This window comes from Xanthomonas sp. F14, assembly GCF_014199865.1.
Genome location: NZ_JACHOM010000003.1, coordinates 513,874 through 627,511, shown reverse-complemented (window position 1 = coordinate 627,511; position 113,638 = coordinate 513,874). Strand labels below are relative to the sequence as shown.

The window sequence follows — 113,638 nt, the reverse complement described above, 5'->3', positions numbered from 1 at the left end:
GGTGGCCAAGGGCTCGCTGATGAACAAGGTGATCCTGGTGCCGGCGGCACTGGCGATCAGCGCCCTGGAGGCCTGGCTGCGCGGGCGCGGCTACAACGTGCCGCTGGTGATGCCGCTGATGATGATCGGCGGTGCCTACCTGTGCTTCGAGGGCGTGGAGAAGCTGGCGCACAAGTTCCTGCACAACCAGGACGAGGAAGCGCAGCGGCATGCCGAGCGCACCCGCGCGCTGGCCGACCAGAACGTGGACGTGGTGGCGCTGGAAAAGGACAAGGTCAAGGGCGCGATCCGCACCGACTTCATCCTGTCGGCGGAGATCATCGTGCTGTCGCTGGGCGTGGTGGCCGGGGTGTCGTTCGGCCAGCAGGTCGCGGTGCTGGTGGCGATCGCCCTGGCGATGACCATCGGTGTGTACGGTCTGGTCGCGGCCATCGTCAAGCTGGACGACCTGGGCCTGTACCTGAGCAAGAAGGGCGCGGCGTTGGCGGCCCTGGGCCGCGGCATCCTGGTGGCCGCGCCGTGGCTGATGAAGTTCCTGTCGGTGGCCGGCACGCTGGCGATGTTCCTGGTCGGCGGCGGCATCCTGGTGCACAACATCCCGGCGCTGCATCACCTGGTGCAGGACCTGGCCAAGTCGGCCGGCGGCATGGGCTGGCTGGTCGATGCACTGGGCAACATGCTGGTCGGCGTGGTTGCCGGTGCGATCGTGCTGGGCGCGGTGATGCTGTTCCAGAAGCTGCGCGGTAAGCCGGCGGCGCACTGACGCCGTCCCGCGGCTGGCCAGGGGAGCCCCTGGTCGCCGCACGGAAGCGGTTGGTCGTAGTGGGGCCCGGCGGCAACCGAAAGACCGGCGGCGCCTCTGCGTCGTGCGTCGGTGATCCAGTCCGGCCGGTCGATGCGGCAGGCCGCGTTCGCGGCTAGCCGGCGCTGATCACCCGATTCTTGCCGGCCGCCTTGGCGTCGTACATGGCGCGGTCGGCACGGCGGATCACATCGTCCTGGGCCTCGTCGAGATGGCGCAGTGCCACGCCGCCGCTGAAGCTGACGAACACGCGCACGTCCTCGTGCAGCAACGAGCGCTGGGCCAGTGCGCGCTGCAGGCGGATCACCGCCGCGCTGGCTTCGAAGATGGTGGAGTCCGGCAACAGCAGCACGAACTCCTCGCCGCCGAAGCGGGCGATGGCGTCGGTGGTGCGCAGCACCGACTTGGCCACGTCCACGGTGTGGCGCAGCGCGGCGTCGCCACCGGCGTGGCCGTGGGTCTCGTTGAGGCGGCGGAAGTCGTCCAGATCCAGCATCGCCACGCACAAGGGTTGCCCGCCGCGCTGGGTGCGTGCGGCCTCACGCTGGAACAGTTCCTCGAAGCCACGGCGGTTCAGCGCGCCGGTCAGCTGGTCTTCGCGCACCAGCCCGGCCACGTCCTTGAGTTCCTGTTCGAGCGAGGCGATGCGCTGCTCGGCGTCCTCGACCTGGCGGCGTGCGGCCAGCAGCTCGTCGCGTGCGGCCAGCGCCTGCGCCTGCACCCCGGCAGTGTCCTGCAGCACGTCCTGCAACAGCCGGTTGAGGTCGGGAATGCTGCGAGCGTCGCCGATCGCCTGCGAATAGCCGGCAACGCGATCGTGGTACTCGCCGGTGCTGGTGGCCATGCCGTCGAGCCGGTCGACGAAGGACACCATCATCTCGCGCATCGCGGTCTTGGAGTCGGCAATGCCTTGCTTGAGCAGGCCTTGCTTGTAGATGACCTCGCGCAAGGTGCCGCGTGCCTGTTCGATCGAGCTGACATCCAGCGGCCCGGAGATCAACTGCCGCACCACCGAGATCTGGCCCTGCAGCCAGCTGCGATCGTCGAGCAGTTCGCCGACGTTCTCCAACAGCAGGTCGAACAGGCCGAGCAGCAGGTTCTGCTGCTCGCTGGCATCTTCGGCACGCAGGCCGATCTGATGACTGAGTTCGCGCAGGCGCTGTTCCAGCGTGATCAGCTCATGGCCGGGGCGCCAGTGGCGCAGTGCCGATGCCAGGGTCTGCGCTTCCTCGGCCAGTTCCGGGCTGCGTTGCAGCAGCGTGGCCAGGGCATTGCCCAGCGCGTGCCGCAGCAGGTCGCGCAGTTGTTCGGCTTCGGTGCGTCCTTCGGCCAGCGAGTCGCCGGTATCGATGGTGCGGATGTACTTGTCGATCAGTTGCCGCAGGGTGCGGCCGTAGCCGGGCCAGTCGCCGGCCGCATAGGCTGCGCTCAGGCGCACGCCCATGTCGCCGAGTTCGCCATGCAGGCTGGTGATGCCTTCGGCGAAGGCCAGCAGCAAGGCCTCCGGATGCGCGGCATGCGAGAACAGGCGCATCAACAGGGCGGTGGCGGCCGCCGGGTCGTGCGCGCCGGACTTGTTCTTGGCCGGCACCAGCTGATGCGCGGCCAGGCCATGCCCGCCGCCGATCACGCTGGGCAGGGCGGCGGCCGGGCGCGCGCTGTCCGCGCCGCCCCAGGGCAACAGGCGGCGCAGCCCGCCACGTGGGCGGCTTGGGAGTTCAGGCTGGTCTGCCATGCGCCGGGGTCTCGGAAAGTCGTGGTGCCATTGCGGGTTATCGGCGCGCGGGCGTCGCGCTTAAGCGGTCTGGGCAGGTCTGCGCAGTTCCGGCAGGCAGCCCCAATGCCAGGCAGTGGACGACAGCGGTCCTGCGTGCGCGGCTGAACAAGTCATGCGGGTGATGGCGGGCGCCGCCGTCGTTGCCCGCTTTCGGTGCGTTTCAACCACCGCGCACCACGGCAGGGATGTCATCGCACTGCAATGCGCCGCTTATGCCTTTAGAGCTACGCAACCATGCGCAAGGGAATGTAGATGTCGCAGAAAAGTCAGCACGTATTCACGCATATTTTATTTGCCCGGGGTGTAGATTCGTCCCAAGGACAACGTGGAGTACGCGCGTTGGCCCCGCTCCTCATTCGTAGCAGGTCGTCTGGCTGAATCGGCAGATGATGGTTGTCGCTTCGCTGTTTTTCCGTCTCCACCCACCTTACGACGGACGTTTAGATGGTTGCCATGATGCCGCTTCACGCTACTACCGCACGCTTAGAGCGCAGCACGATGCTCCCGACTCTGAAGAAGAGCGGGCGACCGCGTGATGCGCGTGGCCGCTTCATTCGCCATCACGAGCGCCTGCCGGTGTCGCCGGCCGATACCCGCGGCGCCTTGTTCGTGGTGTCGGAGATGGCGGACTTCATCAAGGCGGGCGGTCTGGGCGATGTGGCTGCGGCGCTGCCACGCGCGCTGCGCCATCGCTACGACATCCGTGTGCTGATCCCCGGCTACCGGGCGGTGCTGGCGCGGGCGGGCAAGGTGGAGATCGTCGGCCGGGTGCTGGCGCATGCCGCACTGCCGGCCTGCGACATCGGCCGCATCGTGCAATCGGACGGGCTGCCGATCTACATCCTGCTGTCCAAGGAATTGTTCGAACGCGACGGCTCGCCCTACGTGAGCACCAGCGGCTCGGAATTCGAAGACAACGCGATCCGCTTTGCCACCTTGTCGCATGCCGCTGCGCAGATCGCCGCCGGCCATGCCGGACTGGGCTGGAAGCCGCGCCTGCTGCACCTCAACGACTGGCCGTGCGCACTGGCTGCCGCCTATGTGCGCTGGTCCGGCGGCACCACGCCGTGCCTGTTGACCATCCATAACCTGGCCTACCAGGGCCTGGTGCCGTATTCGATGGCCGCCGCGCTGGGCATCCCGGCCGAGCGTGTGGCCGAGCTGGAGTTCTACGGGCAGATGTCGTTCCTGCGCGGCGGCATCGTGCATGCCGACCACGTCAACACGGTCAGCGTCAGCTATGCCCAGCAGATCACCGGCCCGGCGCAGGGCTGTGGCCTGGACCGCCTGCTGGCCGGCCGCGCCGCCAAGGGCGCGTTGACCGGCATCGTCAACGGCATCGACGCCAGCTGGGACCCGCGTACCGACGAATATCTGGACACGCACTTCAGCGTCAATCAGTGGCAGGGCCGTCAGGCCAACGCGGCGCAGGTGCGCAAGGCCTTCGGGCTGCGCGAGAGCACCGGCCCGCTGTTCGCGGTGGTGTCGCGGCTGGTGCACCAGAAGGGCCTGGACCTGATCTGCGAGGTCGCCCCGCAGATCGTGGCGGCCGGCGGCCAGATCGCGGTGATCGGCGGTGGCGAGCCGGAGATCGAGCAACAGGTCGCCGAGCTGACCCGGCGCTATCCGGGCCAGGTCGGTGCCTTCATCGGCTTTGAAGAGGGCCTGGCGCGGCGCATGTTCGCCGGTGCCGACTTCCTGCTGATGCCATCGCGCTTCGAGCCGTGCGGCTTGAGCCAGATGTATGCACAACGCTTTGGCTGCCTGCCGATCGCGCACGCCACCGGTGGTCTGATCGACACGGTGGATGACGGCGTCACCGGCTTTTTGTTCCAGCACGCCAGCGTGGAAGCGTTGCGCCGCTGCCTGGAGCGCGCATTCCGCACCTTCCGCCTGCCAAGCCTGCTGTCGGCGATGCGCCGCGCGGCGATGCTGCGTCCCAGTGGTTGGGATGTGGCGGGCAAGAAATACCTCTCGCTGTACGAACGCACCGCCGCAACCGCCCCCGCGCTTGCGACGGTGTCATGAGCGAACGGCTGGGCGTGCAGGGGCAGGAGACGGAAGCGACGGCGGTGACCATGGATGGGATGTCGGATCTGGTGCAGAGCGTGCAGGCGCTGGCCGATGGCCTGCCTGCCGATGCATTCGCGGTATTGGGCCCGCATTCCCAGGCAGACGGCCGCCGGCTGGTGCGCGTGCTGGCGCCCGGTGCCGAGGCGATGGGCCTGATCGATCCACGCGGCAAGTTGCTGGCGCGCATGCAGGCTGGCCCGGTCGATGGCGTTTTCGAGGGCACGCTGGCGGTCGAAGGCCCGTATCGGCTGCGCATCGTGTGGCCGGATGTGGTGCAGGAGATCGAAGACCCCTACGCCTTTGCCGCCACGCTGGACGAATCCACCCTGCTGCAGATCGCTGCCGGCGATGGCCAGGCGTTGCGCCGTGCCCTGGGTGCCCAGCACCTGCACTGCGACGACGTGCCCGGGGTGCGCTTTGCGGTGTGGGCGCCGCATGCGCAACGCGTGGCGGTGGTGGGCGATTTCAATGGCTGGGACGTGCGCCGGCACCCGATGCGCCCGCGCATCGGCGGGTTCTGGGAGCTGTTCCTGCCGCGTGTGGAAGCCGGCACGCGTTACAAGTACGCCATCACCGCTGCCGATGGCCGTGTGCTGCTCAAGGCCGACCCGGTGGCGCGCCAGAGCGAATTGCCGCCGGCCACCGCCTCGGTGGTGCCGGGCGCGGCAGCGTTTGCCTGGACCGACGCCGCCTGGATGGCCGCGCGCGATGCCAGTGCCGCGCCGGCGCCACTGTCGATCTATGAGGTGCATGCCGCGTCCTGGCGGCGCGATGGGCACAACCAGCCGCTGGACTGGCCAGGGCTGGCCGCACAGCTAATCCCCTATGTGCAGCAGCTCGGTTTCACCCATATCGAGTTGCTGCCGATCACCGAACATCCGTTCGGCGGCTCCTGGGGCTATCAACCTTTGGGGCTGTACGCACCGACCGCGCGCCACGGCAGCCCGGATGGCTTTGCCCAGTTCGTCGATGCCTGTCATCGCGCCGGCATCGGCGTGATCCTGGACTGGGTCAGCGCACACTTTCCCGATGATGCACACGGCCTGGCGCAGTTCGACGGCGCCGCGTTGTACGAGCATGCCGACCCGCGCGAAGGCATGCATCGCGACTGGAACACGCTGATCTACAACTACGGCCGCCCCGAAGTGATCGCCTACCTGCTGGGCAGCGCGCTGGAGTGGATCGACCACTACCACCTCGACGGCCTGCGCGTGGATGCAGTGGCCTCGATGCTGTATCGCGACTATGGCCGTGCCGAAGGCGAGTGGGTGCCCAACGCGCATGGCGGCCGCGAGAATCTGGAAGCGGTCGCCTTCCTGCGCCAGCTCAACAGCGAGATTGCCACGCGCTTTCCCGGTGTGCTGAGCATCGCCGAAGAGTCCACCGCCTGGCCGGGCGTGACCGCGCCGACCAGCGAGGGCGGACTGGGCTTCACCCACAAATGGAACATGGGCTGGATGCACGACACGCTGGGCTACATGCAGCGCGATCCGGCCGAGCGCGCGCAGCATCATAGCCAGCTCACCTTCGGCCTGGTGTACGCATTCTCCGAACGTTTCGTGCTGCCGCTCTCGCACGACGAAGTGGTGCACGGCAGTGGCGGCCTGCTCGGGCAGATGCCCGGCGACGACTGGCGGCGCTTTGCCAACCTGCGCGCCTACCTGGCGTTGATGTGGGCGCATCCTGGCGACAAGCTGCTGTTCATGGGCGCCGAGTTCGGCCAGTGGAACGACTGGAATCACGATCAATCGCTGGACTGGCATCTGCTCGACGGCGCCGCGCATCGCGGTGTGCAGCAACTGGTCGGCGATCTCAATGCCACCTTGCGTCGCGTGCCGGCGCTGTACCGCGGTACGCATCGCGCCGACGGCTTCGACTGGAGCGTGGCCGACGATGCGCGCAACAGCGTACTGGCGTTCATCCGCCACGATCCCGATGGCGGCGCACCCTTGCTGGCGGTGAGCAACCTCACCCCGCAACCGCACCACGACTATCGCGTTGGCGTGCCGCGTGCCGGCGGCTGGCGCGAAATCCTCAACACCGACAGTGCCCATTACGGTGGCAGCAACCTCGGCAACAGCGGTCGCCTGGCGACCGAGCCGATGGGCATGCACGGGCACGCACAACGCCTGCGCCTGACCCTACCGCCGCTGGCCACGATCTATTTGCAAGCGGAGAAATAAGAATGAACGAGCGCAACGACACCACGCCGGCATGGGGTGCATGGCCAGCGGGTGAGGGACAGGTGCGCTTCGCGCTCTGGGCACCGGATGCCAAAAGCGTGGAAGTGGTCTTCGACGACGGCGCGCGCATCGCGTTGCAGGCCGCGCAGGATGGCTTCTTCAGCGCGGTGATCGAATGCGCGGCGGATGCGCGCTATCGCTACAGCGTCGATGGCGGCGAACCGGTGCCGGATCCGGCCTCGCGCTGGCAGCCCGAGGGCGTGCACGGCCCCAGCGCCGTGCAGCGCAGCGATGGCTACGCCTGGCAGAACACCCAGTGGCAGGGACGGCCGTGGGGCGAGGCGGTGATCTACGAACTGCACGTCGGCACCTGCGGCGGCTATGCCGGTGTGCAGGCGCAACTGCCGCAGCTGGCGGCGATGGGCATCACCGCGATCGAGCTGATGCCGCTGAGCGCATTTCCGGGCGCGCACAACTGGGGCTACGACGGCGTGCTGCCGTACGCGCCGGTGGAAGCCTATGGCACGCCGGACCAATTGAAGGCGCTGATCGACGCCGCGCACGGACACGGCCTGGTGGTGTTGCTGGACGTGGTCTATAACCACTTCGGCCCGGACGGCAATTATCTGCACAGCTATGCCGCGCCGTTCTTCAACGAGGACAAGCCCACCCCGTGGGGCGCGGCGATCGATTTCCGCAAGCCGCAGGTGCAGCGTTACTTTCTCGACAATGCGCTGATGTGGCTGCACGAATACGGCTTCGACGGCCTGCGCCTGGATGCGGTGCATGCGATCACCCCGAACGCCTTCCTGGATACCTTGCGGCAGACCGTGCAGGCCAGCCTGCCGGCCGGCCGCCATGTGCATCTTGTGCTGGAAAACGAGGCCAATCAGTCGTCGCAGCTGCAACGCGGCTACACCGCGCAGTGGGACGACGATTTCCACAACGCCCTGCATGTGCTGCTGACCGGCGAAGAGGAAGGCTATTACGCCGCATTCGCCGACAAGCCCACCGAACACCTGGCGCGCGTGCTGGGCGAAGGTTTCGCCTACCAGGGCGAGCCGGACCCGCGCGGGCATGTGCGTGGCGAGCCCAGTGGGGCGCTGCCGCCGCACAAGTTCGTGGTCTTTGCGCAGAACCACGACCAGATCGGCAACCGTGCGCGCGGCGAGCGGCTGAGCGTGCTGGTGTCGCCGCAACGCCTGCGTGCTGCGCTGGCGCTGACCACGCTGACGCCGATGATTCCGTTGTTCTTCATGGGCGAGCCGTGGGGCGCCACGCAGCCGTTCCTGTTCTTCACCGACTTCGGCCCGCCGCTGGACGATGCAGTGCGCGAAGGGCGCCGTCGCGAGTTTGCGCACTTCGCCGCATTCGCCGACGAAGCGCAGCGCGCCACCATTCCCGATCCAAACAGCCACGACACCTTCGCCGCCTCGCGTTCGCCGATCGAAGACGCCGCGCAGGGCGAAGGCGTGCAGTGGACAGCCTGGTTCAAGGCGCTGCTGGGCGTGCGTCGCCAGTGGCTGGTACCGGGGCTTGCACAGGCGCGCGCGGTGGGCGCCAGCGTGCTGGCCGATGGCGCAGTGACCGCCAGCTGGGAACTGCCCGACGGGCTGTGGCATATCGCCTTCAACGTCGGTGCCTCGGCGGTGCCGATGCCGCCGCTGCGCGGCCGCGTGGCGCATGTCGAAAACGTCGCCGCCGACGCGCAGCAGTTGCCGGTCGATGGCTTCATCGCCTGGCACGAGGCGCGCGCATGAGTACCCGTGATCCGAGCAGGAGCGATCTGCATGCGCTGGCCGGCGCGGCCGGGGTGATGGTGGACTGGGTGGATGCCAGCGACCAGCCACGGCAGGTGTCCGACCAATCGCTGCATGCGGTGCTCACCGCGCTGGAACTGCCTGCCGGCACTGCTGCGCAGCGCGAAGACAGCCTGCGTCGCTGCAAGGCGCACGCCACCGAGCCGGCGCCGCTGCTGACCGTGCAGGTGGCCGGGTTGCTGCCGGTGTCGGTCGCCGCCAATGCCACCGGCCGTTGGCTGGACGACAGCGGCACCAGCGAGCCGGCGCATGCCGATGCGCAGGGGCAGGTGCGTGCGCCGCAGCGTTTTGGCTACTGGACGCTGCAGATCGGCAGCCTGACCCAGCAGGTTGCGGTCGCCCCGCAACGCTGCTTCAGCGTGGCCGATGCCTGTGGCCTGCCGGCACCGCGTGCCTGGGGCATGGCGCTGCAGGTGTATTCGGCACGCAGCATCGACGACGCCGGCATCGGCGACGCATCCGGCACGGTGGAATGGGTGCGGCATGCCGCACTGGCCGGCGCCGATGCCCTGGCCCTGAGCCCGGTGCATGCCGCGCGCCCGGTCACCGGCGGCTACAGCCCGTATTCGCCCAGCGACCGGCGTTTTCTCGATCCCCTGCATGCCGCACCGGTGCGCGTATTGGGCGAGCTCGCACTGGCGGCGATCAACGAGGTGCCCGGCCTGCGCGAGCGCTTCGATACGCTGCACCACAGCGCCCTGATCGACTGGCCGGCCTCGGCGCAGGCCAAGTGGCAGCTGCTGCGTCATCTCTACACCCGCGTGCCCGCCGATCACCCCGATCTGGCTGCCTTCCGCAGCGAGGGGGGCGAGGCGCTGGAGGGCTTTGCACGGTTTGCCGCGCAGGATTTCGGCGACGGCGATCCGCAGCTGCACGTGTTCACGCAATGGCTGGCGGCGCGCAGCTGGTCCGATGCGCAACGCGAGGCGCACGAGCGCGGCATGAAGATCGGTTTGATCGCCGATCTGGCCGTGGGCTTCGATCCCAATGGCGCCGAAGCCGCGGCAGCCGCCGACACCGTGCTGCGCGGCCTGGTGCTGGGCGCGCCGCCGGACGCCTTCAATGCCGACGGCCAGCACTGGGGCATCGGTGCGTATTCGCCCACCGCATTGCGGCGTAGCGGCTATGCGCCGTATATCGCGCTGCTGCGCGCAGTGCTGCGCGACCGCGGCGGCATCCGCATCGACCATATCCTGGGGTTGTTGCGGCTGTGGGTGGTGCCGGAAGGTGCCAGCTCCAACGAAGGCGCGTATCTGGCCTATCCACTGCACGATCTGCTCAACCTGCTCGCGCTGGAATCGTGGCGGCACCGGGCGATCGTGATCGGCGAAGACCTCGGCGTGGTGCCGCCGGGCATCCGCGAGGAACTGTCCCGGCGCGGGGTGATGGGCATCGATGTGCTGATGTTCACCCGCGACGACGATGGCGCCTTCGTCTCGCCGGCGCTGTGGCGGCCGGATGCGGTGGCCACCACCACCACGCACGATCTGCCCACCCTGACCGGCTGGCGCGAAGGCCGCGATATCGACTGGCGACGCAAGCTGGAACTGATCCAGCCCGCGCAGGCCAGCGATGACGCCACCGCGCGCAGCAAGGATCTGGCACGCCTGGATGCGGCGGTCGAACACGCCGGCCTGACCGCGGCGGACGACCCGCTGCTGGGCGCGCTGCGCTTCACCGCCACCAGCGTCTCGCCCCTGGCCTTGCTGCCGGTGGAAGACGCGCTGGCGCTGGAAGAACAACCCAATCTGCCGGGCACCGTCGAGGTCCATCCCAATTGGCGTCGACGCCTGCCCGATCCCTTGCCGCATGCGCGCCTGAGTACGGCGCTGCAGGGCTTTGCCGAGGCGCGTCGCGTCGCGGCTGTTTCGGAACCGCATCCATGATCGAGCTTCGCGCCACCGCCCGCCTGCAGCTGCATGTCGGCTTCACCCTGCACGATGCGCTCGCGCAGGTGCCGTATTACGCCGGCCTCGGCATCAGCCATCTATACCTGTCGCCGATCGGCACTGCGGTGCCGGGCTCGACGCACGGCTACGACAATATCGACCCGACCGTGGTCAATCCCGAACTCGGCGGCGAAGAGGCGCTGATCGCCCTGTCGCAGGCCGCGCGCGAGCACGGCATGGGCCTGATCGCCGACATTGTGCCCAACCACATGGCCACGCATGCGGACAACGCATGGTGGTGGGATGTGCTGCGCAATGGCCGCAGCGCCAAGCATGCCGACTGGTTCGACATTGACTGGCGCGCGCCCGGGCGCGACGGCAAGTTGTGGCTGGCGGTGCTGGACCGCCCGTATGCCACCGCACTGGCCGAAGGCCTGATCACGCTGGTGGTGGAGGACGACGGCAGCGCGGCACTGGCGCATTACGACCAGCGTTACCCGATCCGTCCGCAGACGCTGGAGGTGCCGGAAAAGGCCGCCCGCGCGCAATGGCTGCGCGACTACAACGACGGCGCCAAGCGTGGCGATGGCCGTCTGCACAAGCTGATCGAGCGCCAGCCGTACCGCCTGAACTGGTGGCGCGTGGGCAACGACATGCTCAACTACCGTCGCTTCTTCGATATCACCTCGTTGGTGGCGTTGCGCGTGGAGCTGCCGGCGGTGTTCGACGCGGTGCATGCGCTGCCGCTGCGGCTGGTGGCCGAAGGCCATCTGGATGGCTTGCGCATCGACCATGTGGACGGGCTCACCGACCCCACCGGCTATGTGCGCAAGCTGCGCAGCCGGCTGGATGCGGCCGGCCGCACGCGTGGCCTCAAGCCCGGCACGCTGGGGTTGTATCTGGAAAAGATCCTGGCGCCCGGCGAAGCCTTGCCGGCCGACTGGCCCTGCGATGGCACCACCGGCTACGACTTCATGGACCAGGTCGGCGGCGTGCTGCATGACCCGGCCGGCTTCAAGCCATTGGCGCGTGCCTGGCAAAAGGTGAGCGGGCGCAGTGGCGATTTCGCACAGGAAGAGCGCAGCGCACGCGACGAGATCCTGCGCGGCCCGCTGCAGACCGAATTCAATCGCGCCGTCGGTGCGTTGTCGGCACTGGCGCGACTGGACCCGCCCACGCGCGAGTTCAGCCCGCAGATGCTGGCGCGCGGCCTGTGCGTGTTGCTGCGCTGGTTTCCGGTGTACCGCACCTACGCCGGTGCCAAGGGCGTGACCGGCAGCGAAGCCGAGCGCCTGCGCGCCACCGCCGCGCGTGCGCGCGAGGGCATGCCGGAGTCGATCGTTGCGGCGGTCGACGCGATCGAGCGCTGGCTGCTCGACGATGCCGGTGCCGACCGCGCGCAGGTCGCCTTGCGGCGCATCCTGCGGCGTCGCGTGGAGCAGTTGTCCGCACCGCTCAATGCCAAGTCGGTGGAAGACACCGCGTTCTACCGGCATGGCGTGCTGCTGTCGCGCAACGAGGTCGGCAGCCATCCGACCCACTTCGCCAACGACGCGGCCGAGTTCCACGCGCAGAATCTCGAACGCGCCAAGCACTTCCCGCGCGCGTTGCTGGCCACCGCCACGCACGACCACAAGCGCGGCGAAGACCTGCGCATGCGGCTGGCGGTGCTCTCCGAGCAACCGCGCTGGTGGATCGAGCAGAGCAGCCAGTTCGATGCCTTGACCGAGACGCTGGACTCGCCGGCCTTGGCCGGTGGCGACCAGCAGATGCTCTGGCAGACCCTGGTGGCCGCCTGGCCGATCGGCCTGGGCGCCGACCAGACCGAACCGCTGGCCGAGTACGCCGAGCGCATTGCGCAGTGGCTGCTCAAGGCGGTGCGCGAAGCCAAGCTGCACACCAGCTGGACCGATGGCTCGCCGGCCTACGAGCAGGCCGTGCAGGCCACCGTGGAGCAGGTGCTGTGCAGCCGCGCCGGGTTGCCGCTGCGGCGGGCGCTGCTGCGCGCCAGCAACCACATCGCCGCCGCCGGTGCGCGCAACGCGCTGGTGCAGACCACGTTGCGCCTGACCGTGCCGGGCGTGCCCGACCTGTACCAGGGCACCGAAGGCTGGGATCTGTCGCTGGTGGACCCGGACAACCGCCGCCCGGTCGACTACGCGCAGCGCCAGCAGTGGCTGGCGCAGGCGCGCGACTGGAACACGCTGCTGCGCAGCTGGCGCGATGGCGCGGTCAAGGCACGTCTCACCGCACTGCTGTTGCAGCTGCGTGCCGACCATCCGTCGCTGTTTGCGAAGGGCGATTATCAGCCCTTGACCGTGGCGGTCAGCGGCGATGCGCAGGTGCTGGCGTTCCGCCGCCAGTACCGCGGCCAGTCGCTGGTGGTGGCAGTGACGCGGCTGGGTGCCGGCAACCAGGGCGATGGCGACCTGCCGCTGCTGGTGCCGCCGGCCAACTGGGGTCAGGCGTCGTTGGCATTGCCGCCCGCCACGTATCGTAATGTGCTCGATGGCAGCACGCTGCAGCCGCAAGGCGGCCGCGTGGCGATATCCACGCTGTTTGCACGTGCGCCAGTGGCAGTGTTGTCGACCCCCTAAGAGAACGTAAGCAATGAACGACACGGAACGGCAAGCGCGGCTTCGCCAGTTGGCACAGGAGATCTGGGAGGCCGAAGGCCGCCCGGACGGCCACGCAGATCGGCATTGGGCCATGGCCGAGCGGCTGGTGGACGCCGAAGAGCGCGCCGCCGAACAGGCCGGCCCGCCGGTGACTGCACGCCAGTAACGGTGCCTCTGTCACCTTGCATGGTTCACCCTGCAGGCTGTGCCGTGCCAGGGTGAGCGTGCCCAGGCACGCAGGCACCCGCATTCGCTCAGCGTTTTGAGTTCACCGTTCTCAGGAGTTACCGATGGCCACCCGCAAGTTCACTCAGCGCTCGCGCATTCGCGAAGGCCGTCCCAACCCGCTCGGCGCCACCTGGGATGGCCTGGGGGTCAACTTCGCGCTGTACTCGCGCAACGCCACCCGGGTGGAACTGTGCCTGTTCGACGAGCGTGGCCGTGAGCAGGAGCGCCTGGCGCTGCCCGAATACACCGACGAGGTCTGGCACGGCTATCTGCCCGACGCACGCCCCGGCCAGCTATACGGCTACCGCGTGCATGGACCTTATGCGCCCGAGGCCGGGCATCGCTTCAACCACAACAAGCTGCTGCTGGACCCGTATGCCAAGCAGATCGTCGGCGAGCTCAAATGGGCGCCGCATCTGTTCGGCTACACCATCGGCCACCGCGACAAGGATCTGAGCTTCGACCGTCGCGATAGTGCCGCGTTCATGCCCAAATCGGCGGTGATCGACCCGGCTTTCACCTGGGGCCAGGACCGCCCGCCGCAGACGCCGTGGAACCGTACGGTGATCTACGAAGCGCACGTGCGCGGGCTGAGCATGCTGCATCCGGCAGTGCCGCCGGAAAATCGCGGCACCTTCTCGGCCCTGAAGACCGATGAGCTGATCGACCACATCAGCTCGCTCGGCGTCACCGCGGTGGAGCTGCTCCCGGTTCACGCCTTCGTCGACGACCAGTACCTGCTGGAAAAAGGCCTGCGCAATTACTGGGGCTACAACACGCTGGGGTTCTTCGCGCCGCAGGCGCGCTACATGTCCACGCGCACCGTGGCCGAGTTCAAGCAGATGGTGGCGCGCCTGCATCATGCGGGGCTGGAAGTGCTGCTGGACGTGGTCTACAACCACACTGCCGAAGGCAACGAGCTGGGGCCGACGCTGTCGTTCAAGGGCATCGACAATGCCAGCTACTACCGCCTGGCCGACGATCGCCGCTTCTACATCAACGACACCGGCACCGGCAACACCTTCGACCTGACCAACGTCGGCGCGTTGCGCATGGTGATGGACTCGCTGCGCTATTGGGTGCAGGAAATGCATGTCGACGGCTTCCGCTTCGACCTGGCCAGCATCCTCGGCCGCGAGCGCTATGGCTTCGATCCGTCGGGCAGCTTTCTCGATGCGGTGCGCCAGGACCCGGTACTGAGCCAGACCAAGCTGATCGCCGAGCCGTGGGATATCGGCCCGGGCGGTTACCAGGTCGGCAACTTCCCGCCGGGCTGGGTGGAATGGAACGACAAGTTCCGCGACAACGTGCGCGCGTTCTGGCGTGGCGACGGTGGTCAGCTGGCCGAACTGGCCACGCGCCTGACCGGCTCGGCCGACCTGTTCAACCATAGCGGCCGCCGCCCCACTGCGTCGGTCAACTTCGTCACCGCGCATGACGGCTTCACCCTGCGCGATCTGGTCAGCTACGAAGGCAAGCACAACTTCGCCAACGGGGAAGAGGGCAGGGACGGCAGCGACCACAATATCTCGGCCAATTACGGCGTCGAAGGCGACACCAACGACCCGGGCATCAAGCAGCTGCGCCGCCAACAGATGCGCAACCTGCTGGCCACGTTGTTGCTGTCGCAGGGCACGCCGATGCTGCTGGCCGGTGACGAGTTCGGCCACAGCCAGAACGGCAACAACAACGCGTATTGCCAGGACAACGAACTGACCTGGATCGACTGGACTGCCGCAACCAAGGCCGCCGCCGCCGATCAGGCTGCGTTCGTGCGGCGGTTGATCCGCATCCGCCAGCGTTACCCGCTGCTGCATCGCGCCCGCTTCTTCGATGGCAAGTTCGACGAAGCGCTGGGCCTGAAGGATCTCACCTGGCTGGCACCGGACGGCCACGAGATGGACGAAGCCGGCTGGCACGACCCGGAAGCGCGCGCGCTGATGCTGCGCCTGGATGGCCGCTCGCCGACCACCGGCTTGCGCGAGATCGCCTCCAACGTGACCTTGCTAATGCTGATCAATGCGGCCTCCACCAGCGTGTCGTTCACGCTGCCGGCGATGCACGACGAACATTGGCGCGTGCTGGTCGACACCGCACGCCATGGCGGCCGCGTGGTGGCCGGCGGCAGCGAATGGAAGGCGCCGGCGCACTCGTTGACCTTGCTGGCAGTGGAGCGCGATCGCATCGCCAGCAGCGCACGCATCGTCTCCGAGGGCGCACGCTGATGGCAGGGGCGGTCTGATGGACGTGCTGCTGGCAGGGGCCACCGGTCTGGTCGGCGGACATGTTTTGCAACAGCTGCTGGCCGACGCGCGCTGTACCGGCGTGGTGGCGATCACGCGCCGGCCGCTGTCGCAGATCCATCCCAAGCTGCGCAACCAGGTGATCGATTTCGAGCGCCTGGACCACTGGACCGCGCCGCGCATGGAAGCGGCCATCTGCGCCCTGGGCAGCACGATGAAACAGGCCGGCTCGCGCGAGGCGTTCTACCGCATCGATCACGACTACCCGATGGCGCTGGCACGCGCCGCCTGCGCGCAGGGCACCTCGGTGTTCGTGCTGAATTCGGCGGCCGGTGCCGACGCGCACTCGCGCATCTTCTACAACCGCGTCAAGGGCGAACTGGAACGCGACCTGCGCGCGGTCGGCTTCCCCTCGCTCACCTTCGTGCGCCCGGGCCTGATCGGCGGCGAACGCGAGCAGCGGCGCACCGGCGAACACATCGGCAGCCTCGTGCTGGGCGCGCTCGGCCCACTGCTACCACGCCGCTTCCGCATCAACCCGGCCGAACGCATCGCCGCCGCCATGGTGAGCGCCGCGCTGGCACCAGCGCGTGGCGAGCACAGCGTCGAGGCGGCGGAGTTGGCTGGCTAAAGCCGCCTCGCCGCCTCGCCGCGAGGCAGTCGAACAAAGATGAGACGCCGCCGTATCGTAGGAGCGTGCCTGCGCGCGACGGGGCGTTACCGATAAAGCCTCGTCGCGCGCGGGCACGCTCCTACAGGTTCGCGTGCAGCCGATTGCCGTCTTCGTAAGCATAAATACCGTGCGCACTCCCAACTACTGTCCATCATCCAGCAGCACCCGCCCGACATCGGGAAGGTGTCGCGGATAAAGGAACCGGTCGCCGGCTGTTCGTAGGAGCGTGCCTGCGCGCGACGGGGCGTTACCGATAGAGCCTCGTCGCGCGCAGGCACGCTCCTACAGGTCCACGCGCAGCGGACCGGCATCTCCGCCAGCACAAATCCCCGCTCACACCCCCAACGACTGCCCACCATCCATTAGCACCCGCCCGTCGTCGCGAGGGTGTCGCAGATGGAGGAACTGCTTGTCTGCTGTTCGTAGGAGCGTGCCTGCGCGCGACGAGGCATTACCGATAAAGCTTCATCGCGCGCAGGCACGCTCCTACAGAGTCACGCGCAGCGGATCGGCATCTTCGCCAGCACAAATCCCCGCTCACACCCCCAACGACTGCCCGCCATCCACCGCCAGTACTTGCCCGGTGATCCAGCGTGCTTGCGGCGATGCGAGAAACAACGCCGCATCGGCGATGTGCTGCACTTGACCGAATCCGCCGAACGGGATGCTGTCGCGGATGCGGGCATACAGCTCCGGTTCTTGATCGCGGCGGCGGGCCCATAGCCCGTCCGGAAACTCGATAGAGCCTGGAGCGATTGCGTTGACGCGGATACGCTCGCGTGCGAGCTCGGCGGCCAGCGTGGTGGTGTAGTAATTGAGCGCCGCCTTGGCGGTGGAATAGGCGATCGCACGTGGTGTGGGACGTTGCGCATTGATCGAGCTGATATTCAGGATCACTGCCGCATCGCTGTTGCGCAGATGCGGCAGTGCGGCGCGATTGCAGCGCACTGCGGCCATCAGATCCACGTCCAGGCCGGCTTGCCAGCTCGCATCGTCGTTGCCGTGTCCATAACCGGAGGCATTGTTGATCACCACGTCCAGCCCATCCAGCGCCTGTGCTGCGGCCTGCACATAGGCCTCGATTTGCGCAGCATCCGACAGGTCGCAGGCGAAGGTGTGTACCGGGGCTCCATGAGGCGCCAACGCGTGGGCGGCCTGTGCCAGGCCATCGGCATTGCGTGCGCATAGCGAGACCTGCGCGCCGTTGCGCACGAACGCTTCGGCAATCGCCAGGCCGATGCCACGGCTGCCGCCTGCGATCAGCACGCGTTGATTGCGCGGCGAGATTTGCGTGGGTGCTGCGGAAATGGACATGGCGGACACTCGATCGGAAACCGACATTATCGAGCAGCCCGGTCATGACGCGGTGCTCGGTACCGTTACAGTGTTGAACGCAGCGTCGCAATGTCTGCTGTCCATTCCACTACTTCCACCGCTTCTGCCAACGACGCGCCGGCCACCGCGTAGCGGGGCTTGCGATCTACTGCACTCATCCCCAGGCGCGCGCGGGCGGTGCTCGGAATTGCCATGTGCCACTCGTACACCCAGGTGTTGAGCGCGCCGTCCACACGCCCCGAGCGATTGTTCGCTACGTGTTGTCAGCCACCCCAAATCGCGGTGCGCAGCGCTGCGCTGCGAGCCAGGTTGGGAGCCATGCACCGGCACCTGGCTGCGGTCGCGTGCGCTGTCATCTTTGTGCAATGCCATGCGCAGGCCGCTTGCCACACAAGCCTCATCACCAAGCATGATCAGCTCATGCGTTTTCGGTTGCTCGCCGCTAACCATTTGTTTACACGTTTGCGCCGCGCTGCGGGCACAACGTGCGGGTCATTCAGTGGGAGTTGCACATGGAAACCCATATCACCGTCATCGGGGCCGGCTTCTGCGGCACCGCGCTGGTCCGTGCACTGGCGCAGACGGCCGATGCGCAGGTGCGTATCACCCTGGTCGGCGTGACCGAGACCTTCGGCAGCGGCATCGCCTATGGTGCCGCCCGGCCGGAGCACCTGCTCAACGTACGCGCCAAGTACCTGGGCATCGACGCGCAGGCGCCAGGCGCCTTCGCCGACACCCTGCATCTGGGCGACAGCGGGCGACTGGAATTCCTGCCGCGCCTTGCCTATGGCGATTATCTGCGCAGCGAGCTGGATACCGCGGTCAGTGGCGCGCAAGCGTCGATCGTGCGGCTGTCGCAGGAAGCGGTGGCGGTGGAGCGTGCGCGCAAGGGCTTTCGCGTGTTCCTGGCCAATGGCGATGCCTTTCATAGCGATCGGGTGGTGCTGGCGGTGGGCGCACTGCAGCCGCAGGCGCTGGCCGGGATCGGCCCGCGCCTGAGCGTGCATCCGCGCTATATCGGCTGGCCGTGGCAGGGCGATGCCCTGGCGCGCTTGTCGCCGGACGACGATGTGCTGATCGTCGGCACCGGGCTGACCATGGTGGACGTGGCATTGACCCTGCACACGCGCGGGCATCGCGGCCGCCTGCTGGCGATCTCGCGACGCGGCCTGGCGCCGCAGGCGCATCTGCGCCAGCCGGGCGCGGCGCTGGAGTTGCCGCCGCATTTGCAGCGTGCACTCAAGGATGCCGACCTGCGTGGCCTGCTGCGCGGCGTACGGCAACTGAGTGCAGTGGTCGACGACTGGCGACGCGTGGTGGATGCCTTGCGCCCGCATCTGCAACCGCTGTGGCAGCGGCTGGAATTGCCGCAGCGTGCGCGTTTCCTGCGCCATCTGCGCCCGTATTGGGAGGTGGCGCGGCACCGCGTTGCGCCGGGCGCAGCGGAACAACTGGCGCAATTGCAGCAATCGGGGCAACTGCAGATCGTCGCAGCGCGCCTGCTGCGTGCGCGTTGGGTGCCCGATGGCGTGGAAGCGGTGATTCGCCCGCGTGGATCGGCCGACGCGCAGACCGATCATTACGATGCGGTGATCCGTGCAACCGGGTTGGATACCGATATCGACCGCACCAGCGACCCGCTGATCGCCGGCATGCGCGAAGCCGGCCTGTTGCGTGCCGATCCGCTGGGCCTGGGCGTGGATACCGATGCACAACTGCGCGTGCGCGATGGCGCCGGGCAGATCGTGCCGGGACTGTATTGCGTGGGCCCGCTGCTGCGCGGGCGCTATTGGGAAATCACCGCCGTGCCGGAGCTGCGCGTGGCTACGCGCGCCCTGGCAGAACGTCTGTTGCTGGGTGCAATGCCGGCGTTACAGCCGGAGCCGGAACAGGTGCCGCGCGAGGTCAATGCGCGTTTGTAGTGGGGTGGATTTGCATTGCAGCTTCTTGATGGTTGTATCAAGTTGAAGCTGTGACGAGTGCAAGTTTGAGCCTTCTTTCATCGAGAGAGTGCCTCATCACCCGGCGTCTTGAACCCTTCTCCCATCGGGAGAAGGTGGCGCGCCAGCGCCGGATGAGGGTAGGTGCGCAGCCCCGTGGGGTTGGGTGATGTCTCTTTGAAAAAGTTGCTTCCGGTCGACGCGTGCCAGTTGCAGCATTTTTTTGTGCGTGCATCAGACGCTTGCGTAATGCTCGTATCGTCTGCCGTCTGCCGTCTGCCGTCTGCCGTCTGCCGTCTGCCGTCTGCCGTCTGCCGACATTCCTTCGGCTTTTTTCTGGCGATAGAAGCGCCCGATCACGCAACAAACAGCCTCTGCGCGCGCAGGCATAGCCCTCACGGCGCAATCTCGCGCGGACTTCGCCAAACAGCGCAATCATGCCGCGTGATGCGTAGCGCAGTGCGGCGTTGCAGACAGGACTGGGTCATGTTGACGGCCCTGGGCTGATTACAGTCCAGGTCGCTTCTTTCCCTCATCCTGGAGTTCGCCATGCCCCGTCTTGCTCCCGCTGCCCTGCTCGCCACGCTGTGCGCCTGCGCGCTGCCCGCCTGGGCGAGCGAATCGCTCAATACCCGTGCGGAAGTGCTCGCAGCCCTGGAATCCGGTTACGACGTCAGCCTGACCACCGATCTTGGCCGCTGCACACCCGAACAAGGCACGCCGGTCACCCAGACCCGTGGCGGCCGCCATATCGATGCGTACCGCATCACCGAGGACGGCACTGCCGCGTTCTCTGGTTCGCACTTCACCGTGGCCAACGACGGCAAGCCGATCCAGCAGTTCATGCGCTACCAGCTGCGCCCGGATGGCAGCGTGCGTTTCACCACCTACATGTACGACCTGCCGGGTCTGCAGCAACGCGGGCCGGTGCTGGCATATCAATGCACGATCAATCAAGGCATCCGCTTCCACGCCGATTGACCACATGACGACTGCGCGGGCTGCAGCAGCCATCGCGTGCACGGCGACGCGCAGTCGTTATCCGCACCCGGGTCGCGGTGAGGACAGCGAGTTTTCTTCCGCCAAGGACGCAGGGCCCGCTTGGCGCACAGACGACGCCCACCGATATGAGGCAAGCGCCGCAGTTTGCGGTTGCCCGGTAGCGACCTTGTCCGTACTTGCGTCAGCGCGGTGACGACTGCTGCAGCGCAACCGCGTCGGCGGCGCTGGATTGCCAGCCGCCACCCAGTGCCCTGAAAGTGGCCACCGCACTACGCGCGGCATCCGTGCGCGCCTGCACTTGCGCATCGGATGCGCGCAGCAGTTGCTCGTCGGCATTCAATACTTCGATCAGGCTGACCACGCCCTTTTCGTAGGCCAGTGCGGACGCGGTGCGCGCCTTGCCCAGTGCGTCCACGCCTTGCGCGAGCACGCTGGCTTGTTGTTCGCGTTTGACCAGTGCGGTGAATGCATTTTCGACGTCCTCGGTGGCGCGCAGGACCGCCAGGCGATACGCCGCCAGCTGCTCGGCTTCCTGGCCCTTGGCCTGGGCGATCTGCGCATTGATGCGGCCGAAGTCGAACAGCCGCCAGCGCAGGCCCAGCACGCCGGCAGACTGACTGGCACCGCCGGTGAACAGATTGGCGCCGGAGATCGCGGTGGCGCTGCCGAGCAGTCCGCTGAGCGAGAATTTGGGGTAGTACTCGGCCATCGCCACGCCGATGCGTGCGTTCGACGCTGCCAGCCTGCGTTCGGCCGCGATCAGATCGGGGCGGCGCCGCAGCAGGTCGCCGGGCGTGCCCGTCTCGGAGATCCGCGGCGCAAGCGGAATCGGTTTGGTGGCGGCCAGTTCCGCGCGGTGCGTGCCCGGCGGCACGCCCAGCATCACGTCCAGGGCGTTCATCGCCGCGACCAGGCCGCTTTCGATGCCGGGCACCGAGGCCTGCGCCTGTGCCAGCGCGCCTTGCGCCTGGTGCAGTTGCAACTCCGGCGCGAGCCCCTTGCCATGCAGCAGCGTCACCATCGACAGCAGGCCCTGCTGGGTGGCGACCTGGCGCTGCGCCACCTCCAGCCGTGCCTGCAGGCCGCGGATGCTGATGTAGATATCGGCAGTCTGCGCCGCCACCGCCAGGCGGGTGGCGGCGGCGCCGGCTTCGCTGGCCTGGTAGTCGGCCAGTGCGGCCTGACGTCCGCGACGCAGGCCGCCGAACAGATCCAGCTCCCAGCTCGCGCCCAGGTTGGCTTCGTAGGTGCTGGCGTAGCGGTCGAAGTTGGGCGTGCTGTTGAGCACCTGGCCGAGCGGCGTTTCCAGCGACTGGTAGGCGCGGGTCGCGTTGCCGCTGATGTTGCCCGAGGGCAGCAGCGCGGCAGTGGCGGCGGTCAGGCCGGCGCGGGCCTGGGTGACGCGCGCGGTGGCCTGGGCCAGGTCCAGGTTCTGCGCCAGCGCCTGGGTGACGTAGCGGCTCAGGTCCGCGTCGTCGAAGCCGGTCCACCAGGTCGAAAGCTCGGCCGGTCGCGCTGCCGGGCGCACTTCGGCCGCCGCCTGGCCCGCGTAACGGTCTGGCAGGGGCGCTGCGGGGCGGGTGTAGGTCGGACCGACTGCGCAGCCCGTGGCAAGGCTGGCAACGACAAGCACGGCAACAGGGCGGAACGGGGGCATGGCAGACCGGGCGGGCAGGGATGAGGTGTGACTATAATACGAAATGGTCACTTTTGTATGTGAGACGCCGGGGCGCTAAGCTGGCGGCATGAGCAAGACACCCAGCTATCCGGTTTCGGGCCGCGGCCCGGCCGACCATGACGTGCGCGATCAGATCGTGATTGCGGCCACCGAGCATTTCAGCCGCTACGGCTACGAGAAGACCGCCGTCTCGGACCTGGCCAAGGCGATCGGGTTCTCCAAGGCCTATATCTACAAGTTCTTCGAATCCAAGCAGGCCATCGGCGAGATGATCTGCAGCAACTGCCTGCGCGAAATCGAGACCGAGGTGCGTGCCGCGGTCGACGAGGCGGAGCAGCCGCCGGAAAAATTACGCAGGCTTTTCAAGGTAATGATCGAGGCGAGCCTCCGGCTGTTCTTCCAGGATCGCAAGCTGTACGAGATCGCCACCTCGGCGGCCACCGAGCGCTGGCAATCGGTCCGCGCCTATGAAGTGCGCATCCAGACGCTGCTGCAGGATGTGCTGCAGCAAGGCCGGCAAAGTGGCGATTTCGAGCGCAAGACGCCACTGGACGAGGCCACGCAGGCGATTTACATGGTGCTGCGCCCTTACATGAACCCGCTGCTGCTGCAGCACAGCCTGGAGCAGGCCGACGAGGTGCCGGTGCTGTTGTCGAGCCTGGTGCTCCGCAGCCTGTCGCCCTAAATTCGTTTGTGACTATTGACTGATTTAGTCACAAGTCTCAGGATGCAAGCCTTCATCAGCTCGCTCCTGGATTTGCCATGCTTCGGCGCCTCGTTACCTCTGCCGCTTTCTGTGTGCTGCCGCTGGCATTGATCGCCTGCGGCAAGGCGCCCCCCTCCGATCCGCGCACCGCGGACCCGTTGGTGCGGGTGGCCATCGTCGAAGACGCCGGTGCAGCAGCGCGCAGCTTCTCCGGCACGGTCGCGGCCCGGGTGCAGAGCGACCTGGGGTTCCGGGTCGCCGGCAAGGTGCAGGAGCGTCTGGTCGATGCCGGCCAGCGCGTGAAACGTGGCCAGCCGCTGCTGCGGATCGACCCGGTCGACCTCAAGCTCGCTGCGCGGGCGCAGCAGGACGCGGTGGCGGCCGCGCAGGCGCGCGCCCAGCAGGCGGGTGAGGATGAGGCGCGCTACCGCGATCTGCGCGGCACCGGCGCCATCTCGGCTTCGGCCTACGACCAGATCAAGGCCGCCGCCGACACCGCCAGGGCGCAGCTGAGCGCGGCCCAGGCGCAGGCCGAAGTGGCCCGCAACGCCAACCGCTACACCGACCTGCTGGCCGACGCCGATGGCGTGGTGATGGAGACGCTGGTCGAACCGGGCCAGGTCGTCGCGGCCGGGCAGCCGGTGGTGCGGCTGGCGCATGCCGGCCGCCGCGAGGCGGTGATCCAGTTGCCGGAAACCTTGCGCCCGCAGGTCGGCTCGGTAGCGCAGGCCACCTTGTTCGGCAATGCCGCTGTCACCGTGCCGGCGACCTTGCGCCAGCTGTCCGAAAGCGCCGACCGGCTGACCCGCACCTTCGAGGCACGTTACGTGCTCGATGGCGCACTGGGCGATGCGCCGCTGGGCACCACCGTCAGCCTGCGCATCGCCGATGGCACGGCCGCCGGCGCGCAGGCCGGGCTGCAGGTGCCGCTGGCCGCATTGTTCGATGCCGGCAAGGGGCCGGGCGTGTGGGTGATTGCCGGCAATCCGGCCAAGGTGCGCTGGCGGCCGGTGGCGGTGCTGGGCCTGGACGACGACCACGCCACGGTTGCCGGCAAGCTGGCGCGCGGTGAGCGCATCGTGGCGCTGGGCGCGCACCTGTTGCGCGACGGCGAGCAGGTGCGGGTGGTCAACACGATTGCGCCTGCCGCCGGCGCCACGACCGGCGCCAAGGCCGCGGCTGCGGCAGGAGCGCAGCCGTGAGCGAAGGCCGGTTCAATCTTTCCGCGCTGGCGGTGCGCGAGCGCTCGATCACGCTGTTTCTGATCGTCCTGATTTCGCTGGCTGGCCTGGTCGCCTTCCTCAAGCTTGGCCGTGCCGAAGACCCGGCCTTCACCGTCAAGGTCATGACCATCGTGACCGCCTGGCCAGGCGCCACGCCGCAGGAAATGCAGGACCAGGTCGCCGAGAAACTCGAAAAGCGCCTGCAGGAGCTGCGCTGGTACGACCGCAGCGAAACCTATACGCGCCCCGGGCTTGCGTTCACGACCTTGACCTTGCTGGACAGCACACCACCCAGCCAGGTGCAGGAGCAGTTCTACCAGGCGCGCAAGAAGGTGGGCGACGAAGTCGGCAACCTGCCGGCCGGCGTGATCGGGCCGATGGTCAACGACGAATATGCCGACGTCACCTTTGCGCTGTTCGCGCTCAAGGCCAAGGGCGAGCCGCAACGTTTGCTTGCGCGCGATGCAGAAAGCCTGCGCCAGCGCCTGTTGCACGTGCCGGGCGTCAAGAAGGTCAACATCATCGGCGAACAGCCCGAGCGCATCTTTGTCGAGTTCTCGCACGAGCGCCTGGCCACGCTGGGCGTCGGTCCGCAGGAGGTGTTTGCGGCGCTCAATGCGCAGAACGCCTTGAATGCGGCAGGTTCGGTGGAGACGCGCGGGCCGCAGGTGTTCATTCGCCTGGACGGTGCGCTCGACAGCCTGCAGAAGATCCGCGATACCCCGCTGGTGGTGCAGGGCCGCACCCTGAAACTGTCGGATATCGCCACGGTCAAACGCGGCTACGAAGATCCGTCCACCTTCATGATCCGCAGTGGCGGCGAGCCGGCGTTGCTGCTGGGCATCATCATGCGCGATGGCTGGAACGGGCTGGATCTGGGCAAGTCGCTGGACAGCGAAGTGGGCGCAATCAACGCCGAGCTGCCGCTGGGCATGACCCTGAGCAAGGTCACCGATCAGGCGGTCAACATCGACGCGTCGGTGGGCGAGTTCATGACCAAGTTCTTCGTCGCACTGCTGGTGGTGATGCTGGTGTGCTTCGTCAGCATGGGCTGGCGCGTGGGTATCGTGGTGGCGGCCGCGGTGCCGCTGACGCTGGCGGCGGTGTTCGTGGTGATGCTGGCCACCGGCAAGAACTTCGACCGCATCACGCTGGGGTCGTTGATCCTGGCGCTGGGATTGTTGGTGGACGACGCCATCATCGCGATCGAGATGATGGTGGTGAAGATGGAGGAAGGCTATAGCCGCGTCGCCGCATCGGCCTATGCGTGGAGCCATACCGCCGCGCCGATGCTGTCCGGCACGCTGGTGACCGCGGTCGGCTTCATGCCGAACGGCTTTGCCGCCTCCACTGCCGGCGAATACACCAGCAACATGTTCTGGATCGTGGGGATCGCGCTGATTGTGTCGTGGGTGGTGGCAGTGGTGTTCACGCCTTATCTGGGCGTCAAGATGCTGCCGGATCTGAAGAAGATCGAAGGCGGCCACGCCGCGATGTACGACACGCCGCGCTACAACCGCTTCCGCAATGCGCTGGCACGCGTCATCGCGCGCAAGTGGTTGGTGGCCGGCTCGGTGGTGGGCCTGTTCGTGCTTGCGATCCTGGGCATGGGCATCGTCAAGAAGCAGTTCTTCCCGATCTCCGATCGCCCTGAAGTGCTGGTCGAAGTGCAACTGCCGTATGGCAGCTCGATCACCCAGACCAGTGCGGCCACGGCCAAGCTGGAAGCCTGGCTGGCCGGGCAGAGCGAAGCCAAGATCGTCACCGCCTACATCGGCCAGGGCGCGCCGCGCTTCTTCCTGGCGATGGGCCCGGAGTTGCCGGATCCGTCGTTCGCCAAGATCGTGGTGCGCACTGACAACCAGCACGAGCGCGACGCACTGAAGCTGCGCATGCGCAAGGCCGTTGCCGAAGGCTTGGCCCCCGAAGCACGCGTACGCGTGACCCAACTCACCTTCGGCCCGTACTCGCAGTTTCCGGTGGCCTACCGGGTCAGCGGGGCGGACCCGCAGGTGGTGCGTGGCATTGCCGCGCAGGTCAGGCAGGTCATGCAGGACAGCCCGATGCTGCGCACCGTCAACACCGACTGGGGCACGCGCACGCCCACGTTGCATTTCACCCTGGACCAGGACCGCCTGCAGGCGGTGGGGCTGACCTCGGCCGCGGTGGCGCAGCAACTGCAGTTCCTGCTCAGCGGCGTGCCGGTCACGTTGGTGCGCGAGGATATCCGCAGCGTGCAGGTGATGGCGCGTTCGGCCGGCGACACGCGCTTCGATCCGGCACGCATCGCCGACTTCACCCTGGCCGGTGCCAACGGCCAGCGCGTGCCGCTGTCGCAGGTGGGCAAGGTGGATGTAAGGATGGAAGAGCCGATCATGCGCCGCCGTGATCGGGTGCCGACGATCACCGTGGGCGGAGATGTCGACGACCAACTGCAGCCGCCGGATGTCTCGGCGGCGATCACCAGGCAGCTGCAGCCGATCATCGACACATTGCCCAGCGGTTACCAGATCAAGGAGGCCGGTTCGATCGAGGAATCCGGCAAGGCAACCACCGCGATGCTGCCGCTGTTCCCGATCATGCTGGCGGCCACCTTGCTGATCATCATCCTGCAGGTGCGTTCGATCTCGGCGATGGTGATGGTGTTTCTGACCAGCCCGCTCGGCCTGATCGGCGTGGTGCCGACCCTGATCCTGTTCCAGCAACCGTTCGGCATCAATGCGCTGGTGGGCCTGATCGCGTTGTCGGGCATTTTGATGCGCAACACGCTGATCCTGATCGGGCAGATCCATCACAACGAGGCCGAAGGGCTGGACCCGTTCCATGCGCTGGTGGAAGCCACCGTGCAGCGTGCGCGGCCGGTGATCCTGACCGCGCTGGCGGCGATCCTGGCGTTCATCCCGCTCACGCATTCGGTGTTCTGGGGCACGCTGGCCTATACGCTGATCGGCGGCACCCTGGCCGGCACGATCCTGACGCTGGTGTTCCTGCCGGCGATGTATTCGATCTGGTTCAAGATCCGGCCCGATTCCGGTAGCACCCGGGCAGCGACGCAGCACGCCTGATGCCGCTCGGCCGTGGCGGCCAAGCCGCCATTATCGAAGGCGGCGGCGCGCGGTCGTTCACCCGCGTGGGCCGCCGCCGCGGCCTGCGAGGAACCGGTAGCCGGCCGGCAGGCCGGCGTGCGGGAACCGTGGCGCCGCGCAGGGCACAGACGACAGTGCGTCTTTGCCTTGCGGTTTGCCTGGTGAGGCGGAGACTCAGACCTGGTCGGTCGGAAGCACGAAGACTTCGGCGATGTTGACGTTGGACGGTGCCTGCGCCGCGAACAGGATGGTGTCGGCACTATCCATCGGGTCCAGCATGCGAACCGTGCCGGCATAACCGGCCATCATGGCCTGATATTCCGCGCTGGTGGTCTGTGCCGGAAGCTCGTTTGCGACGATGCCCGGTTGAAGGCTGGTGAAGCGGATGTTGTGCTTCTTGCCGACTTCCATCCGCAGGCCTTCGATGAAGTGGTCACTGCAAACTTGCTTGCCGAGGACACCGCAAATCCCTGGCCAAACACCTTGCGCCCGGCGATCGAGTAAGTATTGAAGACGTGGCCGGACTGTTGCTTGATCATCTGCGGCAGCACCGCTGCGGCCACGTTGGGCACGCCTTTCACATCGACATCGTCAGCCAGGTGGCAGGCCGAGGTGTGCGACACGCCATCGTCGTGCATGAGGCGGCGGCCTGCTCGCCTGTGCCAGCCTGCATCGACGGGTCGCCCGTCGTGCCGCATCGCGGCGTGTATCCATGCTGGCGCAGGGCGCGCGTGGCGTTCTCCACGCCGAGGCAGGCAAACGCTTGCGCCCATGCCGCCGGCCACCGAATCCCCGGCCATTCACCCAGAATGGCCGTGTGGCCTCACAATAGGCGGCCAGCTCCCAACCGATGTCGCCATGCGCAAGACCTACCAGCTCAACCTCGAAGGCAAGAACCGCGACCGTCTGCTGGAATCCAGCAAGCACGATATCCGCAAGTACATCCGCCGCGAGCGTCGCAAGGACTTGCCGGAAGGAGCGGATTATTGGGATTTCGACATGCGCTTCGGGGTGGACGAGGCCAGTGCTGCGCCGCTGCCGCCGGCCGAGCTGATCCGCTCGATCAATGCGCTCACCAGCGAAGGTGGCGGGCAGTTCTTCGTGGAAATCCTGCGCAAGCCCGGCAAGCGGACTCCGCGTGCCGATGGCGACAGCGCCGCGGGTGGCGAGCTGGATTTCGAGCAGGACTGAGTCTTCGCGTGGCGTCCGCCTTGGCGTGACGCCAGCGCGTCAGGTGTCACCCACCGCCTTCAGTCGGGCTTGCCTGCCTGCGTCGCCGCTGCCGCGCGTTGCTTGTCCTTCTTGCTCGGTCGCCTGCCCTTGATGCCGCCGTTGTCGTCCGCAGCGCGCGTGCCGGTCTTCGGCATCTGTGTTGCAGGCGCCGCGGTCGCCGGACTCGGCTCGAACCCGGCGACCATGCTGGTCGGTACGCGCAGGCCCTGGCGTTTTTCGATCAAACGCCATTGCGGCTGACTCTCTGCCGTGACGAAGCTGATCGCAAGGCCGCTGGCGCCGGCGCGTGCGGTGCGGCCGATGCGGTGGGTGTAATCCACCGTCGAGCGCGGCAGGTCGTAATTGATCACGGCCGGCAGCGCATCGATATCGATACCGCGTCCGGCCAGGTCGGTGGCCACCAGCACCTGCAGCTCGCGCTGTTTGAAGGCGTGCAACGTACGCTCGCGGCGACCCTGGCTCAGTTCGCCGTGCAGCGGCTGCGCACTGATGCCGGTCTTGCCGAGTTTTTCGGCGACTTTTTCGGCGGTATGCCGGCTGGCGACGAACACCAGCACATGCGACCAACCATGCTCCTGCAGCAGGTGGCGCAGCAGTTGCGTGCGCTGGCAGGCATCGACGGCGATCGCGCGTTGTTCGATCGCAGGCGCAGCCTCCGGGGTGGCGGCAACGGTGATGCGTAGCGGGTCGCGCAGGCGACGCTTGGCCAGCGAGGCGATGCCGGGCGGAAACGTGGCCGAAAACAGCACGCTCTGGCGCTGCGCCGGCAGCAAGGCCAGGATGCGATCGAGCTCGGCACCGAAGCCCAGCTCGAGCAGACGGTCGGCTTCATCCAGCACGAGTGTGGCGACCTCGCTCAGGCGCAGTGCGTTGTGGTCGACCAGATCCAGCAGCCGTCCGGGCGTGGCGACCACGATATCGGCACCCCCGCGCAGGGCGAGCAGCTGCGGATTGATCGAACTGCCGCCGGTAGCCGCCACGATCTTGAGCCGCCGCGGCAGATGCGCGGCCAGTTGGCGCAAGGTGTCTTCGACCTGCGCAGCGAGTTCGCGCGTGGGCACCAGCACCAGTGCCCCGAGCACGCGCGGCGCGGTGTCGGGCGCCAGGCAACGTTGCTGCAGCAGCGGCAGCGCATAGGCCAGCGTCTTGCCCGAGCCGGTCTGCGCCATCGCGATCAGGTCGCGCCCCTGCAGCATCGGCACAATGGCCTGCTGCTGGATCGGCGTAGGGGTGTGGTGACCGGCGCGAGTCAGCGCAGTGTCGAAGAATGGCTGCAGCTGTGGCGACAGCGAGAGATGGGCAAATGACATGGGCCGATTATCCAGGCATTTGCGTTGCAATGGTCGGTGGGACGTCATGCGGGGTTGCCGCTGGGCAATGCATCGATGGACGGGCAGAACGCTGCAACCAGAGCGCAGCGCCGCCGCGCGACAGCGCATCTCGCCATATCGTCCAAGTCCATCGTGGCACAACGCATACCGCAACCAAGACTTCGACCCATGGATTCTTAGGGGCGATCAGATGCTTAAGTCAAAGCCTGGTGCATCGAGTGCGCGGTGCCCTCACCGCTTGCGGGACACGCCGTGAATCCGTCCGTGGAGGCTCCTCGGCGGCATCCATGCCGCCGAGGGTCCCGCAACCGGCGAGGGCACCACACCAGAAAGTTACTAGGTTGCTTCAATGAAAGCCTGCTTGTTGCTCGGCTCGTCTTGGGCAACCGATTGGCCTTGCTAGAGAAACAACCTACCTCATGCGCTGCTTGTACCGCGCACACCGACCATCTCGACTGGTCCTTGCCCGCCCACCGTCGCGGAACCTCACGCGACATGGATGCCGCGTAAGAGCCTACAAGGATGTACTTGCGGCGTGTCCTGCGATGGTGGGCGGGCAAGGGCCCCGCAGCCAAACCTGGCATTGGCAACTGATCGGATGCGCAGTAATCCACACGCCGCATCATGCCCTGCTTGCAACCATGCACACCGACTCTCTCGACTGGTCCTTGCCCGCTCACCGTCGCGGGAACTTACGCGGCATGGATGCCGCGTAAGAGCCTACACGGACGTACTTGCGGCGTGTCCCGCGATGGTGGGCGGGCAAGGGCCCTGCAGCCAGGCCGCAGGTCAGCCGCTCTACGAGTGATCTATCCGCAATGTTCAAGCCGGCAAGACACGGAATCCGGGGCAATAAAGGCTCCACCGCGGCCTCCATGCCGCCAGGGATTCCGCGAACGGCGAGTTCATCGCAACCGTGGGTCCGGTCGCGTGTGGACGGATGCGACAAGGCGCGCCGCGCCCAACGAGCGGTGGGCGCGGCCGTTCTGCTATCCGTGCGTCAGTTGGCCAGCGCCAGATCGTCCAGCAGTGCGCGCAGGAAACGCGCGGCTTCGCCGCCGGTGGCGGCGCGGTGGTCGAAGGTCAGCGACAGCGGCATCACCTTGTGGGTTTCCACCCCGCCCATCACCGGAGTGAGCTGGTAGCGTGCGCGGCCGGCGGCGACGATGGCCACGCATGGCGGCACCACCACCGGGGTGGCGTAGCGGCCGGCGAACATGCCGAAGTTGGACAGCGAGATGGTGTAGCCGCTGAGCTCGGAGGCGGCGATGCTGCGGTTTTCCACCTGCTGGCGCAGCCGGTTGACGCCCTCGCGAATGCCGTGCGCGTCGAGCATGTCGGCATTGCGCAATGCGGGCACGAACAGGCCTTCTTCGGTATCCACTGCAATGCCGATATCCACCTGCGTGTGCAGGGTGCGGCTGAGTGCCTCGCCGTCGAACCAGGCATTGAGCGCTGGAACCGCTTGGCACGCCCGCACGATGCCGCGTACCAGCCGCACGGTGACATCGTTGCCGGGCTGCCAGGCGTGGATGTCGGCATCGTCGTTGAGCGTGGTCGGCACCACCTTGCTGTGCGCATCGGCCATCACGCGCGCCATGTTGCGGCGCACGCCCTTGAGCTGTTCCGGCTGGCCTTTGGCGACCACGCCGGGCGACTGGGTACGCATCGGTTTGCCGCTGGCAGACAGCGCTGCACGTGGTTGTGCGTTGCCGGCTGCGCTGGTTGCCGAGTGCGTGCCGGCGGCGGCGTGCGGCGCGGCTGCTGGCGCGTTGCTGCCGTTGCTCGGCGTGACCGAGGCACTCGCGCGCGCTGCAGACAGCGGCGCGCTGCCGGCCGCGGCGGCCTGCTTCACATCGGCCATCGTCACCGTGCCATCGGGGCCGCTCGCACGGATCTGCGCTAGGTCCACGCGCAGCTTGCGCGCCAGCGCGCGCACGGCCGGCATTGCGCGCACGCCGCCCACGGCGATTGCCTGTTCGCTCTGCACCGCGTTGGAGCTCTGCATCGCACCGACCACGGTACCGGCGTCGTCACGCTCGCTCCCGCCACTGGAATCGGCGTCGGCAATCTCGCCGCCGTTGTCGGAGGCGACCACGCGCGCGGTCGGGCCGGCCGCGCTGTCGCCGGTGCTGGGCGTGTGCGTGGGTGCGGGGCCATGCGAGTGCCCGGTGTCCTGACCATCGGCGCGCTGCGGCTGCGAGGCGTCCAGCGCGAACTGCGCCAGCATCGCACCGGTGACGATAATGTCGCCGGCGGCACCGGCGAGCTTGGTCACGGTGCCGGAAAACGGCGAGGGCACCTCGACCACCGCCTTGGCGGTCTCCATCGAGACCAGCGGATCGTCCAGGCGGACGCTGTCGCCCTCCTTGACGAACCATTCGACGATGGTGGCGTCGGGCAGGCCTTCGCCCAGGTCGGGCAGGTGGAAATTCTTGGCTTCGCTCATGGCAGGTTCTCTTGCGCCGCAGGCAGCGGCGGCGTGGTGTCGTCGAGGAGTTCGAGGTCGGCGGCCGGCAGCCAGCCCTGCATGCCATCGGCACGCTCGGACCACCACCAACCACCATGTTCGTAATGCAGCAGCACGTCCTCGCCCTGGTGGGCATCGAGTTCGCGTGCGTCGTAGTCGCGCAGGGCTTCGGCCTGGCCGTCGCCCAGCGGGCGCAGCCAGGCCACCGGGGCCCAGCCGGCATGGCCGTCGCCGGTGTTGACCCAGGCGAAGGCCGGCCATTCCTCATCGCGCACGCCGATGGTCACCTGCTGGCCAGCACGGAAGCGGATCGGGTTGGCGTACGCGGCGCGGTAATCGCAGAGCAGACGGGCGCGCATGTCAGCCGGCGGCCACCGCGCGACGGGCAGCGGTGACGATGCGCTCCACGCTCGGCAGGTACTTCATTTCCAGCCGGAACAGCGGGATATGCGTGTCGTAGCCGGTGACGCGTTCGACCGGTGCGAGCAGGTCGTACATCGATTTTTCCGCCAGCTGTGCGGCGATCTCCGCACCGAAGCCGGCGGTGCGCGGGGCTTCCTGCACGATCACGCAGCGGCCGGTCTTGGCTACCGATTCGGCAATGGTGTCGAAGTCCAGCGGGCGCAGCGTGGCCACGTCGATGACCTCGGCGCTGATGCCTTCGCCGGCGAGCTTGTCGGCCGCTTCCAGCGCTTCCTTGACCTGCGCACCCCAGGTGACCAGGGTGACGTCGGTGCCGTCGCGCAGCACGAAGCACACGTCCAGCGGCAGCGCCTCTCCATCGTTGGCGACCACTTCCTTGTACTGGCGGTAGATGCGCTTGGGCTCCATGTAGATCACCGGATCCGGGTCGCGGATCGCGGCCAGCAACAGGCCATAGGCGCGCTGCGGCGAGGATGGCAACACCACACGCAGGCCGGGCACGTTGGTGAAGATGGCCTCGTTGGCTTCGCTGTGATGTTCCGGCGCGCGGATGCCGCCGCCCCACGGCACGCGCAGCACCATCGGGCAATGCAGGCGGCCGCGGGTGCGGTTGCGCAGGCGTGCGGCGTGGCAGATCAGGTGATCGACCATGGGGTACACGAAGCCGTCGAATTGCGCTTCGGCCACCGGCTTCATGCCCTGCGCGGCCAAGCCGACGCTCAGGCCGGCGATGGTGGTTTCATCCAGCGGCGTGTCCAGCACCCGCTCGCTGCCGAAGCGCTGCTGCAGGCCGGCGGTGGCGCGGAACACGCCGCCGTTGACGCCGACATCCTCGCCCAGCACCAGCACCGCGGGGTCGTGTTCCAGCTCCCAGGCCAGCGCCTGGGTGATGGCTTCGATCAGGGTAATGGGCGAACTCATGGCGATCTCTCCGCGCGTGGCTGCGGCGTTGTAAGGGGCACTGGCCTGCTGCTGTGTCGCAGCCAGGTGTGACTGGTTGAGCTCATCCATGGCGGGCCTCCTGCGCCATCACCTCGGCGCGCTGGGCCAGCAACTCGGCCGGCGGGTCGCCATAGAGGTAATCGAACATCGCTTCGACCGGCTGTACCGGCGTGTTGAGGTAGGCGTTGACCTCTTCGTCCACGCGCGCGCCGCATTCGGCCTTCCAGGCGGTTTCCTGCGCCTCGTCCCACAGGCCCTGCGCGGTGAGATAACGGCGCAGCCGCAGCAGCGGCTCGCGCGCCCAGCCCTGCTTGACCTCTTCTTCGCCGCGGTAGCGCCGCGCATCGTCGGCGGTGGTGTGATCGGACAGGCGGTAGGTCAGGAATTCGATCACCGTGCCGCCGTCGCCGGCCAGTGCACGCGCACGCGCCTGGCGCATCGCCTCGAGCACCGCGATCAGGTCGTTGCCGTCCACCTGCAGGCAATGCAGGCCGCCGGCCAGGCCCTTCTGCGCCAGCGTCTGCGCGCCGGTCTGCGCCGAGCGCGGCACCGAGATCGCCCAGCCGTTGTTGATCACGCACAGGATCAGCGGCAGCTTGTAGGCACCGGCCGAATTGAGCGCGGCGTAGAAGTCGGTCTTGGAGCTGCCGCCATCGCCGCAGCAGGCCACAGCGACCTGCGGCTTGCCCTGCAGCTTGAACGACAGCGCCGAACCGGCCGCGTGCAGGCACTGGGTGGAGATCGGCACGCAGATCGGGAAGTCGATCGCCGCATCGGCATCGCGCGGATAGTCGCTGCCGCGTTCGTCGCCGCCCCAGTACAGCAGCACGTCGCGCGGGCGCACGCCGCGTTCGAACATGGTGCCGTACTCGCGATAGCTGGGCGCGAACACATCGCCGCTGCGCATCGATGCGCCGATGCCCACATGGGTGGCTTCGTGGCCGAGGCAGGCCGCATAGGTGCCCAACTTGCCGGTGCGCTGCAGCGCGACCGACTTGCTGTCGAAGGTGCGCACGAACAGCATGCGCTTGAACAGCGCGATCAACTGTTGCGGGTTGGCGGCGTCGGCCGGCAGGTCGTCGCGGACGATCTGGCCGTCCGCATCCATGTATTGCAGGTATTCGATCTCGAACTGCGCGGCTACGCTCATTGCGGCGACACCTTCACCAAGAAGTTTCAAATGATATGAGTTGCGATGTTAAGGACCACGCAGCAAAAAGCTGTCCTGCACCGCAGCACACAATGATGCTGGCTTGCACAAAAAAAAGGGCGCGGACCAGGCCGCGCCCTTTGTCGCAGTACAGAACTGCGACGTGTTGCACTGCAATCAGCGGCGGCTGGCGCCTCCACCGATCGGGGTGACGATCAGCGCCGTGTTGTCGGCCGGGTTGGCATCGGGCGAGGTCGAGCTGGCGCTGGCCTGCACCCGCACCGCGCGTTCGGCCGGGATCGGCTTCGCCGCGACGGTGAGCTGGAACACGGCCTGCGCGCCCGGCTGCACTGCGGCGGCGGTGCTGCAGACAAACACTGCGTTGCGCAACGACTGCAGTTGCTTGGCACAACGCCAGCCGCTGGGCGGCACCAGCAGCGACAAGGCCGACACCGTGTTGCCTTCGATCCGCACGCTGGCACCGGTGGCCGCTGCGTTGCCGCGGTTGTCCAGCAACACCCGGTAGGTGGCGTTGAAGGCGGTGGTGGGCAGCGTGGCGGGGCCTTCCAGGCGCACTGCCAGATCGCTGCGCAGCACTGGCTGCACGCTGACTGCGGCGGTGTCGGTGTTGTTGTCCGGCTGCGGGTCGGGCGTTTGCGAGGCGACCGAAGCGGCCAGGGTCAGCGTGCGCCCTGCCAGTTCCGCGCCAGCGTCGACCTGCACGGCAAAGCGCTGTGCGTTACCGGATGCCAGCGAGGCGATGGTGCAGGTGACCACCGTCTGGGTCGCGGTTTCCGGCGCTTGGCAACTCCAGCCCGGTGCCGCGGTGACCCGCGGGCTGACCGCGGCATCGAAGGCCAGTGCCACCGCGGCAAACGCCGCGCTGTCGGGCCCGCGGTTCTCCACCTCCACACTGAAGTCGATGCGCTCGCCTTCGGTGACCTGTGCGCGTGCCGCAGTGACCATCGCCCCCAGGTCGGCACGCAACGCGGGCGCCATGCGCAGCAGCACCACGGTGGGGTCGTGGTCGGACAGGCGCGTGGGCGTATTGGCATCGTTGCGCGCGGTGCCGGGGAAGTCGGCATTGATGCGTGCGTGGCCCACCGACAGCGAGGCGATGCCCGGTGCGCGCATCAGCGCCTCGTTGGCCAGGATGTGATCCAGCGACTGCACGTTGCCGTCGAAGGCGTACGAGTAGCTCTGGTCGGGCGTGTTGAACCAGGTCAGATCGGTGTAGTCCGGGCTGACCAGGTCCGCGCCATCGCCGCTCACCACGGTCTGCGCATCCGGTGCCGGCCTGCCGGTGACGGTGCCCATCGCATCCACATAGCCGTCGTTGAACTCGAAGGCGTTGAAGTCGCCCATCACCAGCACCTGCTCGGCCGGGTCGAGCTGCTGGCGCGTCTGCAGCAGGCGCGCCAGGTACTCGGCCTGGGCCTGGCGTTTGGCGCGGATGCGGGTGCCTGCGGCATCGTCGGTCTCGGCGCCGTTGAGCGAGCGTTGATGCACCACGATGGCGGTCAGCGGCAGCACGCGGCCATCGGCCTGATGCACTCTGGCGGTAAGCACCAGCGGCGGGCGATCGTTGAGCAGGCTCACGCCACCGCCCGGTTCGGTCCAGGTGGTGGTCTTGCCTTCCTGGGCGATGGACACCACTTCCACGCGCGGCATGCCGGCCGACACCGTACCGGTCTTGACCAGGAAACCGACGTCGATGCCGCCGACGTCATTGCCTTCCTGCAGGTAGGCCACGTACTGCGGGTTGGGCTGGCCGGAGGCGATGGCATCGGCGTTGATGCGCGCAGCCAGGGTCTGCAGCACGCTGATGTTTTCCACCTCCACCGTGCCCAGGATGTCGGGCGTGTGCAGGTAGTTGCGGATCGCCAGCGAGGCCTTGTTGAGGCGGGCCTGGAACGCGGCCGGAGTGAGCACCGGTTCGCCGATCGCCGGGTCGTTCTGGTCGTCGAAGAAGCGCTCCATGTTGTAGGTCGCCACGGCCACGTCGTCGGCCTGCGGTACCGGTGCCGGGCGTGGTTGGTCGGCACCGTTGCAGTTCACCTGCGGAGTGCGTTCCGGATACAGCGTGTAGCGGCGGAAGCTGTAATCCAGCGGGCCGGTGACATCCAGCACGACGCAGCCGGAGGCCAGATCCAGCCGTTCGGCGCCCACGCCGGCACTGCCGACGGCGATCACTTCCGGGTTGGTGTTCCAGCGCGGCACGCCGGCAGGCGAGCCGGCCGGCAGCGGGTCGGGCAACTGCACGCCGGGCTCGCGAAAGGCGCGCGGCAGGCCGGTGACCACCGCATGGAACACGCCATTGCTGGTGGCGCTGGCGTTGGTCTCGTTGACGCTGCCGCCGGTGGGGGCATTGACGGTGAGGCTGGCGGCGGTGACACGCATGCCTTCCAGCGCTTCGAGCTGATCAAAGGCGCCGTTCGGGTTGGGGAAGTTCGCGCTCAACGCCACCGGCATCGGCAACGGGTTGCCGGTGGAATCCAGCAGCACGGTCAGGCTGCCGCCGATCTCGGTCAGCGGCGGCTGGGTCGGGTCGGCGGTGGGCACGTACTCGAGCACCGTGCCCTGCACGCGCACCCGGTTGCCGATGGCGGCGGCATCCGGCGGTGCGCTGCCGGTGTAGACGTAGACGCCTTCGGAGGTGGCCGGATCGCCATCGGTTTCGGCATCCGGTGCCTGCAGGAAGAAGCCGGCGCTGCGACGGGCAGTGACGATGCCCGAGGTGGCGACCACCTGGCCTTCCAGCGGCGAGCGTGCGCCCTTGCCCTGGATGGCGTGGATCGGCAGCAGGCTGAAGTCGTCGTTGAGGATGGTGCCGGTGGCGCTCAGCGTGGCCGGCAACGCGCCGGTGAGGCCGCTGATCTGCAGCGCGAAGGTCTCGTCGGGTTCGGGCGTGGTGTCGCCCAGCACCTCCACGGTGATGCTGGCGCTGCGCTCGCCGGCGGCGATGCGGACGCTGGAGGCGGGCAGGGCGACATAGTCGCTGCCGGCCGTGGCCGTGCCATCGGCGGTGGCGGCGGTGAAGCTCACCCCGCCTGCGCCGGCCGGCTGGCTCAGGCTCAGCGTGAACACGAAACTGCGGCTGCCGCTGTTGCCTTCGGCCTGGCTGACGTCGACCAGCGTGGCGATCGGCTGGCCGCCGCCGCTGCACAGCCGTGCGGGGCTGGCGGCGTTGCGCGGCGCCGGCGCGCCGGTGGCGAAATCGGCCGCGTTGTTGTCGGTGTCGGTGCAGCCATCGCCGCCGCGCAGCACTGCCAGCGTATTGCTGGGCGCCGGCGTGGGCGCATTGCCTTCGGCGCAGCTGGCGGTGCTGCCATAGCCGACCAGATCGGCATTGCCGGTGGGGCAGGCGCCGCTCAACGCGGAGGCGCTGTTGCTCAGCGCCACCTTGCCGGCGCCGCCGCCCATGGCGATGGTGCCGGTGGCATCGGGCGTGGGCAGCGCGACGCTGCCGCCGCTGCCATCGGCCTGCTTGACCAGGTAATAGCCGCCGGCCGGAACGCTGCCTGCCAACGGCGTGACCTGCCAGCTGCTGCCGGCGGCCGAGGCGTATTGCACCGACCAGCCGTCCAGGCTGACCGTGGTGCTGCCGATGTTGTGCAGCTCGACGAAGTCGCTGCGGAAAGTGGCACCGCTGTTGCCGCCACCGCCGTAGACCTGGCTGATGACGACCTGGGCATTGGCATGGCCGGCAACCGCCAGCGCACAGAGAAGTAAGGCTGCACGACGCTGCAACACATGCATGAGATGAGAGTCCCCTGATCCATGAGACGTGAAGCGCTCCCCTGGTCCGGCCACGTCCCTGGCCGGCAGCGCCGTTCGATTCTGCATGAATTTGCAGACCTTGGTTGACGATACGGTGACACCGGCGCAGCGGCTGCGACGACGCGGTCGAAAGCGGCAGGATTTTTCAGGTGTGAAGTACCGGTCGCGTACGCCACGGCATCGTCAGGCTGCCAAGTAGGCAGGTCATCCAGGCAAACCGGACGCTGCTACGGCAGCGCGCTGCCGCGACATGCATCAAGGCCGCGCGCTGCAACTCCTGCCTCCCGATTCCCGATTCCCGAATCCCGAATCCCGAATCCCGATTCCCCCCAATCCCCAACCCCCAATCCCCAATCCCCGCCACTGAGCTACCCTGACCGGCCCGATCCACCTGCACTGCCATGCCCGTCGACAAGAACCTGCGTGACCTGGAACCCGGCATCCACACCGATCTGGAGGGGCGGCTGACCTACGGCGGCTATCTGCGGCTGGACCAGTTGCTGTCGGCGCAGCAGCCCCTGTCCGAACCGGCGCACCATGACGAGATGCTGTTCATCATCCAGCACCAGACCTCCGAGCTGTGGCTGAAGCTGCTGGCGCACGAGCTGCGCGCAGCGATGGTGCACCTGCAGAACGACCAGGTCTGGCAGTGCCGCAAGGTGCTGGCGCGCAGCAAGCAGGTGCTGCGCCAGCTCACCGAACAGTGGTCGGTGCTAGAGACGCTGACGCCGAGCGAGTACATGGGATTCCGCGACGTGCTGGGCCCCTCGTCCGGCTTCCAGTCGCTGCAATACCGCTATATCGAGTTCCTGCTCGGCAACAAGAACCCGCAGATGCTGCAGGTGTTCGCGTACGACCCGCAGGGGCAGGCGCGGCTGCGCGAGGTGCTGGAAGCGCCCAGCCTGTACGAGGAGTTCCTGCGCTACCTGGCGCGCTTCGGCCATGCGATTCCGCCGCAATACCAGGCCCGCGACTGGACCTGCGCGCATGTGGCCGACGACAGCCTGCGCCCGGTGTTCGAGCGCATCTACGAAAACACCGACCGCTACTGGCGCGAGTACTCGCTGTGCGAGGACCTGGTCGATGTGGAAACCCAGTTCCAGCTCTGGCGCTTCCGCCATATGCGCACGGTGATGCGGGTGATCGGCTTCAAGCGCGGCACCGGCGGGTCCAGCGGCGTGGGATTTCTGCAGCAGGCGCTGGCGCTGACGTTCTTCCCGGAGCTGTTTGACGTGCGCACCTCGGTGGGGGTGGAAGGTCGTGAGCCGGTGGGTGGTGGCCGCGGCGACCCTGAAAAGGGCTGAGCGGGTCGCTACGGGCGTCATCCCCGCAGAGCGGCCGCCATCAGGTCGGCGAGTCCTGCGAATTTGACGCGTACATGACGTCTAAGTGATCCTCGCGCGTCTCCCGGGGTACGCTCCGGGCACCCAGCCATTACTGAATACGCAAGGGACATTCCATGAGCGTTGACGCTACCGCGCCGACTTCCGCCGCCACTCCGCCGCCGCCGGCACCGCCCGAGTTCCCCACGCTGCTCGGTCATCCCCGGCCGCTGTGGATGCTGTTCATGACCGAATTCTGGGAACGCTTCGCGTTCTACGGCATTCGTTGGGCGCTGGTGCTGTACATCGTGGCGCAGTTCTTCAATGGCGATGCCACCGGCCAGGCGCCGGCCGGACGCACCTATGGCGCCTATCTGGCGCTGGTGTATGCGGCAGCGATCTTCGGCGGCTACGTGGCTGACCGCGTGCTCGGCTACCAACGCTCGATCCTGGTCGGTGCGGCCGTCATGGCCACCGGCCTGTTCCTGATCGCCATTCCCGACCACACCATGTTCGAGATCGGCCTGGCCACCGTGGTGGTGGGCAACGGTCTGTTCAAACCGAACATCTCCACCATGGTCGGCAAGCTGTACTCGGTGGCCGATCCGCGCCGCGACAGCGGCTTCACCATCTTCTACATGGGCATCAACCTCGGCGCGATGATCTCGCCGGTGCTGACCCAGCTGCTGGCCGAAAAGGTGTTCGGCACCGACGCCATGCCGTCCTACAAGATGGTGTTCATGGCCTCCGGCGTGGGCATGCTGATCAGCCTGGTGTGGTTCTGGATCGGCCGCGCGCAGCTCAAGGGCATCGGTGCACCGGCGCCGAACGCGCAGGGCATCGGCCGCGTGCTGATGGTGCTGGTCGGCTGCGTGCTGGCCATCCCGGTGGTGTACTTCCTGCTCGCCGTCGGTGCGGACGTGCTGCAGATCGTGCTGACCGTGTTGTTCGTCGGCCTGTCGGTGATGCTGCTGGTCGAAGGCATCCGCGAAGGCAAGGTGCAGCGCGACAAGGTGATCGCAATGCTGATCATCTTCGCCTTCAACGTGCTGTTCTGGATGTTCTTCGAACAGGCCGGCAGCTCGTTCACCTTCCTGGCCGACAACATCGTCGACCGCGGTTTCGGCGACTGGACCTTCCCGACCGCCTGGTTCCAGTCGGTGAACTCGATTGCCATCATCACGCTGGCGCCGGTCATCGCCTGGATCTGGGTCAAGGCCGGCCGCTTCAACCCATCGATTCCGCGCAAGTTCGGCTTGGGCCTGCTGTTCAACGGCCTGGCGTTCCTGCTGCTGATGTTTGCACTGTCGAGCCTGGTCAACGATGCTGGCAAGGTGCCGTTCTGGACCTTGTTCATGGTGTACGTGATCCAGTCGGTGGGCGAGCTGTGCCTGTCGCCGATCGGCCTGTCGATGGTGACCAAGCTGGCGCCGGTGCGCCTGGTCGGTTTCGGGATGGGCGGCTGGTTCCTGTCCACCGGCATCGGCAACAACCTGTCGGGCATTTTTGCCGGGCATGTCAGCGGAAGCGAAGGGATGAGCGTGTCTTCGGCCCTGAGCGGGTATACCTTCGGATTTTGGGCGCTCTTGGGCGCTGGCGCGGTGTTGTTCCTGATCGCGCCGTTGATCAACAAACTGATGCATGGTGTGAAGTGAGGAGAACAGCGATGCCGATCAAACCCACTGTCTGTGGCCTGCTGCTGGCAGGTCTGTTGAGCGCCTGCGGGCAGCCCACCGAGCAACAGGAGGCGCCACGGCCGCTGGATACCTCGATGCAGAAGCCGCCCAGCGCCGATCCCAGCCAGCCGGTGTCCTCGGGCAATACGCCCACCGCGGCGGACATCGCCGCGGCGGCGGCACTCAATGCGCAGTACGACCCTTCGCGCGATCCAGCCGCCGATCTGGAGACCGCCAAGGTCGAGGCCAAGCGCGGCGGCAAGCGCATCGTGCTCAATGTCGGCAATGCGGCCTGCGAGCCGTGTAAGGCGCTGGACGAACTGATGGGCGGCGATGCGGAGCTGCGCAGCTTCCGCGATGCGCACTTCGTGGTGGTCAAGGTCAATCGCGATGCGGCCAACGAGAATGCCGCGTTCCTGTCGCAGTTCGCCCAGCTCAACGACTATCCGTCGCTGCTGGTGCTGGACAACGACGGCAAACTGCTGACCACCCAGACCGGCCCGGACCTGCGCAAGGGCGAGCGCTTCGACCGCAGGAAGCTGTTCGACTTCCTCAAGCAGTGGGCGCCGCCGCAGGCCTGATCCGTCGTTGCCTTGGCATGCAAAAACCCCCGCACTGCGGGGGTTTTTTTATCAGTCCTTGCCGGCCATGCGCGGCAGCCCGTCCTTGGCCAGCCGGTCGATCAGCTTTTCCAGGACCTGCTGCTCCTCGGCACTGAACACCGACATCAGCCGCTGTTCCATCTCGTTGACCAGCGGGGCGACGGTCTCGTAGACCTGGCGGCCGGCCGGCGACAGTGCCAGCATCGAGCGGCGGCGGTCGTCGCCATGGGTTTCGCGGCGGATGAAGCCGCGCTCCAGCAGGCGCGCCACGGCGCGGCTGACTGCAACTTTATCCATCGCGGTGCGGTCGGAGACCTCGCTGGCCGAGGAACCCGGGTACAGCGCCAGGATGGTGATCACCCGCCACTCGGGGATGGCCATGCCGTAACGATCGCCGTAGACCTTGGCGATGTTGCTGCTGATACGGTTGGACAGCACGCTCAGGCGATACGGCAGGAACTGCTCGAGATTGAGCAGCACAGGATGTGGCGGCGGGGTGGGGGCGTCGAGATCGCTCATGTTGCGCTGTGTCTTGATTTTGGTTTCATTTGCAACTACAAACCTTGGGTGGCCTGCGCATTCTCGCGGGTCTTCTGCCACCCCGCATAGCCCTGCGGACGGCCTAGCGTGGAGAAACGACGATGAGCGCACAACCGAGCAGTACCGCAACCCGCCCGAACCTGGGCATGCAGGTCACCACCTTCGACAATCCGATGGGGATCGACGGGTTCGAATTCGTCGAATTCGCCGCGCCCGCCGACCAGGCGGCGCAGCTACACGACTATTTCCGCAAGATGGGCTTCAGCGCGGTGCTGCGCCACCGCAGCCGTGCCATTACCGTCTATCGCCAGGGCGGGGTCAACTTCCTGCTCAACGAAGAGCCCGATTCGTTTGCCGCCGATTTCGCCGCCGCGCACGGCCCGAGCGCCTGCGGCTTTGCGATCCGCTTCCGCACCCCGGCCGAGACGGTGCTGCAGACCGTGCTGGGCAACGGCGGCGAAGCGGTGCAGGACAAGGCCGACACCCGCGCCGTGCCGGCCCCGGTGGTCAAGGGCATCGGCGACTGCATGCTGTATCTGGTCGACCGCTACGGCGATGCGGGCAGCATCTACGACGCCGACTATGAGCCGATCGAAGACGCCGACCAGCACCCGGCCGGCTTCGGGCTGACCTTCATCGACCACCTGACCCACAACCTGTACTTCGGCAACATGCAGCGTTGGTCGGACTATTACGAGCGCCTGTTCAACTTCCGCGAGATCCGCTACTTCGACATCAAGGGCGCCAAGACCGGCCTGGTGTCCAAGGCGATGACCGCCCCGGACGGCATCGTGCGCATTCCGCTCAACGAGTCCTCCGACCCCAAGAGCCAGATCAACGAGTATCTGGACGCCTACCACGGCGAAGGCATCCAGCACATCGCCTGCTTCACCGACGACATCTACAGCTCGGTGGAAAAGATGCGCGAGGCCGGCGTGACATTCCTGGATACGCCGGACACCTATTTCGACGTGGTGGACCTGCGCATCCCCGACCACGGCGAGGATGTCGAACGCCTGCGCCGCAACAAGATCCTGATCGATGCCGACGTGGACACCAAGCAGCGCAAGCTGCTGCAGATCTTCACCCAGAACTGCATCGGCCCGATCTTCTTCGAGATCATCCAGCGCAAGGGCAACGAGGGCTTCGGCGAAGGCAATTTCCAGGCGCTGTTCGAGAGCATCGAGCGCGACCAGATGAAGCGTGGGGTGCTTTGAGGGCGGGGATTGGGGATTCGCTGTTCGGGATTCGGGATTCGGGATTCGGGATTCGGGATTTGTGGTTGGTGCCGTTAACTGGGTCTGTGCGGGCTTGAGTGGTGCAAAGTGTTGCGATGTCCAGCCTGGCTGCCCGTCACGTCGGATGTGGTTCCGGTACGGATCCAACGAAGCGGGCGGCAAGTGGTCGCAATCAAGCGCGTTCAGGCAAGGTGTTTTTCCGACGACACAAATCAACGAAGACGCACGTCGTTAAAGCCCCTCTCCTCGCGGGGAGAGGGGCTTAATCCGCCAGGCTTAGCTCTTCTACGGTAGGAAAGCGGCCTGATTCAACTCAATCCCAACCTTCTGCATCCGGGAAGGGAGGGCCAAGATCCGGACGCATGCCATGCATAACAACCAGCACTACATGACCGGTTTCGGCAACGCGTTTGCGACCGAGGCGGTGGCCGGTACCTTGCCGGTGGGGCAGAACTCGCCGCAGCGTGTGGCGCACGGGTTGTATGCCGAACAGTTATCCGGCACCGCGTTCACCGCGCCACGTAGCGAGAACCGGCGCAGCTGGCTGTACCGCATCCGCCCGGCGGCCGTGCATGGCAGTTTCTCCCTGGTCGAACAGTCGCAGCTCCACAACGATTTCGGGCGCGGCCCGGTGCCGCCGGATCAACTGCGCTGGAGCCCGTTGCCGCTGCCGTCCACGCCAACCGATTTCGTCGACAGTCTGTACACCATGGCCGGCAACGGCGGGCCGGAGGCGATGTCGGGTGTCGCCGTGCATCTGTATGCGGCCAACGCATCGATGCACGATCGCTTCTTCTACGATGCCGATGGCGAGCTGTTGCTGGTGCCGCAACTGGGCCGCCTGCGTATCCATAGCGAGCTCGGTGTACTGGAGCTGGAGCCGGAGCAGATCGGGGTGATACCGCGCGGTGTGCGTTTCCGGGTCGAGCTGCCCGATGGCGAGGCGCGCGGCTATGTCTGCGAAAACTTCGGCGCATTGCTGCGGCTGCCCGACCTGGGGCCGATCGGCTCCAACGGGCTGGCCAATGCGCGCGACTTCGAAACGCCGCATGCGGCCTACGAACAGCGCGAAGGTGCGTTCGAGCTGGTGGCCAAATTCCAGGGCCATCTGTGGCGTGCGGACATCGGCCACTCGCCGCTGGACGTGGTGGCCTGGCATGGCAACTACGCGCCGTATCGCTACGATTTGCGCCGCTTCAACACCATCGGCTCGATCAGCTTTGATCATCCGGATCCGAGCATCTTCACCGTGCTGACCTCGCCCAGCGACACGCATGGCACGGCGAACATGGATTTTGCGATCTTCCCGCCGCGCTGGCTGGTGGCGCAGCACACCTTCCGCCCGCCGTGGTTCCATCGCAACGTGGCCAGCGAGTTCATGGGGTTGGTGCACGGCGTCTACGACGCCAAGGCCGACGGCTTCGCGCCGGGTGGTGCCTCGCTGCACAACTGCATGAGCGGGCATGGCCCGGATGCGGCGACCTTCGACAAGGCCTCGCATGCGGACCTGACGCGCCCGGATGTGATCGCCGACACCATGGCCTTCATGTTCGAAACGCGTGCGGTGCTGCGCCCCACCCAGCAGGCCTTGCAGGCCGCGCACCGGCAGGGCGACTACCAGCAGTGCTGGTCCGGATTGCGCGCGGCGTTTCAGGCGCCCGGCTCAGAGGGTGCGCAGTAACTCAGGCAGTTGGGCGAATGTGCTGATCAGGCACTACGGCAGCCAGGGGTCGCAGGTGCCGGATCGAGGGTTCCAAGTTCTCCGATCAAGCCGCCTGCAGCGCATCCGGCAACAGCTCGCCGATCCGGGCACGTACGCGCTCGGCATAGCTTGCCGAGGTGATCTGCGGCAAGGCGCGTAGCGCGTCGGCAATAGCGGCGCCGATGGCGTCCTCGGCGCGTGCGGCCTGCAGCTGCCGATGCAGCGCCGCGGCGGCCGGGTCGCGTTGCAGCTGCAGGATGTCGAGCAGGTACAGCCGTGCATTGGTGGCCGCGCGACGGCGCTGGCGCTGCAGGTCTTCTTCGCTCGGTGGTGGCGCTGGCGGCGTCACGTGGGTACCGGGCACGCCCGCCGGCGAGGAATCAGACGCCTGGGCAGTGCGTGTCGCACTCCCTGCCTGCGTGCCGAACTCCAGATAGCCCATCGCGCAGAGCGCATGCACCAGCGCGGCGCCGTCGCCGCCCAGCAGCACGGCCAGCGTTGCCAGATCGCGCTGGCCGTCGGCCAGGATCAGCGCGCGTCGCTGCAGCAAGGTGAGTGGACTGCGGTGCGATTGCAGCGCGGTAAGGGCGAGCTCGGTCTTGCGTGGGGTCATGGCGGCGGTCCTGCGAGGCACCCAGCTTGCCCGCCGCCAATGAAGCGCCGATGACATCGGTACGAGGCAATGCCAGCGCGTTCTGCACATCGTCGCGATGTGGGCTGTGTACGCTGTAGCGGACCCGTAAGGAATGCATGCATGACCACCAGATTGCTCGGTTTGATGGGCGCATTGCTGTTGCTGACCGGCTGCAACCGTGCCGAGGACGCCACCACGGCCGCGCCCGACGCGGCACCCGCACCGGTGGCAGCCGCCAACGACCAGCCAGCCGGGGAGGTTCCGCCGGCCACTGCGCCGGCCGGCACGTTTCCGCCGCAACTGCGCCAGCAGCCGGCTGCGCTCGCGCGCCTGGATGGGTACGGCGATCTGCGCCTGGGCATGGATGCAGCGCAGGCGCGCGCTGCCTGGGGCGGCGACCTGCGCGGCGAGCCGGCGACCGACGGCGGCTGCTATCTGCTACGGCCGCAGTGGGCCGAGGATGCACGCCGCTTCGGTTTCATGTTCGAAGGCGATCGCCTTGTGCGTTATCAGACCAACGAACCCAAGGAGCTCGCCCCGGGCGGCGGCAAGGTCGGCATGACGCTGGCGCAGCTGCGCGCGCTGTATCCGGCAGGTCTGACCGAACAGCCGCACAAATACGTCCCCGGCGCGTTCACCCTGCGCATGGCAGATGCGGCCACCCGGTCCGCATTGGTGTTCGAGACCGATGCCGACGGCAAGGTCAGCAGCTGGCGGGTCGGGCAGCCGCCGCAAGTGGATTATGTGGAGGGCTGCGGCTGATCCGTCACGGCCGCCGCTGCGCCACATCGGCGGCGCAAGCGGCTTCCGGCAGCACAGCGTGCGCGCGCATAGTTGACTGGTAGCAGGCGCGTAGAACAACGTGTCGAGACCATCCGGGCAGGGGGTCTCGAAGCAGCTGCGCAGCTCAGCGCGGATCCTTGTCCGGCTCGGCGTGCTGTTTGGCGGTTTCCGCGTTTTCGCCCACATCGCCTTGCGTCTGCGGTGTGGGCAGGCCTTCCTGCTTCATCTCGCCATGGTTGGGTACTTCCGGGCGGTTTTCCATCATCAGCGACAGCGCGGCCTTGGCCATCAGATGGGCGCTGATCGGTGCGGTGATGAACAGGAACACGGTGATCAGCAACTCGCGCGGTTGCGGGTCCACACCCAGGAACAGGTGATAGCCGACCGATGCCAGCAGCACGCAGCCCACCCCCAGGGTGCTGGCCTTGGTCGGCGCATGCAGGCGCTTGAAAAAATCCGACAGCTTCACCAGGCCGAGCGCGCCGATCAGGATGAAGAAGGTGCCGACCAGCAGCAGCGCGCTGAGCAGATATTCGGTCAGCGCAATCATTCGACGATGTCCCGACGCAACACGAACTTGCTGAGCACCACGGTGCTGCCGAAGCCCAGCATCGCGATCACCAGCGCGGCCTCGAAGTAGATCGGCGAGTCCAGGTACATGCCCAGCAGCATCAGCTCGGCGATGGCGGTGATGGACAGTGTGTCCAGCGCCAGGATGCGATCGGGCACGCTCGGGCCGCGCAGCAGGCGCCACAGCGCCATCAGCATGGCCAGGCCCACCGTGTGCATGCAGATGACGATGGTCGATTCGATGAACATGTGGCCGGTCACGGAAAGATCTCCATCAGGGGCTTTTCGTAGCGGGTCTTGATCTCGGCGATCAAGGCGTCCGGGTCGTCCAGGTGCAGCACGTGTACCAGCAGATACTTGCGGTCGTCCGAGAGTGCCGCCGACACCGTGCCGGGAGTGAGCGTGATCATGCTGGTCAGCGCGGCGATGCCGTGGATGTTGGCGATATCCAGCGGCACCCAGATGAAACCGGGGTGGATGCGCGACTCCGGGCCGAGCACCTGGCCAGCCACCTTGATGTTGGAGCGCACGATGTCGCCGGCGGCCACCAGCAACATGCGCGGCACCGAACGCAGCGAGCCGATGCGGGCGAACTCGCGGTCCAGGCGCGCCGCAAAGATCGGCACCACCCAGCCGAGCAACAAGCCCAGCACCCATTGCTGCGGCCCGAAGCTGTCGCTGAGCAACAGCCAGAAAATGAAGACCGTCACGCTCAGCGACGGCGAGGGCAGCAGCCGGCTACGCAGCGGCAGGCGCGTGCTCATGGCTGCCTCCGTTGCGGCGTGGTGGCGCGGACCTGCTCGACGTAGGCGCCGGGGTCGCGCAGCTGCACGCCGGCCGCGTCGGTGTAGCGCATCAACGGGCCGGCACCGGCCGTCATCGCCACCAGCCCGCTCAGCAACAGCAGCGTGGCGGCGGTCTCCACCGGGCGCATGCGTGCACGCCGTTGCGGCTGCAGCTCGGGAACGTCCTGCACTGCTTCGGGCACGCGCCAGAACAGGCGCACGCCGGCACGCGTCAGGCCGATCACCACCAGCAGGCTGCTGCCCAGGATGGCGAACCACACTGGCCCGACCAGGCCCTCGGGCACGTGCTGCAGCAACGCGGCCTTGGCCAGGAAGCCGGACAACGGCGGCAGCCCGGCGACCGCGACCGCGGCGACCATGAACATCGCGCCGGGGATCCCGCGCCGCGGCAGCGGCGCGACCACTTCCTTGCGGTCGCTGGCGCTGCCGCGGCGACGCCGGATCAGGTCCGACACCATGAACAACGCCGCAGCCACGAAGCTGCTATGCGGCAGGTAGTACAGGCCTGCACCCAGCGCGCCGGCATCGTCCAGCGAGAAGGCGATGAACAATGTCGCCGCCGAGAACACCACCAGATACGACACCATCACCCGTAGCCGCGATGCGGCCATCACCCCGAACGCGGCCATCAGCAGCGTGGCGATGCCCAGCCACAGCAATGCGTGGCGGCCGAAGCCCTGCAGCGCGCCGGCACCGGCGCCGAGCCACAGCGCCGACACCCGCAGCGTCGCGTACAGCCCGACCTTGGTCATGATGGCAAACAACGCCGCCACCGCCGCCGGCGCGCGCGAATAGGTCTCCGGCAGCCACAGGTACAGCGGCAGCAACGCGGCCTTGCTGCAGAACACCAGCAGCAACAGGCCCAGGCTGGCCTTGGCCAGCGGCAGGTCCTGCGCCGGCAACGCGGCGATGCGTTGCGACAGCTCGGCCATGTTCAAGGTGCCGAACACGCCGAACAGCAGGCCCAGCGCGATCAGGAACAGGGTCGACGCGCACACGTTGAACACCACGTAATGCAGGCCCACACGCATCTGCAGCCCGCGCCCGCCGCTGAGCAGCAGACCGTAGGAGGCGATCAGCATCACTTCGAAGAACACGAACAGGTTGAAGATGTCGCCGGTCAGGAACGCACCGTTCAAGCCCATCAGCTGGAACTGGAACAGTGCATGGAAATGCGGCGCGCGCCGGTCCCAGCCGGCGCAGGCATGCAGCAGGCAGGCCGCGCCCAGGATCAGGGTGGTCAACAGCATCCACGCCGACAGGCGGTCGCCCATCAGCACGATGCCGATGCGCGCCGGCCAGTCGCCGAGCAGGTACACCAGCACCTGGCCTTCGGCGGCGCGCGCGAACAAGGCGATGACCGATGCGGCCAGCAAGGCCATGCTCGCCCATGCCACCGTGCGCTGCACGCGCGGCCCATAGCGTCGGTGTTCGACGAACAGCGACGCCGACGCGCCCAGCATCGGGATCAGGATCGGCAGGATCAGCAGATGGCTCATCGCCGGGCCTCGCGCGTGTCCACGCCGGTGGTGGCGTCTTCATGCGCATCCACATGATCGCTGCCGTTGTCGCTGCGGCTGCGGATCGCCAGCACCAGGCTCACCGCGGTCATCGCGAAAGCGATCACGATCGCGGTCAGCACCAGCGCCTGCGGCAACGGGTCGGTGTAGTGCATCAGGTCGGCGGGTACGCCCTCGCGCAACACCGGCGCCTGGCCGCTGCGCAGCCGTCCACCGGCGAAGATCAGCAGGTTGGTCGCGTACGACAGGAAGGTCATCCCCAGGATCACGTCGAAGCTGCGTGCGCGCAGCAACAGGTAGATCGCCAATGCGGTGAGGACGCCGATCGCGCTTGCCACTGCCAGTTCCATCAATGCTGCTCCGCGGTGCGTGTCGAACGTTGGGTGGGGTCGATCTCGCCGCGCTGCGAGCTGCGCGTGCGCGAGGGTTTGATCGTGCCCATCATCGACAGCATCAACATCGCCGCACCGAACACCACCAGATACACGCCGACATCGAAGCCCAGCGCGCTGGCCAGTTCCAGGTCGCCCAGCAGCGGCAACGGAATCTCCAGATGCCCGCTGCTCAGGAACGGCATGCCGAACACCAGCGCACCGGCGCCGCTGACCAGCGCGCACAGCAGGCCGATGCCGATCAGGCGGATGTAGTCGAAGCCGAAGCGCGATTCCACCGACGCGGCACCCTGGATCACGTACTGCATCAGCAACGGCACCGCCAGCACCAGCCCGGCGATGAAGCCGCCACCGGGCGCGTTATGGCCGCGCAGGAACAGGAACAAGGACACCGTCAGCGTCAGCGGGAACATGATCTGCGCCAGATCGGCCGGCACCGGCAACTTGATCGGCGGGCCGGGCATGCTGCGCTCCGGCGCCATCCGCGAGCGCCGCAGCAGCGCGTGCACTACCAGCCCGGCGATCGCGAACACGGTGATCTCGCCGAAGGTATCGAAGCCGCGGAAATCCACCAGGATCACGTTGACCACGTTGCGCCCGTAGGCTTCCGGCAGCGCACGCTGCAGCAGCTCGCCGGCAACCGTGTGGCTGGGCTGGGTCATCAAGGTATAGGCCAATGCGGCAAGCCCGGCACCACCGACGACGGCGATGCCGGCATCGCGGAGCTTGCGCAGGCGCGCGGGCTCGGGCAGCGAGCGCTCGGGCAGGTAATTCATCGCCAGCAGCATCAGCACCAGCGTGACCATCTCCACCAGCAACTGGGTCAACGCAAGATCCGGTGCCGACAGGAACACGAAGGTCATGCTGACCGCCAGGCCGGTGCCACCCAGCACCAGCACCGCGAGCAGGCGCTGCTTGTACAGGAACAGGCTGCCCAGGGCGCAGGCGATCATCAGCAGCCAGATCGTCCAGCCCAGCAGCGGCAGCGGGGTGGGCGCCGGCCAGGCCGGCAATGCACCGCCCTGCAGGAACGGCACCAGCGCCACCACGACAGCGCTCAGCACCAGCAGCATCAGCATGCGTTGCAGGTTGCCGTTGGTGACCGCATCGGTCATGCGCACGGTGCCGGCGAACAGCGCGCGCAGGTTCCAGTTGAACAGCGCCTTGCCGGGCGAGCGGTTCTGGATCGCGTACATGTCCAGCGTGCGGCGCAGCGCCATGTACAACAGGGTGCCGCCCACCATGCCGGCGATGCTCATCGCCAGCGGCCAGTTCCATCCATGCCACAGCGCCAGGCTGTAGTCGGGCAGGCGCGCGCCCAGGATCGCGCTGGCACCGGCGCGCAGCACCGGCGCGATGGTCCAGGCCGGCACGATGCCCACGGCCACGCAGATCAGCACCAGCACATCCACCGGAATCCGCATCCAGCGCGGCGGCTCGTGCGGAGTGGTGTCCAGATCGCGTGGGCCCTGGCCGAAGAAGGTGTCGTGCACGAAGCGCAGGCTATAGGCCACGCCGAGCAGGCCGGCCAGCAGCGCGGCGATGCTGGCCAATACCCGCATCGTCTGCGGCGCATCGGTTTCCAGCGCCACGGCAAAGAACATTTCCTTGGACAAAAAGCCGTTGAGCAGCGGAACACCGGCCATCGCCAGCGAGGCGGTGATCGCCAGCACGCTGGTGACCGGCATCAGGCGGCGCAGGTTGCCCAGCTTGCGCATGTCGCGCGTGCCGGTCTCGTGGTCGATGATGCCGGCGGCCATGAACAACGAGGCCTTGAACACCGCGTGGTTGAGGATGTGGAACACGCCGGCCACCACCGCCATCGGCGTGGACAGGCCGAACAGCATGGTGATCAGGCCCAGATGCGAGATGGTCGAGTACGCCAGCACGCCCTTGAGATCGTGCTGGAAGATCGCGTGCCATGCGCCGAGCAACAGCGTGATCGCACCGATGCTGGTGACCGTGTAGAAGAACAGGTCGGTGCCGGCCAGGGCAGGATGCAGGCGCGCCAGCAGGAACACGCCGGCCTTCACCATCGTGGCCGAATGCAGGTACGCCGACACCGGCGTCGGCGCCGCCATCGCGTGCGGCAGCCAGAAGTGGAACGGGAACTGCGCGCTCTTGGTGAAGATGCCCAGCAGCACCAGCCCCAGTGCATACGGATACAACGGACTGGCGCGAATCAGATCGCCGGCCGCCAGCACCGCATCCAGCTGGAAACTGCCGACGATGCGGCCGATCATCAGGATGCCGCCGAGCAGGGCCAGACCGCCACCGGCCGTCAGCACGAAGGCCATGCGCGCGCCTTCGCGCGCATCCTTGCGGTGCGACCAGAAGCCGATCAACAGGAACGAGCTGATGCTGGTGAGTTCCCAGAACACCATCAGCAACAGCAGGTTGCCCGACAGCACCATGCCGAGCATCGCGCCCATGAACAGCATGAGATAGGCGAAGAAGCGCGATGCGCTGTCGCGTGCACTCAGGTAGTAATGCGCATACATCACCACCAGCGCACCGATGCCCAGCACCAGTAACGCGAACATCCACGCCAGGCCATCGAGCCGCAACGAGAACATCAGGCCGATCTGCGGTAACCATGCGTACTGGCTGCCGATCACCTCACCGCGCAACACGGCCGGTGTGAGCGTCGCCAGGATGACCAGCCCGCCCAACGGCGCGGCCGCAGCCAACCACGCAGTGATCGAACGGGAGGTGCGCCAGAGCAGCGCAGTGGCGGCCGCCATCACAAATGGCAGCGCAAGCAGGATTTCCAGCGAGAAAGGCATGCAGGGAACACAAGATTCGCGAGCAGGCCAGAGAGCTTAACAAATCGTTGACTGACGCTAGCGTCAACGCCGTGGCTGCGCGCCTGCGCAAATCGCGGCCGGATCGGCGTCGCGCCGCTGCCTGTCACTCGCTATGCTGGGATCACCCAGACTGCATCCGAGCCCTGTGACTGCTGCCGATCCCGCTCCGTCCACTGCCGTTTCTGCGCCGCGCGCCCTGGTGTTCGGCGGCAGCGGTCAGATCGGCGAACGCCTGCTGACGCGGCTGCTCGGCCGCGGCTGGCAGGTAACGGCCTGGTCGCGCCAGCCACGTGCCGCGCGCGCCGGGCTGATCTGGCGGCAGGGCGATCTGGCCATGCCGGCTGCCGCGGGCGAGGCATTCGAGGTGATCTTCAGCTGCGGTCCGCTGGACCATTTCGCGCGTTGGTATGTCGAAAATCCGGTGCGTGCTCCGCGCATCGTGGCGTTCGGTTCCACCAGCCTGGAGGTCAAGGAACACTCGATCGACGCGGCCGAGCGCGATGTCGCACAGCGCCTGGCAAATGCGGAACAGGCGCTGTTTTCCGCAGCCCAGGCGCGTGGCGCTGCGGCGACGGTACTGCGCCCGACTCTGGTCTACGGTGCCGGGCGCGACCGCACGCTCACCCAGATCGCCGGGCTGGCGCAGCGCACCGGCGCCTTCGTACTGCCGGCCAACGCGACCGGGCTGCGCCAGCCGGTGCATGTGGACGATCTGGCCAGCGCCGCGCTGGCGGTGGTCACCCAGCCGGCGACACAGCAGCGCAGCTATGCCGTCGGCGGCGGCGAAGTGCTGGCCTATACTCAGATGGTGGAGCGCGTGCTGGCAGCACTGCCACGACCGGCGCGGCTGTATCAGGTGCCGCCCGGACTGTTCGGCCTTGCCCTCACCGCTGCGCAGCGGCTGGGGCGCCTGCGTGGCATCAATGCGGCCGCATTGCAGCGCATGCGCGATGACCTGGTGTTTGACCTGGAACCGGCGCGTCGCGACTTCGGTTATGCGCCGCGCGCCTTTCGTCCCCTGCCCGAAGAACTCGGCATCGGCGAGTGAGGCTCGTCTGGGCGTATGTGCTTCGAAGACCTGCATGGCGCGCGGTCCGCTAGCTCTGCTGCGCAAGGCGATGCGGCACGACCGTTAGCCGCTGCAGCGCTTCGGCGTAATCCGCTGCTTTCAGGTCATGACCACGCCGGCGACCGGCCACGTTATGGCTGTCGTCGCGCTCAGTACCGCCAACCCAGCTGACGATAGAGCTTGGCCAACACCCAGATCGGCCCGATCAGCAGATAGGTCAGGTCGGTCAGGAAGCTTGGCTTGCGGCCCTCGATCCGGTGGCCGACGAACTGCGCGACCCAGGCCAGCACGAACACCGTCAGCGCCGTGGTGAACAGCCCGGTGAGCCCGAGTCTGCCTTCGAGCAACCGGCACAGGCAGCCGAAGAAAAAGAAGATCCCCAGCATGCCCAGCCCGAGCGGACGCGATAGGCGGTTGTAGTACGACCAAGCCGCGAACATCGACAACGCCGCCCACACGCCGCTGCTGAACCAGGTGCCGCCAACCGGGATGCACCACAGCAGGGCCACCACCGACCACAGGATCGCCGGCACCGCCAGCACGTGGATCTGCTGATTGGTGGTGTTGTGGTGGTCGTCGGCGTAGCTGGCGAAATAGCGGTCGATCGGTCGCGCGGTCTTGGTGCGTTCGGTCATGTTCCCTCCCAGGAATGACCCAAGCATACGCGCGCGGATGGCACTGTGGCAGCCGTGCTCCCTGCCACGCGCAGTGCGCGTGACAGGGGCCGGCATGCATCAGTTGACCGACACGGCGCTCCACGCTGCGGCAACCGCGCGGTACTGCGTGGAGCTGCTGCCATACAGATCGGTGGCCGCGCTCAACGTGGCCCTGCGTGCGGCCGCGTAGTTGGTCGAGGAGGTCATGTAGACCGTCAACGCGCGGTACCAGATGCGGCTGGCCGCCGCCCGGCCGATCGCCGTCAATGCCGTATTGCCGTTGCAGACCAGCCCGGCCGGCGTCACGTTCCAGCTGGTGCCCGACCCGAAGCCGCTCGGTACCACCGCGCCTTCGGCCAGCAGATAGTAGAAATGGTTGGCCACGCCCGAGCTGTAATGCACGTTGAGCGAGCCCAGGCTGCTGCTGTAGCAATCGGGCGAATCGCCATCCAGGCTGGGCTTGAACATGTAGCGCAAGGCCAGCGTCCCGCTGCTGTTGCCCGGGATGATCTTCTCGCCGATCAGGTAGTTGCCCGGCTGCGCGCTGTTGTTGGCGGAGTACTCCACCATCGCGCCCATGATGTCGGACGTGGCTTCGTTCAGGCCGCCCGACTCGCCCGAATACACCAGGCGCGCGGTGCGGCTGGTCACGCCATGGGTCATCTCGTGGCCGGCCACATCCACCGACACCAGCGGCGTGAACGTGCTGCCGTCGCCATCGCCGAAGGTCATGCAGAAGCAGCTGTCCTGCCAGAACGCGTTGTTGTAGCGGCTACCGTAATGCACGCGGCTGCGCGCACCGATACCATCGTTGGCGATGCCGCTGCGCGCATGGGTGGTGCGGAAATAGTCCCAGGTCAACGCCACGCCGTAATGCGCATCCACTGCCGCGGTCACCGTATCGCTGTTGGCGCCGCTGCCCCAGGCGTTGTCGGCATCGGTGACCAGCGTGCCGTTGCCAGAGGTGCTGTTGCGCATGTTGTAGGTGGCGCCGCTGCCGCGGCTCAGATCGGTCAACTCGTAACCGCTGCTGCAACGCGTCGTTGCCAACGCCACGCTGCCTGCATACAGCGAACGCCCGGTGCCGGCCGCACTGGTGCCACCCGCGCATGCGGTGTGCACCGTGTCCCAGGATTCGAGAATGCGTTGATTGATTGCGTCGACGATGTAATGCATTTCGGTCGGCGTCTGATCGGGCTTGATGCCGCTGTAGATCACTTCATAGACCAGCCGTGGTGCGCCCTGGCGCGCATACAAGGCCAGACTTGCGCGCGGCGCGGCATCGGGTGCCAGATCGAACTGCGCACCGGCCGCACGTACTGCCGTGTCGGCATCGATGCCGGGCACGATGCTCGGGCGCACGCTGGTGTCCATGCTCTGGCTCAGCTGACGCATCACTCCGCGCCGCGAATGCACCACCACATCGCCGCCGATCACCGGCAGGCCCTGATACGTACGATCGAAGCGCACATGCTCGCTGCCGTCGGCATCGACAATGCTGTCGCGCGCGACAAACGCATCGGCCGTTGCACGATTGGCCAGCGCCGCAGCGTGATTGCCCAACAAGGATTGCGCGCGCGACACCGCGGCATCCGCGGAAAGATCCGCAGCAGTGGCGACAGCAGACAACGATAGCGCGCAGCAGATCGCCGCGCCCAGGACATGAACTTGCATGACGACTCTCTCCCCGAAAACGTGCAATGCAAAGATCGGCGGCGATACGCATCACGGCCGATCGCGACTGGCAACAGGTGCCGGCAGATAAACTTGCACAGTCCATGACAGCACAGTAGTAAAAGTTACAGCTGTGTTGCGTTCTGTGCGCCGCGCCACTTTGCGGTGTGGAGGGCATCGCAGAGCAGCAGGAGTGTCACTGCGTGTGCGACATCGCCAGCGCGGCAGGCATGCCGTCTTGTCGCAATCTGGAGGGTGCACCAACCTCCAGCGACGCTCGATCCGCTGGCAACGACAGGCAATCCGCGCGGCGTGTGCAGTCAGGCGCGGCCGCAGCGCCGCTCTCGGGGCTACTGTCGAAAGCAGACAGACACAAAAAAACCGGCCAGACATCTGGCCGGTTTTTCGTGCTGCGGCGTTGAACCGTCAGCGGCCGCCGATCGCAACCCGCTGCTGCTCATCCTGCGCACGCTGCTGCGAAGCCTGGCCAGCCAGCAATTGCGCACTGGTCTGCTCCAGCGGGGGAGCTGGCTGGTTCAGATCCACCGCCGCACGGAAGCCCGGCGTGGTGCCCATGACAAATGCCTTGCCATCCTGCACGGTGACGTTCTGCAGTTTGTCTGCCGAATCGATACCGTTCTGCTTGGCCTGCAGGGTGACGTGGGCCGCGGTCTCGTTGGAGATCATGCGGGGCAGCTTGCTGCGGATTGCGTTGTGCAAGGCATGGTCCGGATGCGAGGCATCGTCGAGCGACGGCCCCTTGGGCGCAGCAACCGGCGTCTGCGCTGCCTGTGCCTGGGCCGGTTGTGCGGACAACGCGGCCTGCGTGTTGCGCCCCACCACGCCATCGGGCTGCAGCCCGTGCTGCTTCTGGAACGCAATCACCGCCTCACGCGTGTTGTCGCCAAAGCGGCCATCCTCGGCAAGCCGGTTGCCCTGCGCATCGCGCACGCCGAGACGGTTGAGGTCCTGCTGCAGCTTGCCGACATCACTGCCTTGCTCGCCATGCCGCAGCGTGCCATTGCCAGGCGCTGTCGCCGGCTGGGGGTGGCGCGCGCCGGACTCCTGCTGATGGCCCTGATTCCAGAATGTCTCCGGACTGGTCAGCTTGCCGTTGGCATCGCGCAGTTGGTAATGCACGTGCTGCGCGTACTGGCTGTTACCGTTCGGGCCGCGTCCACCCATCGTGCCGATGGCATCGCCTGCAGACAGCGTCTGACCTTCCTTCACCTTGAGCGCGTCCAGGTGCAGGATCTCGTGCGAGTTGCCCTGTGCATCGCGAATCTTGACGGTGCCGTAGTTGCCGCCCGCGAAGGTGACGGTTCCGGCGACCGGCGAATGCACCGTCGGGTGCTGCATGTTGCGGCCTGTCTGGCCACCCTGGTAGTTGAAGTCGGTACCGCCGTGATCACGGGCACTGCGATGCTCGCCGTAATGGCCGGTGATGTGCGGTGCCGTCCCGTTCTGCGGTGGGAGCATCCGTTCCATCGTCTGCTGAAACGAGCTGGATCCACCATGCTGTGGCTGCACAGGTGCTGGTGCAGTGTGCTGCACTGGCTGTCCGAGCTGGCCATGGGCCAGGTTGTTCATCAGCTCTGGAGTGATATCGCGCTGCCAGCGGGCAAACCGGTTCTCGCGGTCGGCCAATCCATTTGGCGGATCGCCGCCGTTGATCGCAACACCTGCCGCATGCGCGTCCTGCCTGGCGGCCTGCGGCACGTTGTTTTGCCAGTACCAAGTGGCGATGCGGGATGCGTTTTCAGGTTGTGCCGCCAGATCGGGGTGTGCCACCAGATCCAGGTTCAACGCTTCGCCCGCCGCACGATATTGGTCCTTGCCGGTGAGCTGCATATAACCGCGGCCACGGTACAGGTAGCCGTCGCCGGGCTCGTTATTGCCCATGCGTCCGCCATACATCAATTCGGCCAGTTTTTCCGGTTGCCCGCGCAGGGCATCCAGACGTGCCTGCTCCAGGGCTTCGGGGCCCTCACGCAGTGCGGAGCGCACCTTCGAACTCACCTGTGAGGATCCGTGCGTATAGCGGAACCCTTCTTCCAGGCGGTTGAGGCCCATCGATTCATGACCCACCTGGGCCATGAAGTTTGCCAGCTCCTTCGGCTGGGTAATGCCTGCAGCATAGGCTGACTGGAGCAGTCCTGTTTCACGATCGGTTGCCATGGTGTAACTCCTCATTTCTCAGCAACATGAAATAACGGACTCCTTCCTTGTCCGTGCAAACCATTACGTCCCTTTAATTCGCCTTCTCGGCTGCGGCGTCGTCCAATGCCGCAGCTTTCTTCAATGTGGATGGATCAAACTCCTGAAACGCCACCGTGCCGAAGTCTTTGGCGGTCAATTCCAGGGTGTTGTGCTGCTCGGTCTCGGTATCGGACAGGTCACGCACCACCTTGTCCAGCAACCAGGTCTGCTTGTCTGCCGAATACTTGAACGTGAAGTCGTCTGCCCAGCGCTCGCGCGATCCGCCGGAAATGGAAATGGTGAATTGCCCGGTCTGGATGCGCGAAAACGCGTAGGGGTCGCCTGCCAGACCGCCGCAACGGGCGCATGGCACGATCTTGCTATTTTCTGAGGCCTTCTGCATCGCACCGTCGGCGGTCTGCGTCAGCAGCAGAACCGTACGCGGTTGTCCCTCGCCAAGTTTTTCGGCGCCGGTGCTGGATGGGGAAATCACCACCAACGCATCGGAGCGGCCCGCGCCAGTCAGATCGCCACGGATGGTCTCCAGAGCCTTCGATCCCGCCGGAATGAAGGAGTCTATCGTGCCCATAGGTACAGTCCCTTGTGTCGGTGTTGCGGGGGTTGGTGCGGCAGGTGCGGACGGCTGCGTCGCCGCGGTACCGGCAGCGGCGTTCGACTGCTCGGCCGCACCACCAGCTTGAGGTCCGTTACAGGCCGCGAGTGCAACTGCCAATGCAGGGCCAATCAGTCGGAAAGGACGCAAGGTTATCTCCTGAAACGTTGGCGGATGCGCCATTACCAGTGTCGCCACTAGCGCGCTGATTAAAGGGACTGGTCGTCCACCTTGACCAGCATCCAGCAGGGGCGCTGGGCGAAGTGGTAGACCTGCTGATCGCCGGTGTCCGGTGTGCGGACCAGTACCTGGCGGCCATCGGCCTCTTCGGAAATCGTGACCTCGCGGCCGCCGTTGCGGGCTGCCTCCAGGTTCGGGATGACGGGCCATTCGATTTTGGCCAGCGGAACCGTGCGGGTGACCGGGGCGGGCTCGGGCTGCGCGTCCGGGTCGAGCTGGATCATCGTCAGCGGATCGGCGGTGGCCTTTTCCTGTACCGCAATGTCTGCGCTGAAGCTTTTCAGAAACGTAGAGAAGTCGGCGCTGGGGCAGGTTGTCGCCTGCGCAGGCGTTGCCGGAGCAGTGGCGGGTGCCGAGGCTGCAGGTGCTGCATTGGCAGCAGGCGTCGCTGCGCCGGCTGGCTCTGCTTGCGGCTTGCAGGCGACCAGCGCCAGGCTCAGTGCGAAAGCGTGCAGGGACGTTCGGAAAAGGGCCAAGGGATCCTCCTGATCATTGCGGGGCAACTGGAACGCGGGCGGGATGGTATACGCGCGCTGCTTGCCAATGTGTGAAGGCTCGCGGAGTCGTGGCTTGCGCAAACTGGCCGGCATGCGGCAGGCCAATACCCTCGCAGAACAAGCAGCCTGACGGTGTCCCCGGTTCGGGTGAGTCCATCGCCGTTGATTGCTGTCAGCAAAGCCAGGTTATCTCGATCGAGCCTGCGCAAAAGTCATGATGATTTGATCATGGTTTGGCCGGGGATTTATCCGGTGTGGCGCGGCTGACTATATCCCGTTTGAAAACACATCGAGCGCATCCGCACCCACCCATCCCTGCGCGCAGTCGCCGACATACTGGCCTGGTGCGGCGGCATGACAGCTCTCGCCAATGGTGGTCTTCGGGCGTTGGGTCGGCCTGTCGCCATATGTTCCGCATGCCGGGTTGTTCTTGCATCCGGCGACGCTGTCTGCAGGAATCGCAATGACGTAGTAATACAGCGGATTCTGTCCGGCGCGGCCGATCGCTTGAATGCAGACGAGCTGGCCCTGCGCCAGCCTGGCTCTGGCGACCACACGACTGTCAGTGGTCGGCACCGCATCAAGTGCATCCACTCCGTTTGCCTGCGTCACGCCGGCAAACAAGCCCGCATCGCCACATGCAGGCGAGAGCTCGACGTCGTAGAAATCACCGGCGTCGACATTTCCGGCCGTGCAGCCTTCTGCCATATTCGCATCGGCACACTGCACGCCGCTTGCCTGTAACAACGTCGCTAGTCGGTCATTGACGGAAGCGCCGGCAGAAGCCGGTGCATGTGCTGATGCAGACGCCGATGCCGTCGATGTGACTGGCGGCGCTACAGGGGCTGCCGATTCGCCGGCGCTGCACGCGCTTACCGCAAGCAGCCCGGGCAGCAGTGCGTTGCGTAACGCCGGCAATCTGCGGAACGAACAATATGAGAGTGCCATTGCGACTTCCTTGGGCAACAGACCGCGTCAGGTGCGTCCTTCAGCGCTCAATAAAGAGCGCTGCCCGCCATTGTTGCTTTACTACAGCCTCAAAGCCCCAGGGGCGGGGCCTTGGAGATCAATCGACCGAAATACCCGCCAACCGCTGCAATGCCTCGGCGTATTTTGCGCGCGTGCGTTCGATCACTTCTGCCGGCAGGCTGGGGCCGGGTGCGGTCTTGCCCCAGTCCAGGGTTTCCAGATAATCGCGCACGAACTGCTTGTCGTAGCTGGGCGGGCTGGTGCCGAGTTCGTACTGGTCAGCCGGCCAGTAACGCGACGAGTCCGGGGTCAGCATCTCGTCCATGATGTACAGGCGGCCATCGGCATCGGTGCCGAATTCGAACTTGGTGTCGGCCAGCAGAATGCCGCGCTCGGCAGCAAAATCGGCGGCGAAACGGTAGATGCGCAAGGTGGCATCGCGGACGCGTTCGGCAAGCTCGGCGCCGACGGTCATGACCATCGCATCGAAGTCGATGTTTTCGTCATGGTCGCCGACCGCGGCCTTGGTCGACGGGGTAAAGATCGGCTCGGGCAGTTTCTCGGCCTGGCGCAGGCCGTCGGGAAGTTCGATGCCGCTGATCTTGCCGGTACGCTGGTAATCCTTCCAGCCGCTGCCGATCAGGTAGCCGCGTGCGATCGCTTCCACCGGCACCGGCTTGAGCTTGCGCGTGACCACGGCGCGCTTTGCATACAGCGCCGGGTCCACGCCTTCGGGCAAGACCTGCTCCACAGTGATGTCGACCAGATGGTTGGGCATCAGGTGTTCGGTCTTGTGGAACCAGAAGTTGGAGACCTGGCACAGCATCTCGCCCTTGCCGGGGATCGGGTCGGGCAGCACCACGTCGAACGCGGACAGGCGGTCGGTCGCCACCATCAACAGATAATCGCCCGGGGGCGCATCGGCGGGCAGGCGCTCGCGGGGAATGTCGAAGACATCGCGGACCTTGCCACGGTGACGCAACGGCAGGCCGGGCAGATCGGATTGCAACAGCGTGGTCGACACAGGCACTCCTAAGGACGTCGCAATGACGCTGTCCCCGGGACCCGGCGGGCCCGCGGGTGGGCAGCGGGCCGCGTAGTGTACGGCGCTTCGGCGCGCGCCGCTGGATTTATTGGGGCCGCCCCGGTGGGCGGCGTGCATGCCGCGTCAGCCAGGCCGGGCGGGCGTTCGGGTAAGATCGCCAGCCCGCCTTCCCGCCCCCGATCGCCCATGTCCTGGTACGGAAAACTGCTCGGCGCACTGGCCGGCGCCCTGCTGTTCCGCGGCGCGCCGGTACTCGGGCTGATGATCGGCCTGGCGATCGGGCATGCGGTGGACGCCGGCTGGTTCAAGCGCCGCGCCGACAACCCGTACGAAGCGCTGGGACTGGAGCCGGACGCCACCACCGCCGAGATCGACCTGGCCTACCGCCGGCTGATGTCGCGCTACCACCCCGACAAGGTGGCCAACGCCGAGCCGGAAGCACGCCGCCAGGCGGAGAAGAAGGCCAGCCAGATCAATGCGGCCTACGATCGGATCCAGCGGCTGCGCAAACGCTGATCCAGCCTACGCTGCAATATCGCTGCCAGGCACCCGCACAGGGTCGGCATGGGCGCCACAAATGAAAACGCCCGACCCATGACAGGTCAGGCGCGGTCACTCGGACGCTAAGCACTCAAAAGCGATAGGTCGCCGTCAGGCGCACCGCATTCGACGAAAAGTCGGTATCGCTGCGACGCAGGTCGGTGCCGGCCGGATTGACGCGCAGAAACGGGTTGGTCGCCGGCGCGGTACCCGGCCCGACCCGCACGCGGGTGTCTTCGTCCTGCAGGCGGGTGAACAGGTATTCCACACCGACCGAGACGTTGTCGCTCAGGCGGCGCTGCAGGCCCAGGCCGGCCTGGTAGCCGTCGGCGCTGTCGCCGCCGCTGCTGGTGAAGCTGTTGGCGGTGTTGCTGCTGGAGAAGCTGTGGTCGAACTCGCCGCGTGCCACGCCGGCGGTGAAATAGGCCAGAAAGTCGCCCTGCGCGCCAAAGGCATAACCGATACGGCCGCGCAGTGCGGCGGTGCGGTTGAGCTGGCGGGTGAAGGTGTAGAACGCCGGGGTGGTGCTGAAGGCGCTGACGCTGTCGCGCAGGTCGTTACGGGTGTACTCGGCAACGACGCCGTAGACCCAGTTGCCGGCCTGCCAGTCGTAGCCCAGCCGCGCACCGTATTCGGCGCCACCCTTGTCCTTGCTGCAGCCGCTGGCCGGAGTGCGCCCGGCCGCCGCGCCGCCGCAGAACCCGGGCGAGAAGGCATCGGCGCCGGTCGGGGTGCTGACCTGGTCGCCGTCGCGGCCGTCCAGGTTGGTGTCGAAGCCGAAGCGGCCGCCGGAAACGCCACTGACGTCGGCGCCGCCGACATTGGCGCCGATCGAGAAACCTGACCAGTCGGCCGGGCCGGTCTGGGCCCAGGCGGACGGGGCGAGGGCCATCAAAACAAGCGCAGCGGAGGCGAGCGGGGTGGTCTTCATGCGGTGTCCTTGGCGAAAGGGCGCGGTGCGCCGGTTCAGCTGCATACGCAGGCTGGACCGCTGCGGATGCACTGGCTTTGCGCGCCTGCGACAATGTGTTTTCCGTTCCTTGACGAGCTGCCCATGCAACCGACGGCGATTGCCCCGTCCATCCTGTCCGCCGATTTCGCCCGTCTGGGCGAGGAAGTGAACAACGTCCTGAAGGCCGGCGCCGACTGGGTGCACTTCGACGTGATGGACAACCATTACGTGCCCAACCTCACCATCGGCCCGATGGTGTGCCAGGCGCTGCGCAAGCACGGCATCACCGCGCCGATCGACGTGCACCTGATGGTCGAGCCGGTGGACCGCATCGTGCCGGACTTCGCCGAGGCCGGCGCCACTACCATCAGCTTCCATCCCGAAGCCAGCCGCCATGTGCATCGCACGATCCAGCTGATCAAGTCGCACGGCTGCCAGGCCGGCCTGGTGCTCAACCCGGCCACCCCGGTGGACATTCTGGACTGGGTGCTGCCCGAGCTGGACCTGGTGCTGGTGATGTCGGTCAATCCCGGCTTCGGCGGGCAGGCCTTCATTCCCTCGGCGCTGGACAAGCTGCGCGCCATCCGCAGCAGGATCGACGCGCTGGGCAAGCCGATCCGGCTGGAGATCGATGGCGGGGTCAAGGCCGACAACATCGGCGCGATCGCTGCCGCCGGTGCCGACACCTTCGTCGCCGGCTCGGCGATCTTCAACGCGCCCGACTATGCGCAGGTGATCGCGCAGATGCGCGCGGCGGTGGATGCGGTGCGATGAGCGCGCCTGCGCTGCAGATCCGCGCCGCCACGCCCGACGATGTGGCGCTGCTGCATGAGCTGATCACTGCATTGGCGGTGTACGAACGCGAGCCCGATGCGGTCAAGGCCAGCCCGCAGGACCTGCGCGCCAGCCTGTTCGGCGAGGGCGCCACCGCGCATGCGCTGATCTGCGAGCAGGACGGCCAGGCGCTGGGATTTGCGGTGTATTTCTTCAATTACTCGACCTGGCTCGGCCGCAACGGCCTGTATCTGGAAGACCTGTTCGTGCGCCCGCAGGCGCGCGGGCAGGGCGCTGGCCTGGCCCTGCTGCGGCACCTGGCCCGGTTGGCCGTGCAGCGTGGCTGCGGGCGTTTCGAATGGTCGGTGCTGGACTGGAACCAGCCGGCCATCGACTTCTATCAGGCGGCCGGTGCGCGCCCGATGGACGGCTGGACCGTCTACCGGCTCGACGGCGAGCGCCTGGCCGCGTTCGCCGCCGGCGCCTGAGCGCGGCCTGCGCGCCGCCGCGGCACGCAAAGAGAAGGCCGCTCCCCTGGGAGCGGCCTTCGAGAAAAATTGGAGGCTGATCCTGCCTCCGCCCGTCGTCCCTGCTATGGCCTTCCACTCTCCGGGTTCTCGGTGACATGCCGATGACAGCCGGGCGACATTGCGTATTCACGATGCGCGCAGCGGGCCGCTGCTAGCCTGCGTCCACCACCCCCACAGCATTGGCAGCGTGCATGGCCGCGTCCCACTGGCGTCTGATCCTCAACGGCAAGTCCACCGACAATCTGGACCTGCGTGAGGCGGTGGGAACGCTGCGCAAGCGCGGCATCCAGCTCGAGGTGCGGGTCACCTGGGAAGACGGCGATGCCGAGCGCTATGTCGGCGAAGCGGTTGCCGACGGCGCCCACACCGTGATCGCGGCCGGCGGTGACGGCACCTTGAGCGAAGTGGCTGCCGCACTGGCGCATCACACCGCCGACGCCGCCACGCTGCCATCGCTGGGCCTGGTGCCGCTGGGCACCGCCAACGACTTCGCCACTGCCGCCAACCTGCCGATCGAACCGCTCGCTGCGTTGACGCTGATCGCCGAGCGCCCCGCCGAGCCGATCGATCTGCTGCGCATCGACGCCGAACACGGCCCGCACTGGTGCGCCAACGTCGCCAGCGGCGGGTTCGGCACCCAGGTCACCGTCGAAACCGACGAAGGCCTGAAGAAGATGCTCGGTGGCCTGGCGTATCTGATCACCGGCATGTCTCGGCTGGGCCGCATCGACCCGATCAGCGCCCGCTTCAGCGGCCCGGATTTCAGCTGGGAAGGCGAGTTCATCGCGCTTGGCCTGGGCAACGGGCGGCAGGCCGGCGGCGGCCAGGCGCTGTGCCCGGAGGCCCTGATCGACGATGGTCTGCTCGACGTCACCATCGTGCCTGCGCTCAACGGCGAAGTGGCCGCCACTCTCGGCACCCTGGTCACCGGCGGCAAACAGGCCGCGCTGGAACGTGTGGCCGTGCGCGCGCGGCTGCCGTGGCTGGAGATCGTCGCCCATCAGCCGCTGACCTTGAACCTGGATGGCGAGCCGGAGACCTCGCTGCATTTCCGCATCGAATGCGTGCCGGCGCGGTTGCGGATGCATTTGCCGGTGGAGTGCCCGTTGCGGAGCGCTTGAGGGTGGGGAGTCGGGAATCGGGATTGGGGAATCGGTAGAGCGTGGGCTGGCTGTTCTGCGCCAGGCTGGCCCGCCCGGCTTCGCAATTTGCGCGGCTTTCGCCTCGGGCCTGCTGCCCTGGCGCGGCAGTTGCGCTACAGTAGGGACGTGTCCCGCTTGACGACTCCACGCTCCTTCTCTTCCGCTCGCCGCTGGTGGCGATGGTGGCCCGTTGCCGTCGTCCGCCCCGCCACAGAGTCCCGGAAGGAAAGTCGTCTTGATCACTGCAGAGCAGTTCCAGCGCCAGGCCGCTGAAGGTCACACCCGTATTCCCGTCGTCCGCGAAGTGCTGTCCGACCTGGACACGCCGCTGTCGGTCTATCTGAAGCTCGCCGACGGCCCCTACACCTATCTGTTCGAATCGGTCGAAGGTGGCGAACGCTTCGGGCGCTATTCCATCATCGGCCTGCCGGCGCGGCGCGTGTACAGCTTCCGCGGGCATACGCTGGAAATCAGCGAGCACGGCGAAGTGCTGGAAACCCGCGAGGTCGCCGACCCGCTGGCCGAAGTGGACGCCTTGCGCGCCGAGCATTCGGTGCCGCAGCTCGACGGCCTGCCCGGCTTCACCGGCGGCCTGGTCGGCTGGTTCGGCTTCGAGTGCATCCAGTACATCGAACCGCGCCTGGGCAGCGGCGACAAACCCGATGAGCTGGGCACGCCGGACATCCTGCTGATGCTGTCCGAAGAGCTGGCGGTATTCGACAACCTCAAGGATCGGCTGTACCTGATCGTGCACGCCGACCCGCGCCAGCCGCAGGCCTATGTGCGCGCCAACCGGCGCCTGGACGAACTGGCGCACCGGCTGCGTCAGGGCGGTGCCGGGTATCCGCAGGCGCAGGTTTCCGATGCGATCGACGAGTCGGACTTCCACTCCTCGTTTACCCGCGAGGAATATCACGCGGTGGTGCGCAAGGCGCAGGAATACGTGCGCGCCGGCGACATCTTCCAGGTGGTGCCGTCGCAGCGCTTGCGCGTGCCGTTCCGTGCGCGTCCGGTGGATGTGTATCGCGCGCTGCGCGCGCTCAATCCCTCGCCGTACATGTATTTTCTCGATGTCGGCGGCACGCAGGTGGTGGGCTCCTCGCCGGAAATCCTGGCGCGCCTGCGCGATGGGGTGGTCACCGTGCGGCCGATCGCCGGCACCCGCCCGCGTGGTGCCACGCCCGAGCAGGACAAGGCGCTGGAGGCCGAACTGCTGGCCGACCCGAAAGAGCGCGCCGAGCACGTGATGCTGATCGATCTCGGTCGTAACGATGTCGGCCGCGTGGCCGAACCGGGCACGGTCAAGGTGGGCGAGCAGTTCGTGATCGAACGCTATAGCCACGTCATGCACATCGTCAGCGAGGTCACCGGCACGCTCAAGGCCGGCCTGAATTACAGCGACGTGCTGCGTGCGACCTTCCCGGCCGGCACCGTCAGCGGCGCGCCAAAGATCCGCGCGCTGGAGATCATCCGCGAGCTGGAGCCGGTCAAGCGCAACGTCTATTCCGGCGCGGTCGGTTACATCGGCTGGCACGGCGATGCCGACACCGCCATCGCGATCCGCACGGCGGTGATCCAGGATGGGTATCTGTACGTGCAGGCCGGCGGCGGCGTGGTCTACGACTCCGACCCGGATCTGGAATGGCAGGAGACCATGAACAAGGGTCGCGCGCTGTTCCGTGCGGTCGCGCAGGCGGCCAAGGGGCTGTGATGGACGGGCAGGGCAACGCTGCGCGCATCAGCTTCCGCAACGATTACAGCGAGGGCGCGCACCCGCGCCTGCTGCAGGCCTTGGCGCAGGCCAGCGCCGAGCAGAACGCCGGCTACGGCACCGATCGGCATACCGCGCGTGCGGTTGCGTTGATCCGCAGCGCAGTCGCGCAGGCGCAGGCCGAGGTGCATTTGCTGGTCGGCGGTACCCAGACCAACCTGACCGCGATCGCGGCGTTCCTGCGCCCGCATCAGGCGGTGATCGCGGTGGAAGCGGGGCACATCGCCACGCACGAAACCGGCGCCATCGAAGCGACCGGCCACAAGGTGCTGACCGTACCCGCATTGCACGACAAGCTGACCCCGGCGCTGATCCAGCCATTGCTGGATGTGCACGGCAACGAGCACATGGTGCAACCGCGCCTGGTCTACATCTCCAACAGCACCGAGAGTGGCACCATCTACAGCCGTGCCGAGCTCGAGGCGCTGTCGCGTTTCTGTCGCGCGCACGATCTGCTGCTGTATCTGGATGGCGCACGCCTGGGCGCCGCGCTGACCGCCGAGGGCAACGATCTGGATCTGCCCACGATCGCCGCGCTGACCGATGCGTTCTACATCGGCGGCACCAAGAACGGCGCATTGCTCGGCGAAGCGCTGGTCATCGTCACTCCTGCCTTGCAGGCCGACTTCCGCTACCTGATCAAGCAACGCGGCGCGCTGCTGGCCAAGGGCATGCTGCTGGGATCGCAGTTTGCCACTCTGTTCGAAGATGGCCTGTTCTTCGAGCTGGCCGCACACGCCAATGCGATGGCCCAGCGCCTGCGCGCGGGATTGCTGGCCGCTGGCGCGCAGTTCACCAGCGATTCGCCGACCAACCAGCAGTTCATCGCCGTCAGCGCGCAGCAGGCCGCGCAGCTGGCGCAAGGCTACGACTTCGAGCGCTGGGAAGTGCGCGCCGATGGCAGTCAGGTGATCCGCTTCGTGACCTCGTGGGCGACCACGGCCGCGTCGGTCGACCGGCTCTGCGCGGACTTCGCAGCGCTCAGTCATTCGGCCATGCATCCATAACCATCTATCTCATCAAGGAAGACCCCGATGAAGCGAGTTGCCCTCTGGATTTTCGCAAGCCTGTTGATGCTGCCGCTCGCGGCGACAGCGCAGGTCAACAGCCTGCCGTCACAGCCGCATTTGCTGGTGAAGGGCCAAGCCTCGCGGACGGTTGATCCGGACCGTTTCATCCTAGATCTCAAGGTCAGCAACACCGATCTGCAGCCTGACCTGGCGCGCAAATTTGTCGAGGAACGCGCCCGATCGGTATTGGACGGCCTGCGACGCAACCACGTGCTGATGGATTCGCTCTATGCCTCGTCGCTGTCGATCTCCCCGCAGTCGCGCTACGAAAATGGCAAGTCGGTGTTCCAGGGGACCCGCGTGGAGCGCAAGATCCGCGGCACCTTCTCGTCCCTGAAGGACGTGCGCGCCTTTCTGGGTGGCCTGGAGGCCAACGAGAATGTCCAGGTGTTGTCGATGCAGAGTGCATACGCCGATGCGGCCAAGCTGCGCGCCGAACTCAAACGCGAAGCCGCAACGCAATCGCGGGAATCCGCCCAAGGGCTGGCCAGCGCCTACGGCGTGCGGCTGACCGGGATCTACAGCATCTCCGATGTGGCGCCCAGTTTTGCCTACGGCGTCGAAGCCGGCACCTGGTCTGCGCCTGCAGCGCCAACGCCCAGCTCCGTGGTTTCGCCGCCCTCGCCACCGGCACCCCCACCGCCGCCGCCGCCGCCACCTGGTGCAGATGGCAAGGTGCAAGGCCTCGGCGAAAGCCTGCTGACCGGCACGATCACCTACACCGAGAACATCTATGCGGTCTTCCTGATCGCGCAATGAGTCGCTGCCGTGCGGGTCGTCTGCGCGCAGGGCGTCCATGACATGGGGAGCGCCTGCCCACCGGGGTGCGCGAACCGTAGTATGTGCGCGACCGCAGCGCCAGCGTGAACCGGCCGGTGCGGGAACTGAAGGATTTCCGCAAGCTCGCGGTACCAGCAGGCGGTAGCGCGCCGGTGGAGTTCGTGTTGCGGCGTGCGGACCTGTTGTTCATCGGTCAGGCATTGGAACCGATCGTGGAGCCGGATGTATTCGCTGTGTGGGTGGCGCCATCGGCTGAAGCTGCAGGACTGACGGCGAGCTTCGAGTTGATGGAGTAAGGTGACGTGCGGTGACGTTGGTCGATGTTCATGACCTCGAGCACCGTTTGCGTCTGAAGTCCGATGATGACCTTTGCCCGGGCGGTCGGTACGACCGCCCACGCGGATCACGTGCTGCGCAATGATGCGTAAGAGCAGAACGCGGGTGGGCCCGGAAATCCGGGCCCACCGCGGCTTGGTCAGAATTCCTGCCAGCCTGCGCCGTCTGTTGCGCCGGTGACTGACTCGAGTTTGCGTGGTGCCCGGTGCGGAACAACCTTTGCAGGTGTCTTCAGGGGCGCTGCCGTTTTCCTGCTGCCGGAGTTCGCAATGGCTGATGTGGCAGCAGCTGCGCCGACCGGAACAGCTTTCTGTCCGTCGATCTTGAAGACCGCCACCGCCTCGGTCAGCTGCGTCGCTTGCTCTTCCATCGCACGTGCTGCAGCCGTCGCTTCCTCGACCAGGGCTGCGTTCTGCTGCGTCGTTTCGTCCATCTGCGTGACCGTGATGTTGACCTGCTCGATACCGGCCGACTGCTCCTGCGACGCCGCGGAAATCTCGCCCATGATGTCGGTCACGCGCTGCACGCTGGCTACGATCTCGGCCATCGTGGCGCCTGCGGTATGCACCAAGGTCGAGCCTTCGGCGACCCGCTCGACCGAATCGTCGATCAGGCTCTTGATCTCCTTCGCCGCAGCGGTGGAGCGTTGGGCCAGCGTGCGCACTTCCGAAGCAACCACGGCAAATCCGCGCCCCTGTTCGCCGGCACGTGCCGCTTCCACGGCGGCATTCAAGGCCAGGATATTGGTCTGGAACGAGATTCCGTCGATGACGCTGATGATGTCGGCAATCTTCTTGGACGAGGCCTCGATACCGGCCATGGTGCCCACCACCTTGCTCACGATCTCGCCGCCCTGGGACGCCACGCCTGCCGCGCCGATCGCCAGTTGGTTGGCTTGACGTGCGTGCTCGGCGTTCTGGCGCACGGTGGAGGTGAGTTCTTCCATCGAGGCAGCGGTTTCCTCCAGGTTGGCCGCCTGTTGTTCGGTGCGCTGCGACAGGTCCTGGTTGCCGGCGGCAATCTCGCTGGCCGCCGAATTGATCGACACGGCCGACTGCTGGATGCGGCCAACGATTTCGGCAAGCTGCGCGGCGGTGGTGTTGGCGTCATCGCGCATCTGCGCGAACACACCCCTGAACTCGCCGGTCATGCGTGCGGTCAGGTCGCCTGCGGCGATGGACTGCAGCAGCGAAGACAGCGATTGCAGGTTGCTGTCCGCGGTGGCCATGAGCAGGTTCAAGCTCTCCACCATGATGCGGAAATCGTACTGGAAACGCTCGGCATCGCCGCGCGCGGTGAAGTCACCGTCCGCGGCAGCCTGCGCCAGCTGCTTGATCTCGATGTTCATTGCGGACAGGTTGGCCTTGACCTCGTCCATGGTCTGCGTCAGCACGGCCTTCTCACCGGGCAGGCGCTCCATGCTCTCGCTCAGGTCGCCGATGGCATAGCGGCCCATGATCCGTGCAAGGTTGGACTGCACGGCCAGGTGGGAGGCCACAAGCGCATTGGTGTCCTCGGCCATGCGGCCGTAGTCGCCCGGGAAGGCCTGGGCATCCATGCGGAAGCTGGTCTGGCCTTCGTCGTGGCGCTTGGCCATGTCGCCCTGTGCAGTCAAAAGGGCCTGCAGCTGTGTCTGCATGCCCTGCATGGCGCGCAGCAAGCGGCCGGTCTCGTCCTTGGCCTGTGTCTGCACGTTGTTGCCGAGCTGACCATTGGCGATCGCCTCGGCTGCGTTGGTGGCGCGTGCCAGCGGCTGGGTCAGGCTGCGGGTGATGAGCCAGGCTAGCAGGCTGCTGACCAGCACGACCGCGGCACCGCCGAGGATGAGCAGGAGCTTGCCGCGATCCATCGACCGGACTGCTTCTGCGTAGGCCTGTCTGCTCTGTCCTTCCTGCCGGGTGACGAGCTCGCGGATCTTGTCCTGCCAGGCGAGCGTGGCAGGCCGCGCCTGTTCGCTGAGGATGTCCTGGGCCTGCGCGTTCTCGTTCTTGGCGGCCAGTGCCATGACTTCGTCGTTGAACTTCACGGAAGTCGCCCGACGCTCGTCCATCTCGTTACGGATCTTCCGCCCTTCCTCCGAGCTGGACAGCGTATCCAGCCTGGTGCGCAGCTCCTGGTAGCGCTGGCGCTGGGCGTTGATGGTGTTGAGCGCTTCGGTGTTGAGCTCCTCGCTTGTCGCCATGGCATACGTGCCCAGTGCGATCAGCAGCGAGGAGTTGGCATCCAGCATGCCGTTGCCGATCTGGATCTTGGCGGTGCGGTCGAGAACGATGAAGTCCAGCTGCGCGCGTGCGTTCGCCATCGTGCTCAGGCCGGTGGCCACCAGCAGGCCTGAGAGAAGAATCAGGATTCCGAATGCAACGGCCAGGCGGTGGCCGACGTTGAAGCGTTGAAGAAAGGCGATCATGGACGTCCCAGAAGAGATCAGTGGAGGCATCGATTTCCACGCTGTTAGCGAGCCTGGCACCGGTTCCCCAATAACGGCGTCCTTGTCCAAAACTGGAATGTCTGTCACTAAATTATCATCGCACCCTTCAGAAAACGCCCGAGCTGTCGGGGTGCTCCTGACGCAAGTCAGGACGGGCGGCTGCACGCCTGGCACAAACCGCTGTTCGCCGTGCCGCCGTCTTGCCATCCTCAGGCTCGGCAACACCTGCCTGCGTTTTAAAACGCGCTGACTACATGGCGATGTTGCCGACCTGCCTGGCTACATGTAGATGGCTCTACTGATCCGGGCGCCGAAGCCTGCATCGGGATTGGTTGCGGAGTCGCCCAGCCTTTCCTGCATGACCGCCACGGCAAGGTCGCGACGTTTCGCCAGTCGGCTGCGGTCGGCGCTGGCAAGTGCATCGCCCATCTCGCTCCTGGTCAGATCGGTGCAATACGCAGGCGCTCCTGGCTGCTGGCGCCAGGAATCAGCCAGCTGGCCCGAATAAAACGCGTCGAAGCCGGTGTCATTCACCAATGCCATCGCGACCTCGCGATCGTTGTCGCGATCAGCCGCCACGGGGATGGCGATACGGCCGGGCGCAGTGGCCGGCTGGCCTTTCTCGGCAAGCGAACCAGACCCGATCGCATTCCATGCCTTGGCGATCGGGCGACCCAATTGCTCAGCCACCCACAGGCTCTCGACCTGGCCCGCTTCAATCGCGTCAATCTTGCTATCACGCGCGGGGTAGTAGTTGGACGTATCGATCAGTACGACATCACTTGAAACCTGCGCCAGCAGCGGCTTGAACTCCGGAATCCTGTTCAACGGGATCGAAAGGATGATGGCATCGACATCGACCACACACTCTTGCGCAGTCACCGCGCGAGCGCCCGAGGACAGCAGTTGCAGGTCAATCGTCTCTGGCCCACGCGAGTTGGCAACCTTGACCTCATGGCCGAGCGAACTCAACTTTTTCACCAACGTCTTGCCGATATGGCCGGTGCCGATAATGCCTAGCTTCATGATGCGTTCTTCTGTGTAGAGAGCGGGATGGTTTGCGGGGCGAGGGAAGTGCCTTTCACGCAGGAAGCGCCCAGCCCGAGCGCAGCACGTCCTGCAGCGCCTGCCGCGCGTCGCTGTCCGCGTCACCGCTGGCAGCTCCTGCCCAGGCGATCGCAAGCGCGGCAAGAAAGATGTCGCGGCCAGTCAACGATGCCCTCGCCTGACCAGAGCGTTGTGCAGCCTGCAGAAACACGCCTGAGGCCTCGACCACGGATTGGCAGGTCGGCATCAACACCGAACTTGGCTGGGACCATGCGGCCCGTAGCGGCTCCGGAAGACCTTCGTAGGCATTCATCCAGTTTCCCAACGCCTCGATCCATCGTTGCAGCGCACGCCCCGGGTCGTGCTCTTCTGCCCTGATGGCCATGCGTGCTTGCTCGAGGTTGGCGTAATGCGTTTCCAGTAGCGCTGCCAGCAGGGCGTCGCGGCTGGGGAAGTGCCGGTACAAGGTCCCCGGGCCAACGCCTGCGCGCTTGGCAATGCTGTCCATCGACACGTCGATGCCTTCCTCGGCAAAGGCGTTGCCGGCGACCTCGAGAATATGGGTCCTGTTGCGTTGGGCATCGGCGCGGGGAGGGCGTGGCTGAACGTCGGAGGACATGGGTCGGTTAGTCTGGCTCTTGATATCCGGAGTGTATCTCCATATATTTCCCGACACAAACGGAGCGTGTCTCCTTTTTGCTGGGCACTCTGAACCGGGAGGTTTCGAGACTGCGGGCGGCGATCGGCCGTCGCCGTCTCCGCCGGTTGCCACCGCCGGACGCACGCACCACCACTGCAGATCGAGGAACGCATGAGCCACTCCAAGACGATGATCATTGGCCTGCACCTGGGCAATGGCTACGGGTCTCAGCCGGGAGCCTGGCGCATGCCGTGGGTGGATCCGACCAACTACACCAGCTTCGATGCCCGCGTGCGTCAGGCGCAGGCCGCCGAGCGTGGGAAATTCCAGTTCATCTTCCTGCCTGACGGTCCGAGCGCGGTGGCCGATATCGACAACGAAGCGCCTCACTTCAACCTGGACGTGATGATGACCCTGGCTGCCGTTGCGCGCGGCACCGAGCGTATCGGTCTGGTGGCCACCGGCTCCACGACGTTCAACGAGCCGTTCAATCTTGCGCGGCAATTCAAGGCGCTGGACATCATGAGCCACGGGCGTGCCGGCTGGAATGCGGTGACCTCCAGTGGCGAGGATGTCGCCGCGAACTACGGGCGAAAAATTCCGCCCAGCGCGGATCGTTACGCACGTGCGCACGAGTTCGTGCAACTGGTGCAGGCGTTGTGGGGCAGTTGGGGGAAGGATGCCTGGCTGCACGACCAGGCCTCTGGCCGGTTTGCCGACGCCAGGCAAATTGCGCCGATCAACCTGCAAGGCAAGTTCGTCGGCTCCCGCGGACCGCTGTACATACCACCCTCCGAGCAGGGCCAGCCGGTGATCTTCCATGCCGGCGGCAGTCCCAATGCGTTGGAGCTGGCCGGACGTTATGCCAGTGCTGTGATCGGTGCGTGTTTCAGCATTGAAGATGCCCGCGCGCAACGCACCGCCTTCCGCAACGCCGCCAAGCAGGCCGGCCGCGACCCGAACGAGATCAAGTTCATTCCAGGGCTGATGACGACAATCGCGCAGGATCGCCGTGCGGCACTGGATCGCCGGATTGCACTGACCGCGCAGACGTTTCCTCAGCGGCTGGGTTACCTGCAACAGATGCTCGGGCTACGTCTGGATCCTGCTGCACTCGAGCGGCCTCTGTCACCCGCGCAACTGGCTGCGGCACGCCCGTCGCCGCATGATCCTCGCTCGACAAAGGCGCTGCAGATCGCGCGGGAGGGCTGGAGCCTGCGCGACATCCTGGCCCATGGCGTCATCGACTATCACCCGGTGATTGTGGGCCCGGCGGTCGAGGCGGCCGACCACATGCAGGCCTGGTTCGAGGCAGGTGCGGCCGATGGTTTCTGGATCTCACCGGATATCAATGACGACGGCATCGATGCCTTTGTCGATGGAGTCGTGCCGATCCTGCAGCAACGCGGTCTGTTCCATCGCGATTACCGGGGCACCACGCTGCGCGACCACCTGGGCGCACCTGCCCAATACGGGCGCGATCCACGCATCACTGCGTGAGCCGCAGCACGTCACACACATCGGAAGGAGCACACATGAACATCGGCATCATTGGCGCAGGCAATATCGGTGGCACCCTGGCACGCAAATTCGTCGCGGCCGGGCATGTCGTCAAACTGGCTGGTTCAAAAGGCCCCGACAGCATTCGCGAATTGGCAGAAACGATCGGCGCCGAGCCTGTCGCCGCTGAAGAGGCGGTCAAGGACGTCGAGGTGATCGTGCTGTCCATCCCGTTCGCCCGGATCCCCGAGGTTGCCGGCCTGTTCTCCACGGTACCCGCAGAGGTGGTGGTGATCGATACCTCGAACTACTACCCGCAGCTCGGCACCAGTATCCCGGAAGTCGACGGCGGCAAGCTGGAAAGTGTCTGGTCCAGCGAGCAGCTTGGTCGGCCCATCATCAAGGCATTCAACGCCGTGCTCGCCAGGACACTGGCTGAGCGCGGCAAGCCCGCAAGCACGCAGAACCGGATCGCCATCCCGGTGGCAGGCGACAGTCCGGCCGGCAAGGCGATCGCGCAGCAACTGCTCGACGCTGCCGGGTTCGACTCGGTCGACGCGGGAAATCTTGCAGATTCATGGCGGCAGCAGCCAGGCACGCCTGCGTATTGCACCGAGCTTCCGACCGCTGAGCTGGCGTCAGCGCTCAAGGCCGCAGTGAAGGGTGATGCACCGGGTCATCGCGATGCACTGATGGCCGAGTTCTTTGGCGCCGACGCACCGCCAAGTCACGAGACGATCGTTGCGCGCAATCGGGCAGTGACCGCGCCGCGCTGAGATCCGTTTCCAGGGGATCGGAAGAACCCTCGCGAGGAGCGGGTGCCAACCCGAATGGATCCAGCCGGTTGCACATCGCACCGGTATGGTCCGCGCGCTGCAAAGGTCTCAAAGGCGCTCACCTGGAAGCACTGGATGCGCGCGGCGAACATGCCTGCGCATCTCGCGGTAGCAGCCTTGCAGCCATTCATGCGCCACGGGTGAATGACCGGCGTCAGCACGGCGGTGGCGCCGTGCTGACGAGTTGGATGTTCTGCGCCAGCCCTAGAACTTGACGGTAGAAAGCATTCCCAGCATCTCGTCGTAGCTGCCATTGGCCGCCGCATCGCGAAGAAACCTGGCGCGTTCCACGACAATCTCCTTTGGCGTGTTTTCTGCATGCAGCAGCGCCAGTGCTTCGTCGAGGAATTCGTCCAGGGGCATGGCATGTTCGTCGTTGCCCTGGCCGTACAGTTTGGTGCGAACGCCCGGAGGCACCAGCTCCACGACTTGCACGGTGCTGTCGGCCAGCTGCACACGCAAGGCTTCGGTGAACGAGTGCACCGCGGCCTTGCTGGCGCTGTAGGTCATTGCAGCCGGGAACGGCACAAAGCCCAGCGCGGAACTGACGTTGATGATGACGCTGTCGTTGTTGCCGGCAAGTTGCGGCAAGAATGCATAGGTCATGCGGATGGTGCCGAGCAGGTTGATGGCAATCGCCTCTTCGGCAGCCTGCAAGGACTCTGGCTTGAAGACGTTCTCGCTCGGCATGATGCCGGCATTGTTGATCACCACATTCAAGGCGGGGTAGCGCTCGGCCGCCACGCGGCTGGCCTGGACGATGGAGTCCGCGTCCGCAACGTCGATTTCGATTGCCTCGATGCCTGGATGCTCGGCAGTGATCTGATCCAGCAGCGCTTTCTTTCGCCCTGACACGATGACCATGTTGCCAGCCTGCTGGAGCCGCAGCGCCAGTCCGAGGCCGATGCCAGAGGTCGAGCCGGTAATGAGGATGGTGTTGCCGCTGTTCTTCATGGATGTTTCCTGGGTACGGAAGGGGTAGAATCCAAACGGACAACAGTCCGCTTGCCCTGAAACGTTGGCGGACAACTGTCCGTTTGTCAATAATTTCAGTGAGGAGCAGGGTGTGGAAAAGCCAACGCGGTCCGATGCACTGCAAAACCGCGAGCGCATCCTGTCCGTGGCGCTTGCGGAGCTGGTGCGCTCGGCCGATGTGCCACTGAGCGCAATCGCCAAGAAGGCGGGCGTCGGGCAAGGGACCTTCTACCGCCACTTCCCGACGCGGGAGGCCTTGGTGGTAGAGGTCTATCGCCATGAAATGCTGCAGGTCACCGGGTTCGCCGAGCAGTTGCTGAAGACGCGTCCGCCGGAGCAGGCGCTACGCGAGTGGATGAACCGTCTGGCCGAATACGCCATTACCAAGGCGGGCCTGGCGGATGCGCTTCGGGTTGTCGCCAACGCGAAGGAGTGCGCAGGCAACGCAGGCTATGCCCCCGTGATCGCTGCCGCCCAATTGCTGCTGGATGCCAACGAGAAGGCCGGAACGATTCGTCCAGGGATCACCACGGACAAGTTTTTCCTGGCGATCGCAGGGATCTGGCAGATCGACGCCACCGAGAACTGGCAGCCACGCCTGGCCTGGCTCATGGAGACGGTGATGGAAGGATTGTGCGCGGGAGCGCCAGGACGGCCCGCAGGCGGATAGTGGCGGCAAGCGCTGGATTCGAAGCGCGCAGCAGCGCGCATGCCGCACCCGCTAGGTCTCCAGCTTGCCTTGCTTGAGCTTTTCCCACATGTCTTCGGCTTGCCGGGGTAAGCCGCCGGTGTGACGTATCAGGCAGATCTCCATGCCGATATCCCAGTGCGTGTCGCCGGGCGCTGCATGGACCAGCAGCCCTTTGGCGAGGTCCTCTTCCACCAGTGTGCGCGGCAGCCACGCGATCCCGGCACCAGAGCGGCACATGGCCAGCAAGGTCGCTGCAAGATCGGAAGTGAGCGCAGGTGTCAGGCGCGGCTCCACATCCTTGAACGCTGGATGCCCGGCGATGATGCGGCCCAGGCCGGAATCTGCACTGTAGGACAGCAAGGGCATTGCATCGGTTGAGGCAAGCGACCAACGCGGACTGCCGTCGCCGTTTTCCTTCGCTGCACTGAAGGGCTGGAGCACATCGTTGCCGACCACAACCCGCTCGAACTGTTCCGTGTCCAGCCCAAGACGCATCCGCGGATGATGGTGGCAGAGCAGGAATTGCGCTGCCCCTTGCAGCATCAATTTTTCGCACGCCCTGAGCGTGTCGGAGACCAGCTGAAACGCACCGATACCGGTGTTTGATTCGATGCGCCTGACAAATGCCGGAAAGAACGTGAAAGAAAGAACATGGGTGGCGAGGAACGCTAACGCAGGCCGGTGTCGCCCGGCCACTTCCAGTGTTTCCTGCCGCGCAGCGTAAATACCCGAGACCAACCCGGATGCTTTGCGAACGAACGCTTCGCCGGCCGGCGTCATCAGCACTTCCTTGCGCGAGCGCGTGAACAGCGGCGTGCCCAACCATTCTTCGAGGGCATGAATGCGCCGACTGAAGGCCGGCTGGGTGACAAAGCGACGTTGTGCGGCGCGCGAGAAATTCAGGGTCTCAGCCAACGCCAAGCAGTCTTCGAGCCATGTCAGTTCCATGATGCCGATTGTGCATCAAGCGCATAAAAAAGGCATTGGCAGCGTTTGGGCGCTGGCACTTACGCTCCGACTCGAGCTTGCAACGCCTCCACAGGCAGGTTGTCCAGCAAGCGGCAATTCCGGTGGGTTCGCATGTCGACGGGAGCGGGCGATCATGCAGAAACAAAGTGGCATAAGACAGGTGCTTGGCCAACTCTACGTGCAGGTCCTGATCGCCATCGTCATTGGCGGTCTGGTGGGCTACGTGTGGCCGCATCTGGGTGTGGTCTTGCAGCCTGTTGCGGAGGGTTTCATCAAGCTCATCAAGATGCTTCTGGCACCGATCATCTTTGGAACGGTCGTGGTCGGGATCGCCAAGATGGGAAGCGTCAGAGAGGTCGGAAAAACCGGCATCAAGGCGCTGATTTATTTCGAGGTCGTGTCGACACTCGCGCTGGCGATTGGTCTTGTCGTGGTGAACATCATCCGCCCCGGCGAGGGCATGAACATCGATGCCGGTTCGATCGACAGTAGTGCGATCGGACAGTATGTCGATCGCGCAAAAGACGATGCTGGCATGATCGATTTTGTGCTGAACATCATTCCCACCACGCTGGTGGACGCCTTCGCCAAAGGCAGCATGCTGCAAGTCATCCTGGTATCGGTGTTGTTTGCAGTGGGGCTATTGCAGCTGGGCGAGCGTGGAAAGCCCCTGGTCGATCTCATCGATAACGGGCTGCAGGCACTGTTCAAGATGATCAACATGGTGATGCGACTCGCGCCACTGGGCGCCGGTGCGGGCATCGCTTTCACGATCGGCAAGTATGGCCTCGCCACCCTGTGGTCGCTGGGGCATTTGATGCTGGCCGTCTACGTGACGTCGGCACTGTTCGTGTTTGTGGTGCTGGGAGCGATCGCACGGTGGACGGGCTTTCCACTTTTGCACCTTCTCCGGTTCATCAAGGACGAAATACTTGTCACGTTCGGAACCTGTTCCACCGAAGCCGTGCTGCCGCGCATGATGATGAAGCTCGAACTGGCCGGCGTGCGCAAATCGACGGTTGGCCTGGTTCTGCCCACCGGATACACCTTCAATGCGGACGGCACCTGTATCTACCTGACCATGGCAGCCATCTTTGTAGCGCAAGCGACCAATACGCCGCTGCCGGTCTACCAACAGATTGCCTTGCTTGGGGTGTTGTTGCTGACCTCGAAAGGATCGGCCGGTGTCGCTGGCGCGGGTTTCGTTGCGTTGGCCGCCACGCTTTCCACCATCGACACGGTGCCTGTTGCGGGGCTGGTGCTTCTGCTGGGCGTCGATCGCTTCATGAACGAGGCCAGGGCGGTGGTCAACCTGATCGGCAACAGTGTCGCCACGCTCGCCATTGCCAAGTGGGATGGCGCGCTGGATCTGTCCAAGACCCGGGAAATCATGCGTCGTCAACAAGCGGGCGAGCCCATGCCTGTCGCAGCCTCTCCAACCGATCCATAACTCACACCAACCTGCGGGAGACCACCCAATGCGTATCATCGATGTCGTTGAAATCACCAAGCCGATCTCCTCGCCGATCCGTAACGCCTACATCGATTTTTCGAAGATGACCGCCAGTCTGGTGGCGGTGGTCACCGATCAGATGCGCGACGGCCGTCGGGTCGTCGGCTACGGATTCAACTCCAATGGGCGCTATGGACAGGGCGGGCTGATACGCGAGCGCTTTCGCGATCGCATCCTGGAGGCAGACAGTGCATCGCTGTGCAACGACGCCGGCGACAATCTGGATCCGTCCAGGATCTGGAAGGCGATGATGTCCAACGAAAAGCCGGGTGGTCACGGCGAGCGCTCCGTCGCAGTGGGCACGCTGGATATGGCGATCTGGGATGCGACCGCCAAGATCGCCGGCATGCCGCTGTTCCGCTATCTGGCGCAGATGAAAGGCCGGCAAGCCAATCCGCGCGTCTTCGTCTATGCAGCCGGTGGCTACTATTACCCGGGCAAGGACAACAGTGCCTTGCGCAAGGAGATGCGCGGCTATCTGGACCGTGGTTACAACGTGGTCAAGATGAAGATCGGTGGCGCGTCCATTGACGAAGACCGCGGCCGGATCGAGTCGGTGCTTGAGGAAATCGGCAGCCAGGCCCGCTTGGCGGTGGATGCAAATGGGCGCTTCGACCTGGAGACTGGCATCGCCTACGCCAAGATGCTGCGCGACTATCCGCTGTTCTGGTACGAGGAAGTCGGTGATCCGCTCGACTACGCGCTGCAAGCCGCCCTGAGCGAATTCTATCCGGGGCCGATGGCAACCGGCGAAAACCTGTTCTCGCACCAGGATGCACGCAACCTGCTGCGCTACGGCGGCATGCGCCCGGACCGCGATTACCTGCAGTTCGATTGCGCGCTGTCGTACGGCCTGGTCGAGTATCTGCGCACGCTGGAGGTGCTGGAGCAGTTCGGCTGGTCGCCCGCACGTTGCATCCCGCACGGTGGTCATCAGATGTCGCTCAACATCGCCGCAGGCCTGGGTCTGGGCGGCAATGAGAGTTACCCGGACCTGTTCCAGCCATATGGCGGGTTTCCGGATGGCGTCAAGGTCCAGGATGGACACATCGTGATGCCGGAATTGCCGGGTATCGGCTTCGAGGGCAAGTCCGACCTGATCAAGGTCATGCGTGAGCTGGCCGAATAGGACGGGATGGCATTGGCTGCGTTTCTGATGGGCGAACCACCTGCGCGGGGCGTGCCTGTGCCGACCTTCGCAGGCGCATCAGGACTATGCCCCGCCTCACCCCAGCCAGTCGGCGCAGGCGGCTGGCTTGTTCCCGTCGGCGCAACGTGTCTGCGCCTTCTGGCGCAGGCGGGTCAGGACTGCGCTGCCTGTCGGGCTCTGCTTGCTCCAGGTCTTCAGTGATGCGCCGACTTCCTCGAAGTGCTGGCGATTGTCTTTGAGATAGCCATCGGATTGCCGCGCCAGATCGCCGATCACTCGGCTTGCAAGCGTCTCGATACCTGTACCGTCCTCCGGGCTGAGCCGGACCAGCGCATCCAGATAGGTCATGCCCCGCTCAACCACGGTCCCCTGGCTACCATTCGAATCGTAGGCCTGCTTGAACCATGACAGCGCAGCCTTGGTGTCACCGCGCTGTTCGGCCAGGATACCCAGGTAGGGCATGTAGTAGGACGGTGTCTTGCTACGCGTCAACTCGGCCTGCATCAATTGCGCAGATCCCTTGTTATCGCCCACCAGCGCCAACAAGCCGGCAGCACTTGTAATCGTGGACTGACGCTCTTCATCGGTCTTGGCTTCCGTCACCGCCCACTGCACGCGCTGGTGCACGGTCTTGACCACGTCTGCAGGCAGCGGAGGTTGCGGCTTATTCATTTCCGCTCTGGTCGGCTGTCCCTGTGCCAGGCGAGCAAGGTCGATCTCGGCATACCCGGTCCGCAAACGATCAACGATGGGCAAGGTGGGATCGGCATAGGCCTGCGCCAACGCCTGATTGAACTCCCTGGACAATGCGGCACGTTTGCCCGGATCGTCGGTCGCAGAAGCAACCAGCGTGGCAGCACCACGCACCAGCACATCAAGATTGTTGCGCACCTCTGACGGGTTGGAAAACACGGTTTGCAGCAACGTGTACGTCGCCGGGCTTACGACGGGCTTCTGCCTGGTGACAGCTACTGCCAGCAGCTGGAAGCGACGCTGCAAGGCCGGCTGTGGTGCCGCCTTCGCCAGTGCAGCCAGGGTGGCGGGCGCAGCCTTTGCATCGACCAGTTGGTCGTCCTGCAACCAGCTGTAATTGCCGAGAAGAGTCCACTCGTCCGGCTTTAGCGTTTGTGGAGCGTTGAGCGCCCGCTCCAGGATCTGCTTTGTACTCGCGGTGGATTGAGCTGCAACGCGCAGGCTATCGACAAGCTGGGCGGTACTGCTGTCGCCCACCAGCCGGGTGATTTCGCTGCGATCCGGGCGTAGCAGGATGACCGTGGGATACCCCCTGACGCCGAAGCGTTCGGCCCAGGTCTGGGCTTCTTGCAGGTCTGCGTCCAGATGCACTGCCACGAATTGCCGCGTCTGCGCGATGAACCCCAGGTCCTTGAACGTGGTGGCCTTGAGCCGGTTGCACGGTGGGCACCAGATGGCGCCCCAGTACAACAGGAGTGGTTTGCCGGTGTTCCTGGCCTCCTCCAGGGCTTTTTCTACATTCCCCTCATGCCAGTTTATCGCGGGCGCCGCTGCAGGCCGCGTTGCTGCCGCGGGCGGCGCCGATACCGCCGACGGCGTTGATCTGTCGCAGGCCGTCAGCGCTGCCAGCAACGCGGAAAGAGCGATGAGCGTGGGGGACGGCGAACGAAACGACAGAGCCATGGGAAGCCTTTGCGTGATGGAGGTCAGCTGAGCGCGGTTGTCTGGAAACACCTCCACGCATGCCAATTTCTCGAAGCATCACGTCTTTCAAGTTTGCCCGGAGCGGAGGATGCGAACTGCCGTCACGCCGAACGCATCGTTAGGGACGCATGGCGGCGAGCATTGGATCCAGGCTGGAGACAGCCGGCGTTCCGCGCGTGAGGTGCAAGTTGTCTAGCTGGTCCGGACCTGTCGGAGCACTGTGGTCCGGGGAGGGACAGCGTGGATGACGCGTCTGCATGGCTGATCGCGTTGATCGCACACAGGAGCGCTGAGCGAGCCCGTGCGAAGATATGCTTCGGTGTTGCTCGCTCCCCGGCCGCTTGGGTATCCAGGCGGGTTGAAAGGGATCAGGGCGGGTATCGGCGGGTTGTTTCGGGCTGTTGCCCTTTAAAAACAAAGAGATAGGCCTGAAATGTTACTGATGCTCGACAACTACGACAGCTTTACCTACAACCTCGTGCAGTACCTGCAGGCGCTGGGTGCCGAGGTCACGGTGGTGCGCAACGACGCGATGAGCGTGGATCAGATCGCCGCGCTCAGGCCCGAGCGCATCGTGATCTCGCCCGGCCCGTGCACCCCGAACGAGGCCGGTATCTCGCTGCAGCTGATCGAGCAGCTGGGCCAGACCACGCCGATCCTGGGTGTGTGCCTGGGGCATCAAAGCATCGGGCAGGTCTATGGCGGCGATGTGATCCGCGCCGACAACATCATGCATGGCAAGACCTCGCCGATCCGCCACCAGGGCAAGGGCGTGTTCGCCGGCCTGCCGGACAGCTACGAAGCCACCCGCTACCACTCGCTGGTGGTGGACAAGACCACCTTGCCCGACGCGCTGGAAGTCACCGCCTGGACCGAGAATCCGGATGGCTCGATCGAAGAGATCATGGGCCTGCGTCATCGCCAGTTTCCGGTCGAAGGCGTGCAGTTCCATCCCGAGTCGATCCTGACCCAGCACGGTCAGGCCTTGCTGAAAAACTTCCTGCAGCGTTGATCGAAATGCGCAGCGCGCACGTCGCAAGGGCCGCCGTAACCTTCGTCAGTCTCGATGCAGTCTTCGGCGCCATCGATGCACCAGCGACCCATGCGCGCAATGCCTGCAATGACCTACGCGATAGCATGCGGCGGGTTTCCCGCCTCGCTTCGTTCACACCTGCATCCGGATCACGATGAGCACCGCCAGCGACAGCTTCCACTTCTACGAACCAGGCCAGGGCCACGGGCTGCCGCACGATCCGTTCAACGCCATCGTCGGTCCGCGGCCGATCGGCTGGATCGGCTCGCGCAGCGCCGAGGGCATCGCCAATCTGGCGCCTTACAGCTTCTTCAATGCGTTCAACTACGTGCCGCCGATCGTCGGTTTCGCTAGCATCGGCCGCAAGGACAGCCTGCGCAATATCGAAGCCACCGGCGAGTTCAGCTGGAACCTGGCCACGCGCCCACTGGCCGAGGCAATGAACGCCAGTGCTGCGATGGTGCCGGCGGAGGTCGACGAGTTCGTGCTGGCCGAGTTGCAGATGGCGCCATCGCGGCTGATCGGTGCCCCGCGCGTGGCAGCCAGTCCGGTCAGTTTCGAATGCCGGCTCAGCCAGCTATTGCCGCTGCAGAGCGCAGCCGGGCAGGCCATCGAAACCTGGCTGGTCCTGGGCGAAGTGGTCGGCGTGCATCTGGCGCACGCGGCGTTGCAGGACGGCATCTACGATCCCGCAGCCGTGCAGACGATTCTGCGCGCCGGCGGCGCCGCCGACTATTTCGAAGTGCAGGCGCAGGCACGCTTCCGCATGCGGCGCCCGGGCCAGTGAGCGCTGCGCGCCGCGTCGCTGCATGGCATTGCCGCCATGCGCGACTGCAGCGCCAGCATTGATCGACCAAGCTCGCTGCCGCCTATCTTTCCCACGTTTTGCCACGGTCCTCGTCCATGCCCATCACCCCGCAAGAAGCCCTGCAACGCACCATCGAACACCGCGAAATCTTCCACGACGAAATGGTCGAGCTGATGCGCCAGATCATGCGTGGCGAGGTCTCGGACATGATGGTCGCGGCCATCCTCACCGGGTTGCGGGTCAAGAAGGAAACCATCGGCGAGATCGCCGGCGCAGCCACGGTGATGCGCGAGTTCTCGCGTCGCGTGGAAGTGGATGATCGCCGGCATATGGTCGACATCGTCGGCACCGGCGGCGATGGCTCGCATACCTTCAACATCTCCACCTGCGCGATGTTCGTGGCCGCCGCCGGCGGTGCCAAGGTCGCCAAGCACGGCAATCGCAGCGTCTCGTCCAAGTCCGGCAGTGCCGACGCGCTGGAGGCGCTGGGCGCGGCGATCGAGCTGCAGCCCGAGCAGGTCGCCGCCTCGCTGGCGCAGACCGGTATCGGCTTCATGTATGCACCGGTGCATCATCCGGCCATGAAGGTGGTGGCGCCGGTGCGCCGCGAAATGGGCGTGCGCACCATCTTCAACATCCTCGGCCCGCTGACCAACCCGGCCGGCTCGCCGAACATCCTGATGGGCGTGTTCCATCCGGACCTGGTCGGCATCCAGGCGCGCGTGCTGCAGGAACTCGGTGCCGAGCGTGCGCTGGTGGTGTGGGGCCGCGATGGCATGGACGAGCTTTCGCTGGGGGCCGGCACCCTGGTCGGCGAGCTGCGCGATGGCCAGGTGCGCGAATACGAAGTGCATCCGGAGGATTTCGGCATTGCGATGTCGGCCAGCCGCAACCTCAAGGTGGCCGATGCCGCGCAGTCGCGCACGATGCTGCTGCAGGTGCTGGACAATGTGCCCGGCCCGGCGCTGGACATCGTCGCGCTCAACGCCGGTGCGGCGCTGTACGTGGCAGGCGTGTCCGACAGCATCGCCGAGGGCGTCGTGCGTGCGCGTGCGGTCCTGGCCGATGGCTCGGCGCGTGCAAGACTGGACGCCTATGTCGCCTTCACCCGGCAGATTGCCTCACAGGCCTGACCCCTCCCACTGCACCGGCAGGCATGCGGCGGCATCTTGATCATGACCGCTGGCATGCTGGGGGCTGGCGCGTGGCGGCCGGTTGCGGCCGTCTTGACCGATAATGCCCGACCGCCAGGACCCGATACGATGAGCGATATCCTCAACACCATCCTTGCCCGCAAGGCCGAAGAAATCGCCGAGCGCAGTGCGCGCGTGCCGCTGGCCGAGCTGATCGCGCGCAGCGCCGACCTGCCGCTCACGCGCGGGTTTGCCGCCGCCATGCAGGCCAGCATCGCCGCCGGCGAGCCGGCGGTGATCGCCGAGGTGAAGAAGGCCAGCCCGTCCAAGGGCGTGATCCGGCCCGACTTCCACCCGGCCGACATTGCGGTCAGCTATGAATTCGGCGGCGCCAGCTGCCTGTCGGTGTTGACCGATGTGGACTTCTTCCAGGGCGCCGATGCCTATCTGCGCCAGGCGCGCGAGGCCTGCACGCTGCCGGTGCTGCGCAAGGACTTCACCGTCGACCCCTACCAGGTCTACGAGGCGCGCGTGCTCGGCGCCGATTGCATCCTGCTGATCGTCTCGGCACTGGACGATGGGCAACTGGCCGAGCTCTCCGGCCTGGCCATGCAGCTGGGCCTGGACGTGCTGGTGGAAGTGCACGACATCGACGAGCTCGAGCGCGCGGTGCAGGTGCCGGTACCGCTGGTGGGCATCAACAACCGCAATCTGCGCACCTTCGAAGTGACGCTGCAGACCACGCTGGACATGCGTGCCGCCGTGCCGCGCGACCGCATCCTGGTCACCGAAAGCGGCATCGTCACTCCGGCCGATGTGCAGTTGATGCGCAGCCACGGCGTGAACGCGTTTCTGGTCGGCGAGACCTTCATGCGCGCGCCCGAACCCGGCGAGTCGCTGCGTCAGCTATTCTTTGCGCATGACTGAGGCGTATCCCGTACCGCGCGACGACGCACCGCTGGTGGTCTTCGATTTCGACCACACGCTGTATGACGGCGACTCCGGCAGCCATCTGTTCGCCTGGCTGATCAAGCGCAACCCCTTGCGTTTGCTGGTGGCGCTGTTGGCCTCGCCGATCCTCGGCCCGATGGTGGCGATGCTGCCGACCCGCCGCCGCGGCGTGTCCGGGTATGTGTGGATCGCCACCTTCGGCCTGCACCGCACGCGCGAGTTCAACCGCTTCATCGATGCGTACGTGCTCAAGCATGAAGCGCAGATCCGGCAGCGCCTGTTGCCGCACGCCTTGAAGGTGTTCACCGACCACCGCGCTGCCGGCGACCGCGTGGTGGTGGCCACCGGCGCGCCGCCGGAACTGGCGCGCGCCATTCTCGGCTTTGTCGCCCATCAGGACGTGCCGGTGATCGGCAGCCTGGTCGGTCCGCGTCTGGGCGCGGTCACCGCGCGACGTCACTGCCACAACGAAGAGAAGATGCGCATGCTGCGCGAGCGCGGCTACGCCGACATCGCCATTGCCTATTCGGACAGCACCGCGGATCTGCCGCTGTTGAAGGCCGCGCGCGCGCCGGTGGTGGTCAATCCGAAGGCCAATCGCGAAGCGCTGTTCCGGCAGGTGCTGCCGGCCGGCACGCCGATCCTCAACTGGGGATGTCGCGATCGCGGTGGCAAGGCGCTGTAGCGCCTGGCGCCGGTAGCGGCGCGCAGCCTGGCGGGCACGGCAGGTATTCGAACTTGGCAGCTACCGCACAGAGGCACGGATTGATTCGCGCGCATCCAGTGGCTGTTCACCAAGATTTATTGGTCACGCCAAGCCGGCCGGAGCAGCAGGGAAGGGTAAGCAATTAGTAATGCATGGCACGCGGCGGCGCCGCGCGCCGACTGCATCAGTCCGCATGCCGTGCGGCATACGGTTCAAGTTGCGGCCGGTGCAGTGCTGCACCAGCCGCGACCACAACCGATCAGCGGGTGCCGTAGAGCACGACGGTCTTGCCGCGTGCATGCAGCAGGCCGTCGGCCTGCAGCTTCTTGAGTACGCGCCCGGCCATCTCGCGCGAACAACCCACCAGACGTGCCAGTTCCTGCCGCGATACGCGCAGCTGGGTGCCCTGCGGGTGACTCATCGCTTCCGGCTCCTTGGACAGGTCGTGCAGGGTGCGCACGATGCGGTCGGTCACGTCCAGGAACGCCAGGCGGCTGGCTTTCCTTGTGGTGTCGAGCAACCGCTTGGACAGCTGAACGCCAATCGCGTACAGGATGCGGGGCGCATCCGGCGACAGACTGGTCTGGAACAGCTGCTGCAGCCGCTCGTAGCTGATCTCGGCCAGCTCGCACTGGGTGCGGGTGCGCAAGATCACCTCGCGGGTATCGGATTCGATGAACAACCCCATCTCGCCGACGAACTCGCCGCTACCGAAGTAGCCCAGCACCAACTCACGATCGTCATCTTCCTCGGCAATGATGCTCACCGAGCCACTGATCACGTAATAGAGGGTGCCAGCCGGGTCTCCCGGCCGGAACACATCGGTCCGGGTCGGATAGCGCCTGCGATGGCTGTGCGCCAGGAAACGCTCGATCGTGCCCGCGTCCAGCGCCAGAGAAGGGGTAGCGTTACGTACCGTCGTAGTCACAACCGTCGTGTTTCCTGGGCTCATGGTAGTTCCGCGTGTAATTCCTGAAGCTTAACGGCATGAGTCATGCAAGGTAAACCATTCTTAACGTCGGCATTTCGTTGCTGGGATCTTTGGCTCATAATTGTTTCCTTTCCCGCCTTCCATAAGGACAGACCGACGTGGTCAAGCCGTTGCCTCGCCTGAGGCTACAGGGGTTCAACAACCTCACCAAGGCGTTGAGCTTCAACATCTACGACGTCTGTTACGCGCGTACCGAAGAGGAGCGTCAGCGCTACATCGAATACATCGATGAGCAGTACGACGCCGATCGTCTGACGCAGATCCTGACCGATGTTGCCGAGATCATTGGCGCCAACATCCTCAATATCGCACGACAGGACTACGATCCGCAGGGCGCATCGGTCACGATCCTGATCTCGGAAGAGCCCGTCATCGACAAGAAGCAGGCCGGCAAGGAGTTGATCTCCGATGCCGTGGTCGCTCATATGGACAAAAGTCATATCACTGTCCATACATACCCCGAGACGCATCCGCAGGAAGGTATCGCCACGTTCCGCGCCGATATCGACGTCGCCACCTGCGGCGTGATCTCGCCGTTGAAGGCGCTGAACTACCTGATCGAGAGTCTGGAGTCGGACATCGTGATCATGGATTACCGCGTCCGTGGCTTCACCCGCGACGTGAAGGGCAAGAAGCACTACATCGATCACAAGATCAACTCGATCCAGCACTTCCTCGCCAAGAACGTGAAGTCGCGCTACGAGATGTTCGATGTCAACGTCTATCAGGAAAACATCTTCCATACCAAGATGCACCTGAAGGACTTCGACCTGGACCAGTACCTGTTCGAGGAGCGCGCCAAGAACCTCTCGTTCAAGGAGCGCATGAAGATCGAAACGCTGCTCAAGCGCGAGATCGAAGAACTGTTCCACGGGCGCAACCTGAGCGAGTAAGCGCAGCGAGCGAGCTGTTGCGCGACCTGCCTGCAGGCGCGCGAAAGAACCAAGGCGGGACGGCCCGCCACGCGATGACCTCGCGTTCCACAGCCGACGGCGGCCCAGTGTGCAAACACTGGGCCGCTTTTTTTTTGTGCGTTTTTCAAGTGAGGAGTAATGCGATGCCCTGGATCTATCTGCTGCTGGCCGGCCTGTTCGAAATCGGTTTTGCCATGGGCCTGAAGTACAGCGACGGCTTCACCCGCCTGTGGCCGACCGTGCTGACGATCGGTCTGGCGGGCATCAGCCTGTGGTTCCTGACCCAGGCACTGAAGACCATCCCGGTCGGCACCGGTTACGCGATCTGGACCGGGATCGGCGCGCTGGGCGTGACCATCGCCGGCATCGCGCTGTTCGGCGACAGCGCGTCGTGGTCGCGTCTGGCCTGCATCGGCCTGATCGTGGCCGGGGTGATCGGGCTGAAGCTGGTGGGCTAGTCGTGGTCAGTCCTGCTTCGCAGGCCTGCCCCCCAAGGTTTGCTGCGCAAACCTTGGGCCCCACTTCGTAGCAGCCTATCCCCCCGCCTTCGGCGCGCCCCCTTAACAGAAGGGGGCTCTGCTCCAACGGGGTGTTGCGAGGTGTGGGGCACGGTTTGCTGGGCGTCGCCAGCCGCCAATCCCCAATCCCCAATCCCCCCGGCTACAGCCGGTACGCCACCGCTTTCATCAGCTTGGAGGCCAGGGCCATGGCGCTGGGGATCGGGGGTGGGAGAGTGCGCGCGCCGGCCTGTTCGGCCTGGTCGGCGTGGCGGGCTTCGTCGATCTTCATCACGCGCAGGATCGCGCGGCTGCGCTGGTCGCCCTCGGGGAGGGTTTCCAGGTGTTCATCCAGATGGGCCTCGACCTGGCGCTCGGTTTCGACCACGAAGCCCAGGCTCCAGTCGTCGCCGCGCAATCCGGCCAGGGCGCCGAGCGCGTAGCTGCCGGCGTACCAGAGCGGGTTGAACAGGCTGGGGCGGCTGTCCAGCTCGTGCAGGCGGTCGGCGCACCAGGCCAGATGGTCGGTTTCTTCCTGCGCCGCCTCGAGCAGATGGTGCTGGGTTTGGGCATCGCGGGCGACCGCGGCCTGTCCGAAATACAGGCCTTGCGCGCAGACTTCGCCGACGTGGTTGATCCGCATCAAGCCGGCGGCGTGGCGACGCTGGTCCGGTTCCAGTGCGACGTCGGGCGTGTCGGCGGCCGGGTTGGGCCGCTCGGCGGGCGGATTGCCGAATACCGTGTCCAGCGCGCGCTGGGCTTCGACCAGCAGCCGGTCGAGCGGGCCATGCAGTCGGAAAGAGGAGATCTGGGTCATGCGCCGATTCTGGCCCCGGACCGAGCCGCTGCCAACCGCCAGCGCTCCAGCCAGCAGGCGACTTGCGTGGCCTTGTATCGTCCCGTACAATCCCGCCTCTTCTGTTTCGCCTTCACAACGCGTGGCAAAGTTCCAGCGGTCATTGCCGCTGCAATCCGCCCGACCACTCAAGAGTTTTCTCATGACTACGTTCACCGCCAAGTCCGAGACCGTCCAGCGCGACTGGTATCTCGTTGACGCCGCCGGCAAGACGCTCGGCCGTCTGTCCACCGAACTGGCCCGCCGCCTGCGCGGCAAGCACAAGCCGGTTTATACCCCGCACGTCGATACCGGCGATTACCTCGTGGTGATCAATGCCGAAAAGATCGTGGTCACGGGCAACAAGCTGAAAGACAAGAAGTATCACCGCTTCACCGGCTACATCGGTAACCTCAAGACCGAGAGCCTGGAGCAGGCGCTGCAGCGCCACCCGGAGCGCGTGATCGAAATCGCCGTCAAGGGCATGCTGCCGAAGGGCCCCCTGGGCCGCACCATGTACCGCAAGCTCAAGGTCTATTCGGGTGCCGAGCATCCGCACGCCGCCCAGCAGCCGCAAGTTCTGGATATCTAATCATGGCTATCACGCAAAACTACGGCACTGGCCGCCGCAAGTCCTCCACCGCTCGCGTGTTCCTGCGCAAGGGTACCGGCAACATCACCGTCAACGACCGTCCGCTGGACGAGTTCTTTGGCCGTGAGACTGCACGCATGATCGTGCGTCAGCCGCTGGAACTCACCAAGAACACCGAAAGCTTCGACATCCTGGTCACCGCCTCCGGCGGCGGCACCACCGGCCAGGCCGGTGCGATCCGTCTGGGCATCGCCCGTGCGCTGGTCGAGTACGACGAAACCCTGAAGTCCGAGCTGCGCAAGGCCGGCTTCATGACCCGTGACGCCCGCGAAGTCGAGCGTAAGAAGGTCGGTCTGCACAAGGCCCGTCGCGCGACCCAGTTCTCCAAGCGCTGATCCATTGCGTTTGTTGCGTCCCGGTTCGCCGGGGCGCCTGCTTCAAAAGCCCGGCCATGCCGGGCTTTTGTCGTTTTGGGGCCTGCGCAGTGGGTGCCTGCAGTCGGTGGCCTGCTATGTCGAGGCAGATTTTTCCTTGCCCAGGTCTGGTGACTTTCGCAAACGCTGGCTGGTCATCTCGTGTGTACCGGCCGCTGCGCCTACGCACGGCGGCATGGGGTGATGCCGCGGTGGCCGGGCTCTGTGCCTGACTATTGGTGCCTGTCTGACCCGGGATCCATTTTCGACCAGGGTGGGTGTCGCCTTCGGTGATCGCTGTTCGGCCTTGGGGCGGGAATGCTTGCTGCACGAATGCCGGCAAGCAGTAATCGGGCAACAAAAAAGGCCCGATCGTCAGATCGGACCTTTCGTGTTTGGCTGCCCCGGATGGATTCGAACCACCGAATGCCTGAGTCAGAGTCAGGTGCCTTACCGCTTGGCGACGGGGCAATAAAACGTGTTGAACCAAGAGTATTGCATGCCCAGGTGGGCCTGAAAACCTTGGTGGCTATGGGTGGACTCGAACCACCGACCCCAGCATTATGAGTGCTGTGCTCTAACCGGCTGAGCTACATAGCCTAGGGAGCCGGTAATTCTTACCAAGCGCCCGCGTGTTGTCAAGCATTTCGTTTTCAGCTTGTGAGCCGGCCGTCGCCGTGGCAGAGTCGGTGACAGTAGATTTTCAGGAGTCCGCATCGTGATCGATCCGGACGGTTTCCGGCCAAACGTCGGCATCGTGCTGATGCGAGAGGATGGTCAGGTGTTCTGGGCACGACGTGTGCGCAGGGACGGCTGGCAGTTCCCGCAAGGTGGCATGAATACCGATGAGACACCCGTAGAAGCCATGTACCGCGAGTTGCGCGAAGAAACCGGGTTGTTGCCCGAGCATGTCGAATTGCTCGGTGCCACCCCCGGATGGCTGCGCTATCGCCTGCCGAGCCGGGCAGTGCGGCGCAATGAGCGTCAGGTCTGCATCGGCCAGAAGCAGGTCTGGTTCCTGCTGCAGTTCACCGGCCACGAATCCCATCTCAAGCTCGACCACACCGACACGCCGGAGTTCGACCACTGGCGCTGGGTGGATTTCTGGTATCCGGTCGAGCATGTGGTGATGTTCAAGCGTGGGGTCTATGCGCGCGCGCTGCGTCATCTGGCTCCGCTGGCGCAGACCATCGCGGGCTCTGCGGCGGTCGGGGTGATGCCCGAGCGCGCGCTGGAGGCCTGGTTGCCGGGCAGCAGCGCGGCCGGGCACGACAGTCCGCGCAAGCGTCTACGCAAGCGGGGCGGGCCTCGTGCGGTACGGATTAATAATGATTAACGTTTGGAATTGACACCTATTCTCGTTTGCGGTGCAATCAGCGCCGGTCCTCTCCGGATCGCCAGCACCCGACCGATACCGTGTACGTCTGCATCTGTAATGGGGTCACCGACCACCAGATCCGCGAAGCGGCCGAGAATGGCTGCGCCAGCCTAGCCGAGCTGACCATGCGCACCGGCTGTGGTTCGAACTGTGGGTCGTGCCTGGAAATGGCGGGCGACGTGCTGAGCCAGGCCCATGCGAGCCGTGCGCTGCCGTTGCCCATGCTGGGGCTTGCCAGCGCTGCCTGAGCGCCTTCCGCTGTGCTCGCGCACTGTCGGTAACGGACTGCCGCGAGCAGGTTGCCGGTCTGGCTCGCTCTACAGTCGTTCTGTCGCGCCGCCAAGGCGCGATCGATAGGTCGCCTTCCTGGCTGACCATAATGCGGTCAGGTCGTAACCCTGCGGTTGCCGTTCGATCGACAGCGCGCGATCGTTCGGCGAATGATCGATGCGCACGTTACGTGCAACAGGCCATCTGCCGGCCACCTGCGGGCGGGCAGGCGTCGCGCAACTGATCACGATTCGCGTTCCTTCATGCGCCGCGGCAACGCGCTACAGTGCGGCCGGCTCACTGTCTCGGAGACATCGCATGAAGGGCGATACCAAGGTCATCGAGTACCTCAACAAGGTGCTCTACAACGAACTCACTGCGATCAACCAGTACTTTCTGCACGCCAAGATGCTGAAGAACTGGGGCCTGAAAGAACTGGCCGAGCATGAGTACAAGGAATCCATCGACGAGATGAAGCATGCGGACAAGCTGTCCGACCGCATCCTGTTCCTCGAAGGACTTCCGAATTTCCAGGCGCTGGGCAAGCTGCGCATCGGCGAGAACCCCACCGAGATGTTCCGCTGCGATCTGGCGCTGGAGCGCGAGGCAGTTGCCGTGCTGCGCGAGGCCGTGGCCTATGCGGAGACCGTCAACGACTACGTCAGCCGCCAGCTGCTGGTGGACATCCTGGAATCGGAAGAAGAGCACATCGACTGGCTGGAAACGCAGCTGGATCTGGTGGCGCGCATCGGCGAGCCGAATTACCTGCTGACCAAGCTGGACGACTGAGGGCGCTCAGCGCGGTGCTGGTCGGCGTTGTGTCGGGATCAGCGCAATGGGGTGAGTCAGTAGGCGCTTGCACTGCTGGGGAGCATGCAGGCGCTGCATGGGTGTCGTGCTGTCGCTGTGGCTGGCCGCATTTGGCTGCGCGCACCTCAACCCCCACCTCTTTCCGCGCCCCCGGGCCCGCGTCTGCGACGCAGGCGCTCCAGGGCACGCACGCCAGTGGCGCGCAAGCCCTGCCTTTTCGCCGCGGCGGAGCAGGGCGGAATTTTTCTTCGCGGGATGTCTTCGACTGTGTTGCCTGGCGGTTGTTGTCGTCGGCTGCAGGCTTGCGCGGTTCAGCCGGCTGTGCGGGCCTTGGCCTGGAGGCGGGCGACCTGGCCGAGCAGCGCCAGACGGGCGCGTGCGTATTCGGCGATGACCAGCGCCACCATCACCGAGGGGCGTTCGATGGTGCCGGTGCGCGCGGCCAGTTCGATCCGGCGCGCGGCATTGGCCAGCGCCTGGGCGCCGACATTGGCGCTTGAGGATTTGAGCGTATGCGCCAGATCGCGCAGCTGCATGCTGTCGCGGTTGGTGGCTGCGGTTTCCAGGCGCTCGATGATGCCGGGTGCGTCTTCCAGGAACAGCTGCAGGATGGTGATGGTGTCCGCGCCCGCCACCTCGTACAGCTCATCGATCACGCTGTTGTCCAGGATCGGCAGGGCGCGCGCCTGCGCGGCGCTAACGCTTTCGGGATCGCCCGCTGCCTGGCTGCCGATGGCCGGGCCAGGCAGCAGCGGTTGGCGCGGCAGCCAGCGTTGCAGGCAGGCGTCGAGCTGCTCGCGGGCGACCGGTTTGGACAGATAGTCGTCCATGCCGGCGGCCAGGCAGCGTTCGCGATCGCCGGCCATGGCGTTGGCGGTCATCGCCACGATCGGGATCGGGCGGCCGCCGCTCTCGGTTTCCATCGCGCGCCAGCGGCGGGTAGCGGCATAGCCGTCCAGCACCGGCATCTGGCAATCCATGAAGACCATGTCGTAGCGGGTGGACTCCATGCTGCTCAGCGCGGCTTCGCCATCGGTGGCGGTATCGGCGTCGAAGCCGAGCACGGCCAGCAGTTTCTGCGCGACCAGCAGGTTCACCGGGTTGTCTTCCACCAGCAGGATGCGCACGTCGCGCGCGTTGGCCAGCGCCGGCGCCATCGGCTCGGGAATCATCGCCGCGGCCAGCGTGGCCGCGTGGGCCGGCCTCGGCTCGGGCGGCAGCACCAGCGAGCGCAGGGTCTCGTCCGGGCTCTGGCGCGGCACCAGGGTGGCATTGTCCTGCAGCTCGGACGGCACCGGCTCGTCGCCGTACAGCCAGATCAGGCGTGCGCCGCTGAGGTCGTCCGGGCGCGCGAGTGCGCGATGCACGGCGCGTGCGCTGTAGCGCAGCGTGTCGTGGTCGGCGATGACGCAGCGGAAGCCTTCGCTGTCGCTGTGGCGACGCACCCGCTCCAGCGCTTCCTGGGTGGTTTCCATCAGCACGTGCGATACGCCCCAGCTGTCCAGCAGGCGCTTGAGGCGCTGCAACAGGCGGGTGTCGGAGCTGATCACCATCACTCGCGCGGCATCGGCGCCGGCGTTCTGCTGCAGGTCGCCGATGACCTTGAGCAGCGGGATTTCGAACCAGAACGTGGCGCCGCGCCCGGGCTCGGACTCCACGCCGATGCGGCCGCCCATCAGGTCGATGATGCGCTTGCAGATCGCCAGTCCCAGGCCGGTGCCGCCGTACAGGCGCGTGGTGGAGGCGTCGGCCTGGGCGAAGGAGCGGAACAGGCGTGCCTGCTGATCCGGGGCGATGCCGATGCCGGTGTCGCGCACCTGGAAGCGCAGCAGATGCTGGGCGCGGGTCTCGCCCAGGCGACGCAGCTGGATGTCGACGCTGCCGCGCTCGGTGAACTTGATCGCATTGCCGATCAGGTTGCCCAGCACCTGGCGCAGGCGGATCGGGTCGCCGCGCACCAGCAGGCGCACCGACGGTTCGATATCCAACCCCACACGCAGCTGCTTGCCTTCAGCGGTGCGCTGCAGCAGCTGCACGACGCCGTCGAGCAGCTCGCGCAGGTTGAAGGTGGTGATCTCCAGTTCGAGCTTGTTGGCTTCGAGTTTGGAGTAGTCGAGGATGTCGTCGACGATGCGCAGCAGTTGCAGCGAGCTGCCGGTGGCGGTCTGCAGCATGTCGCGCTGGTCCAGGCTGAGCTGGCCGCTGGAGATCAGTTCCAGCATCGGAATGATGCCGTTGAGCGGGGTGCGGATTTCGTGGCTCATGGTGGCCAGGAATTCGCCCTTGGCCAGCGTGGCGGCCTCGGCGGCCTGCTTGGCGCGCAACAGTTCCTGTTCGAGCGCGCCGTGACGCTGCAGTTCCTGCTGCAGGCGCTCACGCGCGAGGTCGGCTTCCTCCAGGCGTTGCAACAGGGCGTACTGCGCGCGCGCGCTGCGGTAGCCGGCAACGGCAGCGCCCAGACCGAATACCACTGCCAGTGCTGCAGAGAGCGCCGTCACTGCGCGCCACGGCCCGTCGATGGCCGACCACTGCAGGCCCGCACCCAGCGCAGCGACCAGCGCGGTCAGCGTGGCCAGGCTGCTCCAGGCGCGGAGGCCTCCTGCCCGCGCTGTCACTCAGAGCACCGCGTTCGTGAAGTCGAAGTCCAGTTCCTTGCCGACCGTCTGCACCAGGTTGCCCTGGATGAAGTCCACGCCGCTCATCCACATCGCCGCAGCCGCCTGCGGATCTTCGATGCGTTGGCCGATGATCAGCAGGCCGCGCTGATGGGCGATATTGATCACGCTGCGCAGTTCGTCGCGGACTGCCGTGTTGCCGTGGGCATCGGCGAAGCGGTTGGCCATGCGCACGAAGCTCAGCGGCAACTGGTCCAGCAGCGCGTTGGCCTCGTCGCCGGGCTCGAACTGGCTCAGGCAGAACTGCACACCGGCCGGCATCAATTTGGCGCAGAACTGCTGCACGGTGACCGCGTGGATCAGGGCATCGTCCAGGCGCAGGTCGACGATCAACGATTGCCCGGCCACGCCGCGCTCGAGCAGCGCCTTGAGCAGCCAGTCGGCAAAGGCATCGCGCGCCAGCGTGCGCGGCGACTGCGACACGAACAGCCGCAGCGGCGGGTGGGCGTGCTGGTACAGATGCAGCAGGCCGAGCGCGTGATCCATGACCTGCTGGTCGAGATCGGCGATGCGTCCGGCCGCTTCGGCGGCGGGAATCACCTGGCCGGCCGACAGCAGCGTGCCGTCGGCCTGGCGCAGCCGCAGCAGCACCTGGTATTGCGCGGTGTCGCCGCCGGCCACCGCCACGATCGGTTGATAGGCCAGTTCGAGCTGGCCTTCCACCAGGCGCAGTTGCTCCTGCTGTTCGGCCTGGCTGGGGGCCAGATAGGCCTGCACGCCGTCGCTGCGCAGGCGTGCCTGCAGCGCGGTGCGCTCGACCGCTTCCAGCGCGCTGCCGGTGTCGTCGAAGCCCAGGCCCAGCGGTGCCACGCCGATGGCGCAGCGCACGTGCACCGATTCCTCCTCGCGCACCGGGAAGGCATGCGCCGACAGCCGCTGGCGGATCTCCAGCGCATGCTGTTCCAGGCTGGATTCGGGCATGTCCACGCCCAGCAACAGGAAGCTGTTGTCGTTCAAGCGCGCCAGCGGATACGGGTGCGCGGCACTGGCCAGGCGATGCCCGGCCTGGGTCATCAGACGCTCGTAGGCGGCATAGCCGTAGCGCTCGCGCAGGCCGAGCGCGCTGGCGATTTCGATGAAGAACAGCCCGCCGGCCTGCTTGCGCGCCAGCGCATCGGCCAGCAGTTCCATCACATGGCCGCGCGTCGGCAGGCCGGTTTCCGGATTGCTGCGCACGCTGACCGGTTCGCCGGCCTGCTGCAGCGCCTGTTGGCGGGCGCGGCGGATGCGGTTGGACACCGCGGCGATCAGGTGGCGTGGACGGATCGGCTTGGTCAGAAAATCGTCGGCGCCGCTGTCGAGCACTTCGAACTGACGCTCCGGATCGGGGTCGCCGGTCAAGAACACGATCGGCAGCAACTGCTGGCCCGGCTGCTGGCGGATCAGGGTGGTCAGGCGGATGCCGTCCAGCTCGGGCATGTGCAGGTCCATCAGGATCAGATCCGGGTGGTAGTCCTGGATCGCCTGCGGCACGCTGGCGGCGGTCATTTCCACCTGTGCATGCATGCCGGCGCCGTGCAGCACGCTCTGCGCAAACAGCGCCTGCGAGCGGTCGTCCTCGACGATCAGCACGCGGTACGGCGCGTCGGCGGCGGCGTTGTCATCGCCCTCGCGCGGGGTTGAGGCGGTCGTTGGCGTCGGCGCTGCGGCCGTCGCGTGCGCGCTGCTGCCTTGTGCAGCGGACTGCGCTGGCGCCATCGGCAGGATCATTGCGGGTGCGGCAGCGAGCGCCGGCGCCGGAATGATGGCCGCGCTCACCGGCTCGGCGACGGTGGACGCCGCCGCGGTCTCGTCGGCCCAGCGGCGCCAATAGTCGGCCGGCGGCGTTTCGGCGCGCAATGGACGATTGCGCGTGGCGGTGTCGTCACGGGTGAAAGGAACCGGATCTCGGGCGGCCATCGATACTCCCTGCAGTCGCGATGATTATGCGATGAACTTCACGATAGCGGGGAGCGACGTGCAGCCGGCGTGGTGGTGGAACGCATCGGCGCGACCAGCCGGCGCATGCCCCGCCACAGCAGGCGCCACACCCACCACACCACCAGCGTGGCCAGCACGCTGGAACCCACGGCAACACTGAGTGCCAGCAACGGGTGCGCCAGTGCCAGCGCCAGCGCGGTGGTGGTGATGGTGTCTTCGGCCAGCGAGGCGACCCAGTTGCTGGCCGGTTCCGGCGAGGTGTTGAGCAAGGCGCGGGTGCCGGCCTTGAGGGTATGGCTGGTCAGCGCCACGCCGGCGCCGGCGGCCAGCACGCCCGTGCTCAGGTCACCGTCCGGCGACAGCGTGGCCGCGGCCAGGAAGGCACCGGCCGGCACGCGTGCCAGGGTCTGCAGCAGGTCCCAGCCCGAATCCACGCCGGGGATCTTGTCGGCGAAGAATTCGGCCACCGCCAGTGCACCGGAGGTGCCCAGCACCCACCACGACTGTGCCGGGTGCAGGGCGGGCGGCAGCTCGATCCAGCCGAGCAGGCCGGCCAGGCCGACACCGAACACGGTGAGATAGACACGGATGCCGGCCAGCCAGGCCAGCAGGATGCCGATCACGAACAGATGGGCTTCGCTCATGGCGTCGTCGATCTCTGCAAACAATTGCAGAACTATCGCAGAACTTTGGGATAACCGCCGGTCCAGCGCCAGCACGACGGTCAGTGGCGCTCTGGCACACTACGCCGCCCATGACTGCGCCGGCCCGTCCGGACCCGATGCCCATGCGACCAGCCGCACGCGTTCAGATCGTCCAACGTGACTCCGGCGGTGGCCGTCCCCGCGGCCGCTGGTTATGGCTGGTGATTGCGCTGGTATGGCTGGCGTCGCTGGGCGTGACGTGGTGGATGGCCAGCCGCACTGCCGCGCCGCGTCTGGTCCAGGCCGAGGCGGCGCTGCAGCAGGCGCAGCGCAACCAGGCCCAGCAGCGTCGGCAGATCGCGCAGCTGCAGCAGCGCCAGGTCAACCTGGCGATGTCCGACAAGATCAGCCGCGCCGCCAATACCGAGGTGCAGGCCTCGCTGGCCGAGCGCGACGAGCAGATCGCCGCACTGCGCGCGGATGTGGCGTTCTACGAGCGCCTGGTGGGCTCCACCGCGCAGCGCAAGGGGCTGAACGCGCACTCGGTGCAATTCACCGCCGAGGCCGGCGGCACCTGGAACTACAGCGTGGTGCTGACCCAGAACCTCAACCGCGGCGCGATCAGCCAGGGCCAGCTGCGCTTTGCGGTGGAAGGCGTGCGTGCCGGCAAGCTGGTCACGGTGAGCTGGAACGAGCTGCACCAGAAGCCGGATGCGGCCGGGCAGCCGTACTCGTTCCGCTATTTCCAGCAATTGGACGGCAGCGTGATCCTGCCGAAGGATTTCACTCCGCAACGTGTCAAAATCGCCCTGAGCGGCGATGGGGCGCCGGTCAATCAGACATTCGACTGGAAAGTCGCCGGGAATGGCGCGGGGGAGTAGCTGATGTTCGGAAACAAATCCAACCGTGGTACGCAAACCGTGGTCGACACCTTGATCGGGCCGCAGGTGGTCATCCGCGGCGACCTGATGTTCAGCGGCGGGCTGTATGTGGAAGGCCGCATCCTAGGCAAGGTGATTGCCGAAGACGGCGCCAGCGCCACCTTGACGGTGGCCGAGCAGGGCAGCATCGAGGGCGAGGTGCGCGCGCCGGTGGTAATCATCAATGGCCAGCTGACCGGCGACGTGCATGCCGCCGAGCGGGTGGAACTGGCCGCCAACGCGCGGGTGCAGGGCAATGTGCATTACCAGGTGGTGGAGATGAGCGCCGGCGCGCAGCTCACCGGCCGCCTGATCCATGCCGCCACCGCCGGCGCGACCGCCGCGTTGCCGGCGCCGGAGGCCGGCCGCGTCGAGCCGGTCAAGGCCTTGCAGGCCGAGACTGCCGACGCCTGAGGGTGTGGCCTGCAGCTGAAGCGGGCGCCAGATTTGGCAAGCAGCGCTTGAAGTGGGGCCGCCTGGCCCCCATGCTGACGCCATGAGCACGCTCGTTTCGCTACCCACCGCCGCCCCGGCCCCGGACTATCAGTCCATCGACCGGCCGCTGAACTTTTCCGTGGCCGCTGCCAGCAAGGTGCGCGAGCTGATCCAGGAAGAAGGCAACGCCGAGCTGGCGTTGCGTGTCTACATCCAGGGTGGCGGCTGTTCCGGCTTCCAGTACGGCTTCGAGTTCGACGAGAACCGCGCCGAGGACGACCTAGCCGTGGATACCGACGGGGTGACGCTGCTGGTGGACCCGCTGAGCCTGCAGTACCTGATGGGCGCCGAAGTGGACTACACCGAAAGCCTGACCGGGGCGCAGTTCGTGATTCGCAATCCGAACGCCAAGACCACCTGTGGGTGCGGTAGCAGCTTCAGCGTCTGAATCGACGCGGTTGCTGGCGCTCGGTTGTTCGTGTGTGATGTTGCGGTCGACTCGCGGGCAATCTGCTGCCTGCGACGTTTTCAGGTCTGACATGGTGCAGTGATAACGGCAGTCGCGTGAGTGTGTCGATACGGCCTCACGCTGTGCGTCGCTTGCACGCGCTGTATGACTCTTGATGCGACGCGTGTTGCGGGTCAACGACACCGCAGCCGGGCGGATTTTCAAACGCCGATCCATGTGATCCATGCACTACGCAGATGCTCGCCGATGCACTGGCGAAGGCCACGCGCTATCGATGTACATGTCCAACGCGCTGTAAACATTCGCCTGCCGCGGGGTTCGCCATGCGCGCGCAAGCTTCGTGCGCGCGAGCTGGGCCGCGTGCGGCGATGGCGATACTGCACGCATGCCCAGCGCAGGTGCCAGCACATGCCGATTTGGATTCATGCATCGCGTCTTGCCTTGCGTGACGCGCGCGGGCGGTCGCCACTGCGCTGACCGAGCGTACCGCGCACCGCGCCGATTCCATCCCATGGTGCAGTCACCGCGCCGCCCAGCCCGCGGACGTTGATCGCGCAACGGATCTCGATCCTTCGACACGCCAGTCCCCTGCCCATTGCAGTCATCCACGAGAGAAGCCTCACCATGTTGCAGATCAGATCCCGTTCGACGCTGGGCCTGCTGGCCATGCTTGGTATCGCCAGCGCAGTGCTTGCACCCAGCGCGCAGGCATCGCCCGCACGCGGCAGCTTGCTCAGCAGCAACTTCCTGACCAGCTACACCCGGGATGCGATTGCCGCATTGCTCACCTCCGAGCCGCAGGCCGAACAGCCCAGATGCAATGTGCGCGTGGCCGAGTTCACCTATGCCACCGTCGGTGTCGATGGCGAGCCGGCCACTGCGTCGGGCGTGGTGCTGATTCCAGGCGGCGAGCGTTGCAGCGGGCCGTATCCGTTGCTGGGCTGGGGGCGGTCGACAGCGACGATCCGCAACGAGGAACAGGCCAAGGACATCCGTGATGCCAAGGGCGACGACCCGCTGGTCACACGTCTGGCCAGTCAGGGCTACGTGGTGGTCAGCAGCGATTATCTGGGGCTCGGTCAATCCAGCTATGGCTTCCATCCCTACCTGCATAGCGCGACCGAGGCCAGTGCGACGATCGATGCCCTGCGCGCGGCACGCAGCGTGTTGCAGCGCTTGAAGACGCCGTTATCCGGCAAGGTCATGCTGTCGGGGTATTCGCAAGGCGGCCATGCCGCACTGGCAACCCAGCGGGAAATCGAAGCGCATCTGTCCAGGGAGTTTCATCTGGTTGCCAGCGCGCCGATCTCCGGGCCCTACGCGCTGGAGCAGACCTTCGTGGACAGCTGGAGCGGGAGCAACGCGGTTGGCGAAAGCAGCTTCGGCATCATCCTGGGCAGCTACGCGATCGTCGCGATGCAGCACACGTATCGCAATATCTATCTGGCGGCCGGGCAGGTGTTTCAGGATCCGTGGGCGGCCCGAGTCGAGGCGCTGTTCCCCGGCAAGCTGGGCCTGACCGATCTGGTCCTGGGCGATACGCTGCCCGGGATCGACCAGCTCAAGGCGTACTTCCAGCCCGGGTTCTATCGCGACTTTGCCAGCAACCCCGGCAATCCGTTCCGCAAGGATCTGGCACGCAACGACCTGCTGGACTGGGCGCCGCAGACGCCGACGCTGCTATGCGGTTCGTCCAACGACGCCACCATTCCGCTGAAGAATGCGGTGACCGCAATTGCCGCTTTCAAGCATCGCGGCAGCACCCAGGCAGCGCTCGTCGATATCGGCAGTGGCGACCCCAACGACAACTCGGCGTTCGTGCATCTGACCACCAACGAACCGTGCATCGTCGCCGTGCGGCATCAGCTGCTGGACAAGCAGCGCTGAGGCCGGGATGGGGTGTTGCTGACAGCGCTGGATGATCAGCGCGTCCAGGATCGGCGCTGGACGCCTCGCCCTGCGATGGAGCCTTGTCGCTGTCACCGGCGACAGGGCTGAAGATGCCGGGATTCGGACCCGGCTGGCTGCAGAACATGTCGATCGCACGTGGCCTGCTCTGCGATGTGGCGCGCAATGTGACGCGGTCATGACCGCCCGGAGGGCGCCAGGTGGTGTTGACGTCTGAACGCGCGCCGCCGGGCGGGCCTGCATCTGTGGTGCGCTGCTTGCGGGCGATGCCGATTATCGGCAGGCTTGCGCCGATGTCAGAGTCTTCTTTTTCAACCTCCGGTTTTGCCTTCACCCATGCGCCGCTGGATCGTGGCGATCTGCTGCGTGACGATCCCGCGGCGCTGGCGCGTCTGTGGCCGCAAGGCCGCGTGCTGCTGCTCGATGCCAAGGGCACTGCGCTGGCCGATGCGGATGGCCAGCCGCTGCTGATGGACGGTGCCGCGCTTGGCGACGGGCCGGACGGGGCGATCTTTCTTGGGCTGCGCGATGACGTCGGCTGGTTCTGCCTGCCATCCGATGTGCTCGGCGTGGAAGCGCCGCAGCGCATCGACCTGCGCCAGGCCGCCGCCGACTGGCCGGCAGACATTTCTACCGCGTTCGCTTACGCGCGCGCGATGCTGCACTGGCAGTCGCGCACGCGCTTCTGCGGCGTCTGCGGCGGGGCGATCGCGTTCCGCCGGGCCGGCTTCATCGCCCATTGCACGCAATGTCAGACCGAGCATTACCCACGCGTGGACCCGGCGATCATCGTGGCGGTCAGCGATGGCGCGCGCTTGCTGCTGGGGCGGCAGACAAGCTGGGCGCCGGGGCGTTATTCGGTGATTGCCGGCTTTGTCGAACCCGGCGAGTCGCTGGAGCAGACCGTGGCGCGTGAGGTGTTCGAGGAAACCCGCGTGCAGGTGCAGGACTGCCGCTATCTGGGCGCGCAACCGTGGCCGTTCCCGGGTGCGCTGATGCTGGGCTTCACCGCGCGCGCTGCGGCAAGCGAGGTGCCGCAGGTCACCGGTGAACTGGAAGACGCGCGCTGGGTCAGCCATGCCGAGGTCACCGCGGCATTGGCCGGCGAAGGCCAGATCGGGCTGCCGCCGCGCATTTCCATCGCGCGGGCGCTGATCGAGCATTGGCATCGCGCGCATGGCTGAGCCGGGGCGGGCGCTGCAGCGCAGGCGGATCGGGTGCGCCTGCATCGGCTCGGCTAGACTCGGCTGAGGAGGCCCACCCATGTTCACCACCCTGGTTGCTGTCGTCGTCGCACTTGCGCTGGGCCACCTGGCGCCCGCCCAGGTGGCGCGGCTGCGGCGTTTCGAATGGTTCGGCCAGTGGCTGCGCCGGCTGGACAGCCATGCCGCCGGGCGCGGTGCGTGGCAGGGGCGCTATGGCGTGGTGCTGGCGCTGTTGCCGGCCTTGCTGGTGGTGGTGCTGCTGCAATGGCTGCTGGACGATGTCTGGCGCGGGTTCTGGGCCTTGCTGTTCGGCGTGGCGGTGCTGGCCTGGACCTGGGGGCCGCGCGATCTGGACCGCGATGTGGAAGCGGTGATCGATGCCGACGAACCGGGCGCGCGCCGCGATGCGATCGCACAGCTGCAGGCCGCCGGCGGCAGCGTGCACGAGGATGCGCCGTCGCTGGTGGAAGCGGTGGTGGTCAATGGATTGCGGCGCTGGTTCGCGGTGCTGTGGTGGTTTTTGCTGCTGGGGCCGTTCGGCGCGGTGCTGTATCGGCTGACGGCGCTGGCGGTGGAAAGCCCGCTCTCGGTGCTGCTGCCGCCGCGCAACCTGGCCGGCGCGCGCTGGCTGCTGGCCGCGCTGGAATGGCCGGTGGCGCAGTTGATCACCGTGTCGATGGCGCTGGTGGGCAATTTCGACACGGTGTTCCGTGCCTGGCGGCAGGCGCATGGCAACCGCTGGTCGCTGGAGCCGCATTTTCTCGGTGCGGTGGCGCGTGCCAGCGTGAGTGCCGAACTGCGCGAAGAAGCGCACGACTACACCGATTCGGGGCTGGTGCCGGTGTGGCGCCGCCTGCCGGAAGTGCGCGATGCGATGAGTCTGGTCTGGCGCGTGCTGCTGCTGTGGATGGTGGTGCTGGCGTTGCTGGTGATCGCCGGCTGGGTGCGGTAGGCGCGCAGCCTGATTTCAATCGAGCGGCTGTTCGCGACCTGCTAACCCGGTGCCAGCAAGGTAAACGGGTACCAAGGCAAATTCCTGGCAACCCAATACATCGGCAATGCCCACAACCAGAACTTCGGTTCGGACATCACTGCCACCACCGGTGCGAACCAGCGCGCGCGCCAGCCGGCTTTCCAGGCAATCAGGCCGGGCAGGGTGAACAGGCCGAGCACGGCGGCCGGGTTCATGGCGAAGGCGCCGGGGAGATCGAAGTGCACCAGCGCATATAGCGCGCGGGTCATGCCGCAACCGGGGCAGTAGCAGCCGGTCACGGCACGGAACACGCAGGGCGGGAACGGGCTGTTGCTCGCGTTCGGATCGAAGCGATACAGCAGCGACACGCCGAAGGCGGCCACGCTGGTGGCCGCCCCGAGTCCAAGCCAGTGGCGTGGACGCAGTTCCATTACTGCATGTGCTGCAACTGCTGCATGTAGTCCATGTAGCCCTGCATGCCGCCGGTGGCGACCATGCCGATGTTGATCAGCAGGCCAATGACGGCCAGCACGCTGGTCACGATGCACCAGGTCTTGGCGGTGTTGGAGGCACGCCGTGCGCCGTCGATGTCGCCCTGGTTGAGCAGGCCGTTGACCTTGCTGGAGAACACGATCGCCACGATGCCGGTGATCAGGGCCGGGCAGCACAGGCAGAAGCCGAGTACGGTGGAGACGATCGCCCAGATCAGGTGATTGGGAATCGGGCCCGGTGCGGCGCTGGGCGAGGGATGGATTGGCGGTGGGATGGCACTCATGGTGAAGCTCCTTGGGTGGTAAACAACAGCGAGATGTTGCAGCGCGTGGGGAAGGCAGCGATGGGCCGCGCAGGCAGCGTCCACCGATCACGGCGAACGCGTCTGACACGGTGATGTGGCGTACGACGACTTCCCCCGGTCCTTCTTGTCGCGCCCGCTAGGCGAGCGCGGCGGCAATGCGTGCAATGGCGCACAGGCTACTCGCGGCACGCGGCGGACGCAAAGCCCGCGCTGGCCGCAGTCACGGTTGATCCTGGCGCAGTGCACGGACCTGCTGTTCGAGCAGCGCGGCGGTCGCCGCGTCGCCGGGAACCGCTGGGCCGGCGGCCACTTCGATATGCGCGCGGATCCGGCGCGGCACGCGCATGCGGCCCAGGCGGGTGTCGCGGCGGCTCCACATGCTCGACCACATGCCACGCAGCGCCATCGGAACTACCGTCACCTGGCGGCGTTGCAGGATCTTTTCCACGCCCGACTTGAACGGTGCGATCTCGCCATCCCGGGTCAATGCGCCTTCGGGGAAGATGCACACCAGCTCGCCGTCGGCCAGCGCCGCATCGATACGGTCGAAGGCCTGCTGCATCAGCGCGGGATCTTCGCGCGCGCCGGCGATCGGGATCGCCTTGGCGGTGCGGAAGATCCAGCGCATCACCGGAATGCGGAAGATCTTGTAGTACATGACAAAGCGTACCGGGCGCGGGATCACTGCCGACAGGATCAGCGCGTCCATGTAGCTGACGTGGTTGCAGACCAGCAACGCGGCGCCTTCGTCGGGCACGTGGTGGTCGATGTCGCGCGTGCGCAGCCGGTACAGCACGCTCACCAGCACCCAGCTGAGAAAGCGCATCAGGAACTCGGGCACCAGGGTGAAGATCCACAGCGCCACCAGCGTATTGGCCAGCGCCAGGGCCAGGAACACCTGCGGAATGCTCAGGCCCGGCAGCGGGATGCGCACGCCAAACAGCACCAGCTGCGGTAGCTGCAGCGCGATGCCGATGATGGCGGCGGTGACGATGAACAACGAATTCTGGATGTTGAGCCCGGCGATCACGCGCGAGAGTTCGGCCTTGGGCGTGCGGCTCTGGATCAGCGCAAACAACGGCACCACGAACAAGCCGGTGAACAGGCCGATGCCGACCAGGTCCACAATCAGGCGCACGCTGCCGGCCTGCTGCACGAACTGGCCGATCGACAGATCGCTGACGGGCGCGCCACCGGGACGCGCGAAGTACAGGTCCAGCAAAAATGCGCTGATGCCGAACGCGCCCAGCGGCACCAGGCCGATTTCCACGGTGCGTCCGGACAGCCGCTCGCACAGCAGCGAGCCGACACCGGTGCCGATCGAAAACAGCGCCAGCGCGAACACGTACAGATCCTGCTGCCCGCCAAGATTGACCTGCGCGTAGGTGGGCAACTGCGCGGTCAGCACGGTGCCGACGAACCAGAACCACGACACCCCGAGCACGGCGTTGCGCACCGCCGGCGTGCGCCGGGTCAGGCGCATGATGGCGCGCGATTCGGGGATGGGGTTCCAGTTGATCTTCAGCTCGGGCGCGCCGGCATCGACCCTGGGCACCAGCCGCGCGACCAGGTTGCCGGTGACGGCAATCGCGATCACCGCGGTGGCCGCGGCGACCGGCCCATGGCTGCCGGCGATCTGGAAGATCAGCCCGCCGAAGATCATGCCGCACAGGATCGAGATCGAGGTGCCCATCTCGACCAGGCCATTGCCGCCGGTGAGTTCCTCCGGTTTCAGCACCGAGGGCAGGATCGAATATTTCACCGGCCCGAACAGCGTGGACTGCAGGCCTGTGCAGAACAGCGCAACCAGCAGGATCACCATGTTTTCGGTGACAAACCCCACCGCCGCTAGCGACATGATCGCAATCTCCATCGTGGTGGTGATCACGATGAGTTTCTGCTTCTCCAGCTTCTCGGCGATCTGCCCGGCCAGCGCGGAGAACAGGAAGTACGGCAGGATGAACAGTGCCGGCGCCAGATTGGTGTAGAGCGTGCGCTGCGCCGCATCGATGCCCAGGTAGAACAACAGGCCGATGATGGCCTGCCGATAGACGTTGTCGTTGAACGCGCCCAACGCCTGCACGGCGAAGAACGGCAAGAAGCGGCGCTGCCTGAGCAGGGCGAACTGACTGTGACCGGACATGCAGTTTCCTTTGCGAACGCGCGCAGCCTAGCAGGCTTCCACGGCGCGCTGGTGCATGCCGATGGGCTCAGCGCGGCGCGCGTGCCGATGACGCACGTCGCGCGGCCTGGGCGCGCAGCAACGCCATGAAGGCCCGTGCGGCCGGGGTGGGATCGGGCCGCCACACCGCATAGGTCAGAAAGCCGAAGCGCTCCCTCAGCGCGACCGTCACCACCCCGCGCATGGCCGTGGCCATGGTCTGCGGCACGATGCCCACGCCCAGGTCGGCGGCGACCAGTTCGCGCATCAGATCGGCATGGGTGACCTCGTATTGCTGGCGCTGCCGCAGGCCGGCCTGCGCGAAGGCCGCATCGACGATGCCGCGCACGCCGGCGCCGGCGATCAGCCCGGCCATCGGTTCGTCGTCCAGCTCGGCCAGCGCCACCCGCTTGCGCGTGGCGAAGCGATGGCTGGGCGCCACGATCAAGGCCAGGGCTTCCTCGTGCAGCAGCAGCCGCTGTTCCGGCACCGCGACCTGCGGGCCGACGCCGACCAGGGCCACATCCAGCCGGCCTTCGCCCAGGTCGTGCAGCAGGGCCTCGCTCATGGCGGTGCGCAGGTGCACGTCCACCCGCGCATGCGCGCTGCGAAAGGCGCGCAGCAGCGTCGGCAGCTGCACGGTGGTGAGCGAGGAGATCTGCCCCAGCGTGAGCCGGCCGCGCACCGTGCCCAGGGCCTGGGCCATTTCCTCGTGCAGGCGTTCGGCCGCGCGCAAGGTGGCGCGGGCGTTGTGCAGAAACACCTCGCCGGCCGCGGTGGGCCGCACCTGGCGGGTGCCGCGCTCGAACAGGCGCGCACCGAGGGATTCCTCGATCTTGGCGACCTGGTGGCTGAGCGCCGATTGCACGGTGTTGCACCGGCGTGCGGCGGCGGTAAAGCCGCCTTCCTCGGCCACGGCCACGGCGAACTCCAGCTGGCGCAGGGTCAACATGCGATCTCCAAACGCGATGGAAACGGTGAAAACAATACATTGGAAAGATGCCGCATCGCTGCCCACACTGCGCCCATTCCTACAGCAGGCACCTGCCATGACCGTCGAAACGATTGCCCACCCGCCATTGCCGCGCCGACTGGTGCTGCTGATGGCCGCCGCCACCGGGCTGGCGGTGGCAAGCAACTACTACGCCCAGCCCTTGCTGGAGACGCTGGCGCAGGCGTTCGGGATCCAGGTGCGCAGTGCCGGGGCGGTGGTAACCGCCGCGCAGCTGGCCTACGCGGCGGGGCTGCTGTTGCTGGTGCCGCTGGGCGACCGGCTGGAGCGGCGCGGGTTGATCGTCGGCCTGTTCGTGCTCAGTGCGCTGGGGCTGCTGGTGAGCGCCGCCTCGCATAGCTTCGGCATGTTGCTGGCCGGCACGATCGTCACCGGTGCCAGCTCGGTGGCGGCGCAGATCCTGGTGCCGTTTGCCGCGACCCTGGCCGCCCCGCACGAGCGCGGGCGGGTGATCGGCACGGTGATGAGCGGCCTGTTGCTGGGCATCCTGCTGGCGCGCACCGCGGCCGGGGTGCTGGCCGGCGTTGGCGGCTGGCATACGGTGTACTGGATCGCCTCCGGCCTGCTGCTGGTCACCGCCTGGCTGCTGTGGCGCGGGCTGCCGCGGCATCCGGGCAATGCGCAGCTGTCGTATCCGCAGCTGGTGGGTTCGGTGCTGACGCTGCTGCGCGACGATGCGGTGTTGCGCTCGCGTGCGGTGCTGGGCGGGCTGATCTTTGCCGGCTTCAGCATGTTCTGGACCACGCTGGCGTTCCTGTTGTCCGGGCCTGCGTATGGCTATGGCACGGCGGTGATCGGGCTGTTCGGCCTGATCGGTGCGGCCGGCGCGCTGGCGGCCAACCGTTCCGGTCACTGGTCCGATCACGGCCATGGCGACCGCGTCAGTTGGGGCGGGCTGGTGATGCTGCTGCTGTCGTGGGTGTTGTTGGCGTTTGCGCCGCAGTCAATCGCGCTGCTGATCGTCGGCGTGCTGCTGCTGGATATCGCGGTGCAAGGGGTGCACATCGCCAACCAGAGTGTGATCTACCAGCGCAATCCGAACGCGCGCAATCGCATCACCTCGGCCTACATCACCTGCTACTTCATCGGCGGTGCGGTGGGTTCCACGCTGGGCACGGCGGCGTATGCGCAGGCCGGCTGGAACGGTGTGGTGATCGGTGGGGCGGTGCTGGCGGTGGCGGCACTGGGCTGGGTAGGACTGAGCGTGGCGCGCAAGCACTGGAAGTAGGTGCGGCTGCCGGAACGGCGCCGCGGCCACCGGATCAAGTGGCCCGCGCGCGCATCGCGATGCGTCGGCATCGCCGCTCACATCGATGCGGCAGTGGCTGCGTGGCGCGCACGCGCACCACCGACGACGCACTAGGCCTTGCTGGTCGCCAGGCGTGGTGCGCCTTCCGCCGGCGCGGTGGTGACCGCCAGGGCAGCGGCACGCAGTTTGGGCAGCAGCCGCAGGGTCAGTGCCAGCTGGTCGCGCACCAGGCGCTGCTTGGGTGGCAGTTGCACGGCATGCTGCTCCAGCGCTTCGGCAGTGGCAATTTCCTGGCTTTCGTCGTGCGCCGGCAGCGGCTGGCGTTCGCGCAAGGCGGTGGCGATTTCGCCCAGCGCGCGCTGCAGGTAGTCGCCGGCCTGCGCGATGGCGGGATCGTGTTCGCCATCGAGTGCGGCGCGATGCGCGCCGAGCGCAGACAGATAGCCGAGCAAGGTGTTGGACAGCGCCAGGAAGCGGAAACCCGCATCCAGGTTGCGCCGATAGCGGCCCGGTTCGCGCAGCATGTTGGACAGCGCCACCGACAACGCGGCATCGGCGTTGTGCATGTCGCGGCGCGCGATGCGGTAGGGCAGGTCGTCGCGCATGCCGCTGGCGTATTGCTCCAGCACCTGGGCCAGATAGCGCGCGCAGCTGGCCAGCACCGTGGCCATCACCTGGTTGAGGCGGCGGCCCTGCCAGTCCGGCAGGATCAGGAACGAGGCGGCCGCGGCGATCGCGCAACCGATCAGCGTGTCGATCAGGCGTGGCCAGATCAGCACGAAACCATCGCCAAGCAGGTTGAAGCAGAACAGCGCCATCACGGTGATGCCGGCGGTGGCCAGCATGTAGCGATCGGTGCGGGTGATGAAGAAGATCAGCGCGGCGGCCAGCGCCAGCAGCAGCTGCACTTCGGTGCCGGGGAACAGCTGCATCAGTGCCCAGGTGGCGACCAAGCCGATCAGGGTGCCGGCGATGCGCTGCACCAGCCGCAGGCGGGTGGCGCCGTAATTGGGCCGGCACACGAAAGCGGTGGTGAGCAGGATCCAGTAGCCGTTGTCGGCATGGATGGACTGCATGATGGCGTAGCCGACCACCAGCGCGATGGCCATGCGCAGGCCGTGGCGGAACAGCACCGAGCCGGGCGTGAGTTGCTGCATCAGACGCGCGGCCATTTCGCGCAGGGTGTGCGGCGAGGAGTCGCGCAGGCGGGTGTCGAGGTTGTCGCTGGTGGAATCGGATTGCGCCGCTTCCGACAGCTTGCGTTCGATGCTCTGCAGGTTGGTCACCAGCAATTCCAGCGCGCCGAGCAGACGCGCCAGTGCGGGGTCGGCACGCGCGTGCAGGTAGTCCAGCGATTGCCGCAGGTCTTCGGTGGCCAGGCGGCTGTTGTCGCCGTAGTCGAACGGATGGCGCAGGCGGATTGCCTCGCCCAACGCGGCGCAGGCCTTGCCCTGCAGCGCGAGCAGGCGCTGGCAGCGGTACAGCACGTCGCTGTGGAAGAACGCGTCGGTCAGCGCTTCGTAGGGATAGTGCGAGGAGCTGGCGCGCTCGTGGAATTCCTGCGCCATGTAGTACAACCGAAAATACAGGCCCGATTGCACGCCCGGCCGCCCCGAGCGGCCGAAGCGGCTCATGATCGCGGTCTTGGCGGCATTGAGCGCGCCGACCACCTTGGCGTTCTGTTCGGCCAGCGCGAGCCGACGTGCGTGCAGGTCGCTCTGCCGCACCGGTTCGAACAGGTCGGCCTTGAGCTTGAGATACCGGCCCAGCTCGAAGAACAGCCGCGACAGCCGCTCGCGCACCGGGCGATTGGCGAACAGCAGGGTCCACAGGATCGACAGCACGCCGTACCAGGTGGCGCCGATCAGCAGCAACATCGCGCCATGCCAGGCGATCGACGGATCGTGGCTGCCGTGCTGGTCCATGCCGATCATGGCGTAGATCGACAAGGCCACGGTGGCCTGCGCGATCGAGGCGTAGCGCTCGCCCAGCGCGCCGAGCAGGGTCAACGAGAAGGTCGCCACCGCCATGCCGGTCACGAACGCCAGCGGATACGGAAACAGCATCACCACCGACGCGGCAGCAGCGGCAAAACATAGCAGCGACAGCAGCACCGACTTGATGCGGCCCAGCCAGTTGTCGTCGGTCTCGGCGATGGCGCTGGCGATCGCGCCCAGAAACAGCGCCGGCACCGCGGTGAGCTGCTGCCAGTGCCAGCACACGCCCATTGCCACCGCCAGCGCGATGAACACACGCAGGCCATAGCTAGCCTTTTCATGGGCCCACAGGCGGCTCAGGCGGGTTTCGAAGGAGGAAGTGGCCACAGTCTCTGCAAGGCAAGGTGCCCGGGCATTATTGCCGCAGGCACGCGCCATCGGGGTGGAGGGCGGCTAGTTCTTTGTCAGTAGCCGCGTTGTCGCAAGTGCCTTAGGCAGGCCGCTCAGGCCTGTGCGCCCTGCT

Annotated in this window: 97 protein-coding genes, 2 tRNA genes, 1 other RNA gene and 1 pseudogene (2 of these 101 running past the window's edge); 55 read left to right on the top strand and 46 right to left on the bottom strand. The window is 66.3% G+C overall.

Features of this window, described 5'->3' with window-relative positions; genetic code table 11:
• Positions 1-763, top strand: partial view of a DUF808 domain-containing protein gene (locus GGR73_RS14055; RefSeq protein WP_016901675.1) — the 3' portion only. 179 nt of this gene lie to the left of the window's left edge; 763 of the gene's 942 nt are visible here — the last part of the coding sequence; its start codon lies beyond the left edge, outside the window; its stop codon occupies positions 761-763.
• Between the two features lie 154 nt (positions 764-917).
• On the opposite strand, the gene GGR73_RS14050 is transcribed toward GGR73_RS14055, so the two are convergent.
• On the bottom strand, positions 918-2,537 hold the full coding sequence (locus GGR73_RS14050) for a GGDEF domain-containing protein (RefSeq protein ID WP_184457440.1): 1,620 nt from the start codon (positions 2,535-2,537) through the stop codon (positions 918-920).
• Between the two features lie 486 nt (positions 2,538-3,023).
• Between GGR73_RS14050 and glgA the strand changes: the two genes are divergently transcribed.
• The 8 genes from glgA to GGR73_RS14010 all read left to right on the top strand — a co-directional run bounded on the left by glgA (position 3,024) and on the right by GGR73_RS14010 (position 16,264).
• Positions 3,024-4,607 carry a glycogen synthase GlgA gene (glgA, locus tag GGR73_RS14045; RefSeq protein ID WP_184457438.1) on the top strand — a complete coding sequence of 528 codons (1,584 nt, stop codon included), beginning with the start codon at positions 3,024-3,026 and terminating at the stop codon, positions 4,605-4,607.
• Complete coding sequence (locus GGR73_RS14040) at positions 4,604-6,835, top strand: 1,4-alpha-glucan branching enzyme (protein WP_184457436.1); 2,232 nt, start codon at positions 4,604-4,606, stop codon at positions 6,833-6,835. The genes glgA and GGR73_RS14040 overlap by 4 nt, the downstream gene beginning before the upstream one ends.
• Positions 6,836-6,837: 2 nt before the next feature.
• On the top strand, positions 6,838-8,595 hold the full coding sequence (treZ, locus tag GGR73_RS14035) for a malto-oligosyltrehalose trehalohydrolase (RefSeq protein ID WP_184457435.1): 1,758 nt from the start codon (positions 6,838-6,840) through the stop codon (positions 8,593-8,595).
• Positions 8,592-10,541, top strand: coding sequence for a 4-alpha-glucanotransferase (gene malQ / locus GGR73_RS14030; RefSeq protein WP_184457433.1), 1,950 nt, complete (start codon positions 8,592-8,594; stop codon positions 10,539-10,541). The genes treZ and malQ overlap by 4 nt, the downstream gene beginning before the upstream one ends.
• Positions 10,538-13,141: a malto-oligosyltrehalose synthase gene (treY, locus tag GGR73_RS14025; protein ID WP_184457430.1), complete on the top strand. Its 2,604-nt coding sequence runs from the start codon at positions 10,538-10,540 to the stop codon at positions 13,139-13,141. Before malQ ends, treY begins: the two co-directional genes overlap by 4 nt.
• 13 nt (positions 13,142-13,154) lie before the next feature.
• Entirely contained in the window at positions 13,155-13,328 is a 174-nt protein-coding gene (locus tag GGR73_RS14020; RefSeq protein WP_005993048.1) for a DUF2934 domain-containing protein, read from the top strand.
• A gap of 124 nt (positions 13,329-13,452) precedes the next feature.
• A complete protein-coding gene (gene glgX / locus GGR73_RS14015) occupies positions 13,453-15,615 on the top strand; it encodes a glycogen debranching protein GlgX (RefSeq protein WP_184432348.1) in 2,163 nt (720 codons plus the stop codon).
• A gap of 16 nt (positions 15,616-15,631) precedes the next feature.
• Entirely contained in the window at positions 15,632-16,264 is a 633-nt protein-coding gene (locus tag GGR73_RS14010; RefSeq protein ID WP_054592631.1) for an NAD(P)H-binding protein, read from the top strand.
• A gap of 579 nt (positions 16,265-16,843) precedes the next feature.
• On the opposite strand, the gene GGR73_RS14005 is transcribed toward GGR73_RS14010, so the two are convergent.
• Positions 16,844-17,620 carry an SDR family NAD(P)-dependent oxidoreductase gene (locus GGR73_RS14005; protein WP_065033033.1) on the bottom strand — a complete coding sequence of 259 codons (777 nt, stop codon included), beginning with the start codon at positions 17,618-17,620 and terminating at the stop codon, positions 16,844-16,846.
• A gap of 213 nt (positions 17,621-17,833) precedes the next feature.
• Here GGR73_RS14005 and GGR73_RS14000 point away from each other — a divergent pair.
• The 3 genes from GGR73_RS14000 (at position 17,834) to GGR73_RS13990 (ending at position 20,562) form a co-directional block, all read left to right on the top strand.
• Positions 17,834-17,910, top strand: a non-coding RNA gene (locus GGR73_RS14000) — sX9 sRNA.
• Positions 17,911-18,153: 243 nt separating this feature from the next.
• Entirely contained in the window at positions 18,154-19,563 is a 1,410-nt protein-coding gene (locus GGR73_RS13995; protein ID WP_184457428.1) for an FAD/NAD(P)-binding protein, read from the top strand.
• 567 nt (positions 19,564-20,130) lie between these two features.
• A complete protein-coding gene (locus GGR73_RS13990; RefSeq protein ID WP_046345433.1) occupies positions 20,131-20,562 on the top strand; it encodes a VirK family protein in 432 nt (143 codons plus the stop codon).
• A gap of 202 nt (positions 20,563-20,764) precedes the next feature.
• Here the strand turns inward: GGR73_RS13990 and GGR73_RS13985 are convergent, their stop codons facing one another.
• Complete coding sequence (locus tag GGR73_RS13985; RefSeq protein ID WP_065033032.1) at positions 20,765-22,240, bottom strand: efflux transporter outer membrane subunit; 1,476 nt, start codon at positions 22,238-22,240, stop codon at positions 20,765-20,767.
• 88 nt (positions 22,241-22,328) lie between these two features.
• Between GGR73_RS13985 and GGR73_RS13980 the strand changes: the two genes are divergently transcribed.
• The 3 genes from GGR73_RS13980 (at position 22,329) to GGR73_RS13970 (ending at position 27,255) form a co-directional block, all read left to right on the top strand.
• Complete coding sequence (locus GGR73_RS13980) at positions 22,329-22,946, top strand: TetR/AcrR family transcriptional regulator (protein ID WP_016901656.1); 618 nt, start codon at positions 22,329-22,331, stop codon at positions 22,944-22,946.
• Between the two features lie 77 nt (positions 22,947-23,023).
• Positions 23,024-24,169, top strand: coding sequence for an efflux RND transporter periplasmic adaptor subunit (locus GGR73_RS13975; protein ID WP_184457426.1), 1,146 nt, complete (start codon positions 23,024-23,026; stop codon positions 24,167-24,169).
• Complete coding sequence (locus GGR73_RS13970; protein ID WP_184457423.1) at positions 24,166-27,255, top strand: efflux RND transporter permease subunit; 3,090 nt, start codon at positions 24,166-24,168, stop codon at positions 27,253-27,255. Before GGR73_RS13975 ends, GGR73_RS13970 begins: the two co-directional genes overlap by 4 nt.
• Positions 27,256-27,450: 195 nt before the next feature.
• Here GGR73_RS13970 and GGR73_RS20215 read toward each other — a convergent pair whose 3' ends face one another.
• Positions 27,451-27,687, bottom strand: a complete 237-nt coding sequence (locus GGR73_RS20215) for a hypothetical protein (protein ID WP_065033029.1) — start codon at positions 27,685-27,687, stop codon at positions 27,451-27,453.
• Positions 27,582-27,815, bottom strand: a complete 234-nt coding sequence (locus GGR73_RS20210; RefSeq protein ID WP_425522042.1) for a hypothetical protein — start codon at positions 27,813-27,815, stop codon at positions 27,582-27,584. Before GGR73_RS20210 ends, GGR73_RS20215 begins: the two co-directional genes overlap by 106 nt.
• A gap of 319 nt (positions 27,816-28,134) precedes the next feature.
• On the opposite strand from GGR73_RS20210, the gene GGR73_RS13960 reads away from it, so the two are divergent.
• A complete protein-coding gene (locus GGR73_RS13960; RefSeq protein WP_046345437.1) occupies positions 28,135-28,467 on the top strand; it encodes a DUF6172 family protein in 333 nt (110 codons plus the stop codon).
• A 59-nt stretch (positions 28,468-28,526) separates the two neighbouring features.
• Here the strand turns inward: GGR73_RS13960 and GGR73_RS13955 are convergent, their stop codons facing one another.
• From GGR73_RS13955 to GGR73_RS13930, 6 genes are all read right to left on the bottom strand, one after another.
• A complete protein-coding gene (locus GGR73_RS13955; RefSeq protein WP_184457420.1) occupies positions 28,527-29,819 on the bottom strand; it encodes a DEAD/DEAH box helicase in 1,293 nt (430 codons plus the stop codon).
• Between the two features lie 1,021 nt (positions 29,820-30,840).
• A complete protein-coding gene (locus GGR73_RS13950; RefSeq protein WP_184457418.1) occupies positions 30,841-32,289 on the bottom strand; it encodes a dihydrolipoamide acetyltransferase family protein in 1,449 nt (482 codons plus the stop codon).
• Positions 32,286-32,669 carry an SH3 domain-containing protein gene (locus GGR73_RS13945; RefSeq protein WP_016901649.1) on the bottom strand — a complete coding sequence of 128 codons (384 nt, stop codon included), beginning with the start codon at positions 32,667-32,669 and terminating at the stop codon, positions 32,286-32,288. The genes GGR73_RS13950 and GGR73_RS13945 overlap by 4 nt, the downstream gene beginning before the upstream one ends.
• A gap of 1 nt (position 32,670) precedes the next feature.
• Entirely contained in the window at positions 32,671-33,744 is a 1,074-nt protein-coding gene (locus tag GGR73_RS13940) for an alpha-ketoacid dehydrogenase subunit beta (protein ID WP_039515775.1), read from the bottom strand.
• Positions 33,737-34,825: a pyruvate dehydrogenase (acetyl-transferring) E1 component subunit alpha gene (gene pdhA, locus GGR73_RS13935; protein ID WP_184457416.1), complete on the bottom strand. Its 1,089-nt coding sequence runs from the start codon at positions 34,823-34,825 to the stop codon at positions 33,737-33,739. The genes GGR73_RS13940 and pdhA overlap by 8 nt, the downstream gene beginning before the upstream one ends.
• Before the next feature lie 177 nt (positions 34,826-35,002).
• Complete coding sequence (locus tag GGR73_RS13930; protein WP_184457414.1) at positions 35,003-38,584, bottom strand: lamin tail domain-containing protein; 3,582 nt, start codon at positions 38,582-38,584, stop codon at positions 35,003-35,005.
• A 422-nt stretch (positions 38,585-39,006) separates the two neighbouring features.
• Between GGR73_RS13930 and GGR73_RS13925 the strand changes: the two genes are divergently transcribed.
• The 3 genes from GGR73_RS13925 (at position 39,007) to GGR73_RS13915 (ending at position 42,184) form a co-directional block, all read left to right on the top strand.
• Complete coding sequence (locus GGR73_RS13925; protein ID WP_039531404.1) at positions 39,007-39,909, top strand: tryptophan 2,3-dioxygenase; 903 nt, start codon at positions 39,007-39,009, stop codon at positions 39,907-39,909.
• Positions 39,910-40,064: 155 nt separating this feature from the next.
• Positions 40,065-41,582, top strand: a complete 1,518-nt coding sequence (locus GGR73_RS13920) for an oligopeptide:H+ symporter (RefSeq protein ID WP_184457412.1) — start codon at positions 40,065-40,067, stop codon at positions 41,580-41,582.
• Positions 41,583-41,593: 11 nt separating this feature from the next.
• A complete protein-coding gene (locus tag GGR73_RS13915) occupies positions 41,594-42,184 on the top strand; it encodes a thioredoxin family protein (RefSeq protein WP_054592411.1) in 591 nt (196 codons plus the stop codon).
• A gap of 51 nt (positions 42,185-42,235) precedes the next feature.
• Here the strand turns inward: GGR73_RS13915 and GGR73_RS13910 are convergent, their stop codons facing one another.
• A complete protein-coding gene (locus GGR73_RS13910; RefSeq protein WP_016905082.1) occupies positions 42,236-42,724 on the bottom strand; it encodes a MarR family winged helix-turn-helix transcriptional regulator in 489 nt (162 codons plus the stop codon).
• A 122-nt stretch (positions 42,725-42,846) separates the two neighbouring features.
• Here GGR73_RS13910 and hppD point away from each other — a divergent pair, with 122 nt between their 5' ends.
• Positions 42,847-43,962: a 4-hydroxyphenylpyruvate dioxygenase gene (hppD, locus tag GGR73_RS13905; RefSeq protein ID WP_184457410.1), complete on the top strand. Its 1,116-nt coding sequence runs from the start codon at positions 42,847-42,849 to the stop codon at positions 43,960-43,962.
• Positions 43,963-44,350: 388 nt separating this feature from the next.
• A complete protein-coding gene (hmgA, locus tag GGR73_RS13900; protein ID WP_184457408.1) occupies positions 44,351-45,664 on the top strand; it encodes a homogentisate 1,2-dioxygenase in 1,314 nt (437 codons plus the stop codon).
• Positions 45,665-45,749: 85 nt separating this feature from the next.
• Here the strand turns inward: hmgA and GGR73_RS13895 are convergent, their stop codons facing one another.
• Positions 45,750-46,298: a hypothetical protein gene (locus tag GGR73_RS13895; protein ID WP_184457406.1), complete on the bottom strand. Its 549-nt coding sequence runs from the start codon at positions 46,296-46,298 to the stop codon at positions 45,750-45,752.
• Between the two features lie 165 nt (positions 46,299-46,463).
• On the opposite strand from GGR73_RS13895, the gene GGR73_RS13890 reads away from it, so the two are divergent.
• The gene (locus GGR73_RS13890) at positions 46,464-47,081 is read left to right on the top strand and encodes a lectin (protein WP_102255519.1); all 618 of its coding nucleotides are present in this window, start codon (positions 46,464-46,466) and stop codon (positions 47,079-47,081) included.
• 145 nt (positions 47,082-47,226) lie between these two features.
• Here the strand turns inward: GGR73_RS13890 and GGR73_RS13885 are convergent, their stop codons facing one another.
• The 6 genes from GGR73_RS13885 to GGR73_RS13860 are packed head-to-tail and all read right to left on the bottom strand — an operon-like array spanning position 47,227 to position 53,176.
• The gene (locus GGR73_RS13885) at positions 47,227-47,652 is read right to left on the bottom strand and encodes a Na+/H+ antiporter subunit G (protein WP_046345449.1); all 426 of its coding nucleotides are present in this window, start codon (positions 47,650-47,652) and stop codon (positions 47,227-47,229) included.
• Complete coding sequence (locus tag GGR73_RS13880) at positions 47,649-47,933, bottom strand: K+/H+ antiporter subunit F (protein WP_046345450.1); 285 nt, start codon at positions 47,931-47,933, stop codon at positions 47,649-47,651. The genes GGR73_RS13885 and GGR73_RS13880 overlap by 4 nt, the downstream gene beginning before the upstream one ends.
• On the bottom strand, positions 47,930-48,436 hold the full coding sequence (locus tag GGR73_RS13875; protein WP_047127937.1) for a Na+/H+ antiporter subunit E: 507 nt from the start codon (positions 48,434-48,436) through the stop codon (positions 47,930-47,932). Before GGR73_RS13875 ends, GGR73_RS13880 begins: the two co-directional genes overlap by 4 nt.
• Complete coding sequence (locus tag GGR73_RS13870; protein WP_184457404.1) at positions 48,433-49,977, bottom strand: monovalent cation/H+ antiporter subunit D; 1,545 nt, start codon at positions 49,975-49,977, stop codon at positions 48,433-48,435. Before GGR73_RS13870 ends, GGR73_RS13875 begins: the two co-directional genes overlap by 4 nt.
• Positions 49,974-50,348 carry a Na+/H+ antiporter subunit C gene (locus GGR73_RS13865; RefSeq protein ID WP_016901335.1) on the bottom strand — a complete coding sequence of 125 codons (375 nt, stop codon included), beginning with the start codon at positions 50,346-50,348 and terminating at the stop codon, positions 49,974-49,976. The genes GGR73_RS13870 and GGR73_RS13865 overlap by 4 nt, the downstream gene beginning before the upstream one ends.
• Positions 50,348-53,176 (bottom strand): monovalent cation/H+ antiporter subunit A, encoded by a 2,829-nt coding sequence (locus GGR73_RS13860; protein ID WP_102250963.1) that lies wholly within the window; start codon positions 53,174-53,176, stop codon positions 50,348-50,350. Before GGR73_RS13860 ends, GGR73_RS13865 begins: the two co-directional genes overlap by 1 nt.
• 166 nt (positions 53,177-53,342) lie before the next feature.
• On the opposite strand from GGR73_RS13860, the gene GGR73_RS13855 reads away from it, so the two are divergent.
• Entirely contained in the window at positions 53,343-54,245 is a 903-nt protein-coding gene (locus GGR73_RS13855; protein ID WP_024938210.1) for an NAD-dependent epimerase/dehydratase family protein, read from the top strand.
• 170 nt (positions 54,246-54,415) lie between these two features.
• Here GGR73_RS13855 and GGR73_RS13850 read toward each other — a convergent pair whose 3' ends face one another.
• The 7 genes from GGR73_RS13850 to GGR73_RS13815 all read right to left on the bottom strand — a co-directional run bounded on the left by GGR73_RS13850 (position 54,416) and on the right by GGR73_RS13815 (position 62,138).
• Positions 54,416-54,901 carry an Mpo1-like protein gene (locus tag GGR73_RS13850; RefSeq protein WP_184457402.1) on the bottom strand — a complete coding sequence of 162 codons (486 nt, stop codon included), beginning with the start codon at positions 54,899-54,901 and terminating at the stop codon, positions 54,416-54,418.
• 99 nt (positions 54,902-55,000) lie between these two features.
• Entirely contained in the window at positions 55,001-56,596 is a 1,596-nt protein-coding gene (locus GGR73_RS13845; RefSeq protein WP_184381078.1) for a M4 family metallopeptidase, read from the bottom strand.
• A 426-nt stretch (positions 56,597-57,022) separates the two neighbouring features.
• The gene (locus GGR73_RS20330; protein WP_435012933.1) at positions 57,023-58,774 is read right to left on the bottom strand and encodes a peptidoglycan-binding protein; all 1,752 of its coding nucleotides are present in this window, start codon (positions 58,772-58,774) and stop codon (positions 57,023-57,025) included.
• 73 nt (positions 58,775-58,847) lie between these two features.
• Positions 58,848-59,384: a hypothetical protein gene (locus tag GGR73_RS13830; RefSeq protein WP_104554499.1), complete on the bottom strand. Its 537-nt coding sequence runs from the start codon at positions 59,382-59,384 to the stop codon at positions 58,848-58,850.
• Positions 59,385-59,617: 233 nt separating this feature from the next.
• A complete protein-coding gene (locus GGR73_RS13825; protein ID WP_184457494.1) occupies positions 59,618-60,124 on the bottom strand; it encodes a hypothetical protein in 507 nt (168 codons plus the stop codon).
• Between the two features lie 288 nt (positions 60,125-60,412).
• Positions 60,413-61,093, bottom strand: a complete 681-nt coding sequence (locus GGR73_RS13820) for a hypothetical protein (RefSeq protein ID WP_184457400.1) — start codon at positions 61,091-61,093, stop codon at positions 60,413-60,415.
• Positions 61,094-61,211: 118 nt separating this feature from the next.
• Positions 61,212-62,138 carry a phosphoribosylaminoimidazolesuccinocarboxamide synthase gene (locus GGR73_RS13815; RefSeq protein ID WP_046345459.1) on the bottom strand — a complete coding sequence of 309 codons (927 nt, stop codon included), beginning with the start codon at positions 62,136-62,138 and terminating at the stop codon, positions 61,212-61,214.
• A gap of 207 nt (positions 62,139-62,345) precedes the next feature.
• Between GGR73_RS13815 and GGR73_RS13810 the strand changes: the two genes are divergently transcribed.
• Positions 62,346-62,675: a J domain-containing protein gene (locus GGR73_RS13810; protein ID WP_016901358.1), complete on the top strand. Its 330-nt coding sequence runs from the start codon at positions 62,346-62,348 to the stop codon at positions 62,673-62,675.
• A gap of 115 nt (positions 62,676-62,790) precedes the next feature.
• Here the strand turns inward: GGR73_RS13810 and GGR73_RS13805 are convergent, their stop codons facing one another.
• Positions 62,791-63,630, bottom strand: coding sequence for an outer membrane protein (locus GGR73_RS13805; RefSeq protein ID WP_039511280.1), 840 nt, complete (start codon positions 63,628-63,630; stop codon positions 62,791-62,793).
• A 123-nt stretch (positions 63,631-63,753) separates the two neighbouring features.
• Between GGR73_RS13805 and rpe the strand changes: the two genes are divergently transcribed.
• From rpe to GGR73_RS13770, 7 genes and pseudogenes are all read left to right on the top strand, one after another.
• Positions 63,754-64,425 (top strand): ribulose-phosphate 3-epimerase, encoded by a 672-nt coding sequence (gene rpe, locus GGR73_RS13800; RefSeq protein ID WP_016901363.1) that lies wholly within the window; start codon positions 63,754-63,756, stop codon positions 64,423-64,425.
• Positions 64,422-64,913: a GNAT family N-acetyltransferase gene (locus tag GGR73_RS13795; protein ID WP_054592402.1), complete on the top strand. Its 492-nt coding sequence runs from the start codon at positions 64,422-64,424 to the stop codon at positions 64,911-64,913. The genes rpe and GGR73_RS13795 overlap by 4 nt, the downstream gene beginning before the upstream one ends.
• A 233-nt stretch (positions 64,914-65,146) precedes the next feature.
• Positions 65,147-66,076, top strand: a complete 930-nt coding sequence (yegS, locus tag GGR73_RS13790; RefSeq protein WP_065050377.1) for a lipid kinase YegS — start codon at positions 65,147-65,149, stop codon at positions 66,074-66,076.
• Positions 66,077-66,332: 256 nt separating this feature from the next.
• On the top strand, positions 66,333-67,808 hold the full coding sequence (trpE, locus tag GGR73_RS13785) for an anthranilate synthase component I (RefSeq protein WP_024938199.1): 1,476 nt from the start codon (positions 66,333-66,335) through the stop codon (positions 67,806-67,808).
• Complete coding sequence (locus GGR73_RS13780; RefSeq protein ID WP_184457397.1) at positions 67,808-68,875, top strand: threonine aldolase family protein; 1,068 nt, start codon at positions 67,808-67,810, stop codon at positions 68,873-68,875. The genes trpE and GGR73_RS13780 overlap by 1 nt, the downstream gene beginning before the upstream one ends.
• A 27-nt stretch (positions 68,876-68,902) precedes the next feature.
• A complete protein-coding gene (locus GGR73_RS13775) occupies positions 68,903-69,697 on the top strand; it encodes an SIMPL domain-containing protein (protein WP_184457395.1) in 795 nt (264 codons plus the stop codon).
• An 80-nt stretch (positions 69,698-69,777) separates the two neighbouring features.
• Positions 69,778-70,014 (top strand): annotated as a pseudogene (locus GGR73_RS13770) (fibronectin type III-like domain-contianing protein); the annotation flags it as partial.
• Positions 70,015-70,193: 179 nt separating this feature from the next.
• Here the strand turns inward: GGR73_RS13770 and GGR73_RS13765 are convergent.
• From GGR73_RS13765 to GGR73_RS13755, 3 genes are all read right to left on the bottom strand, one after another.
• The gene (locus GGR73_RS13765) at positions 70,194-72,461 is read right to left on the bottom strand and encodes a methyl-accepting chemotaxis protein (RefSeq protein WP_184457393.1); all 2,268 of its coding nucleotides are present in this window, start codon (positions 72,459-72,461) and stop codon (positions 70,194-70,196) included.
• A 300-nt stretch (positions 72,462-72,761) separates the two neighbouring features.
• Positions 72,762-73,634 carry an NADPH-dependent F420 reductase gene (locus tag GGR73_RS13760; RefSeq protein WP_226426938.1) on the bottom strand — a complete coding sequence of 291 codons (873 nt, stop codon included), beginning with the start codon at positions 73,632-73,634 and terminating at the stop codon, positions 72,762-72,764.
• Complete coding sequence (locus GGR73_RS13755; protein ID WP_065050354.1) at positions 73,564-74,148, bottom strand: TetR/AcrR family transcriptional regulator; 585 nt, start codon at positions 74,146-74,148, stop codon at positions 73,564-73,566. The genes GGR73_RS13760 and GGR73_RS13755 overlap by 71 nt, the downstream gene beginning before the upstream one ends.
• Before the next feature lie 192 nt (positions 74,149-74,340).
• On the opposite strand from GGR73_RS13755, the gene GGR73_RS13750 reads away from it, so the two are divergent.
• Positions 74,341-75,669, top strand: a complete 1,329-nt coding sequence (locus GGR73_RS13750) for an NtaA/DmoA family FMN-dependent monooxygenase (RefSeq protein ID WP_184457391.1) — start codon at positions 74,341-74,343, stop codon at positions 75,667-75,669.
• Positions 75,670-75,704: 35 nt separating this feature from the next.
• A complete protein-coding gene (locus GGR73_RS13745) occupies positions 75,705-76,445 on the top strand; it encodes an NADPH-dependent F420 reductase (RefSeq protein ID WP_184457388.1) in 741 nt (246 codons plus the stop codon).
• Between the two features lie 264 nt (positions 76,446-76,709).
• Here the strand turns inward: GGR73_RS13745 and GGR73_RS13740 are convergent, their stop codons facing one another.
• Positions 76,710-77,459, bottom strand: coding sequence for an SDR family oxidoreductase (locus GGR73_RS13740; protein WP_184457386.1), 750 nt, complete (start codon positions 77,457-77,459; stop codon positions 76,710-76,712).
• 112 nt (positions 77,460-77,571) lie between these two features.
• Here GGR73_RS13740 and GGR73_RS13735 point away from each other — a divergent pair, with 112 nt between their 5' ends.
• Positions 77,572-78,150 carry a TetR/AcrR family transcriptional regulator gene (locus GGR73_RS13735; RefSeq protein WP_039522468.1) on the top strand — a complete coding sequence of 193 codons (579 nt, stop codon included), beginning with the start codon at positions 77,572-77,574 and terminating at the stop codon, positions 78,148-78,150.
• A 51-nt stretch (positions 78,151-78,201) separates the two neighbouring features.
• Here the strand turns inward: GGR73_RS13735 and GGR73_RS13730 are convergent, their stop codons facing one another.
• Positions 78,202-79,119, bottom strand: coding sequence for a LysR family transcriptional regulator (locus GGR73_RS13730; RefSeq protein ID WP_051750189.1), 918 nt, complete (start codon positions 79,117-79,119; stop codon positions 78,202-78,204).
• Between the two features lie 154 nt (positions 79,120-79,273).
• Here GGR73_RS13730 and dctA point away from each other — a divergent pair, with 154 nt between their 5' ends.
• Both dctA and GGR73_RS13720 read left to right on the top strand, forming a co-directional pair.
• The gene (gene dctA / locus GGR73_RS13725; RefSeq protein WP_184457382.1) at positions 79,274-80,590 is read left to right on the top strand and encodes a C4-dicarboxylate transporter DctA; all 1,317 of its coding nucleotides are present in this window, start codon (positions 79,274-79,276) and stop codon (positions 80,588-80,590) included.
• Between the two features lie 28 nt (positions 80,591-80,618).
• Positions 80,619-81,782, top strand: a complete 1,164-nt coding sequence (locus GGR73_RS13720) for a mandelate racemase/muconate lactonizing enzyme family protein (RefSeq protein WP_184457380.1) — start codon at positions 80,619-80,621, stop codon at positions 81,780-81,782.
• Positions 81,783-81,878: 96 nt separating this feature from the next.
• On the opposite strand, the gene GGR73_RS13715 is transcribed toward GGR73_RS13720, so the two are convergent.
• Positions 81,879-83,459 carry a thioredoxin family protein gene (locus GGR73_RS13715; protein WP_184457378.1) on the bottom strand — a complete coding sequence of 527 codons (1,581 nt, stop codon included), beginning with the start codon at positions 83,457-83,459 and terminating at the stop codon, positions 81,879-81,881.
• Positions 83,460-83,913: 454 nt separating this feature from the next.
• Between GGR73_RS13715 and GGR73_RS13710 the strand changes: the two genes are divergently transcribed.
• The 5 genes from GGR73_RS13710 to GGR73_RS13690 all read left to right on the top strand — a co-directional run bounded on the left by GGR73_RS13710 (position 83,914) and on the right by GGR73_RS13690 (position 88,090).
• Positions 83,914-84,492: an anthranilate synthase component II gene (locus tag GGR73_RS13710; protein ID WP_016902431.1), complete on the top strand. Its 579-nt coding sequence runs from the start codon at positions 83,914-83,916 to the stop codon at positions 84,490-84,492.
• Between the two features lie 175 nt (positions 84,493-84,667).
• Positions 84,668-85,300: a flavin reductase family protein gene (locus GGR73_RS13705; RefSeq protein WP_016902430.1), complete on the top strand. Its 633-nt coding sequence runs from the start codon at positions 84,668-84,670 to the stop codon at positions 85,298-85,300.
• A 116-nt stretch (positions 85,301-85,416) separates the two neighbouring features.
• Positions 85,417-86,454 carry an anthranilate phosphoribosyltransferase gene (trpD, locus tag GGR73_RS13700; protein WP_102255540.1) on the top strand — a complete coding sequence of 346 codons (1,038 nt, stop codon included), beginning with the start codon at positions 85,417-85,419 and terminating at the stop codon, positions 86,452-86,454.
• Positions 86,455-86,508: 54 nt separating this feature from the next.
• Positions 86,509-87,381, top strand: a complete 873-nt coding sequence (gene trpC / locus GGR73_RS13695) for an indole-3-glycerol phosphate synthase TrpC (protein WP_456362973.1) — start codon at positions 86,509-86,511, stop codon at positions 87,379-87,381.
• Positions 87,374-88,090: a haloacid dehalogenase-like hydrolase gene (locus GGR73_RS13690; protein ID WP_016902427.1), complete on the top strand. Its 717-nt coding sequence runs from the start codon at positions 87,374-87,376 to the stop codon at positions 88,088-88,090. The genes trpC and GGR73_RS13690 overlap by 8 nt, the downstream gene beginning before the upstream one ends.
• A gap of 280 nt (positions 88,091-88,370) precedes the next feature.
• On the opposite strand, the gene crp is transcribed toward GGR73_RS13690, so the two are convergent.
• Complete coding sequence (crp, locus tag GGR73_RS13685; protein ID WP_024938194.1) at positions 88,371-89,063, bottom strand: cAMP-activated global transcriptional regulator CRP; 693 nt, start codon at positions 89,061-89,063, stop codon at positions 88,371-88,373.
• Positions 89,064-89,200: 137 nt separating this feature from the next.
• Between crp and speD the strand changes: the two genes are divergently transcribed.
• The gene (gene speD, locus GGR73_RS13680; RefSeq protein ID WP_005990692.1) at positions 89,201-89,995 is read left to right on the top strand and encodes an adenosylmethionine decarboxylase; all 795 of its coding nucleotides are present in this window, start codon (positions 89,201-89,203) and stop codon (positions 89,993-89,995) included.
• Between the two features lie 164 nt (positions 89,996-90,159).
• A complete protein-coding gene (locus tag GGR73_RS13675) occupies positions 90,160-90,474 on the top strand; it encodes a DMT family transporter (RefSeq protein ID WP_003483069.1) in 315 nt (104 codons plus the stop codon).
• A 202-nt stretch (positions 90,475-90,676) separates the two neighbouring features.
• Here the strand turns inward: GGR73_RS13675 and coq7 are convergent, their stop codons facing one another.
• Complete coding sequence (gene coq7 / locus GGR73_RS13670) at positions 90,677-91,330, bottom strand: 2-polyprenyl-3-methyl-6-methoxy-1,4-benzoquinone monooxygenase (protein WP_184457376.1); 654 nt, start codon at positions 91,328-91,330, stop codon at positions 90,677-90,679.
• Between the two features lie 181 nt (positions 91,331-91,511).
• Between coq7 and rplM the strand changes: the two genes are divergently transcribed.
• Complete coding sequence (gene rplM / locus GGR73_RS13665; RefSeq protein WP_003483082.1) at positions 91,512-91,940, top strand: 50S ribosomal protein L13; 429 nt, start codon at positions 91,512-91,514, stop codon at positions 91,938-91,940.
• A gap of 2 nt (positions 91,941-91,942) precedes the next feature.
• Positions 91,943-92,335, top strand: a complete 393-nt coding sequence (gene rpsI, locus GGR73_RS13660; RefSeq protein ID WP_016902423.1) for a 30S ribosomal protein S9 — start codon at positions 91,943-91,945, stop codon at positions 92,333-92,335.
• Positions 92,336-92,749: 414 nt separating this feature from the next.
• Here rpsI and GGR73_RS13655 read toward each other — a convergent pair.
• Together GGR73_RS13655 and GGR73_RS13650 are read right to left on the bottom strand one after the other, a co-directional pair.
• Positions 92,750-92,824: transfer RNA gene (locus GGR73_RS13655), tRNA-Gln, on the bottom strand.
• 52 nt (positions 92,825-92,876) lie between these two features.
• Positions 92,877-92,953 (bottom strand) — tRNA-Met (locus GGR73_RS13650).
• Between the two features lie 118 nt (positions 92,954-93,071).
• On the opposite strand from GGR73_RS13650, the gene GGR73_RS13645 reads away from it, so the two are divergent.
• The 3 genes from GGR73_RS13645 (at position 93,072) to bfr (ending at position 94,790) form a co-directional block, all read left to right on the top strand.
• A complete protein-coding gene (locus GGR73_RS13645) occupies positions 93,072-93,689 on the top strand; it encodes an RNA pyrophosphohydrolase (RefSeq protein WP_184457374.1) in 618 nt (205 codons plus the stop codon).
• 80 nt (positions 93,690-93,769) lie between these two features.
• The gene (locus tag GGR73_RS13640) at positions 93,770-93,979 is read left to right on the top strand and encodes a (2Fe-2S)-binding protein (protein ID WP_024938191.1); all 210 of its coding nucleotides are present in this window, start codon (positions 93,770-93,772) and stop codon (positions 93,977-93,979) included.
• A gap of 340 nt (positions 93,980-94,319) precedes the next feature.
• The gene (gene bfr / locus GGR73_RS13635; RefSeq protein ID WP_005990707.1) at positions 94,320-94,790 is read left to right on the top strand and encodes a bacterioferritin; all 471 of its coding nucleotides are present in this window, start codon (positions 94,320-94,322) and stop codon (positions 94,788-94,790) included.
• A gap of 332 nt (positions 94,791-95,122) precedes the next feature.
• Here the strand turns inward: bfr and GGR73_RS13630 are convergent, their stop codons facing one another.
• From GGR73_RS13630 to GGR73_RS13620, 3 genes are read right to left on the bottom strand one after another with little or no spacing between them, the layout of a single operon-like run.
• Positions 95,123-97,387 (bottom strand): ATP-binding protein, encoded by a 2,265-nt coding sequence (locus GGR73_RS13630; protein ID WP_166771808.1) that lies wholly within the window; start codon positions 97,385-97,387, stop codon positions 95,123-95,125.
• A 39-nt stretch (positions 97,388-97,426) separates the two neighbouring features.
• On the bottom strand, positions 97,427-99,385 hold the full coding sequence (locus tag GGR73_RS13625) for an EAL domain-containing response regulator (protein ID WP_184457372.1): 1,959 nt from the start codon (positions 99,383-99,385) through the stop codon (positions 97,427-97,429).
• Positions 99,386-99,423: 38 nt separating this feature from the next.
• The gene (locus GGR73_RS13620; RefSeq protein ID WP_102255577.1) at positions 99,424-100,050 is read right to left on the bottom strand and encodes a DUF4126 domain-containing protein; all 627 of its coding nucleotides are present in this window, start codon (positions 100,048-100,050) and stop codon (positions 99,424-99,426) included.
• 143 nt (positions 100,051-100,193) lie between these two features.
• On the opposite strand from GGR73_RS13620, the gene GGR73_RS13615 reads away from it, so the two are divergent.
• From GGR73_RS13615 to GGR73_RS13590, 6 genes are all read left to right on the top strand, one after another.
• A complete protein-coding gene (locus tag GGR73_RS13615) occupies positions 100,194-100,931 on the top strand; it encodes a DUF6776 family protein (RefSeq protein ID WP_456362969.1) in 738 nt (245 codons plus the stop codon).
• Positions 100,932-100,934: 3 nt separating this feature from the next.
• Entirely contained in the window at positions 100,935-101,384 is a 450-nt protein-coding gene (locus GGR73_RS13610; protein WP_184457369.1) for a bactofilin family protein, read from the top strand.
• A gap of 82 nt (positions 101,385-101,466) precedes the next feature.
• The gene (gene erpA, locus GGR73_RS13605) at positions 101,467-101,853 is read left to right on the top strand and encodes an iron-sulfur cluster insertion protein ErpA (protein ID WP_184457368.1); all 387 of its coding nucleotides are present in this window, start codon (positions 101,467-101,469) and stop codon (positions 101,851-101,853) included.
• A gap of 645 nt (positions 101,854-102,498) precedes the next feature.
• Positions 102,499-103,761 carry a lipase family protein gene (locus tag GGR73_RS13600; RefSeq protein WP_102250947.1) on the top strand — a complete coding sequence of 421 codons (1,263 nt, stop codon included), beginning with the start codon at positions 102,499-102,501 and terminating at the stop codon, positions 103,759-103,761.
• Positions 103,762-104,075: 314 nt separating this feature from the next.
• Positions 104,076-104,966, top strand: a complete 891-nt coding sequence (nudC, locus tag GGR73_RS13595; RefSeq protein WP_184457366.1) for an NAD(+) diphosphatase — start codon at positions 104,076-104,078, stop codon at positions 104,964-104,966.
• A 79-nt stretch (positions 104,967-105,045) separates the two neighbouring features.
• Positions 105,046-105,939: a cobalamin biosynthesis protein gene (locus GGR73_RS13590; protein WP_054592426.1), complete on the top strand. Its 894-nt coding sequence runs from the start codon at positions 105,046-105,048 to the stop codon at positions 105,937-105,939.
• A gap of 41 nt (positions 105,940-105,980) precedes the next feature.
• On the opposite strand, the gene GGR73_RS13585 is transcribed toward GGR73_RS13590, so the two are convergent.
• The 4 genes from GGR73_RS13585 to GGR73_RS13570 form a co-directional block, all read right to left on the bottom strand.
• Positions 105,981-106,391, bottom strand: coding sequence for a DUF2752 domain-containing protein (locus GGR73_RS13585; protein WP_126965257.1), 411 nt, complete (start codon positions 106,389-106,391; stop codon positions 105,981-105,983).
• On the bottom strand, positions 106,391-106,735 hold the full coding sequence (locus GGR73_RS13580; protein ID WP_016902410.1) for a CD225/dispanin family protein: 345 nt from the start codon (positions 106,733-106,735) through the stop codon (positions 106,391-106,393). Before GGR73_RS13580 ends, GGR73_RS13585 begins: the two co-directional genes overlap by 1 nt.
• 241 nt (positions 106,736-106,976) lie before the next feature.
• Positions 106,977-108,899 (bottom strand): MFS transporter, encoded by a 1,923-nt coding sequence (locus tag GGR73_RS13575; RefSeq protein ID WP_184457364.1) that lies wholly within the window; start codon positions 108,897-108,899, stop codon positions 106,977-106,979.
• 67 nt (positions 108,900-108,966) lie between these two features.
• The gene (locus tag GGR73_RS13570) at positions 108,967-109,869 is read right to left on the bottom strand and encodes a LysR family transcriptional regulator (RefSeq protein ID WP_179464489.1); all 903 of its coding nucleotides are present in this window, start codon (positions 109,867-109,869) and stop codon (positions 108,967-108,969) included.
• 97 nt (positions 109,870-109,966) lie between these two features.
• On the opposite strand from GGR73_RS13570, the gene GGR73_RS13565 reads away from it, so the two are divergent.
• Positions 109,967-111,157, top strand: coding sequence for an MFS transporter (locus GGR73_RS13565; protein ID WP_184457362.1), 1,191 nt, complete (start codon positions 109,967-109,969; stop codon positions 111,155-111,157).
• Positions 111,158-111,288: 131 nt separating this feature from the next.
• On the opposite strand, the gene yccS is transcribed toward GGR73_RS13565, so the two are convergent.
• Both yccS and purD read right to left on the bottom strand, forming a co-directional pair.
• Positions 111,289-113,502: a YccS family putative transporter gene (gene yccS, locus GGR73_RS13560; protein WP_184457360.1), complete on the bottom strand. Its 2,214-nt coding sequence runs from the start codon at positions 113,500-113,502 to the stop codon at positions 111,289-111,291.
• Positions 113,503-113,618: 116 nt separating this feature from the next.
• Positions 113,619-113,638, bottom strand: the final stretch of a protein-coding gene (gene purD / locus GGR73_RS13555) for a phosphoribosylamine--glycine ligase (RefSeq protein WP_104609247.1). The gene runs 1,276 nt beyond the window's last position; only the last 20 of its 1,296 coding nucleotides appear in the window; its start codon lies beyond the right edge, outside the window; it ends in the stop codon at positions 113,619-113,621.

Excerpts from the sequence above, each read along its gene's own strand:
- GGR73_RS14050 (WP_184457440.1), bottom strand. The coding sequence starts at position 2,537 with ATGGCAGACCAGCCTGAACTCCCAAGCCGCCCACGTGGCGGGCTGCGC.
- glgA (WP_184457438.1), top strand. The coding sequence starts at position 3,024 with ATGGTTGCCATGATGCCGCTTCACGCTACTACCGCACGCTTAGAGCGC.
- GGR73_RS14040 (WP_184457436.1), top strand. The coding sequence starts at position 4,604 with ATGAGCGAACGGCTGGGCGTGCAGGGGCAGGAGACGGAAGCGACGGCG.
- treZ (WP_184457435.1), top strand. The coding sequence starts at position 6,838 with ATGAACGAGCGCAACGACACCACGCCGGCATGGGGTGCATGGCCAGCG.
- malQ (WP_184457433.1), top strand. The coding sequence starts at position 8,592 with ATGAGTACCCGTGATCCGAGCAGGAGCGATCTGCATGCGCTGGCCGGC.
- treY (WP_184457430.1), top strand. The coding sequence starts at position 10,538 with ATGATCGAGCTTCGCGCCACCGCCCGCCTGCAGCTGCATGTCGGCTTC.
- GGR73_RS14020 (WP_005993048.1), top strand. The coding sequence starts at position 13,155 with ATGAACGACACGGAACGGCAAGCGCGGCTTCGCCAGTTGGCACAGGAG.
- glgX (WP_184432348.1), top strand. The coding sequence starts at position 13,453 with ATGGCCACCCGCAAGTTCACTCAGCGCTCGCGCATTCGCGAAGGCCGT.
- GGR73_RS14010 (WP_054592631.1), top strand. The coding sequence starts at position 15,632 with ATGGACGTGCTGCTGGCAGGGGCCACCGGTCTGGTCGGCGGACATGTT.
- GGR73_RS14005 (WP_065033033.1), bottom strand. The coding sequence starts at position 17,620 with ATGTCCATTTCCGCAGCACCCACGCAAATCTCGCCGCGCAATCAACGC.
- GGR73_RS13995 (WP_184457428.1), top strand. The coding sequence starts at position 18,154 with ATGGAAACCCATATCACCGTCATCGGGGCCGGCTTCTGCGGCACCGCG.
- GGR73_RS13990 (WP_046345433.1), top strand. The coding sequence starts at position 20,131 with ATGCCCCGTCTTGCTCCCGCTGCCCTGCTCGCCACGCTGTGCGCCTGC.
- GGR73_RS13985 (WP_065033032.1), bottom strand. The coding sequence starts at position 22,240 with ATGCCCCCGTTCCGCCCTGTTGCCGTGCTTGTCGTTGCCAGCCTTGCC.
- GGR73_RS13980 (WP_016901656.1), top strand. The coding sequence starts at position 22,329 with ATGAGCAAGACACCCAGCTATCCGGTTTCGGGCCGCGGCCCGGCCGAC.
- GGR73_RS13975 (WP_184457426.1), top strand. The coding sequence starts at position 23,024 with ATGCTTCGGCGCCTCGTTACCTCTGCCGCTTTCTGTGTGCTGCCGCTG.
- GGR73_RS20215 (WP_065033029.1), bottom strand. The coding sequence starts at position 27,687 with ATGGAAGTCGGCAAGAAGCACAACATCCGCTTCACCAGCCTTCAACCG.
- GGR73_RS20210 (WP_425522042.1), bottom strand. The coding sequence starts at position 27,815 with ATGATCAAGCAACAGTCCGGCCACGTCTTCAATACTTACTCGATCGCC.
- GGR73_RS13960 (WP_046345437.1), top strand. The coding sequence starts at position 28,135 with ATGCGCAAGACCTACCAGCTCAACCTCGAAGGCAAGAACCGCGACCGT.
- GGR73_RS13955 (WP_184457420.1), bottom strand. The coding sequence starts at position 29,819 with ATGTCATTTGCCCATCTCTCGCTGTCGCCACAGCTGCAGCCATTCTTC.
- GGR73_RS13950 (WP_184457418.1), bottom strand. The coding sequence starts at position 32,289 with ATGAGCGAAGCCAAGAATTTCCACCTGCCCGACCTGGGCGAAGGCCTG.
- GGR73_RS13945 (WP_016901649.1), bottom strand. The coding sequence starts at position 32,669 with ATGCGCGCCCGTCTGCTCTGCGATTACCGCGCCGCGTACGCCAACCCG.
- GGR73_RS13940 (WP_039515775.1), bottom strand. The coding sequence starts at position 33,744 with ATGGATGAGCTCAACCAGTCACACCTGGCTGCGACACAGCAGCAGGCC.
- pdhA (WP_184457416.1), bottom strand. The coding sequence starts at position 34,825 with ATGAGCGTAGCCGCGCAGTTCGAGATCGAATACCTGCAATACATGGAT.
- GGR73_RS13930 (WP_184457414.1), bottom strand. The coding sequence starts at position 38,584 with ATGCATGTGTTGCAGCGTCGTGCAGCCTTACTTCTCTGTGCGCTGGCG.
- GGR73_RS13925 (WP_039531404.1), top strand. The coding sequence starts at position 39,007 with ATGCCCGTCGACAAGAACCTGCGTGACCTGGAACCCGGCATCCACACC.
- GGR73_RS13920 (WP_184457412.1), top strand. The coding sequence starts at position 40,065 with ATGAGCGTTGACGCTACCGCGCCGACTTCCGCCGCCACTCCGCCGCCG.
- GGR73_RS13915 (WP_054592411.1), top strand. The coding sequence starts at position 41,594 with ATGCCGATCAAACCCACTGTCTGTGGCCTGCTGCTGGCAGGTCTGTTG.
- GGR73_RS13910 (WP_016905082.1), bottom strand. The coding sequence starts at position 42,724 with ATGAGCGATCTCGACGCCCCCACCCCGCCGCCACATCCTGTGCTGCTC.
- hppD (WP_184457410.1), top strand. The coding sequence starts at position 42,847 with ATGAGCGCACAACCGAGCAGTACCGCAACCCGCCCGAACCTGGGCATG.
- hmgA (WP_184457408.1), top strand. The coding sequence starts at position 44,351 with ATGCATAACAACCAGCACTACATGACCGGTTTCGGCAACGCGTTTGCG.
- GGR73_RS13895 (WP_184457406.1), bottom strand. The coding sequence starts at position 46,298 with ATGACCCCACGCAAGACCGAGCTCGCCCTTACCGCGCTGCAATCGCAC.
- GGR73_RS13890 (WP_102255519.1), top strand. The coding sequence starts at position 46,464 with ATGGGCGCATTGCTGTTGCTGACCGGCTGCAACCGTGCCGAGGACGCC.
- GGR73_RS13885 (WP_046345449.1), bottom strand. The coding sequence starts at position 47,652 with ATGATTGCGCTGACCGAATATCTGCTCAGCGCGCTGCTGCTGGTCGGC.
- GGR73_RS13875 (WP_047127937.1), bottom strand. The coding sequence starts at position 48,436 with ATGAGCACGCGCCTGCCGCTGCGTAGCCGGCTGCTGCCCTCGCCGTCG.
- GGR73_RS13870 (WP_184457404.1), bottom strand. The coding sequence starts at position 49,977 with ATGAGCCATCTGCTGATCCTGCCGATCCTGATCCCGATGCTGGGCGCG.
- GGR73_RS13865 (WP_016901335.1), bottom strand. The coding sequence starts at position 50,348 with ATGGAACTGGCAGTGGCAAGCGCGATCGGCGTCCTCACCGCATTGGCG.
- GGR73_RS13860 (WP_102250963.1), bottom strand. The coding sequence starts at position 53,176 with ATGCCTTTCTCGCTGGAAATCCTGCTTGCGCTGCCATTTGTGATGGCG.
- GGR73_RS13850 (WP_184457402.1), bottom strand. The coding sequence starts at position 54,901 with ATGACCGAACGCACCAAGACCGCGCGACCGATCGACCGCTATTTCGCC.
- GGR73_RS13845 (WP_184381078.1), bottom strand. The coding sequence starts at position 56,596 with ATGCAAGTTCATGTCCTGGGCGCGGCGATCTGCTGCGCGCTATCGTTG.
- GGR73_RS20330 (WP_435012933.1), bottom strand. The coding sequence starts at position 58,774 with ATGGCAACCGATCGTGAAACAGGACTGCTCCAGTCAGCCTATGCTGCA.
- GGR73_RS13830 (WP_104554499.1), bottom strand. The coding sequence starts at position 59,384 with ATGGGCACGATAGACTCCTTCATTCCGGCGGGATCGAAGGCTCTGGAG.
- GGR73_RS13820 (WP_184457400.1), bottom strand. The coding sequence starts at position 61,093 with ATGGCACTCTCATATTGTTCGTTCCGCAGATTGCCGGCGTTACGCAAC.
- GGR73_RS13810 (WP_016901358.1), top strand. The coding sequence starts at position 62,346 with ATGTCCTGGTACGGAAAACTGCTCGGCGCACTGGCCGGCGCCCTGCTG.
- GGR73_RS13805 (WP_039511280.1), bottom strand. The coding sequence starts at position 63,630 with ATGAAGACCACCCCGCTCGCCTCCGCTGCGCTTGTTTTGATGGCCCTC.
- rpe (WP_016901363.1), top strand. The coding sequence starts at position 63,754 with ATGCAACCGACGGCGATTGCCCCGTCCATCCTGTCCGCCGATTTCGCC.
- GGR73_RS13795 (WP_054592402.1), top strand. The coding sequence starts at position 64,422 with ATGAGCGCGCCTGCGCTGCAGATCCGCGCCGCCACGCCCGACGATGTG.
- yegS (WP_065050377.1), top strand. The coding sequence starts at position 65,147 with ATGGCCGCGTCCCACTGGCGTCTGATCCTCAACGGCAAGTCCACCGAC.
- GGR73_RS13780 (WP_184457397.1), top strand. The coding sequence starts at position 67,808 with ATGGACGGGCAGGGCAACGCTGCGCGCATCAGCTTCCGCAACGATTAC.
- GGR73_RS13775 (WP_184457395.1), top strand. The coding sequence starts at position 68,903 with ATGAAGCGAGTTGCCCTCTGGATTTTCGCAAGCCTGTTGATGCTGCCG.
- GGR73_RS13765 (WP_184457393.1), bottom strand. The coding sequence starts at position 72,461 with ATGATCGCCTTTCTTCAACGCTTCAACGTCGGCCACCGCCTGGCCGTT.
- GGR73_RS13755 (WP_065050354.1), bottom strand. The coding sequence starts at position 74,148 with ATGTCCTCCGACGTTCAGCCACGCCCTCCCCGCGCCGATGCCCAACGC.
- GGR73_RS13750 (WP_184457391.1), top strand. The coding sequence starts at position 74,341 with ATGAGCCACTCCAAGACGATGATCATTGGCCTGCACCTGGGCAATGGC.
- GGR73_RS13745 (WP_184457388.1), top strand. The coding sequence starts at position 75,705 with ATGAACATCGGCATCATTGGCGCAGGCAATATCGGTGGCACCCTGGCA.
- GGR73_RS13740 (WP_184457386.1), bottom strand. The coding sequence starts at position 77,459 with ATGAAGAACAGCGGCAACACCATCCTCATTACCGGCTCGACCTCTGGC.
- GGR73_RS13730 (WP_051750189.1), bottom strand. The coding sequence starts at position 79,119 with ATGGAACTGACATGGCTCGAAGACTGCTTGGCGTTGGCTGAGACCCTG.
- dctA (WP_184457382.1), top strand. The coding sequence starts at position 79,274 with ATGCAGAAACAAAGTGGCATAAGACAGGTGCTTGGCCAACTCTACGTG.
- GGR73_RS13720 (WP_184457380.1), top strand. The coding sequence starts at position 80,619 with ATGCGTATCATCGATGTCGTTGAAATCACCAAGCCGATCTCCTCGCCG.
- GGR73_RS13715 (WP_184457378.1), bottom strand. The coding sequence starts at position 83,459 with ATGGCTCTGTCGTTTCGTTCGCCGTCCCCCACGCTCATCGCTCTTTCC.
- GGR73_RS13710 (WP_016902431.1), top strand. The coding sequence starts at position 83,914 with ATGTTACTGATGCTCGACAACTACGACAGCTTTACCTACAACCTCGTG.
- GGR73_RS13705 (WP_016902430.1), top strand. The coding sequence starts at position 84,668 with ATGAGCACCGCCAGCGACAGCTTCCACTTCTACGAACCAGGCCAGGGC.
- trpD (WP_102255540.1), top strand. The coding sequence starts at position 85,417 with ATGCCCATCACCCCGCAAGAAGCCCTGCAACGCACCATCGAACACCGC.
- trpC (WP_456362973.1), top strand. The coding sequence starts at position 86,509 with ATGCTGGGGGCTGGCGCGTGGCGGCCGGTTGCGGCCGTCTTGACCGAT.
- GGR73_RS13690 (WP_016902427.1), top strand. The coding sequence starts at position 87,374 with ATGACTGAGGCGTATCCCGTACCGCGCGACGACGCACCGCTGGTGGTC.
- crp (WP_024938194.1), bottom strand. The coding sequence starts at position 89,063 with ATGAGCCCAGGAAACACGACGGTTGTGACTACGACGGTACGTAACGCT.
- GGR73_RS13675 (WP_003483069.1), top strand. The coding sequence starts at position 90,160 with ATGCCCTGGATCTATCTGCTGCTGGCCGGCCTGTTCGAAATCGGTTTT.
- coq7 (WP_184457376.1), bottom strand. The coding sequence starts at position 91,330 with ATGACCCAGATCTCCTCTTTCCGACTGCATGGCCCGCTCGACCGGCTG.
- rplM (WP_003483082.1), top strand. The coding sequence starts at position 91,512 with ATGACTACGTTCACCGCCAAGTCCGAGACCGTCCAGCGCGACTGGTAT.
- rpsI (WP_016902423.1), top strand. The coding sequence starts at position 91,943 with ATGGCTATCACGCAAAACTACGGCACTGGCCGCCGCAAGTCCTCCACC.
- bfr (WP_005990707.1), top strand. The coding sequence starts at position 94,320 with ATGAAGGGCGATACCAAGGTCATCGAGTACCTCAACAAGGTGCTCTAC.
- GGR73_RS13625 (WP_184457372.1), bottom strand. The coding sequence starts at position 99,385 with ATGGCCGCCCGAGATCCGGTTCCTTTCACCCGTGACGACACCGCCACG.
- GGR73_RS13620 (WP_102255577.1), bottom strand. The coding sequence starts at position 100,050 with ATGAGCGAAGCCCATCTGTTCGTGATCGGCATCCTGCTGGCCTGGCTG.
- GGR73_RS13615 (WP_456362969.1), top strand. The coding sequence starts at position 100,194 with ATGCGACCAGCCGCACGCGTTCAGATCGTCCAACGTGACTCCGGCGGT.
- GGR73_RS13610 (WP_184457369.1), top strand. The coding sequence starts at position 100,935 with ATGTTCGGAAACAAATCCAACCGTGGTACGCAAACCGTGGTCGACACC.
- erpA (WP_184457368.1), top strand. The coding sequence starts at position 101,467 with ATGAGCACGCTCGTTTCGCTACCCACCGCCGCCCCGGCCCCGGACTAT.
- GGR73_RS13600 (WP_102250947.1), top strand. The coding sequence starts at position 102,499 with ATGTTGCAGATCAGATCCCGTTCGACGCTGGGCCTGCTGGCCATGCTT.
- nudC (WP_184457366.1), top strand. The coding sequence starts at position 104,076 with ATGTCAGAGTCTTCTTTTTCAACCTCCGGTTTTGCCTTCACCCATGCG.
- GGR73_RS13590 (WP_054592426.1), top strand. The coding sequence starts at position 105,046 with ATGTTCACCACCCTGGTTGCTGTCGTCGTCGCACTTGCGCTGGGCCAC.
- GGR73_RS13585 (WP_126965257.1), bottom strand. The coding sequence starts at position 106,391 with ATGGAACTGCGTCCACGCCACTGGCTTGGACTCGGGGCGGCCACCAGC.
- GGR73_RS13580 (WP_016902410.1), bottom strand. The coding sequence starts at position 106,735 with ATGAGTGCCATCCCACCGCCAATCCATCCCTCGCCCAGCGCCGCACCG.
- GGR73_RS13575 (WP_184457364.1), bottom strand. The coding sequence starts at position 108,899 with ATGTCCGGTCACAGTCAGTTCGCCCTGCTCAGGCAGCGCCGCTTCTTG.
- GGR73_RS13570 (WP_179464489.1), bottom strand. The coding sequence starts at position 109,869 with ATGTTGACCCTGCGCCAGCTGGAGTTCGCCGTGGCCGTGGCCGAGGAA.
- GGR73_RS13565 (WP_184457362.1), top strand. The coding sequence starts at position 109,967 with ATGACCGTCGAAACGATTGCCCACCCGCCATTGCCGCGCCGACTGGTG.